124 protein-coding genes, 1 riboswitch and 1 other annotated feature (1 of these 126 only partly in view) are annotated in these 113,570 nt (G+C 43.0%); of the genes, 84 read left to right on the forward strand and 40 right to left on the reverse strand.

All coding sequences use genetic code 11. The annotated features are described in order from the left end of the window. Positions 1-27 precede the first annotated feature (27 nt). Positions 28-654, forward strand: coding sequence for an NUDIX hydrolase (locus tag H9630_RS08890; protein ID WP_191715163.1), 627 nt, complete (start codon positions 28-30; stop codon positions 652-654). Next, a complete protein-coding gene (locus H9630_RS08895) occupies positions 651-1,316 on the forward strand; it encodes a haloacid dehalogenase type II (RefSeq protein WP_191715164.1) in 666 nt (221 codons plus the stop codon). Before H9630_RS08890 ends, H9630_RS08895 begins: the two co-directional genes overlap by 4 nt. Positions 1,317-1,376: 60 nt before the next feature. Here the strand turns inward: H9630_RS08895 and H9630_RS08900 are convergent, their stop codons facing one another. Then, positions 1,377-1,748, reverse strand: coding sequence for a DUF3899 domain-containing protein (locus H9630_RS08900; RefSeq protein WP_191715165.1), 372 nt, complete (start codon positions 1,746-1,748; stop codon positions 1,377-1,379). Positions 1,749-1,900: 152 nt separating this feature from the next. On the opposite strand from H9630_RS08900, the gene H9630_RS08905 reads away from it, so the two are divergent. The 4 genes from H9630_RS08905 (at position 1,901) to H9630_RS08920 (ending at position 6,791) form a co-directional block, all read left to right on the forward strand. Next, positions 1,901-3,541: a peptide ABC transporter substrate-binding protein gene (locus tag H9630_RS08905; RefSeq protein ID WP_191715166.1), complete on the forward strand. Its 1,641-nt coding sequence runs from the start codon at positions 1,901-1,903 to the stop codon at positions 3,539-3,541. 232 nt (positions 3,542-3,773) lie between these two features. Further along, the gene (locus tag H9630_RS08910; RefSeq protein WP_191715167.1) at positions 3,774-4,703 is read left to right on the forward strand and encodes an ABC transporter permease; all 930 of its coding nucleotides are present in this window, start codon (positions 3,774-3,776) and stop codon (positions 4,701-4,703) included. Then, a complete protein-coding gene (opp3C, locus tag H9630_RS08915) occupies positions 4,700-5,758 on the forward strand; it encodes an oligopeptide ABC transporter permease (protein WP_225218472.1) in 1,059 nt (352 codons plus the stop codon). Before H9630_RS08910 ends, opp3C begins: the two co-directional genes overlap by 4 nt. A 13-nt stretch (positions 5,759-5,771) precedes the next feature. Further along, a complete protein-coding gene (locus H9630_RS08920; RefSeq protein WP_191715168.1) occupies positions 5,772-6,791 on the forward strand; it encodes an ABC transporter ATP-binding protein in 1,020 nt (339 codons plus the stop codon). A gap of 54 nt (positions 6,792-6,845) precedes the next feature. Here the strand turns inward: H9630_RS08920 and H9630_RS08925 are convergent, their stop codons facing one another. The 6 genes from H9630_RS08925 to H9630_RS08950 form a co-directional block, all read right to left on the reverse strand. Then, positions 6,846-7,637: a putative hydro-lyase gene (locus tag H9630_RS08925; protein WP_191715169.1), complete on the reverse strand. Its 792-nt coding sequence runs from the start codon at positions 7,635-7,637 to the stop codon at positions 6,846-6,848. A gap of 14 nt (positions 7,638-7,651) precedes the next feature. Beyond that, positions 7,652-8,857 carry an NRAMP family divalent metal transporter gene (locus tag H9630_RS08930; RefSeq protein WP_191715170.1) on the reverse strand — a complete coding sequence of 402 codons (1,206 nt, stop codon included), beginning with the start codon at positions 8,855-8,857 and terminating at the stop codon, positions 7,652-7,654. A gap of 21 nt (positions 8,858-8,878) precedes the next feature. After that, positions 8,879-9,649, reverse strand: a complete 771-nt coding sequence (locus H9630_RS08935; protein WP_191715171.1) for a LamB/YcsF family protein — start codon at positions 9,647-9,649, stop codon at positions 8,879-8,881. Positions 9,650-9,651: 2 nt separating this feature from the next. After that, positions 9,652-10,626: a 5-oxoprolinase subunit C family protein gene (locus H9630_RS08940; protein ID WP_191715172.1), complete on the reverse strand. Its 975-nt coding sequence runs from the start codon at positions 10,624-10,626 to the stop codon at positions 9,652-9,654. Continuing rightward, complete coding sequence (gene pxpB / locus H9630_RS08945; RefSeq protein ID WP_191715173.1) at positions 10,610-11,308, reverse strand: 5-oxoprolinase subunit PxpB; 699 nt, start codon at positions 11,306-11,308, stop codon at positions 10,610-10,612. Before pxpB ends, H9630_RS08940 begins: the two co-directional genes overlap by 17 nt. A 292-nt stretch (positions 11,309-11,600) precedes the next feature. Next, positions 11,601-12,443, reverse strand: coding sequence for a transporter substrate-binding domain-containing protein (locus H9630_RS08950; RefSeq protein ID WP_404825532.1), 843 nt, complete (start codon positions 12,441-12,443; stop codon positions 11,601-11,603). Positions 12,444-12,630: 187 nt separating this feature from the next. Here H9630_RS08950 and H9630_RS08955 point away from each other — a divergent pair, with 187 nt between their 5' ends. Genes H9630_RS08955 through H9630_RS08965 form a run of 3 tightly spaced genes read left to right on the forward strand, consistent with a single transcriptional unit; the run spans position 12,631 to position 15,787 of the window. Beyond that, a complete protein-coding gene (locus H9630_RS08955) occupies positions 12,631-13,254 on the forward strand; it encodes a TetR/AcrR family transcriptional regulator (RefSeq protein ID WP_191715175.1) in 624 nt (207 codons plus the stop codon). Positions 13,255-13,265: 11 nt separating this feature from the next. After that, positions 13,266-14,183, forward strand: a complete 918-nt coding sequence (locus H9630_RS08960) for an ABC transporter ATP-binding protein (RefSeq protein WP_191715176.1) — start codon at positions 13,266-13,268, stop codon at positions 14,181-14,183. Beyond that, on the forward strand, positions 14,183-15,787 hold the full coding sequence (locus H9630_RS08965; RefSeq protein ID WP_191715177.1) for an ABC transporter permease: 1,605 nt from the start codon (positions 14,183-14,185) through the stop codon (positions 15,785-15,787). Before H9630_RS08960 ends, H9630_RS08965 begins: the two co-directional genes overlap by 1 nt. 63 nt (positions 15,788-15,850) lie before the next feature. Here the strand turns inward: H9630_RS08965 and H9630_RS08970 are convergent, their stop codons facing one another. Both H9630_RS08970 and H9630_RS08975 read right to left on the reverse strand, forming a co-directional pair. Beyond that, the gene (locus tag H9630_RS08970; RefSeq protein WP_191715178.1) at positions 15,851-16,543 is read right to left on the reverse strand and encodes an LrgB family protein; all 693 of its coding nucleotides are present in this window, start codon (positions 16,541-16,543) and stop codon (positions 15,851-15,853) included. Between the two features lie 2 nt (positions 16,544-16,545). Continuing rightward, entirely contained in the window at positions 16,546-16,920 is a 375-nt protein-coding gene (locus H9630_RS08975) for a CidA/LrgA family protein (protein ID WP_191715179.1), read from the reverse strand. A gap of 258 nt (positions 16,921-17,178) precedes the next feature. Between H9630_RS08975 and H9630_RS08980 the strand changes: the two genes are divergently transcribed. The 3 genes from H9630_RS08980 (at position 17,179) to brnQ (ending at position 20,541) form a co-directional block, all read left to right on the forward strand. Then, positions 17,179-18,093 carry a DUF2971 domain-containing protein gene (locus H9630_RS08980; protein WP_191715180.1) on the forward strand — a complete coding sequence of 305 codons (915 nt, stop codon included), beginning with the start codon at positions 17,179-17,181 and terminating at the stop codon, positions 18,091-18,093. 20 nt (positions 18,094-18,113) lie between these two features. Further along, positions 18,114-18,890 carry a glucose 1-dehydrogenase gene (locus H9630_RS08985; RefSeq protein WP_191715181.1) on the forward strand — a complete coding sequence of 259 codons (777 nt, stop codon included), beginning with the start codon at positions 18,114-18,116 and terminating at the stop codon, positions 18,888-18,890. A 280-nt stretch (positions 18,891-19,170) separates the two neighbouring features. Next, the gene (gene brnQ / locus H9630_RS08990) at positions 19,171-20,541 is read left to right on the forward strand and encodes a branched-chain amino acid transport system II carrier protein (protein ID WP_191715182.1); all 1,371 of its coding nucleotides are present in this window, start codon (positions 19,171-19,173) and stop codon (positions 20,539-20,541) included. 99 nt (positions 20,542-20,640) lie between these two features. Here the strand turns inward: brnQ and H9630_RS08995 are convergent, their stop codons facing one another. Then, positions 20,641-21,303, reverse strand: coding sequence for a GntR family transcriptional regulator (locus tag H9630_RS08995; RefSeq protein WP_191715183.1), 663 nt, complete (start codon positions 21,301-21,303; stop codon positions 20,641-20,643). 241 nt (positions 21,304-21,544) lie between these two features. On the opposite strand from H9630_RS08995, the gene H9630_RS09000 reads away from it, so the two are divergent. Continuing rightward, positions 21,545-21,901 carry a SpoIIAA family protein gene (locus H9630_RS09000; protein ID WP_191715184.1) on the forward strand — a complete coding sequence of 119 codons (357 nt, stop codon included), beginning with the start codon at positions 21,545-21,547 and terminating at the stop codon, positions 21,899-21,901. Between the two features lie 32 nt (positions 21,902-21,933). Further along, the gene (locus H9630_RS09005; protein ID WP_191715185.1) at positions 21,934-22,290 is read left to right on the forward strand and encodes a SpoIIAA family protein; all 357 of its coding nucleotides are present in this window, start codon (positions 21,934-21,936) and stop codon (positions 22,288-22,290) included. Positions 22,291-22,348: 58 nt separating this feature from the next. Here the strand turns inward: H9630_RS09005 and H9630_RS09010 are convergent, their stop codons facing one another. Continuing rightward, entirely contained in the window at positions 22,349-22,549 is a 201-nt protein-coding gene (locus H9630_RS09010; RefSeq protein ID WP_191715186.1) for a hypothetical protein, read from the reverse strand. Between the two features lie 118 nt (positions 22,550-22,667). Between H9630_RS09010 and H9630_RS09015 the strand changes: the two genes are divergently transcribed. From H9630_RS09015 to H9630_RS09045, 7 genes are all read left to right on the forward strand, one after another. Beyond that, positions 22,668-23,861, forward strand: a complete 1,194-nt coding sequence (locus H9630_RS09015; protein ID WP_191715187.1) for a class I SAM-dependent rRNA methyltransferase — start codon at positions 22,668-22,670, stop codon at positions 23,859-23,861. A gap of 134 nt (positions 23,862-23,995) precedes the next feature. Further along, entirely contained in the window at positions 23,996-24,307 is a 312-nt protein-coding gene (locus H9630_RS09020) for a DUF3817 domain-containing protein (RefSeq protein WP_191715188.1), read from the forward strand. A 134-nt stretch (positions 24,308-24,441) separates the two neighbouring features. Beyond that, positions 24,442-25,659, forward strand: a complete 1,218-nt coding sequence (locus H9630_RS09025; RefSeq protein WP_191715189.1) for an MFS transporter — start codon at positions 24,442-24,444, stop codon at positions 25,657-25,659. Between the two features lie 30 nt (positions 25,660-25,689). After that, the gene (locus H9630_RS09030; RefSeq protein WP_191715190.1) at positions 25,690-26,250 is read left to right on the forward strand and encodes a GNAT family N-acetyltransferase; all 561 of its coding nucleotides are present in this window, start codon (positions 25,690-25,692) and stop codon (positions 26,248-26,250) included. Positions 26,251-26,275: 25 nt separating this feature from the next. Further along, positions 26,276-28,021 carry an ABC transporter ATP-binding protein gene (locus H9630_RS09035; RefSeq protein WP_191715191.1) on the forward strand — a complete coding sequence of 582 codons (1,746 nt, stop codon included), beginning with the start codon at positions 26,276-26,278 and terminating at the stop codon, positions 28,019-28,021. A gap of 62 nt (positions 28,022-28,083) precedes the next feature. Then, positions 28,084-28,848, forward strand: coding sequence for a MerR family transcriptional regulator (locus H9630_RS09040; RefSeq protein WP_191715192.1), 765 nt, complete (start codon positions 28,084-28,086; stop codon positions 28,846-28,848). A gap of 455 nt (positions 28,849-29,303) precedes the next feature. After that, the gene (locus H9630_RS09045; RefSeq protein ID WP_191715193.1) at positions 29,304-30,143 is read left to right on the forward strand and encodes an endonuclease/exonuclease/phosphatase family protein; all 840 of its coding nucleotides are present in this window, start codon (positions 29,304-29,306) and stop codon (positions 30,141-30,143) included. Positions 30,144-30,185: 42 nt separating this feature from the next. Here the strand turns inward: H9630_RS09045 and H9630_RS09050 are convergent, their stop codons facing one another. Together H9630_RS09050 and queF are read right to left on the reverse strand one after the other, a co-directional pair. After that, a complete protein-coding gene (locus H9630_RS09050) occupies positions 30,186-30,839 on the reverse strand; it encodes a queuosine precursor transporter (RefSeq protein WP_191715194.1) in 654 nt (217 codons plus the stop codon). 12 nt (positions 30,840-30,851) lie between these two features. Then, the gene (gene queF / locus H9630_RS09055) at positions 30,852-31,346 is read right to left on the reverse strand and encodes a preQ(1) synthase (protein ID WP_191715195.1); all 495 of its coding nucleotides are present in this window, start codon (positions 31,344-31,346) and stop codon (positions 30,852-30,854) included. Positions 31,347-31,443: 97 nt separating this feature from the next. Next, a riboswitch (PreQ1 riboswitch) is annotated at positions 31,444-31,491 on the reverse strand. A 105-nt stretch (positions 31,492-31,596) separates the two neighbouring features. Between queF and H9630_RS09060 the strand changes: the two genes are divergently transcribed. From H9630_RS09060 to H9630_RS09080, 5 genes are all read left to right on the forward strand, one after another. Further along, positions 31,597-32,505, forward strand: coding sequence for a cation diffusion facilitator family transporter (locus H9630_RS09060; protein ID WP_191715196.1), 909 nt, complete (start codon positions 31,597-31,599; stop codon positions 32,503-32,505). A 147-nt stretch (positions 32,506-32,652) separates the two neighbouring features. Continuing rightward, positions 32,653-33,588, forward strand: coding sequence for a phosphotransferase family protein (locus tag H9630_RS09065; protein WP_191715197.1), 936 nt, complete (start codon positions 32,653-32,655; stop codon positions 33,586-33,588). Between the two features lie 94 nt (positions 33,589-33,682). Continuing rightward, a complete protein-coding gene (locus tag H9630_RS09070) occupies positions 33,683-34,210 on the forward strand; it encodes a TraR/DksA C4-type zinc finger protein (protein ID WP_191715198.1) in 528 nt (175 codons plus the stop codon). A 76-nt stretch (positions 34,211-34,286) separates the two neighbouring features. Beyond that, complete coding sequence (locus H9630_RS09075) at positions 34,287-34,649, forward strand: nuclear transport factor 2 family protein (RefSeq protein ID WP_191715199.1); 363 nt, start codon at positions 34,287-34,289, stop codon at positions 34,647-34,649. 56 nt (positions 34,650-34,705) lie between these two features. Further along, the gene (locus H9630_RS09080) at positions 34,706-35,104 is read left to right on the forward strand and encodes a thiol-disulfide oxidoreductase DCC family protein (RefSeq protein ID WP_191715200.1); all 399 of its coding nucleotides are present in this window, start codon (positions 34,706-34,708) and stop codon (positions 35,102-35,104) included. Between the two features lie 357 nt (positions 35,105-35,461). Here H9630_RS09080 and H9630_RS09085 read toward each other — a convergent pair whose 3' ends face one another. Further along, on the reverse strand, positions 35,462-36,655 hold the full coding sequence (locus H9630_RS09085; protein WP_191715201.1) for a DUF3238 domain-containing protein: 1,194 nt from the start codon (positions 36,653-36,655) through the stop codon (positions 35,462-35,464). 289 nt (positions 36,656-36,944) lie between these two features. Between H9630_RS09085 and H9630_RS09090 the strand changes: the two genes are divergently transcribed. Next, entirely contained in the window at positions 36,945-37,820 is an 876-nt protein-coding gene (locus tag H9630_RS09090) for an STAS domain-containing protein (RefSeq protein ID WP_191715202.1), read from the forward strand. A 34-nt stretch (positions 37,821-37,854) separates the two neighbouring features. Here H9630_RS09090 and H9630_RS09095 read toward each other — a convergent pair whose 3' ends face one another. Continuing rightward, positions 37,855-38,355, reverse strand: coding sequence for a metallophosphoesterase family protein (locus tag H9630_RS09095; protein WP_191715203.1), 501 nt, complete (start codon positions 38,353-38,355; stop codon positions 37,855-37,857). Positions 38,356-38,513: 158 nt separating this feature from the next. Here H9630_RS09095 and H9630_RS09100 point away from each other — a divergent pair, with 158 nt between their 5' ends. From H9630_RS09100 to H9630_RS09120, 5 genes are all read left to right on the forward strand, one after another. After that, positions 38,514-38,798, forward strand: coding sequence for a hypothetical protein (locus tag H9630_RS09100; RefSeq protein WP_191715204.1), 285 nt, complete (start codon positions 38,514-38,516; stop codon positions 38,796-38,798). An 80-nt stretch (positions 38,799-38,878) separates the two neighbouring features. Further along, positions 38,879-39,415 (forward strand): dihydrofolate reductase family protein, encoded by a 537-nt coding sequence (locus H9630_RS09105; protein ID WP_191715205.1) that lies wholly within the window; start codon positions 38,879-38,881, stop codon positions 39,413-39,415. 237 nt (positions 39,416-39,652) lie between these two features. Beyond that, the gene (locus H9630_RS09110) at positions 39,653-40,276 is read left to right on the forward strand and encodes a cell wall hydrolase (protein ID WP_191715206.1); all 624 of its coding nucleotides are present in this window, start codon (positions 39,653-39,655) and stop codon (positions 40,274-40,276) included. A 104-nt stretch (positions 40,277-40,380) separates the two neighbouring features. Continuing rightward, the gene (locus H9630_RS09115) at positions 40,381-40,728 is read left to right on the forward strand and encodes an ASCH domain-containing protein (protein ID WP_191715207.1); all 348 of its coding nucleotides are present in this window, start codon (positions 40,381-40,383) and stop codon (positions 40,726-40,728) included. Between the two features lie 7 nt (positions 40,729-40,735). Continuing rightward, positions 40,736-41,164 carry a hypothetical protein gene (locus H9630_RS09120; protein WP_191715208.1) on the forward strand — a complete coding sequence of 143 codons (429 nt, stop codon included), beginning with the start codon at positions 40,736-40,738 and terminating at the stop codon, positions 41,162-41,164. 46 nt (positions 41,165-41,210) lie between these two features. On the opposite strand, the gene H9630_RS09125 is transcribed toward H9630_RS09120, so the two are convergent. The 3 genes from H9630_RS09125 to H9630_RS09135 form a co-directional block, all read right to left on the reverse strand. Continuing rightward, positions 41,211-42,020, reverse strand: a complete 810-nt coding sequence (locus tag H9630_RS09125) for a carbohydrate ABC transporter permease (protein WP_191715209.1) — start codon at positions 42,018-42,020, stop codon at positions 41,211-41,213. Between the two features lie 344 nt (positions 42,021-42,364). Beyond that, positions 42,365-43,240, reverse strand: coding sequence for a carbohydrate ABC transporter permease (locus tag H9630_RS09130; RefSeq protein ID WP_191715210.1), 876 nt, complete (start codon positions 43,238-43,240; stop codon positions 42,365-42,367). A 4-nt stretch (positions 43,241-43,244) separates the two neighbouring features. After that, positions 43,245-44,504 carry an ABC transporter substrate-binding protein gene (locus H9630_RS09135; protein WP_191715211.1) on the reverse strand — a complete coding sequence of 420 codons (1,260 nt, stop codon included), beginning with the start codon at positions 44,502-44,504 and terminating at the stop codon, positions 43,245-43,247. Positions 44,505-44,719: 215 nt separating this feature from the next. After that, positions 44,720-44,931 (forward strand) — a binding site (T-box leader). A 129-nt stretch (positions 44,932-45,060) separates the two neighbouring features. Between H9630_RS09135 and trpE the strand changes: the two genes are divergently transcribed. Together trpE and H9630_RS09145 are read left to right on the forward strand one after the other, a co-directional pair. Continuing rightward, the gene (trpE, locus tag H9630_RS09140; protein WP_191715212.1) at positions 45,061-46,410 is read left to right on the forward strand and encodes an anthranilate synthase component I; all 1,350 of its coding nucleotides are present in this window, start codon (positions 45,061-45,063) and stop codon (positions 46,408-46,410) included. After that, positions 46,407-47,000: an anthranilate synthase component II gene (locus tag H9630_RS09145; RefSeq protein ID WP_191715213.1), complete on the forward strand. Its 594-nt coding sequence runs from the start codon at positions 46,407-46,409 to the stop codon at positions 46,998-47,000. Before trpE ends, H9630_RS09145 begins: the two co-directional genes overlap by 4 nt. A 60-nt stretch (positions 47,001-47,060) precedes the next feature. Here the strand turns inward: H9630_RS09145 and H9630_RS09150 are convergent, their stop codons facing one another. Next, positions 47,061-47,915, reverse strand: a complete 855-nt coding sequence (locus tag H9630_RS09150) for a dimethylarginine dimethylaminohydrolase family protein (protein ID WP_191715214.1) — start codon at positions 47,913-47,915, stop codon at positions 47,061-47,063. 130 nt (positions 47,916-48,045) lie between these two features. Here H9630_RS09150 and H9630_RS09155 point away from each other — a divergent pair, with 130 nt between their 5' ends. After that, the gene (locus H9630_RS09155) at positions 48,046-48,477 is read left to right on the forward strand and encodes a GNAT family N-acetyltransferase (protein ID WP_191715215.1); all 432 of its coding nucleotides are present in this window, start codon (positions 48,046-48,048) and stop codon (positions 48,475-48,477) included. Between the two features lie 45 nt (positions 48,478-48,522). Here the strand turns inward: H9630_RS09155 and H9630_RS09160 are convergent, their stop codons facing one another. Then, a complete protein-coding gene (locus H9630_RS09160; protein ID WP_191715216.1) occupies positions 48,523-48,903 on the reverse strand; it encodes a nucleotide excision repair endonuclease in 381 nt (126 codons plus the stop codon). A 94-nt stretch (positions 48,904-48,997) separates the two neighbouring features. Beyond that, positions 48,998-49,645, reverse strand: a complete 648-nt coding sequence (locus tag H9630_RS09165) for an SDR family oxidoreductase (RefSeq protein ID WP_191715217.1) — start codon at positions 49,643-49,645, stop codon at positions 48,998-49,000. 130 nt (positions 49,646-49,775) lie between these two features. On the opposite strand from H9630_RS09165, the gene H9630_RS09170 reads away from it, so the two are divergent. Further along, positions 49,776-50,057 (forward strand): DUF6509 family protein, encoded by a 282-nt coding sequence (locus tag H9630_RS09170; RefSeq protein WP_191715218.1) that lies wholly within the window; start codon positions 49,776-49,778, stop codon positions 50,055-50,057. 41 nt (positions 50,058-50,098) lie between these two features. Here the strand turns inward: H9630_RS09170 and H9630_RS09175 are convergent, their stop codons facing one another. Continuing rightward, entirely contained in the window at positions 50,099-50,818 is a 720-nt protein-coding gene (locus H9630_RS09175; RefSeq protein ID WP_191715219.1) for a SurA N-terminal domain-containing protein, read from the reverse strand. A gap of 322 nt (positions 50,819-51,140) precedes the next feature. Here H9630_RS09175 and hisC point away from each other — a divergent pair, with 322 nt between their 5' ends. Both hisC and H9630_RS09185 read left to right on the forward strand, forming a co-directional pair. Then, complete coding sequence (hisC, locus tag H9630_RS09180; protein WP_191715220.1) at positions 51,141-52,250, forward strand: histidinol-phosphate transaminase; 1,110 nt, start codon at positions 51,141-51,143, stop codon at positions 52,248-52,250. 294 nt (positions 52,251-52,544) lie between these two features. Continuing rightward, positions 52,545-53,453 carry an NAD(P)/FAD-dependent oxidoreductase gene (locus H9630_RS09185; RefSeq protein ID WP_191715221.1) on the forward strand — a complete coding sequence of 303 codons (909 nt, stop codon included), beginning with the start codon at positions 52,545-52,547 and terminating at the stop codon, positions 53,451-53,453. A gap of 5 nt (positions 53,454-53,458) precedes the next feature. Here the strand turns inward: H9630_RS09185 and H9630_RS09190 are convergent, their stop codons facing one another. Continuing rightward, on the reverse strand, positions 53,459-54,178 hold the full coding sequence (locus tag H9630_RS09190) for a YwaF family protein (RefSeq protein WP_191715222.1): 720 nt from the start codon (positions 54,176-54,178) through the stop codon (positions 53,459-53,461). Between the two features lie 156 nt (positions 54,179-54,334). On the opposite strand from H9630_RS09190, the gene H9630_RS09195 reads away from it, so the two are divergent. From H9630_RS09195 to H9630_RS09250, 12 genes are all read left to right on the forward strand, one after another. Next, on the forward strand, positions 54,335-54,634 hold the full coding sequence (locus H9630_RS09195; RefSeq protein ID WP_191715223.1) for a hypothetical protein: 300 nt from the start codon (positions 54,335-54,337) through the stop codon (positions 54,632-54,634). Between the two features lie 86 nt (positions 54,635-54,720). After that, entirely contained in the window at positions 54,721-55,089 is a 369-nt protein-coding gene (locus H9630_RS09200; protein WP_191715224.1) for a nuclear transport factor 2 family protein, read from the forward strand. Positions 55,090-55,372: 283 nt separating this feature from the next. Next, positions 55,373-56,377 (forward strand): LacI family DNA-binding transcriptional regulator, encoded by a 1,005-nt coding sequence (locus tag H9630_RS09205; protein WP_191715225.1) that lies wholly within the window; start codon positions 55,373-55,375, stop codon positions 56,375-56,377. A gap of 18 nt (positions 56,378-56,395) precedes the next feature. Continuing rightward, positions 56,396-57,352, forward strand: coding sequence for a sugar kinase (locus tag H9630_RS09210; RefSeq protein ID WP_191715226.1), 957 nt, complete (start codon positions 56,396-56,398; stop codon positions 57,350-57,352). Positions 57,353-57,362: 10 nt separating this feature from the next. Beyond that, on the forward strand, positions 57,363-58,376 hold the full coding sequence (gene allD / locus H9630_RS09215; RefSeq protein ID WP_191715227.1) for an ureidoglycolate dehydrogenase: 1,014 nt from the start codon (positions 57,363-57,365) through the stop codon (positions 58,374-58,376). Positions 58,377-58,397: 21 nt separating this feature from the next. After that, entirely contained in the window at positions 58,398-59,396 is a 999-nt protein-coding gene (locus tag H9630_RS09220) for a TRAP transporter substrate-binding protein (RefSeq protein ID WP_191715228.1), read from the forward strand. A 69-nt stretch (positions 59,397-59,465) separates the two neighbouring features. Further along, the gene (locus tag H9630_RS09225) at positions 59,466-59,963 is read left to right on the forward strand and encodes a TRAP transporter small permease (RefSeq protein ID WP_191715229.1); all 498 of its coding nucleotides are present in this window, start codon (positions 59,466-59,468) and stop codon (positions 59,961-59,963) included. Beyond that, the gene (locus tag H9630_RS09230) at positions 59,963-61,234 is read left to right on the forward strand and encodes a TRAP transporter large permease (RefSeq protein ID WP_191715230.1); all 1,272 of its coding nucleotides are present in this window, start codon (positions 59,963-59,965) and stop codon (positions 61,232-61,234) included. Before H9630_RS09225 ends, H9630_RS09230 begins: the two co-directional genes overlap by 1 nt. Before the next feature lie 12 nt (positions 61,235-61,246). Then, on the forward strand, positions 61,247-62,266 hold the full coding sequence (locus tag H9630_RS09235; RefSeq protein WP_191715231.1) for a zinc-binding alcohol dehydrogenase family protein: 1,020 nt from the start codon (positions 61,247-61,249) through the stop codon (positions 62,264-62,266). A gap of 12 nt (positions 62,267-62,278) precedes the next feature. After that, positions 62,279-62,899 carry a bifunctional 2-keto-4-hydroxyglutarate aldolase/2-keto-3-deoxy-6-phosphogluconate aldolase gene (locus tag H9630_RS09240; RefSeq protein ID WP_191715232.1) on the forward strand — a complete coding sequence of 207 codons (621 nt, stop codon included), beginning with the start codon at positions 62,279-62,281 and terminating at the stop codon, positions 62,897-62,899. 15 nt (positions 62,900-62,914) lie between these two features. Then, entirely contained in the window at positions 62,915-63,973 is a 1,059-nt protein-coding gene (uxuA, locus tag H9630_RS09245) for a mannonate dehydratase (protein WP_191715233.1), read from the forward strand. Between the two features lie 11 nt (positions 63,974-63,984). Further along, entirely contained in the window at positions 63,985-64,821 is an 837-nt protein-coding gene (locus H9630_RS09250; protein ID WP_191715234.1) for an SDR family oxidoreductase, read from the forward strand. 91 nt (positions 64,822-64,912) lie between these two features. On the opposite strand, the gene H9630_RS09255 is transcribed toward H9630_RS09250, so the two are convergent. Genes H9630_RS09255 through H9630_RS09265 form a run of 3 tightly spaced genes read right to left on the reverse strand, consistent with a single transcriptional unit; the run spans position 64,913 to position 67,333 of the window. Continuing rightward, positions 64,913-65,485, reverse strand: coding sequence for a 5' nucleotidase, NT5C type (locus H9630_RS09255; RefSeq protein WP_191715235.1), 573 nt, complete (start codon positions 65,483-65,485; stop codon positions 64,913-64,915). Beyond that, a complete protein-coding gene (ribD, locus tag H9630_RS09260; RefSeq protein ID WP_191715236.1) occupies positions 65,482-66,585 on the reverse strand; it encodes a bifunctional diaminohydroxyphosphoribosylaminopyrimidine deaminase/5-amino-6-(5-phosphoribosylamino)uracil reductase RibD in 1,104 nt (367 codons plus the stop codon). Before ribD ends, H9630_RS09255 begins: the two co-directional genes overlap by 4 nt. Further along, positions 66,572-67,333: a GTP cyclohydrolase II gene (locus H9630_RS09265; protein WP_191715237.1), complete on the reverse strand. Its 762-nt coding sequence runs from the start codon at positions 67,331-67,333 to the stop codon at positions 66,572-66,574. The genes ribD and H9630_RS09265 overlap by 14 nt, the downstream gene beginning before the upstream one ends. Before the next feature lie 248 nt (positions 67,334-67,581). Between H9630_RS09265 and H9630_RS09270 the strand changes: the two genes are divergently transcribed. From H9630_RS09270 to H9630_RS09280, 3 genes are all read left to right on the forward strand, one after another. After that, on the forward strand, positions 67,582-68,079 hold the full coding sequence (locus tag H9630_RS09270) for a ferritin (RefSeq protein WP_191715238.1): 498 nt from the start codon (positions 67,582-67,584) through the stop codon (positions 68,077-68,079). 61 nt (positions 68,080-68,140) lie between these two features. After that, positions 68,141-68,872 (forward strand): ABC transporter ATP-binding protein, encoded by a 732-nt coding sequence (locus tag H9630_RS09275; protein WP_191715239.1) that lies wholly within the window; start codon positions 68,141-68,143, stop codon positions 68,870-68,872. After that, positions 68,869-69,627, forward strand: coding sequence for an ABC transporter permease (locus tag H9630_RS09280; RefSeq protein ID WP_191715240.1), 759 nt, complete (start codon positions 68,869-68,871; stop codon positions 69,625-69,627). The genes H9630_RS09275 and H9630_RS09280 overlap by 4 nt, the downstream gene beginning before the upstream one ends. A gap of 77 nt (positions 69,628-69,704) precedes the next feature. Here H9630_RS09280 and H9630_RS09285 read toward each other — a convergent pair whose 3' ends face one another. Next, a complete protein-coding gene (locus H9630_RS09285) occupies positions 69,705-70,766 on the reverse strand; it encodes a saccharopine dehydrogenase family protein (protein WP_191715241.1) in 1,062 nt (353 codons plus the stop codon). Between the two features lie 251 nt (positions 70,767-71,017). On the opposite strand from H9630_RS09285, the gene H9630_RS09290 reads away from it, so the two are divergent. From H9630_RS09290 to H9630_RS09325, 8 genes are all read left to right on the forward strand, one after another. Further along, complete coding sequence (locus H9630_RS09290) at positions 71,018-71,410, forward strand: DUF485 domain-containing protein (RefSeq protein ID WP_191715242.1); 393 nt, start codon at positions 71,018-71,020, stop codon at positions 71,408-71,410. Continuing rightward, positions 71,407-72,942, forward strand: a complete 1,536-nt coding sequence (locus H9630_RS09295; protein WP_191715243.1) for a solute symporter family protein — start codon at positions 71,407-71,409, stop codon at positions 72,940-72,942. Before H9630_RS09290 ends, H9630_RS09295 begins: the two co-directional genes overlap by 4 nt. Before the next feature lie 127 nt (positions 72,943-73,069). Next, positions 73,070-74,071, forward strand: coding sequence for a S8 family peptidase (locus tag H9630_RS09300; RefSeq protein WP_191715244.1), 1,002 nt, complete (start codon positions 73,070-73,072; stop codon positions 74,069-74,071). A gap of 225 nt (positions 74,072-74,296) precedes the next feature. Next, on the forward strand, positions 74,297-75,715 hold the full coding sequence (locus H9630_RS09305; protein ID WP_225218474.1) for a YfcC family protein: 1,419 nt from the start codon (positions 74,297-74,299) through the stop codon (positions 75,713-75,715). A 170-nt stretch (positions 75,716-75,885) separates the two neighbouring features. Beyond that, the gene (locus tag H9630_RS09310; protein WP_191715245.1) at positions 75,886-77,526 is read left to right on the forward strand and encodes an ABC transporter substrate-binding protein; all 1,641 of its coding nucleotides are present in this window, start codon (positions 75,886-75,888) and stop codon (positions 77,524-77,526) included. A gap of 17 nt (positions 77,527-77,543) precedes the next feature. Beyond that, the gene (locus H9630_RS09315; protein WP_191715246.1) at positions 77,544-78,623 is read left to right on the forward strand and encodes a M42 family metallopeptidase; all 1,080 of its coding nucleotides are present in this window, start codon (positions 77,544-77,546) and stop codon (positions 78,621-78,623) included. A gap of 381 nt (positions 78,624-79,004) precedes the next feature. Further along, positions 79,005-79,595: a GNAT family N-acetyltransferase gene (locus tag H9630_RS09320; RefSeq protein ID WP_191715247.1), complete on the forward strand. Its 591-nt coding sequence runs from the start codon at positions 79,005-79,007 to the stop codon at positions 79,593-79,595. Positions 79,596-79,711: 116 nt separating this feature from the next. Next, positions 79,712-80,464: a MerR family transcriptional regulator gene (locus H9630_RS09325; RefSeq protein ID WP_191715248.1), complete on the forward strand. Its 753-nt coding sequence runs from the start codon at positions 79,712-79,714 to the stop codon at positions 80,462-80,464. Positions 80,465-80,497: 33 nt separating this feature from the next. Here the strand turns inward: H9630_RS09325 and H9630_RS09330 are convergent, their stop codons facing one another. Further along, positions 80,498-81,166, reverse strand: coding sequence for a CPBP family intramembrane glutamic endopeptidase (locus tag H9630_RS09330; RefSeq protein ID WP_191715592.1), 669 nt, complete (start codon positions 81,164-81,166; stop codon positions 80,498-80,500). A 446-nt stretch (positions 81,167-81,612) separates the two neighbouring features. Here H9630_RS09330 and H9630_RS09335 point away from each other — a divergent pair, with 446 nt between their 5' ends. The 3 genes from H9630_RS09335 to H9630_RS09345 all read left to right on the forward strand — a co-directional run bounded on the left by H9630_RS09335 (position 81,613) and on the right by H9630_RS09345 (position 85,511). Continuing rightward, a complete protein-coding gene (locus H9630_RS09335; protein WP_191715249.1) occupies positions 81,613-82,371 on the forward strand; it encodes an ABC transporter ATP-binding protein in 759 nt (252 codons plus the stop codon). After that, positions 82,368-84,854, forward strand: coding sequence for an FtsX-like permease family protein (locus H9630_RS09340; protein WP_191715250.1), 2,487 nt, complete (start codon positions 82,368-82,370; stop codon positions 84,852-84,854). Before H9630_RS09335 ends, H9630_RS09340 begins: the two co-directional genes overlap by 4 nt. A 210-nt stretch (positions 84,855-85,064) precedes the next feature. Next, positions 85,065-85,511, forward strand: a complete 447-nt coding sequence (locus tag H9630_RS09345; protein ID WP_191715251.1) for a hypothetical protein — start codon at positions 85,065-85,067, stop codon at positions 85,509-85,511. Between the two features lie 225 nt (positions 85,512-85,736). On the opposite strand, the gene H9630_RS09350 is transcribed toward H9630_RS09345, so the two are convergent. Both H9630_RS09350 and H9630_RS09355 read right to left on the reverse strand, forming a co-directional pair. After that, positions 85,737-85,994 (reverse strand): hypothetical protein, encoded by a 258-nt coding sequence (locus H9630_RS09350; RefSeq protein WP_191715252.1) that lies wholly within the window; start codon positions 85,992-85,994, stop codon positions 85,737-85,739. Positions 85,995-86,440: 446 nt separating this feature from the next. Further along, entirely contained in the window at positions 86,441-87,190 is a 750-nt protein-coding gene (locus H9630_RS09355; protein WP_191715253.1) for a hypothetical protein, read from the reverse strand. Between the two features lie 277 nt (positions 87,191-87,467). Between H9630_RS09355 and H9630_RS09360 the strand changes: the two genes are divergently transcribed. The 7 genes from H9630_RS09360 to H9630_RS09390 all read left to right on the forward strand — a co-directional run bounded on the left by H9630_RS09360 (position 87,468) and on the right by H9630_RS09390 (position 91,202). Next, positions 87,468-87,731, forward strand: coding sequence for a hypothetical protein (locus H9630_RS09360; RefSeq protein ID WP_191715254.1), 264 nt, complete (start codon positions 87,468-87,470; stop codon positions 87,729-87,731). 18 nt (positions 87,732-87,749) lie between these two features. Beyond that, the gene (locus H9630_RS09365) at positions 87,750-88,088 is read left to right on the forward strand and encodes a hypothetical protein (protein ID WP_191715255.1); all 339 of its coding nucleotides are present in this window, start codon (positions 87,750-87,752) and stop codon (positions 88,086-88,088) included. A gap of 109 nt (positions 88,089-88,197) precedes the next feature. Next, positions 88,198-88,692 (forward strand): WapI family immunity protein, encoded by a 495-nt coding sequence (locus H9630_RS09370; protein WP_191715256.1) that lies wholly within the window; start codon positions 88,198-88,200, stop codon positions 88,690-88,692. A 176-nt stretch (positions 88,693-88,868) separates the two neighbouring features. Then, positions 88,869-89,540, forward strand: a complete 672-nt coding sequence (locus tag H9630_RS09375) for a hypothetical protein (protein ID WP_191715257.1) — start codon at positions 88,869-88,871, stop codon at positions 89,538-89,540. Positions 89,541-90,143: 603 nt separating this feature from the next. Continuing rightward, positions 90,144-90,368, forward strand: coding sequence for a hypothetical protein (locus H9630_RS09380; RefSeq protein WP_191715258.1), 225 nt, complete (start codon positions 90,144-90,146; stop codon positions 90,366-90,368). Between the two features lie 297 nt (positions 90,369-90,665). Next, positions 90,666-90,815: a hypothetical protein gene (locus H9630_RS09385; RefSeq protein WP_191715259.1), complete on the forward strand. Its 150-nt coding sequence runs from the start codon at positions 90,666-90,668 to the stop codon at positions 90,813-90,815. A gap of 132 nt (positions 90,816-90,947) precedes the next feature. Further along, positions 90,948-91,202 carry a hypothetical protein gene (locus H9630_RS09390; RefSeq protein WP_191715260.1) on the forward strand — a complete coding sequence of 85 codons (255 nt, stop codon included), beginning with the start codon at positions 90,948-90,950 and terminating at the stop codon, positions 91,200-91,202. 207 nt (positions 91,203-91,409) lie between these two features. Here the strand turns inward: H9630_RS09390 and H9630_RS09395 are convergent, their stop codons facing one another. Beyond that, positions 91,410-92,198 carry a lipid II flippase Amj family protein gene (locus tag H9630_RS09395; protein WP_225218506.1) on the reverse strand — a complete coding sequence of 263 codons (789 nt, stop codon included), beginning with the start codon at positions 92,196-92,198 and terminating at the stop codon, positions 91,410-91,412. Positions 92,199-92,606: 408 nt separating this feature from the next. Between H9630_RS09395 and H9630_RS09400 the strand changes: the two genes are divergently transcribed. Then, positions 92,607-92,975, forward strand: a complete 369-nt coding sequence (locus H9630_RS09400) for a hypothetical protein (protein WP_191715261.1) — start codon at positions 92,607-92,609, stop codon at positions 92,973-92,975. 177 nt (positions 92,976-93,152) lie between these two features. On the opposite strand, the gene H9630_RS09405 is transcribed toward H9630_RS09400, so the two are convergent. The 4 genes from H9630_RS09405 to relB form a co-directional block, all read right to left on the reverse strand. Then, positions 93,153-93,374: a DUF3006 domain-containing protein gene (locus tag H9630_RS09405; protein WP_191715262.1), complete on the reverse strand. Its 222-nt coding sequence runs from the start codon at positions 93,372-93,374 to the stop codon at positions 93,153-93,155. Positions 93,375-93,376: 2 nt separating this feature from the next. Next, the gene (locus H9630_RS09410) at positions 93,377-94,222 is read right to left on the reverse strand and encodes a ComEC/Rec2 family competence protein (protein WP_318247991.1); all 846 of its coding nucleotides are present in this window, start codon (positions 94,220-94,222) and stop codon (positions 93,377-93,379) included. Positions 94,223-94,462: 240 nt separating this feature from the next. Continuing rightward, positions 94,463-94,726: a type II toxin-antitoxin system RelE family toxin gene (locus tag H9630_RS09415; protein ID WP_191715263.1), complete on the reverse strand. Its 264-nt coding sequence runs from the start codon at positions 94,724-94,726 to the stop codon at positions 94,463-94,465. A gap of 6 nt (positions 94,727-94,732) precedes the next feature. Then, entirely contained in the window at positions 94,733-94,945 is a 213-nt protein-coding gene (relB, locus tag H9630_RS09420; RefSeq protein WP_191715264.1) for a type II toxin-antitoxin system RelB family antitoxin, read from the reverse strand. A 175-nt stretch (positions 94,946-95,120) separates the two neighbouring features. Here relB and H9630_RS09425 point away from each other — a divergent pair, with 175 nt between their 5' ends. Then, complete coding sequence (locus H9630_RS09425; protein ID WP_191715265.1) at positions 95,121-95,366, forward strand: hypothetical protein; 246 nt, start codon at positions 95,121-95,123, stop codon at positions 95,364-95,366. A 12-nt stretch (positions 95,367-95,378) separates the two neighbouring features. Here H9630_RS09425 and H9630_RS09430 read toward each other — a convergent pair whose 3' ends face one another. Continuing rightward, positions 95,379-96,383, reverse strand: a complete 1,005-nt coding sequence (locus H9630_RS09430) for a hypothetical protein (protein ID WP_191715266.1) — start codon at positions 96,381-96,383, stop codon at positions 95,379-95,381. Positions 96,384-96,664: 281 nt separating this feature from the next. Here H9630_RS09430 and H9630_RS09435 point away from each other — a divergent pair, with 281 nt between their 5' ends. Continuing rightward, positions 96,665-97,306 (forward strand): hypothetical protein, encoded by a 642-nt coding sequence (locus tag H9630_RS09435; RefSeq protein WP_191715267.1) that lies wholly within the window; start codon positions 96,665-96,667, stop codon positions 97,304-97,306. Positions 97,307-97,545: 239 nt separating this feature from the next. Continuing rightward, positions 97,546-97,854, forward strand: coding sequence for a hypothetical protein (locus tag H9630_RS09440; protein WP_191715268.1), 309 nt, complete (start codon positions 97,546-97,548; stop codon positions 97,852-97,854). Between the two features lie 253 nt (positions 97,855-98,107). On the opposite strand, the gene H9630_RS09445 is transcribed toward H9630_RS09440, so the two are convergent. After that, positions 98,108-99,442 (reverse strand): restriction endonuclease, encoded by a 1,335-nt coding sequence (locus H9630_RS09445; RefSeq protein WP_191715269.1) that lies wholly within the window; start codon positions 99,440-99,442, stop codon positions 98,108-98,110. A 265-nt stretch (positions 99,443-99,707) separates the two neighbouring features. Here H9630_RS09445 and H9630_RS09450 point away from each other — a divergent pair, with 265 nt between their 5' ends. The 4 genes from H9630_RS09450 (at position 99,708) to H9630_RS09465 (ending at position 106,223) form a co-directional block, all read left to right on the forward strand. After that, positions 99,708-100,325: a YecA family protein gene (locus H9630_RS09450; RefSeq protein ID WP_225218475.1), complete on the forward strand. Its 618-nt coding sequence runs from the start codon at positions 99,708-99,710 to the stop codon at positions 100,323-100,325. A gap of 100 nt (positions 100,326-100,425) precedes the next feature. Further along, complete coding sequence (locus tag H9630_RS09455; protein ID WP_191715270.1) at positions 100,426-101,139, forward strand: hypothetical protein; 714 nt, start codon at positions 100,426-100,428, stop codon at positions 101,137-101,139. A 135-nt stretch (positions 101,140-101,274) separates the two neighbouring features. After that, on the forward strand, positions 101,275-102,570 hold the full coding sequence (locus H9630_RS09460) for a hypothetical protein (RefSeq protein ID WP_191715271.1): 1,296 nt from the start codon (positions 101,275-101,277) through the stop codon (positions 102,568-102,570). 455 nt (positions 102,571-103,025) lie between these two features. Next, entirely contained in the window at positions 103,026-106,223 is a 3,198-nt protein-coding gene (locus H9630_RS09465) for a DEAD/DEAH box helicase (RefSeq protein ID WP_191715272.1), read from the forward strand. A gap of 74 nt (positions 106,224-106,297) precedes the next feature. Here the strand turns inward: H9630_RS09465 and H9630_RS09470 are convergent, their stop codons facing one another. Together H9630_RS09470 and H9630_RS09475 are read right to left on the reverse strand one after the other, a co-directional pair. Beyond that, positions 106,298-107,272 carry a helix-turn-helix domain-containing protein gene (locus H9630_RS09470; protein WP_191715273.1) on the reverse strand — a complete coding sequence of 325 codons (975 nt, stop codon included), beginning with the start codon at positions 107,270-107,272 and terminating at the stop codon, positions 106,298-106,300. Continuing rightward, positions 107,272-107,682: a hypothetical protein gene (locus tag H9630_RS09475; RefSeq protein WP_191715274.1), complete on the reverse strand. Its 411-nt coding sequence runs from the start codon at positions 107,680-107,682 to the stop codon at positions 107,272-107,274. Before H9630_RS09475 ends, H9630_RS09470 begins: the two co-directional genes overlap by 1 nt. 590 nt (positions 107,683-108,272) lie before the next feature. Between H9630_RS09475 and H9630_RS09480 the strand changes: the two genes are divergently transcribed. From H9630_RS09480 to H9630_RS09490, 3 genes are all read left to right on the forward strand, one after another. Further along, on the forward strand, positions 108,273-109,394 hold the full coding sequence (locus tag H9630_RS09480) for a tyrosine-type recombinase/integrase (RefSeq protein WP_191715275.1): 1,122 nt from the start codon (positions 108,273-108,275) through the stop codon (positions 109,392-109,394). 513 nt (positions 109,395-109,907) lie between these two features. Beyond that, positions 109,908-110,789 (forward strand): hypothetical protein, encoded by an 882-nt coding sequence (locus H9630_RS09485; protein WP_191715276.1) that lies wholly within the window; start codon positions 109,908-109,910, stop codon positions 110,787-110,789. A gap of 18 nt (positions 110,790-110,807) precedes the next feature. Then, a complete protein-coding gene (locus tag H9630_RS09490) occupies positions 110,808-111,368 on the forward strand; it encodes a hypothetical protein (RefSeq protein WP_191715277.1) in 561 nt (186 codons plus the stop codon). A 54-nt stretch (positions 111,369-111,422) separates the two neighbouring features. Here the strand turns inward: H9630_RS09490 and H9630_RS09495 are convergent, their stop codons facing one another. Then, on the reverse strand, positions 111,423-111,590 hold the full coding sequence (locus tag H9630_RS09495) for a hypothetical protein (protein WP_191715278.1): 168 nt from the start codon (positions 111,588-111,590) through the stop codon (positions 111,423-111,425). Between the two features lie 95 nt (positions 111,591-111,685). Here H9630_RS09495 and H9630_RS09500 point away from each other — a divergent pair, with 95 nt between their 5' ends. Together H9630_RS09500 and H9630_RS09505 are read left to right on the forward strand one after the other, a co-directional pair. Next, complete coding sequence (locus tag H9630_RS09500) at positions 111,686-112,468, forward strand: hypothetical protein (RefSeq protein WP_191715279.1); 783 nt, start codon at positions 111,686-111,688, stop codon at positions 112,466-112,468. Between the two features lie 187 nt (positions 112,469-112,655). Next, a protein-coding gene (locus tag H9630_RS09505) for a HEPN domain-containing protein (RefSeq protein WP_191715280.1) crosses the window boundary here: on the forward strand, positions 112,656-113,570 show its 5' portion. 54 nt of this gene lie beyond the right edge of the window; the window shows 915 of its 969 coding nt (coding positions 1-915); its start codon is at positions 112,656-112,658; the stop codon falls past the right edge of the window.

Below are 113,570 nucleotides of genomic sequence, written 5' to 3' on the forward strand. Positions count from 1 at the left end.
TGCTAAAAAGAAAAAAGGGGCAGGGCGATGGAAACGGAGAAATTGCGTGTGTACGATGAACATGGAAATCCGCAAGGGATAGAAACTCGGCAAGCTGTCCATGAACAAGGGCTTTGGCATGAAACGTTTCATTGTTGGATGGTGGGGCGTAGGAACAACAGAGATACGGTTTATCTCCAGTTGCGCAGTGAAGCCAAGAAAGATTTCCCCGGTTTGTTCGACATCACTGCGGCCGGCCATTTGCTGGCGGATGAAACTGTAGAAGACGGCGTGCGGGAAGTTAAAGAGGAACTTGGCTTGGAAGTGGATTTTGATAAGCTCATTCTTCTCGGTATGGTCAAAGATCAAATGGAGATTCCGGGTTTTATTGACAACGAACGCTGCCATTGCTTCTTATATCCTATGCCGAATAACAATGACCTTAGGTTTGAGTTGCAGCTGGAGGAAGTGTCCGGCATGGGGGAAGTTGATTTTGAGGCATTGGCGGATTTGTTTGCGGGTAAGGAAGAAGAAGTGGAGATTGATGGGTTTATCGCAACGCTTGATGGCCATAGTCCTTTCAAAAAAAGGATTGGCCTGAAGGAGATAGTGCCGCATAGCTCCTCTTACTTGGAAAAAATCATCTATCTTATCAGACAGGAGTTGAACAAATGAAATCATCCATTCAAGCCTTGATATTCGATGTTTATGGCACATTGTTCGATGTCTACTCGGTCAAAGAGAAGTGCAGGGATCTATACGGTGACAAAGGAGAGGAAATCAGCATCGTCTGGCGCCAGAAGCAGCTCCAGTACTCATTCTTGCGGCAATTGATGGGGCAATATGAACCCTTTTCCAAAATCACGAGAGATGCCCTGGATTATACGTTGACGAAATTGGAACTTCCATATGATGAGGAAAAAGTGGAGACCTTGCTTGAGGCTTACAGAAATCTCGAAGCACATCCCGAATCCGCAGAAATTTTAGAGCAGATGCGCGACAAGAAAATTGCCGTTTTTTCAAATGGCTCACGGGATATGCTGGAGCCGCTTATCAAAAACTCGGTTCTTTCTGAACTGATCGATGAGATCATCAGCGTCGACGACATCAAGCAATATAAACCGACGCCGGCGTCGTACAGCTATGCCTTGAAGGTCCTTGGAGTGGAACGCCACGAAGTCCTGTTCATGTCTTCGAACGAATGGGATATTGCAGGAGCAAAGAGCTTTGGCTTTCAGACCGCCTGGATCAACCGGGACGGGATGCCGTTGGATAAACTGGGTATGGAGCCCGACAGCATCTATCGGGACCTTACCGGTATTTTGGAATGGCAATGAACAGCATTTTCATCAAACAAAACGGCAGTGCCTTTTACAGGCCTGCCGTTTTTTTATTGGTTAATCCAAATAATACAAAGCAACAGAAATCACCAGGCTGCTGATGGAAAAAAGAAGGCCGATCTGAAGAAACGAATTTCGGTTTGGGAATTCTTTGCGGTAATCCACTCGATCAACCGAACGTTTTTCGCTTTCCCGAATGAGCTGATCCTTTTTATTTACTTTTGCAAAAAAGTTTCGGGTGCTTTTTAAAAATGCCGTAAAAAATTGGCCTTCGATCAATACCATGATGAAATAGACCATCAGCAGCAAGAGGCCCACTAAAAACAAAGCATCAAACCATCTAGCGATTGACCATTCCGTATATAGGAAGAAAGGCAACGTTAACGAACTGCCCAGTGAAATCAGAAACAAAACTCTTTTAAAATTCATACAAGTCGACCCTTTCCTTACATAAATAGAGATTACCATGTAATTTATAAATTTGAAAATTAAAACATCTTGTTGCCTATTTCCGCAATAACAATTATGATTATAAAGAATTACCAAAATAAAGAATTATCAAAAAAATGGGGGTAGGGAAAATGGAGAGAAAGAGAAAAACGCAGATTTTCATGATTTTGATCGCATTCGTTTTAATCTTATCGGGGTGTAATTTCAATTCTTCGGAGAGTTCAAACGAAGAAAGCGCAGCGGAAGGGGAAGCTGGACAAGTATTGAACATTTCGACCACAGCAGATATCCCTACTTTGGATTCTACCAAAGCACATGACGGCATCGCGTTCACTGTGTTGAATAACGTCAATGAAGGGCTTTACCGCCAGGATGAAAACCATGAACCGATTGAAGCTTTAGTAACGGACCATACAGAAAATGAAGACAAGAGCGTTCACACGTTCACATTGCGCGACTCGAACTGGAGCAATGGGGAACCGGTTACTGCGCAGGATTTCGAATATGCTTGGAAACGTGTTATGAAAGACGCAAGCCCTTATAACTTCATGTTCGTAACAGCAGGGATCAAAAACGCTGAAGCGATCATGAACGAAGAAATGGACGCAGAAGAATTGGGCGTTAAAGCAATCGACGAGAAAACACTGGAAGTTACGTTGGAAGCAGCGAACCCATTGTTCCAGTCATTGATGACGTTCCCGACTTTCTTGCCACAGAACCAGAAATTTGTAGAAGAGCAGGGTGACCAATACGCACTGGAAGCGGAAAATATCCTGTTCAACGGACCATTCACATTGGTGGATTGGACACATGAGCAAGGATGGAAATACGAAAAGAACGAAGATTACTGGGATGCAGACACAGTTAAACTTGATGCTGTGAATGCTTACGTTGTGAAAGATCCGGCAGCAGGCGTCAATTTATACGAAACAAATAAAGTGGACCGCATCGTATTGAGCTCAGAAGCTGTCGACCAGAACAAGGACGACGAAAACTTCGATACGATTTTAGAGCCGGAAGTCATCTTCCTTCGTTTCAACCATAACCATCCGGTACTGGGCAATAAAAACATTCGCCAAGCAGTTAATATGGCAATCGACAAAGCAAGCTTAACGGATGTTATTTTGAAAAATGGATCGACTGCCTTGAACGGCATCGTGCCGAAAGGATTCTTCAAATCGCCAACAGGTGAAGATTTCCGTGACTTGAACGGAGACTTCAATACAGGCACGGTTGAAGAAGCCCAGAAGCTTTGGGAAACAGGGCTGAAAGAGACAGGGGCAACAGATGTAACAGTCTCCATCAACATTGCCGATTCTGAAGACCATAAAAAAGTAGCTGAGTACATTCAAGCACAATTGGAAGACAATCTTCCAGGATTCAAATTGGACATCAAAGCGGTTCCTTTCGCACAACGTCTGGAAATCGAAAAAGCGGTCGAGTATGATTTGTCTCTATCTTCATGGGGACCGGATTACAGCGACCCGATGACTTACTTGGATATGTGGTTGGAAGGTGGATCAGCTAACCGCATGGATTACAAAAATGCCGAATTGGAAGAATTGGTGGCTTCAGCAAGAACGGAAACGGATCTAGAAAAACGTTACCAGATGCTGTTGGATATCGAGAAAATCCTATTGGAAGAAGATGCAGCAATCGTGCCGCTTTACCAGGAAGGTGCTGCTGTCTTAATGAGAAGCAAAATCAAAAATCTTTTGGTGCATCCGACAGGGGCTTCATTCTCCTACAAATGGGTGACGATCGAAGAATAAAACAGGTTTACAGCTTATAGATACGAGGGTGTAGCCGATTTATGGGCGCCCTCGTATTTTTTCATCCGTTTACGATTTTCTCATTGTCTAGCTTCAGCTGCCAGCCCCTCGAGTCGCTTCAGCCTTACAGACAATGGCAAAGACCGCCATTGCCACTAAGGCTTCCAGCGCTTGTCGGGGCTAACCGGCAGCTTACGCTTTTCATTTCACCCTATAGAATTGAGGTGTTCACATGAAACGTTATTTACTGCAGCGGATCGGCTTTATGCTCATCACGCTTTTCATCATTGTGACAGCTACCTTTTTCCTGATGCAGTTGTTGCCGGGTACACCGTTCACCAACCCGGAGAAATTGACCGATAGCCAATTGGCGATATTGAATGCTAAATATGGACTGGATCAGCCAGTCGCTATCCAATACATTCAGTATATCGGCAACCTGGTACAGGGCGATCTAGGTTATTCATTCCAACATGAAGGCCGGACGGTCACCAGCATGATCAGTGACCGCATCGGGCCATCAGCTTTTATCGGCTTGCAGGCATTGGTGATTGGTGCAATTATCGGACTTGTTCTAGGCATTGTTTCGGCTTTGAAGCACAACTCCCTTTTGGATTACGGGTCGGTGACATTAGCCGTTTTGGGAATGTCGATTCCGTCTTTCGTTTTTGCGGCGTTGCTGCAGTATTACGTAGGCGTTAAATTGGAATGGCTGCCCGTCGCGTTATGGGAAGGGTATTCCAGTACGCTGCTGCCGTCCATCGCTTTGTCGGTGACGGTGACGGCCACGGTCGCGCGGTTTATCCGCAGTGAAATGCTCGAAGTGATCGGCCAGGATTACATCATTACGGCCAGAGCCAAGGGCTTGAAAGAAAACCAGGTCATCGTCAAGCACGTCATCCGCAATGCGCTGATTCCGGTTGTCACTATGCTTGGGCCGCTTGCTGTCTCGATCATGACGGGAACCTTGGTCATCGAAAAGATTTTCGCAGTGCCGGGGCTTGGCGAGCAGTTCACTTTATCGATCCTGGTATTGGATTACAGCGTCATCATGGGCATTACCATTTTTTACAGCGCTTTGTTCATTTTCGTTGTCTTTGTCGTGGATATCATTTACAGCTTCCTGGATCCACGCATCAACTATAAGGGGGAATCAGCATGACGAAAAACATACCACACTTTCCCCCGCATCAAGATTTGCAGGCGCAAAACCAATATGCTTACGACGAAATCCCATCGGATCTGTTTGTGAAAGCGCCGCTGGACCAACGGAAAAGCGAAGAAATTGGGACACCGTCCGTATCTTTCTGGAAAGAAGCGTTTCAGCGGCTCATCAAAAACAAAGGCGCCATGATTTCACTTGTCATGCTTGTTCTGTTGATTGCTTTGGCGTTGATCGGTCCGAGTCTAAATGAATTCTCTTACCGGGAACAAAATTTGGCGCATTCCAATATGCCGCCGAAAGTCGAAGGCTTGGAGTGGCTCGGGTTCAATGGACAGAACTCGGCAGGCGTGGATCAATATGCTGAGCGAGACGTTCAGATCAATTACTGGTTCGGTACCGATGAATTCGGCCGCGATCTGTGGACACGTGTTTGGAAAGGGACGCAGATTTCCTTGTTCATCGCTTTAGTGGCAGCCTTTCTCGATTTGGTGATTGGTGTCATCTACGGCGGAATCTCCTCGTTTTATGGAGGGCGCATCGACAACGTCATGCAGCGGATCATCGAAATTCTTATGGGAATTCCGAACTTGATTGTCATCATTTTGTTTATCCTGGTGCTGGAGCCGGGGATCACGTCGATTATTCTGGCGATGGTCATCACCGGCTGGGTCGGCATGGCGCGTGTGGTGCGCGGCCAGGTGCTGCAGCTGAAGGGCCAGGAATTTGTTTTAGCTTCCCGTACCCTTGGCGCATCAAATCCACGGCTGATTTCGAAGCACCTTTTGCCGAATGTCATGGGGCCGATCATCGTCACAGTCATGTTCACGATTCCGACCGCTATTTTCTTCGAAGCGTTCTTGAGCTTTATCGGCCTTGGATTGCAGGCGCCTCTTGCGTCGCTTGGTGTTTTGATTGAAGACGGCTATAAATCAATGCGGTATTTTCCGTATAAATTGATTTTCCCGGCCTTGGTCATCAGCATCATCATGATTTCGTTCAATTTGCTTGGCGACGGTTTACGTGATGCATTAGATCCGAAAATGAGAAAATAGGGGAGGGTTCAACATGAGCGAGACCATTTTGACAGTCGATAACCTGCATGTAGCATTTAAAACCCAAACCGGCAAATTGACGGCGGTGCGGGGTGTAAGTTTTGATTTGAAAAAAGGGGAGACATTGGCGATTGTCGGCGAATCCGGATCGGGCAAGTCAGTCACCGCAAAATCCATCATGCAATTGCTGCCGGCAGCCACCACAGAAGTGACTAAAGGCGACATTGTCTATAACGGCAAAAGTTTATTGAAGATGTCCAAACGGCAAGTTACCGATTTGCGTGGATCGGAAATCTCAATGGTGTTCCAGGATCCGATGACTTCACTGAATCCGACGATGAAAGTCGGCAAACAGATCATGGAAGGCGTCCAGCGGCATGAACAGCTGACAAAAGCGCAAGCACGCAACCGGGCGCTGGAAATGCTCAAGCTGGTCGGGATTCCGCAAGCGGAAAATCGGCTGGATAATTACCCGCATCAATTTTCAGGCGGCATGAGGCAGCGTGTGGTCATCGCGCTGGCGCTTGCCTGCAACCCGAAAGTGCTGATTGCGGATGAACCGACAACGGCACTCGATGTTACCATCCAGGCGCAAATCCTGGATTTGATGAAGGACCTGCAAAAGAAAACCGAGACAGCCATTATTCTGATTACGCACGATTTGGGTGTGGTTGCCAATATGGCCGATCGTGTCGCTGTCATGTATGGCGGCAAAATTGTGGAACAGGGCACACTTGATGAAATCTTCTACAATCCGCAGCATCCGTATACATTGGGCCTGCTTCAATCGATGCCCAAACTGAATGAAGACCGCTCACAACCGCTCTTGCCGATTGCGGGTTCACCGCCTAACTTGGCGACGCTTGGAGAAGGCTGCGCATTTGCGGCCAGGTGCCCGCATACGATGGCGGTATGCCATACGTATACACCGCGTGATACAGTGACGGAAACGGGCCATTCTGTGGCTTGCTGGCTGCAGGACGATCGGGTAGCGGGATCACGTGATCTTGTGGAGACCGGAAGCCCATCATAAAAACACACTAAAAAACCAGTAAGGCCCGAATCGGCTTACTGGTTTTTTTAGTGTTTAAATGACACCGATTTCTTCGGTTTTCAAATCGGTGATGAACATATGTCCGGGTGCATGGGTGATCATAATTTCGGGTTTGACATGCATGGCAATCGCCTGTGGCGTCACACCGCAAGCCCAAAATACAGGAACTTCACCTTCTTTGACAGTCACGCAGTCCCCAAAATCAGGCTGGCTTAAATCACGGATGCCGATGCCTTCAGGATTGCCGATATGCACGGGAGCTCCGTGGACGCTCGGAAAACGGCTCGTCACCTGGACGGCCCGGATAACGTCTTTTTCCGGCATGGGGCGCATGCTGACTACCGTCGGCCCTTCAAAGCGTCCCGCTTTCACTGCGGGAATGGAGGTCCTGTACATCGGTACATTGCAGTTTTCTTCGTTATGGCGCATCGGAATGCCATTGTTGATCAGGGCTTCTTCAAAAGTGAAACTGCAGCCGATTAAAAACCCGACCATGTCGTCTGTCCACAAGTCGGTGATCTGGTCTCTTTCTTCCGTCAGTATGCCGTCTCTGTAAATCCGGTATTTCGGAAGATCTGTCCGCAAATCAGCGGTTGGCGCTGACAACTCTGGAATAAATGAACCCGGTTCTGTTACATCGATTAACGGACAGGATTTCGGATTGCGCTGACAGAAAAGCAGGAACTCAAAAGCCATTTCTTTTGGCAGCACAGCCAGGTTGGCCTGGATAAAGCCATTAGCCAAACTGGACGTGGGCTTATGCCATTCGCCATTGCGGATCAGCTGCCGAATTTCACGAGGGGACTGTTGATTGATGATGTTCATCTCATTCCACTCCTTTATTCAAATAATGCTGGAATTCCGTTCATCAAGGTATAGATTCCCATCCACGCCATAGCGACCACGATGACGACACCGAAAACAGTCATCCATAGGGGATGCTTGTAGTCGCCGACAATCTTCGCTTTATGCGCGGCAATCAACATAACGCCAAGGGCAATCGGTAAAATCAAGCCATTCAAGGATCCCACAAGCACCAATACCAGAACGGGCTGGCCGATGATGACAAAAACAGAGGTGGAGATGACAATAAAACTGATGATCAATAGACGATTGTACTTTTCCAGCACCGGACTGAACGACCGGATAAAGGATACAGATGTGTAGGCAGCTCCAACAACTGATGTGACTGCAGCCGCCCACATGACGACGCCGAAAATTTTATAGCCAACGTTGCCGGCGGCCAATTGGAAGACGGAAGCAGGCGGATTGGCAGGATCCAACGAAAGGCCTTGTGACACAACGCCGAGCACCGCCAGAAACAAAATAATGCGCATGAATGAAGCGATACCAATCGCATAAATGGAGCTTCTGGTCACTTCGGGCAAGGCTGCTCTGCCGGTCAGGCCTGCATCAATCAGCCGGTGTCCGCCTGCAAAAGTAATGTAGCCGCCGACGGTTCCGCCGACGAGCGTGACAATGGCAAAGATGTCGATGGTATCGGGCACGAAAGTTTTTGCGATCGCTTCGCCGACAGGCGGCTGTGCAGTGATCATAACGTAAACGGTCAATGCGATCATGACAAATCCAAGAATTTGAGCAAAACGGTCCATCGCCCGCCCAGCTTCTTTTACAACAAAAATGCCGATAGCGAGCAAGCCGCTTAAAACAGCCCCGACTTTCGGATCGATTCCGAACAGCACATTTGTGCCAAGCCCAGCGCCGCCGATGTTGCCGATATTAAAAGCAAGCCCGCCCATGACGACCAATAAAGCCAGGAAATAACCCAGGCCAGGCAAAACGTCGTTGGCGATATCCTGCGCCCGTTTGCCGGAGACGGCGATGATGCGCCATATATTCGTTTGGGCACCGATATCAATGATGACAGAAATTAAAATAACAAATCCGAAAGAAGCCAATAAAGTTTCCGTAAAAACTGTCGTTTGTGTCAGAAATCCAGGTCCGATGGCGGAAGTCGCCATCAGGAAAGCGGCACCCAGCAAGACGCTGGCATTGGTATTTTTCATCTTCTTCGCATTCTTCATTGAAATCCTCCTCGGCTTGTATTAAACGAATTCACTCACTTTAACAATATCAATATCGGCTCCTTTCAAAGATTTTGAAATCTGTCTGGCGAACTCGAGTGCGTTAACGCCGTCTCCGTGAATGCAGATGGTTTCTGCCTGCAGCTCGGCATCGCTGTTTTCAACCGTCGCCACTTTATTTTCCTTGACCATGCGAATGACCTGGTCGATGGCAATCTGTGGATCGGTGATCAAGGCGTTGCTCTGGGTCCGAGGCGTCAGCGAGCCGTCCGGTTGATAGGTGCGGTCTGAAAAGACTTCATTGGCTGTACGAAGTCCGATTTTCTCGCCAGCTTTAATGATTTCACTGCCGGAAAGCCCGAACAGCACCAGTTCCGGATCGATTTTATAGACAGCTTCTGCAATGGCTTCTGACAAAGCCGCATCTTTTACCGCCATATTGTATAAGGCACCATGTGCTTTGACATGCTGCAACTGTCCGCCTTCGGCTTTGATAAAGCCTGATAAAGCGCCGATTTGATAAACGGTTAAGTCGTAGGCTTCCTGAGGAGACAGGGCGATATTGCGGCGGCCGAAGCCGACCAGGTCCTGCAAGCCAGGGTGGGCGCCAATACCAACATTTTTTTCGAGGGCCAATTGAACGGTTTTACGCATTGTCGAAGGGTCGCCGGCGTGGAAGCCGCAAGCGATGTTCGCAGAGGTAACGTAATCAAGAATTTCCTCATCATTGCCCATCCGGTAAGCACCAAAGCTTTCGCCCATATCACAGTTCAAATCCACTTTATAACTCATGTTCATTCCTCCCGTTTCAACTTAATCGCGGCTTTTATTTGCCGAATCGATTGTTCTTGTTCAATCCAACGCTGTTGTGCATCTGCCAGGGAAATTTCTTTGAAGCGCAATTGCTGTCCCGGCTTCAGCTGGCTGATGAGCGGCAAGTCAACAGACGCAACCTGTCCGATCTTCGGATAGCCGCCAGTCGTTTGGCGGTCTGCCAGCAGGACAATCGGGTTGCCATCCACCGGTACTTGAACAGAACCGAAAGCCACCGCTTCTGAAATCAATTCCGCCGGATTTTCAAGAGCCAGATGAGGACCTTCCAAACGATAGCCCATGCGGTCAGAATTGGAAGAGACGGCGAAGGCTTCTTGGAAGATCCGTTTTTTGCTGGCGCCATCGAATAAATCAAATTGCCGCCCGGCCATCATCCGGATGACGGGTTCTTCAAAATACCTGACAGGCGGCAGCAGCCAATCTGAGTCATTTTCAGCTTCCTGCATTAGTGAAGAAAGCCGCTGCCTGCTGATTTGGCCAACCGGCACTTCGTCGCCTTTTTCCAGAGAGCGCCCTTGAAACCCTCCAATCCCGGCCCGCATGTACGTAGAGCGGCTGCCCATGACTTCAGGAACATCGATGCCGCCGGCAATTGCCAAATAACAGCGGGCGCCTACGCGAGGCTCACCAAAAGTCAGGGTATTGCCTTTTTTAACGGACAGCATCCTCCACATTGGAGCAGCTTGGCCATCCAGTTTCGGGCTCAAATCGCCGCCGCATAGCGCGATGACCGTGTCTTCGATGAATTCAATTGCAGGTCCGACGAGTGTGATTTCAAGTGTGGCGGCCTGTTCTTTATTGCCGACCAGTAGATTGGCCAGGCGATGAGCATAAGGGTCCATCGCGCCGCTGGCGATGACGCCATATTTCTGAAAACCGCTCCGGCCGAGGTCCTGTACGGTGGTCTGCAAGCTGTTCTTAAGGATTTTCAGCATTCGGATCCTCCTTCCATGCGTGGTAGTCTGTTTCAGAGATTTCCCTGAAGACCACTTTGTCTCCTGCCTGCAGCAGGCTCGGAATGTCATTTTCCGGCCGGAATAACCGAAGCGGCGTTCTGCCGATCAGCTGCCAGCCGCCCGGTGTTTCAATCGGATAGACACCAGTCTGCATGCCGGCGATGCCGACTGTCCGTTCCGGGATGCGGAGTCGTGGGGAATCGCGCCTTGGGGCCGCAATTTTTTCAGACATGCCTCCGATAAAAGGAAAGCCGGGCGCAAAGCCGATCATGTGGACCGAATAACTGCCGGAAGTATGGATGTCAATGACCTCGCGCGCAGTCAAGCCATTGTGTTGTGCCACGAATTCCAGGTCGGGTCCGAATTCACCGCCATAACAGACAGGAATTTCAACGGTTCTGGATTCGACAGCCAACTCTTCCCCCAGGTGCGCCAGAAGTTCCGCCAGCTCTTCTTGTACCTTGCTGTATGTTGCTGCGCAAGGATCGTAGAAGACAGCTACCGTTATAAATGCAGGGATAAATTCAATCATCCATTCCGGCGGTCGGCTTTCCAGCAAAGTGGACAGTCTTCGTATTTTTTTTTCTGTTTCTTCATTGATTTCAGTGCCCAGTTCAATGACAATCGCCTGATCACCCAGCGGCGAAAACGAAGTATTCATCTGCTCGCCTCCTTAGACTGACTATTCTTACTTTTAGTTTAGTATAAGGCTTTTGGAAGTGGCTGGAAAGGAGAGATATGGGTTCTCCAAAAAACGTATTAACTGTATCGGAAAGTATTTTAAGTGAAGTGGAAAGTATTCGGGCTAAAACAGAAAGTATTTGAAGTGAAATGGAAAGTATTCAGGCTGAATCAGAAAGTATATCCACTTAACTGGAAAAATCACAGCCATCCCGCAATAAAAAAAGCTCCAAAAAAAGAAGCCGCTCAATCAAGAGGGGCTCCTTCAACAATTATTCTTCAATTTCCACTTTCTCAGTCACATCGGCACCATTAAAGAATTCTGCTGAGATTTCGGCGATTGTGCCGTCCTCCAGCATTTCTTCGATGACGCGATCCACATTCTCGGCAAGTTCGGTATTGTCTTCGTTCATCACAACACCCACTTCAGAAGGGCTGTACTTGAGGTTCGGATGGATGGTGATGTCCAGTTCCGGAAAGGCTGCAATCGCCAATGTCTGCAAATAATAATCGTTCAGAATGACATCTGTCCGTCCGATGGCGACGTCGCGCAGGTAGGTTTCATTCGTCGCATTGTCATACACAACTTCCTCAGCGCCATATTCGCGTGCGGTCTCCATGTAAACGGAAGTCGAAGCACCGGCGGCTTTTTTGCCTTTTAGGTCTTCTAAGGTTTCGATGCCGGACAAATCGTCTGAACGGACGATTGCAGTGCCATAAGAATACTTAAACGGTGTGGAGAAAAGAAAATTGTCCTTGCGGTCTTCCGTGATTTCAATGTCATTGGCTGCGATGTCGACTTGTCCGGTTTGGACAGACGTCAGCATTTCATCAAATCCAAGCTCCGTGAATTCAACTTCCAATTCAAGGCGTTCGCCAATTTCTCGGGCCACTTCCACTTCGAAGCCGGTCAATTCATCCGATCCTTCTTCCCGATAGGAAGTAGGAAACAAGGTGCCTGATGTGGCAACGGTCAGGCTGCCTTTTTCCTGGATTTCATCCCAGGCGGTCGTTGTTTCTTCAGGAGCTGTATCTTCGTTATTTCCACAGGCACCTAAGAGCGACAAAGTCACTAGGCCGGCTATGATTGACGCATTTTTTCGGGAAAAGAATATTTTCACGGGGTCTTCCTCCTCTATTATGATTGCACCTAAAAGATAGCATTCTAAGAGGGCAGGGGCAACGGTTTAATTCACCAAATAAAAAATCAGATAATTTAGACTAATAAATTGACCAGTGTGGTCGAATGTTGTATTCTGTAGTCGACCAGAGTGGTCCAAAGAAATGAAAGAGGGCATGAACATGGAGAAATTTGAGAACCTCGACCCCAAAAAGCAACAGAAAATCCTTGATTCAGCATTGATGGAATTTGCCGAAAATGGATTTGGGCAAGCTTCAACCAACCGCATCGTCAAAAATGCCGGTATCGGAAAAGGGATGTTGTTCTACTATTTTAAAAACAAAAAGGACCTTTACGAGTACTTGGTCGACTACAGCATGAATTTCATCATCAATGAATATTTAAGCTTAGTGGATATCAATGAAAGTGATTTTATTAAACGAATGAGGGATGCGGCGCAAATAAAAATGAAAGCACAGCTGGAAAACGAGCATACCTTCAACTTTATGGGAACGTTTATGTTAACGAAAGATCTGGATCTTCCTCCACATCTTCAGAAGCGTTATGAGCATTTGCAGCAGCAGGGTTATGCATTGCTGTATGAAGGAATCGACAAAACGCTTTTCAGAAAAGATGTCGACGTTGACAAGGCATTCAATTTAATCCGTTGGGGAGTAGATGGCTACCAGCAAAATCTCCTGCAAAAGCTGCAGGGGAAAAAAATGACCGAACTGGATTTGAAGCCTTACTGGGATGAATTTTACGAATATCTCGATATTCTGAAGAAAAGCTTCTATACGAATTAGGAGGGAAACTCATGGCAGTCTTGAGAACGGTTGATCTGACGAAAAAATTCGGAGATTTTGCAGCACTGGACGGCGTGAACATTGAAGTGGGCGAAGGGGAAGTTTATGGTTTTATCGGTCCGAATGGAGCTGGGAAGTCCACCACTCTGCGTGTATTGCTCGGCATTTTAAAAGCGACTGACGGGCGTGCAGAAATTTTTGGAAAGGATTCCTGGAAAGATGCCGTGGAAATCCATAAACGCGTAGCTTATGTTCCCGGAGATATCAACTTATGGCCGAACTTGACCGGAGGCGAAGTCATCGATCTGTTCGTCAAATTGCGCGGTGGCAATAATCTGGACCGGCGAGAGGAACTGATCCGGAAATTCGACTTGGACCCGACGAAAAAATGCCGGACCTACTCAAAAGGGAACCGGCAAAAAGTGGCATTGATTGCGGCATTCTCGTCGGATGTGGATTTGTATGTTTTAGACGAACCGACTTCGGGCCTTGATCCGCTCATGGAGCGCGTGTTTCAGGAGTATGTAGTGGAAGCAAAAAAACAGGGCAAGAGCATCCTGCTGTCGAGCCACATCCTGTCGGAAGTCGAAAAACTCTGTGACAAAGTGGCGATTATCCGCGAAGGAAAAATCATCGAAACCGGAACGCTCAAAGAATTACGGCATTTGACTGGGACGATTTTGCTGGTTGAGACCAAAGAGCCGATTGTGGGGTTGGGAGAGCTTAAAGGAGTCAGTGGCATCCAGCAGAAAGATGGTGCCTTGTCTTTCCAGGTCGACACAGCAGAAGTGGATCATGTCATCCGTTACATCAGCCGTTTTGGCGTGAGCCGCATTGAAAGTTCACCGCCGACGCTGGAAGAGTTGTTTATGCGCCATTACGAGGGAACCGCTGGAGCGGTGGAATCAGGAGCAGGAGGCGAAAGGTAATGACCAGACATCTTTTTGACGGAACCGGAACCTTGATCCGTTTTGTTTTGCGGCGCGACCGTTTGCGTCTGCCCATCTGGCTGGTATCCTTTGCAGCCATTTCGGCAATTGTCGCCCTGGCTTTCGTTGGTTTGTATCAAAATGCAGAGGAAAGGCAGGCAATGGCTGAAACGATGCGCAATCCCGCTATGACTGCGATGGTCGGACCGGGATACGGATTGGACAATTATACAGTCGGAGCGATGACTGCGCATGAAATGCTGCTGATGACAGCGGGTGTTGTCGGCTTGATGAATATTTTGCTGGTCATCCGCCATACACGTACAGATGAAGAGGATGGCCGCATCGAATTGGTCCGTTCCTTGCCGGTGGGCCGATTGTCGAATCTGTCATCGACGTTGCTCGTAATGGCCGGTGCCAACATCGTGCTGGCGTTGCTGACCGCTTTTTCACTGGTTGCTTTAGGGGTTGAGAGTGTCGATCTGCAAGGGTCGCTTGTCTATGGGTTTGCATTAGGTGCTGCCGGACTGGTTTTTGCCGGAGTTGCGGCTGTCTGTGCACAGTTGTCGCCGAATGCCAGAAACGCACTTGGGTTATCGATTGCCATATTGTTGCTGGCTTATATGGTCCGAGCGATTGGGGACGTCACAAACGAAACCTTGTCCTGGCTGTCGCCGCTTGGCTGGATTTTGCGGTCTGAAGCCTATGTGAATAATTATTGGTGGCCAATTTTGCTGACGTTCGCAGGAGCCTTGCTGTTGATGGCTTTGGCTCTATACTTGAACTCGATTCGTGACCTCGGTTCTGGCTTTCTGCCTTCACGGGCGGGAAAAGCCAAAGCTGCCCGATCCTTATTGAGTCCATTTGGGCTGGTATTTCGGCTTCAGCGGACTGGATTCATTGCCTGGTCAGCAGGGTTGCTATTAATCGGGGCGTCTTATGGTTCGGTTTTGGGCGATTTGGAGTCGTTTTTTGAAGACATTGACCTGATGCAGCAAATGATTGTTCAGTCGGAAGGCTTTTCACTGACAGAACAATTCATTCCGGTGCTGATGGCCGTCATGGCGATTCTCGGAACCATTCCTGTATTGATGGCGGTATTGAAACTGAAAACAGAAGAAAAAAATGACCGGCTTGAGCATATTTTAAGCCGGTCCGTTTCCAGAAATCACGTGCTGGGCAGTTACTTGGCGATGGCTGTTTTGACAGGTTTTGTCATGCTTTCTTTAGCAGCACTGGGTCTTGGATTGGTCGGCAATGCTATGATGGAAGAGCAGCTTCCATTGGGGATGTTTTATGGCTCGGCGCTGGCTTATTTGCCGGCAATGTTTGCCATGATCGGCGTGGCGGTATTGTTGCTCGGATGGGCTCCGAATTTAACCGGTGCCGTTTGGCTGTATTTAGCTTTTTCGTTTTTTGTCATTTACTTGGGCGGCTTGTTCCAATTTCCCGAATGGGTAGGAAAGTTGACGCCGTTCGGCTATGTGTCTGAGATACCGATTGAAGAGATGAATTACCTGAACGCGGCAATGCTGACAGTTGTGGCAATTATTTTGACGGCCATCGGCATTACCGGATTTAATCGCAGGGATATTGGAAGGTAGCCGCCAATTGAACAGCAAGAAAAAAATCCTCTTTTCCAATTGTGGAAAAGAGGGTTTTTCCGTTTACAAAAGCAAAAGCCAGGCAGCGACGGGTCCTAATAAGGCACCAAGTACTGCGCTTAAAGTCATTGCAACTGAACTCATCGATGTTTCCTGCTGGCCGTATTCGAAGGCTTTTGCAGTCCCCATGCCATGGGCGGAAGTGCCAAGGCCGATGCCGCGGCCGATCGGCGAATCGATATGCAGCCATTTCAAGAGGGCAGGGCCGACGATATATCCGGTAAATCCTGCCACCATTACAAAAACTGCAGCGAGCGAAGGGATTCCGCCGAGGTTGCTGGCAACTTGCATGGCAACCGGCGTGGTCAGTGACTTCGGCAGGACGGTCAAAATCAGCTCTTCTGAAAAACGGAAAAGCTGAGTAAACAAAACGCCGCTTGCCATGCCGACAACAACACCCGCAGCAATACCTGAAAGGATCGGCAGCATGTTGGTGAAAAGCAGATCCCGCTGTTTGTAAAGTGGAATCGCGAGTGCCACTACTGCCGGACCCAGCAATGTGCCGATCCAGCTGCCGCCCATCATATATGTATCGTAAGGAATGTTGCCCAACACTAAAATAAGGGCAAGGATTGCTGTAGAAGCAAGCACCGGATTCAATAGAGTCTTTCTATACTTTAAATACAAAACATTAGTCAGCAAATAAATGCTGACCGTCAAAACCGCAAAAAAAGCAGCAGTCAGATTGAATGCCATGCTTAGGATCTCTCCTTTCGGTCAGTGCTTGCCTTGGCGGCATACTGGCTGACCCAGCCCGCAACCGCCATTGTCAGAAACGTGCTGGCAATGACGATTGGAATCAACAGCATGCCTTTGCCGGAAAACAATTCCCCGTATTCAACAACCCCGACGGTAGCCGGGATAAAGTAAAGAGATAAAAAAGCCAATAGGAAATGAGCGCCGGACTCAATCCATTCAAGCGGATAGATTTTCAGCATAAGTGCAGTAAACAGCAGAAGAAAGCCGATGATGCTGCCCGGCAACGGAATATTGAAAAAAACCTGAATAGCTTCACCTATTAAATAAAAACCGGTAATAACAAAAAGCTGAAGAATGATAGAAATGATTTTCAATGAGGGCACCGCCTTTCTGGTGAATGTAAGGAGAAGATCCGGTTCTTTCCATAATAAGTTATTTTACAGGATTTCGGTTGAAAAGCGAGAATGGATTCTCATCTCTTTTAACTATTCAGAGAATTATGGCGAAATGCCAGAAAACTCTTTTCAATTTTTTACAGGTGGGTATAGGAAGGGAAAAAGCCGGAGGCGGTGGCCGGGATTTAGCCATAATAGTTTCTGGCAGGTTCTGCAACCGAAAGGAGGTGCAGCTTTATGGAAAGTGAAAAGACCTTGGCTGGAAAGTTGGAACAGCATGCGCTACAGGGTTTCAACAAGCAGATAACAAGAATTCAGGAAGCCGGCCAAAGTCTATACCATTATACGGGCCTGACAAGCTTGATGGGCATGATCGAAACGAACCGGTTATGGATGAGCAAAGGGACTTTTCTGAACGACTCCAGCGAACTGGTCTATTTTTCTGGCATTTTAAAAACTGTACTGGACAAAATGCAAGTTTCGGACAAAGGAAATCTATGGGGCATGTTTATTGAAGAGCTGCAGCAGACTTTGGATCATTTTATGAAAGAAATTGAAGAAAGCGGTTTTGAAGTCTATGTCTTTTCAATGTCACAAACCGAGGATTCATTGGCTCTTTGGTATAACTACGCAAAAGGCGATGGCTATAATATCGGTTTTTCTGCAGAGGAGCTTCTTGAAAAAATCAATCATTACTTATTGGAAACCGGCTTGTTGCATGGTCTTGTGGTCTACAGCAGACGGGAGCAGGAAACCATCTTAGAGGATTTGCTCATGGAGAGCTTTGAACTTATCAGTGGATACCAAGAGGAACAGGTGACCTCGGTCTTAGCCGACCATTTCTTTTCAGTGATGGCATCATGCGCAATCTTTTTTAAGGATGCTACTTTCAAGAGCGAAGAGGAGTACCGAATTGCAATTATCAGCAGAGGAGAATTAGACGGAAAAGTGAAATTCCGAGCACGGAACGGAGTGATTATCCCTTACATCGAGGTCTCGTTTGAAGAAAAATTACCCATCAGCCATATAACGATTGGCCCCAAGAACAATATCGATATTGCCAAAAGCGGCATTGAACATTATGTAAGGAGCAAAGGTTATGATCTGGAAACCGTTACCGTCAGTAAATCCGTTGCGGCTCTCAGGTATTAAAAATAAAAGGGAGTGTTAGTATGTATCCGGAATTAGCAGGAAAGACAGCGATTGTGACAGGGGGATCAAAAGGAATCGGAAAAGGCATCGCAGAGCGTTTCGGCAAAGAAAAGATGAATGTCGTAGTCGATTACCTGACAGATGCTGAAGGGGCGGAAGAGACGGCCCAGGCAATACAGAAGCAGGGTGGAAAAGCGGTCACGGTGCAAGCGGATGTTTCAACAGAAACAGGCATCAAGAGCTTGATCCAAACGGCACTCGATCATTTTGGTTCGGTGGATGTATTGGTGAACAATGCAGGTTTCAGTGAGCCGGCACCTTCTGATGAATTGGCATTGGAAACGTGGCAACGTGTACTGGACGTCAATCTTACAGGGGCTTTTATTGCCAGCAGGGAAGCATTGAGCTGGATGAAGGCAAATAAAGTCAAAGGCAGCATCCTTAATATTTCGAGTGTTCATCAAGTCATTCCCAAAGTGGAGAATGTTCACTATGGCGTCACAAAAGGCGGCTTGAAGATGCTGACAGAAACATTGGCGTTGGAATATGCAGAACAAGGAATACGGATTAATAGCATTGCACCTGGAACCATCACGACACCAGGAAATCCGACACAAGAACAGGACGCAGAAGAAAAAGAGAAGACGCTGCAGAAAATCCCGATGAAAAAGATCGGGAAACCGGAAAACATCGCCGCAGCCGCGGCCTGGCTTGTTTCCGGTGAAGCTGCTTATGTCACCGGAACTACCTTATTTGTAGATGGTGGCATGACCTTATATCCTTCTCAATTGTTCTAACAGTAATTGCCCACCGCACAGGAGAACTTCAGTCTGTGCGGTTTTTTATGCATTCTTAAGCATATATACTATACTGAAAAAATAACCATTTAACTCCGGATTTCGAAATAGACAGAATTTAAAAAAATATTTGATTATAATGCTTGCATTTTAAGCTAATTGTTGTATTATTACTTTATGCAATATATCGCATACATTTTTTTAAAAGAGAATGTATTATACTAAAATTATAGATACAAGTACACGAGCCAACGGATTTAGAATTTAGGAGGAAATAGGAATGGATAGTAAATTGTCGTTTAAATCATATGCAGTTGTAGGGATGATGTTGTTTGCGCTGTTTTTTGGAGCAGGAAACTTAATCTTTCCCGCGCAGCTTGGACAATACGCAGGAACAAACGTCTGGATCGCGATATTCGGATTTCTGATTACAGGTGTCGGTCTGCCATTGCTGGGTATATTAGCGATCGGTTACTCGAAAAGTAATGACTTACAAGATCTTTCAAGCCGTGTTCACCCTGTCTATGGGTTGGTCTTTACGGCAATGCTTTACTTAACGATCGGACCCTTCTTCGCTTTGCCAAGAACAGGCGCTGTTTCATATGAAGTTGGAATTGCACCGTTTGTTGGAGAAGGAAATGCCACAATTGCTTTATTGGTCTTCTCTTTAGTCTTCTTTGCAATATCATTGCTCGTATCATTGAATCCGTCAAAAATGGTCGACAGCATCGGCAAGATCCTTTCGCCTGCGATTCTTGTGACCTTGGGTGTTTTATTGGTTACATCGTTCGTTAATCCGATGGGAGCTAAAGAAGCGCCACAGCCGGCTTATGCAAACGATGCCTTCTTTACAGGCTTCACTGAAGGCTATAACACCATGGACGCACTCGCTTCCTTGGTTTTCGGGATCATTGTCATTTCTGCAGTCCGTAAATTGGGTGTGAATTCGCCTAAAGGCGTCTTAACCGCGACTTTAAAAAGTGGGGTTGTAGCTGCTGCTCTTTTGGCCATCGTCTACACAGGAATTGCTCTGCTCGGTTCAACAAGTACGGCAACTTTAGGGCTGATGGAAACAGGGGGACCTGTTTTAAGCGGCGCTTCGGGCCATTATTTCGGTAATTTCGGTTCCAGTTTATTGGCCGTCATTATCATTCTGGCGTGTTTGACAACTGCTATCGGCTTAACTGTTGCTAACTCGGAGTTTTTCCATAAGTTGACGCCTTCCATCAGCTATAAAACGTATGTTGTGATTTTCTCTGTCTTTTCGTTAGTTGTCACTAATGCTGGGCTTTCGAATATCATCACTTATTCAATCCCGGTATTGATGTTCCTTTATCCACTGGCAATTGTCTTGATCATCCTGGCTTTCTTGTCGCCATTATTCAGACATGCTCAGTTGGTGTACGTATCGACAATCGTTGTCACATTCTTTATCAGCATCGTTGATGGATTCAAAACCCTAACTTCTTCGTTGGGAGTCGATAATCCCGCTTTGCTTCAATCAGTAATTGACTTCTATGCCGCAGTCCTGCCTCTTTACGACAAAGGGCTTGGCTGGTTCTTGCCAGCGTTGATCGTCATTGCCGTCACCACGGTAATCGCACGCAGCAAAAAAGAAGTGAAAGTTCAAGTTGCTCAAAACAACGCCTAATATCAATAACTATAGGCCGTTCCAAAAATCGGATCGGCTTCCATATAAAAAGCTGTTACAAAAGCGAAGAGGCTTTTGTAACAGCTTATTTCAATTGATTTAAAAGCTTTTTTCGGTAGTCAATTCTTCGATGGTCCGGATCCAATTGGATTTCATCAGCTGAGTCACTTTTTCCGGATCTTTCTCTTTTAAGGTCTGGATAATCTGGACATGCTCGTCATATGAGCTTTTCGTCAGCATCAGCGAGTGATGAAAAAACTGTCTTCTGACATGTGATTGGAGGCTGCCGAGCATGGTATGGATATATGGATTTTGAGCGGTATCAACGATGATCTGGTGAAACTCCTGATCAATTTTCAAAGCTGAAAATCCATCCTGGCTATCGATGGCTTTAATGAATCGCTCATTGGTTTCTTCCAATAAGTTGAAAGTGTCTTCATCAAGATTTGGAATGGCCAATTCTGCTGCAAGTGCCTGCAGAACAGCGAGGGGAGGCAATAAGTTTTTGAGATCGTCTTTTTTCACATTCGTGACGCGTGTCGCTTTTCCGGGAAACATCTCGACAAATCCTTGAACTTCCAATAATTGAAGTGCTTCGCGGATAGGGGTACGGCTTAAACTCAATGCTTGGGCCAAGTCTGTATCAACCAACTTTTCTTCGGGCTGTAAGGTGCCATCGATGATCCACTGCTGCAATTGAAGATAAGCGCTTTCCTTCGCTGAGACGCGGACAGGCTTCGTATAATTTACGGGAATAGGCATTGCAAGCTCTCCTTTTTTACTGCAAAATTTATGACACGGGAACACGCAATGGGATTGGGAACCTCCCAATGAATGAATATCTCTTAATGCCATTATACACCAATTCAGACTATCTATGAAATATTTTATGCAATATATCGGTAAATGACATCAAAATGCCTCTATCCTTTCGTTTGTCAGATTTCAAATAGGGAATAAGGAGTGCAATAGCAGATATACCAATGGAAGAGGAGGAATTAGGATGCTGACGTTTATTCCGAGTCAGGATTCACAGACTATTGCTTTCAAAATTGAGGGAACAATAACCAAGGAAAATCTGCAAGAGCTGGAGCGGGAGATCAGTGAACGGTTTTCTAAAGACCAGCCCTTCAATGCTTATGCCGTGATTGGGCAAGTGAAGGTGCCGACGATCAACGCATTGATAGAAGAAGCGAAAATCGATATGAAGCGCTGGAGCCAGTACAATAAGTTGGCTGTTGTCAGCGAAAAAAATTGGCTTGGCACCATCACCGATCTTGGTGATTTGTTGCCGGGCATCGAAGCAAAGCATTTTAAAGCGAATGAAGCCGAGCAGGCTTGGAACTGGATTAAAGGCTGATCAGCTCCACTATTAATCAGAGGAGGAGAACTATGTTATCATTTGTACCGAGTAAAGACACTGAGACCATTGCGATTGAATTTGAAGGGGCGGCTACAAAGGAAGATGCATTGAAGATCAATAAAATCATTCAGGAAAAGTTTGCCGATAAGGGAAAGTTCAATATTTATGCCATTATAAACGAAACGGACGGCATTCCTTTCACAGGGCTTGAGCAAAGTATGCAAGTGAATATGGATGCCTGGAATCAATTCCATAAATTCGCTGTCATCAGTTCTGCGCATATGCCGGGCCATTTAGCGGAAATGGAAAACCTGCTTCCGAAACTTGAAATCAAACATTTTCAACTGGATGAAATGAACGAAGCCTGGAATTGGATTCAGGAATAGGAAAAAAGCGTTTTGCAGATTTTGTGCAAAACGCTTTTTTAGGAGGAGAAACATGACGTTATTCCTCTACATGAATCAAATCTGCTTTGACGATATGAAAAATGCTCAAAATGATTGTTTTTCCATCCATATCTTCTACAGGAAAAAGGCTCACAGCAACACCGGAAAAATGGTCTTCAAGAGGCCCTTCAATGCGGATGTTCTCCAAGTATTCCCCTGTTGTCAACAAAATATTGTAGACATGGAACTTCTGCTTCATGGCAATCCCTCCTATGCGCAGTTTTGGAAAAATCACATGGCCAGGGTGGGAATCAGGACAGCTATCGTATACACTAATTATAAAGCAAAACGGTGTTTTACAGATAGGATGAGAGACGATGAAATCGGAAATTTCAATTAAAGTAACGGATAAATACAAGGCGGAATATGCCAAAGGCTACCCCTTGATCACTAAAGAGGCCTTAGAGAATCCGGAAGCCTTGCAGAACGAGGGAAGCATTTTAAAGTTGACCGATAAGCAAGGGCGCTTTTTGGCGAAAGGCTATTACGGCCTGCAAAACAAAGGTTTTGGCTGGATCTTGACGCGTGATGAAAGTGAAACCATCGATCAGGATTTCATGGAACGCAAGCTGGCGGCAGCTATCGGCCGCAGACAAGCATTTTTCAGCAATCCGGAAACGACGGCTTTCCGTGTGTTCAACGGTGAAGGCGATGGGTTCGGTGGACTGATCATTGATTATTATGCCGGCTTTTACTTGCTCAGCTGGTACAGCGAAGGGGTTTATACCTTTAAAGACGAGATCATTGCAGCGCTGCAGAATGTCGCGGAATGCAAAGGCATTTACCAGAAAAAGCGATTTGATACAAAAGGCCAGTACATCGAAGAAGATGATTTCGTGACAGGCGAGCGTGGGGAGTTCCCGATGATCGTCAAAGAAAACGGTGTGAATTTTGCTGTTTACTTGAACGATGGGGCGATGACCGGCATATTCCTGGACCAGCGGGATGTCAGAAATACCATCAGGCAGAAATATGCCAAAGGCAAGACCGTGCTTAATACGTTTTCGTATACCGGTGCTTTTTCGGTAGCGGCGTCACTTGGCGGTGCTGCTAAAACGACGAGTGTCGATTTGGCGAAAAGAAGTTCGAGCAAGACGATCGAGCAATTCAGTGTCAATGGCATAGATTTTGAGACACAGGACATCCTGGTCATGGACGTGTTCAATTATTTTAAATACGCCAAACGAAAAGAATTGAAGTTCGACGTGGTCATTTTGGATCCGCCAAGCTTTGCACGTTCAAAAAAATACACGTTCAGCACTTCCAAGGACTATACGAATTTAATGAAAGAAGCGATTGCCATTACTGAAAGAAATGGCGTCATCGTTGCTTCGACCAACAGTGCCTCTTTTGGAATGAAAAAATTCAAAGGGTTTATCGATAAAGCCTTTAAAGACCTTGGAAAGAAATACAGCATCGTTGAGGAATTCACTTTGCCAAGTGATTTCCGTGTGCAAAAGGAATTCAAAGAAGGCGATTACCTGAAAGTGCTTTTTGTGAAGTTGGGCTAAGAAAGCCAGAATGGGATTTGTGTTTGTGACGAAAATTTGCGGGTGATGCGAAACGCTTCTCCATTTCTTCCCTTAATCCCTGTACAGTCATCTGCTGCAATTCTATAATAAAAGCAGATTGTGAGGGATAGTGAATGTTTAAGAATGCGTTAGGGACATTTCGTTTCATGGGCGTGCTGGAAGGCAGCTCTCTATTGATTCTGCTTTTCATTGCCATGCCGTTAAAATACTTTTTTGAGTTTCCGGAAGCCGTCAGTGTCATCGGACCGATCCATGGAGCTTTGTTCAGCATCTACATCTTGATGACTGTCTATATGACCTTCATCTACAGATGGCCTTTCCGTTTCTCGGTTGGTGCCGTCGCTTCAGCGTTTTTGCCGTTCGGCAATTTCATTTTAGACAAAAGGCTTGAAAATTGGCAGCAGTTGAAAATAGCGACTGTGTAATTGCTGATGTAACTCGGGCACCAAACACCTGCAGGTTTTTCCTGCAGGTGTTTTTATTTGGGGTTATCGAAAGGCGTTCAACTCCTCTATAATGAAACTATTGAAATTTACAGATTTGCATTGGAGGTCACATCATGGCGAAAGCGATAAGTTCTTCTTCTTTAGCCGGAAATCCTGTTTATCCGGTGATGTTTGCGATTGGCGGCTGCCATTTGCTGAATGATTCTTTACAGGCCGTGATTCCTGCCATGTTCCCAATACTTGAAGCGGATCTTGGTTTGACGTTTACGCAACTGGGTTTGATTGCGTTTGTACTCAATATGGTAGCCTCTGTCCTCCAGCCGGTTGTAGGGTTCATTAGTGACAAGAAACCAATGCCCTACGCGCTGCCGCTCGGCATGACGAGTTCATTTTTCGGAATTGCAGGGTTGGCGTTTGCGCCGGAATATTGGATGATTCTTGTTTCAGTTATTTTCCTGGGGTTGGGTTCGGCTGTTTTCCATCCGGAAGGCTCACGTGTTTCCTATATGGCAGCCGGCTCCAAACGCGGCTTGTCACAATCGATTTATCAGGTGGGAGGAAACTCCGGCCAGGCACTGGCCCCATTGATCAGTGCATTCATCCTGGTTCCACTCGGCCAGATAGGAGCGGCTTTGTTCCTCTTTGTTGCAGCGATCGGCATTTTTATCCTATCGAAAATCTCCATTTGGTATAAGCAGCAACTGGAGAAGGAAAAGCTGCAGAAAGTGAAGAAAGTATTATTGTCTTCATTGCCTGAGATGACCAAAAAACAAGTGGGCGTGGCGTTGGCGCTTTTGATGATCATTATTTTCGCCCGTTCATTCTACGTCACCAATATGACGAGCTTTTACATATTCCATTTGATCGAGTCTTACGGGCTGACAATCCAGCAGGGACAGCTGTATGTCTTCCTGTTCCTTGGCGTCGGGGCAGCAGGCACGTTTTTCGGAGGGCCTATGGCAGACAAAATTGGACGGAAGAACGTCATTCTTCTTTCCATTTTGGTGCCGATCCCGCTGGCCGCTTTCCTGCCGTATGTTCCGCTATACGCTGTACTGATTTTCCTGGCATTGATCGGTTTTTTCATTATGTTGAGTTTTTCCGTTACGGTTGTCTACGCGCAAGAGCTTGTGCCGAGCAAAATTGGCACGATGGCTGGTTTAACGGTTGGTTTGGCCTTCGGGATGGGCGCAATCGGCGCAGTGGTCATTGGGATTTTAATGGATGCCATCGGTGTCTACGAAACCATGATCGTCGTTTCGTTCCTGCCGATTATTGGAATAGTTGGCCTATGGCTGCCGCGTGACCGAAAAATAGTCGCTGCTTCATAAATGCAAAACTTAAGCAAAGGAGAATGTTGTATGACGATAAACTTGCCGGAAGTGCCAACAGCAATAAGAACGGAGCGTTTGCTTTTGCGGATGCCGATGCCTGGAGATGGAAAAGTTGTGAATGCAGCAATCCAGGCCTCACTTGATGACTTAAAGCCATGGCTTGGGTTTGCGCAGGCAGAACCTTCTCCGGAGGACACGGAAATCAATCAGCTGGAGGCGCACTTGAACTTTATAAAAAAGGAAGTTTTGCGTTACCTGGTTTTTGATAAAGAAACAGGACGCTTTATCGGCTCTACTGGCTTCCATGCCATTGAATGGGATGTGCCAAAAATGGAGATCGGCTATTGGCTGGACTCGAGAGCTACTGGAAAAGGCTATATGGCAGAAGCGGTTTCTGCGTTGACTGAATTGGCTTTCTCAACTTTTAAATGCAAGCGCCTTGAAATTCAATGTGACGCAGAAAACCGGAAAAGCCGAGCGATTCCAGAAAAACTGGGCTTTGTTCTGGAAGGTGTTTTGCACAACGATGAACGATCAGTAGATGGCAAAAGGTTAACGGATACATGCATTTACGCTAAATTCACTTAACCCAAAACGAATAGGGGCTTTAAAGATGAAGAAGAAAGACAAAAATCAAGACGCCGGTCTGAAACCATTCATTTCGTTGTTGTTGTCCCTGAAGATTCCAAAGCTTGCGCTGACAATCGGGTTGCTTGCGAGTTTGATCACCACACTTGTGGGCCTTGTAGTGCCGCTGTTGACAAAAAACCTGGTTGATGGCTTTTCCTTTGAATCGTTGAGTGTGCCGCTGATTATCGGAATCGCTGTGGCATTTATTATTCAAGCCGTCATCAATGGGATTTCGATTTACTTGCTGAGCATGGTCGGGCAGCGAGTGGTCGCTGGTTTGAGAGAACGGATGTGGGCCCAATTGATCCGCTTGCGAGTCAGTTATTTCGATCAGCACTCGAGCGGCGAAACGGTCAGCCGTGTGGTGAATGATACAGGGATCGTCCGAAATTTAATCACAGACCACTTCCCGTCCTTCATCACAGGAATTATTTCAATTATCGGGGCAGTGATTATTTTAATCATTCTAGATTGGAAAATGACCTTGGTCATGATGCTGTCGGTACCGCTGACGATTGCTGTGATGATTCCCCTAGGCCGCCAAATGGCCAAGATTTCACGGAACCTGCAGGATGAAACCGCTCAGTTTACAGGTCATGTCCAGCAGACTTTAGGAGAAATCCGTTTAATGAAATCTTCAACAGCTGAAGAGATTGAAGAAACCAAAGGGGTACAAGGCATTCAAAAGTTATTTGCTCTTGGTATGAAAGAAGCGAAAATCTATGCGTTGATTGCGCCTTTGATGTACCTGGTGGTTATGGTAGTTATTGTATCGATTATCGGCTATGGCGGGATCCGTGTGGCCAATGGCGAAATGTCGACGGGATCGTTGGTGGCGTTTCTATTGTATCTCTTTCAGATTATTGTTCCGATGGCAACCTTTGCTCGGTTTTTTACGGAGCTTCAAAAAGCCAAAGGCGCTACTGAACGAATCATTGGAATTTTAGAGTTGCCTTTGGAAGAACAGCAACAGAAGCCCGCGCTGGATATTGTCGGGAAAACGCTACAGGTGGAAGGAATAAGTTTTGCCTATGAAAAAGGGGAACAGGTTCTAGAAGATGTATCGTTTGAAGCGCAGCCAGGGGAAATGATTGCCTTTGCGGGGCCAAGCGGCGGCGGAAAAACCACTGTGTTTGGTTTGGTAGAGCGATTTTACGAACCTTCATCCGGACGCATTTCTATTGGGAATATCCCCATCAATGAAATATCAATCGCTTCCTGGCGAGATCAGATCGGCTATGTATCCCAGGAAAGTGCCATGATGGGCGGCACAATCCGGGAAAATCTCACCTATGGCCTGCCGGATTCAGAAACGATTCCAGCCGAAGAACTTTGGCGGGTGGCTCGCATGGCTTATGCGGAAGATTTTATTCGCAGCTTTGCCGACGGATTGGATACGGAAGTCGGAGAACGCGGCGTCAAGCTATCCGGCGGACAACGCCAACGGATTGCCATCGCACGAGCGTTTCTGCGTGATCCGAAAATCCTCATGATGGATGAAGCAACAGCCAGCCTGGACAGCCAATCAGAAGGGATTGTGCAGCAGGCATTAAGCCGATTGATGGAAGGGCGGACGACGCTGGTGATTGCCCACCGGCTGTCGACGATTGTCGATGCAGATAAAATTGTTTTTATTGAAAAAGGGCATGTGACAGGAATCGGAACACACCGGGAACTGACCGCTTCACACACACTTTACCGTGAATTTGCTGAACAGCAATTAACTTGACTGAACCACTTGACCTTGACGCAACGTCAAGGTGTATGGTGGATTTATCAGGAGGTGGAGAAATGGAATACACTGTGCAAAAACTCGGGAACCTGGCAGGAATCAGTACCAGGGCTTTACGTTATTACGATGAAATAGGGCTCTTGAAGCCGGCAAGAAAAAGCTCGTCGGGATACCGGATCTATGGGCAGCCGGAAGTGGATAAGCTGCAGCAAATCCTTTTCTACCGCGAACTTGGTCTGGAGCTGGAACAGATAAAGAACATTGTCAATAATCCGGGTTTCAACGGTTCCCGAGCTTTGGAAGAGCACCGTGAAAAACTTCTCGCCAAACGCATGCAATTGGACCTCTTGATCATCAATGTGGAAAAAACCATTTCCGCAAAAGGAGGAGAAAGCATCATGGCTGATAATGAGAAATTTGAAGGGTTTAAACAAAAGCTGGTGGATGACAACGAACAGCAATACGGCCGCGAAATACGCGATAAATACGGCGACGATGTGGTCAATCAATCCAATGCCAAAATGCTGAACATGAGTGAAGAGAAATACCAGGCGTTTACACTTCTGGAACAGGAGGTGTTGGACCGTTTAGCAGAGGCAGTCAAAACAGGCGATCCGTCGAGCGAGCTGGCGCAGCAAACGGCTGAATTGCATCGCCAATGGCTTGGGTTTACATGGCCATCCTACAGCAAAGAAGCGCATATGGGGCTTGCGGAGATGTATGTGGCAGACGAACGGTTTGCAGCATACTATGACAAAGTACAGCCGGGAGCCGCACAGTTCCTTAGGGATGCCATTGCTGCCTACACGGCGCAGAATCAGTGAACATCAAAACACAGCCAATCCGACGGAATCGGGTTGGCTGTGTTTTTTCGTCTTGATTTAATGAACGTGCGTAAATGTTGCCGAGTGTGCACAAAGTTGCTTTAGCGTGCACAAGTTCTATCGAGCGTGCATTAATCCAATGAAGCGTGCGCATATTTTCTCAACCGTGCATAAACCTGTAATAAGCTAGACGGCCGACTCCGCTTTTCTTGATGTCCAGCTTCGTCGGCCAGCTCTTTGAGTCATAAGCCAACCCAGCTGTGTGGCAAAAGAACGCCACTTCGCTGGTCTGTCTTATGCCCGTCAGAGCTACATGGGCGCTTCCGCTTTTCCGGTTTACAAACTATTAACAAACCTTTACACCCCTGTTATAGCTAATCCTTATCAGCTTGGTATACTGAAACCAATTAAAGCTGCTACCGACGATTCGGTTTAAACGAAAAGGAGAGGTTTGCATGCAAGGGTCGAAAAAGAAAGCGCCGATTGTGAAAGTCATGTCATTTAACATTGCTCATGGATTAGGGATGGATGGAATAGTAGATCTGGAGAAGACCGCTGAAGTCATTGAGGATTCCTGTGCTACAATCATCGCTTTACAGGAGGTTGACCGTTATTTTTCCGACCGCAGTTCGTTTGTGGACCAAGTAGATTGGTTGAGCCAGAGATTGAATATGCATGCAGCCTATGGTGCCAACATGAATTTTGCTGCTGAAGATTCAGAGCGCCCGAATCGCCAGTACGGCAATGTGATTTTAAGTAAGTATCCGATCAAGTATGTCGAGAACCATCTGCTGACACAGGTCTATTGTCCGTTCGGCAATAACGAACAGCGGGGAATTTTAGAGACCGTCATTGAAGTAGATGGCATTTACTTAAGTGTCTTCAATACGCATTTGGCGTTGAAGGACGATGAATTGGCTGTCAGTATCGATGAAATTCTGGCGATTACCGGGAAAAGCCGTTTCCCGCGCGTACTCGCTGGAGATTTCAACGCACCATCTTCAAATGTTCACATGCAAAAGCTGAACAAACAGTTTAGAGATGCTTTTCTGAAAATGAAGAGAGGGGATGCTTATACATATCCTGCTCCTTACGTGGACAAAGAGACAACAGAAGTTTTTTGGCCAGCAACGCGAATTGATTATATTTTTTCGGACAATGATGTAGAAGTAGTCCAAGTAGCAGCTATTGAAACAGCGGTTTCTGATCATTTGCCGATTGTCGCAGATATGGTTCTGGCAGATGTGAAAGTGGGCGTCAAAGGCCGTAGCCAGAAAGAACGTGCCAAAGTCTAAGCGATCGCCATTATAAATATAGACATGTAAAAAACGGAAGCTCTAGTGGAGAGCTTCCGTTTTTTGGTGGTTATAAATTTGTTTGCCGGACTGAAGTTCACGTCTGCAGAATTTGACCAATAAATAAACCAGCGGCGTATCGGCAGCAGCGACTAGCCATTTAAACACGTATTGCGTAGCAATCATCCCGAGCAATGCGCTGGTCGGCATGGTTCCGTAAAATGCAATGGTGATGAAAATAGTGGTATCCACCAATTGGCTGGTCATCGTTGAGGCGTTATTGCGTACCCATAGTTTAGACTCGCCATGACGCTGTTTCAATTTATGGAAAATGGTGACGTCTAGGTTCTGGCTGATGAAATAAGACACAAGACTGGCCAAGGTGACGCGGAAACCTGCAGAAAAAATGGTTTCAAAAGAAGCCTGGTCTGCAAAAAATGGAGCAGAAGGCAAATGGATGGCAAAGAAAATAAATGCCAATGCGCAAAGCTGCGTGACGAAACCGGCGGTGACTGTCTGCCGTGCTGCTTCTTTGCCATATACTTCTGCAATAGTATCAGTGATTGGAAACGTGAAGACATAGACGATGACGGCGGCCGGCAATACAGCCCATTCACCGATGCTGAACAATTTGACTGCTAAAATATTCGACAAGATCAATAAGCCGACAAAGGCGCCGTTCAAATAAAGCAGCATGTTCGGTGCCTCCTACCGGTTGGTGATCGTTTCAGGATTCATGTCATGATTCATCATCCGGTACGATGCCATTTCTTCGTATTTTGTTCCTGGCTTTCCGTAGTTGGTGTAGGGATCGATGGATAATCCGCCACGCGGCGTGAATTTTCCCCATACTTCGATATAGCGGGGGGCCATCAATTTGATCAAATCATTCATGATGATGTTGACGACATCCTCGTGGAAATCCCCATGATTCCGGAAGCTGAATAAGTAAAGTTTCAATGATTTGCTTTCCACCAATGTTTTATCAGGGATGAAGCTCAAGTAAATGGTGGCGAAATCAGGCTGTCCCGTTTGGGGGCAAAGCGACGTGAATTCGGGACAATTAAACTTCACAAAATAATCGCGGGTATGCAGATTATCGATCGGTTCGAGAATATCCGGATCGTACTCAAATTTGTACTTGGTTTGTTGATTGCCGAGCAATGATAGATGCTCAAGTGTGTCTTCGTTTCTTCCTGCCATGAAAACGGCCTCCTTTTAGATGGCCGACTTGAAAGAGGGCTATAAAAAACGGACAAAAGAAAAAGCCAAATCGCATGTGGATTTGGCTGAGTTTCGACAATCCATAGTTTTTTATAGAGGGTGAAATGCTATGAACCTCTCCCGTCGCCGGGTTATTTACTTTTACTAACCTATCGTATAAGACTTGCTATTCGTTGTCAAACGGCTGTTTTTGGTAAAATAGCAGCAAGACGACGGAGGCGAATGTAAGATGGGACACGATCATAGCCATAACCATTTTGAAACAGCCAGGAGCGGCAACAAAAAAGCATTGATTCTGGCGCTCGGCATCACAGCCGGCATCATGCTGCTGGAATTTTTCGGTGGCCTTTTGACCAATAGCCTGGCGTTGATTGCCGACAGTGGACATATGCTTTCGGACACTGTTTCGCTGGCGCTCAGCTTGTCCGCTATCTGGTTTTCCGGAAAAGCGGCTTCTGCTAAAAAAACCTATGGGTATTACCGCTTTGAAATCATTACCGCCTTTATCAATGGCGCAACTCTATTTATCATCGCCGGATTGATCATCTATGAAGCCATTGGACGTTTTGTTGAGCCACCTGAAGTAGAGGGCGGCTGGATGCTGATCATTGCTGCCATCGGCCTTCTGGCAAATCTATTGAGTGCGTGGGTGCTGAACCGCAACGCAGATGTCCATGGCAACTTGAACATGAAAAGTGCTTATATGCACGTTATTGGAGACGCATTGGGCTCAATCGGTGCGATAGTGGCTGGAATATTGATTCTTCTGTTTGACTGGACGGTGGCGGATCCCATCATTTCGGTAGTTGTTGCTTTACTGATTTTGCGGAGTGCTTGGGGCATTATCCGGAACAGCCTCCATATTTTGATGGAAGGAACGCCCCACACCATCGATGCCCAAGAAGTGAAGGCATTGCTTATTGAAATTGAAGGGGTTTTGGATGTCCATGATCTTCACGTTTGGACGATTACGTCGGGCATGGATTTATTTACTTGCCATATCGATGTAGCGAAAGATACTGATGAGCAGCAGGTCCTTCAGAAGGCATTGAAGCTGGTCCATGATCATTGTGGAATCGAACATGCAACTATTCAAATTGAAAAGGCGGAGTCAATGCATCATTCATTGAAAGTTTGAATCTTGTCGGCTGGCTGGTCTGAATAGCGGGTATTTGTAGTGATAGAAAACATGATTTTCTCGGCAATTTGCCTCATCTCACAGTGAGGCTCTTAGATGTTCATGGTACACTAGAGCTAAAATAGTAGGCAGAAAGGAGCGGTAAGGATGGCAGCAGGTTATGGCAATGAATTGCAGACGCAAGCTTTGCAATGGATACAAACACAGCTTGGAAACACTGCAGAAATTACGGGCGTCAAGCCGCTGACAGGCGGAACTTCTTCCATGTTGTTTGAACTGGCTGTCGAAGAAAACGGCGTTTCGCTTTCGTATGTATTGCGGCTTTTCCATAAAATAGATTGGTTGGAGAAAGAACCGGATTTAGCAAAACACGAAGCGGAAAGCCTTCAGTTTGCTGAACAAGCTGGCCATCCGGTCCCTCATTTACTTGCTTACGATGAAACGGGCGAAAAAAGCGGATTGCCGGCAGTCTTGATGACAAAAGTGCCTGGTTCTGTCATATTGCAGCCGTCTAACGATGAAAAATGGCTGGATGGCCTGGCAGCTGCTTTAGCTGAAATCCATCAAACCAAGGCAGAGGGCTTTCCTTATGAATATTTTTCCTACAATAATGCATTTTTGCTGGAAAAACCGACCTGGTCCAAGATCCAGAACGATTGGATGCGTGCTTTTTATATTGTGGCAGAAAGCCGCCCTGAAGCTCAGGAATGTTTTATTCACCGGGATTTTCATCCCGCTAATGTACTGTGGGAAAACAAAGAAATCAGCGCTATCGTAGACTGGGTAAATGCTTGCCGGGGGCCGGCGGGAATTGATGTAGGCCATTGCCGTGTCAACTTGGCGCAGCTTTACGGAATTTCAGTCGCCAATGATTTTTTGGCGGCTTACCAGAGACATGCCGGGAATTCATTTACTTATGATCCGTATTGGGACCTTTTATCGCTGATTGATACATTGGATGGATCACCAGTTGTGTATCCCGGCTGGAAAGCCTTTGGCATGAAGGGCTTGTCCGATGAATTAGTCCGCCACCGTCTGGATGATTATTTAATGAGTCTTCTCGACCGTTTCGACGATTATTGAGCTGCAGAGCGGCAGCGACCAGTTTACTTCCAGGTTTGATTTCTCCGATAAAGGCAATATATAGGATAAGTGAGTTTTTTGAGGAGGAAATCGGATGAAGGATGAACAGCTGAAGCAATTAAAAAAACAATTGGAAGAACAAGTGGCATCGCTGGAAGAGCGCGTTGAGCAAGATGAAGAGTTTGAGACAACGGAACTTTCGAATTATGACAATCATCCTGCAGATAACGCCACCGACCTGTATGACCAGGAACGTGGAATGGCGTTGACGCAGTTTAAAGAGGAAGAGCTGGAAGAAGCGAAAACGGCTTTGGCAGCAATTGAAGACGGCACGTATGGTAAGTGTTCGGTATGCGGCAAAGAAATACCGTTCGAGCGGCTGGAAGCATTGCCGACCGCATTGACCTGCATCGATCATGCAGATCAGGAGGTCGATTTGGAAAGCCGTCCGCCGGAAGAAGATGTGCTGCAAGCTTCTACAGGACAGCCAGTCAAGAAAGAAGACGATGGCATCCGTGATTACCAGGACAGCTTTGAAGATGTAGAAGACTTTGGCTCCTCTGACACCCCGCAGGATCAGCCTGATGAAGATCCGCAGGATTTCTTTAAAGACGACAAATAAAATAACGTAAATTTGCCCCCTGCCTTTATTGCCAGGGGGTTTATTTCCCGGGAAATGAGCGATGAGGAGAATGGATATGGACAAATTAACTCAGCAATTCTATGAATTGGAATCCAGCCACCTGAAGCCGGAAGTAAGGGTTTCGACAGACAAGCTCGGCGAAATACTGGACGACGAATTTTATGAATTTGGCAGTTCAGGTGGACTGATTAAACGCTCGCATTACGATGAAGACCATCCCTTAAATCCGGATCCGATGGAAATAAAATCTTTTACCGTACATGAGCTGGGTCCGGCTGCTGTTTTGACTACGTATCAAATCCATAATCAAAAGACGGGAAAGTTGACCAACCGCAGTTCGGTCTGGAAAAAAAGAGAAAGTGGCTGGAAATTATTTTTCCATCAAGGAACGGTTTCGACAAACGAAGTGTTTCAATAAAGGAAAAAGAGGATATTTAGGTAACAGAACTATTTTTGGTGGAGGAGGAAACAGATATGGAACATGCCATTGTGTTATTTGATGGAGATTGCAACTTTTGTGATTCAAGCGTTCAGTTTATTATAAATCATGACCCGGCCGGCTATTATCAATTTGCTTCATTGCAAAGTGAAATTGGCCAGGAACTTTCCAAGAAGTACAAAGTGCCAGATGATGTGGATAGCGTAGTCTTGATAAAAGATGGTCAGGCTTACGTGAAATCCGAAGGTGCTTTAATGATTTCCAATCATTTGACCGGCCTTTGGAAATTGGCCTATTACCTGAAACCATTCCCGCGCGCAATCCGTGATGGGGCTTATGATATCGTAGCCAAAAACCGTTACAAGGTATTCGGCAAGTTGGACAGCTGCATGTTGCCGCCGCCTCATATCCGCAAGCGATTTTTAGATAAATAAGAAAAGCGGAAGCGCCCGTGTAGCTCTGCCGGGCATAAGACAGACCAGCAAAGTGGCGTGTTTTCAGCCGCACAGCACGAAAAGTGGAAGTGCCTATCCAGCTCTGACAGGTGTAAGACGCTCTGGCGAAGCAGCATGTTTTCAGCTGCATAGCCAGAGTGGTTTACATCCCGAAGAGCTAGGCACTGCAACTGGACACGGGTTGGCTTATGACCCAAAGAGCTGGTCGCTGGAGTCTGGACAATAAGAAAAGCGCAAGCGCCCGTGAAGCTTTAAAGAGCATAATTAAAGATACCCCGAAGCGGAGGTACTGCGCTTCGGGGTATCTTTGGGTATACGGGAATAATGGGAACAATATTAATGGAAGTTGGATATCCGCCAATATTGGCTGGCAATCGGTCCGGCCATATAGGCAAGACCTTCACTTTCAGTTAAGTGAATTCCGATCCATTCGCCATCGTCGCCGTCCTTCAAATACACTTCGTGGTTTGGTGATTGGTCGTGGATTCCAATGATGTCATATGTGCCATCCCGGTAAAAGGCAGCGGATACTTCGTAATCGATATTCGGTGACGTGGTAATGGGATTGCCGACGCTGTGTTTTAAAGTGATGGACACTTTATGGCCCGTTTCCTCTATCTTTTCCAACTCGATTCCTTCAGCAGAGGCGACATCCGCTTTGCTGAACTTTTTACGCCAATTGTATCCAATCGTCGGACCGACGTCTTTATCGTAGGCAAATGATGACTCTTCTTCTTTCAAGTCCACCGTGAAATTGACCTGCGTCCGGTAATGAAGGGAGTCAGGATCAAAGTCTCGGCCATCTCCTTGGAAATATGGGAAAGGAGACAAGAGGTTCGGGTTTTTCAATATCAGGTCCGGCAGGAACGTATGATAGCGGAAGTGCCAAACTGGATAAGCTTTCGGCTTTTCTTTGTCGGACAATAACTCATTCAATGGGGCGATTATTTTGGTCAGCCAGAAATCTTCCATCGCTGCTTTATCCCGTGAGGAATTCCAGTTTAATGCACCAAAGATTTTTGCCACTGTAAACTTTTCTTTCCTAAAACTTTCTTCTGACTTGGCTACTGGACGTTTGCCGCGGATCCAGTAAGTGAATTCCTGGTCCATTGGCACTTGCCGGTCCGTGTATTGGTTTTTCTCCACAGTTTCGACCAATGTGCCATTCTGATAGATGTCGAATTCAGTAATGCCTTCAATTTCTCCCCATGCTAAAGAAATCCGGTTTTCAGAAACAATCGCCGTCAAGACAATTTCTTCAAGACGGTTGATGCTGTCTTGTTTTCGGTTTTCCGTTCCGGTATGCAACTTGATTTTATCGGTCCATTTTCCTGAAGAATCCAGTCGTTCAATGGTGTAGGTGTACAATTCGCCTTTCTTTAATCCTTCGTCCTTGAACAAATTTTGAGTGCCGGTATAAACGACTTGATCTTCTTTCTTAACGCGGCAGACGTCCTCTGTTGCTGTCCATCTGAAATAAATCATGGTATCGGATTGTTCCAACACCAAAATATCCAATTCATTTGCCATATTCCCACCTCCACATGCTATTGTTATGCATATACCCGTTTTGAAACAAAGATGAACCCATGAGAAAGCGGCCAAGATATTTGTTACACAAATTAAATATATACAAATGGGGTTTAACTGTATAATTAAGGTAGGTATTCATACATATTTGAGATAAACTGGTTTTTGTTGGATAACTTCTGAAATCCTAATCGATATAAAAAATAAATAAAAGCATTCGTTTTCCTATAGTAATAGCTTTAGAATTTAGCTCACTGCACTAGATAGATTGAATAAAACGGATGGGGGAATGAAGGTGGAAAACACTCAAAAAGAGCGTAATTTTAGTAACTTCGATGAAGCGGCGGCATACATACTTCAGTTGTTAAGCAAGCAGATCGGAATTAATTCCTTATTTATCGCGAAGAATGACGGAATCACCAATCACATCATTAAAGCACTCAACAGCGATAAGGCCTTAATTGAAGAAGGCAGTTCCATGCCGCTCCCTCATTCCTTCTGCAGTTTGAGCATCAATCACGGCCCGAAGGCTTTAGTGATTGAGGATGTTTCTGAAAATGAGCTGACACGTTCTATGGGCATTGCGGCGAATTACGGACAAGGAACGTTTGTCGGTGTTCCGGTGTATTACAACGATGGTACTGTCTACGGAACAATATGTGGACTGGACGATCAGTATTACAAGCTCTCTGAAGAGCAGCTCTATACGTTTGAAATGATGTCGACATTATTGACCTATGTACTGGAACTGGAAAAAGCGAACCACCAAATTCAGACATTAACAGCTCCAATCGTCCCAGTAACAAAAGGAGTGGCGATTGTACCGGTAATCGGCGAAATTACAGCTCCGCGTGCGCAAGTCATCATCGAGCATGTACTTGAAAAATGCAGCCACGAACCGATGGATTATTTGATCATTGATGTGTCAGGGGTTCTGCAAATCAACGCTGTCGTAGGGGAATACTTGCTGAAGCTCGTGAATATTCTTAAAATAATTGGCGTGACGCCAGTTATTACAGGCATTCAGCCGTTCATGGCAATAAAAGTTCCGCATTTTGCGGCGGCGCTGAAAGGCGTTTTGATCGAAGCTAATCTTGAATCGGCCTTAAAGCAGTTAGGATTTGTTTTGATAAAAGAATGTAAAGAAAAATCAGACCTTCGTTGAGGAGGTCTGATTTTTTGGAGATAAGTTGCGCAAGTTAACTTTCTTTGTCAAAAAATACATGTTTCAATTCCCAGGAATCGCCGATTTCGAGCAAGCCAAAGGAATATTGTTCTTGTCTGCGCTTATCGGTTGGAGAACCTGGGTTGAACAAAGTAATGCCTTCAACTTCACGCATGATCGGTGTATGCGAATGCCCGAAAACGATGATATCGACGTCATCATTAGCGAAGGTATCGAATGCCTGCTTCTCTGTAGGTTTGCGGTCACTGTCGCCATGAACGACGCCGATTTTTAAATCGCCGAAAGTGAAAATCTTTTTGCGGCCGAACTTGTCGAGAATATCCCATGGATCGACATTGCCGGTGACGCCATCGATGTCTGCATAGGCTGCCAGCTCGTGATAAACATCCATCGTTTGCCAATCGCCTGCATGGATAATAAAGTCAGCTTCCTGACAAGCATCCACCAGTTTTTGCGGCAACTTCTTGGCGCGGAATGGAACATGTGTATCTGACACAATAACGATTTTCTTCATCTGAACGCCTCCAGTCTATTTCTTTCTTTCACTTTACCAAATAAACTCTCCCGCGTCGAAACCCAACCGATAGCCAGCCAGGGTTAAAATTTCAGTAAATAGGGAAGTGAATACAATAAGCCGAATTCGAAATGCTGAAGACAAACGGAGGGATAACCATGAAAAAAAGTACGACAAAAAAGTTTTTTTATACTGGAGCAGCTATGGCCAGTAGTTTTCTTTTAATGACTGTCTACAAAAAGAACAAATCTAAAAAGATCTGGGTTTACGAAGATAACGATATGAGAAACAGTGCAACGGTAGACACTGAAGAAAGCGTCAATGCCGACACGGATGATGCAGAAATCGGATTGACCCAATTGGATTCTGCCTTTCGCTCTGAATGGCAGGCGAATGGATTTCCTCAAACGCATAAAGAGCTGGCAGAATTGGAAAGTAAATAACCGTGTGGCCCCAATGCAAGTGCTGGGGCCATTTTTTGATAGAGCTTTATAAAATCTAAAACTTAAGGAGGAAGAGGGGTATGGAGAACAAAAGGAAAGTCGTTTGTTACATCGCTGAAAGCCTTGATGGCTATATCGCGACAGAAGATGATTCTCTCGAGTGGCTGTTTAAATCGGAAGTGGAGGGTGGCGGAGATGCTGGATACGCTGAGTTCATGGAAAACATCGATACGGTCATTATGGGGCGCCGAACTTATGATTGGGTAATGGAAGCTGAAAACGGCAACTATCCTTATCAGGAATTAACCAGCTATGTCTTTACTTCATCAACTCCTCAAGAAAATTCAAACGTGATATTTACAAACCAAGAGATCCCAAGCTTTTTGGAGGACCTTAGAAAAAAACCTGGAAAAGATATATGGGTAATTGGAGGCAGCAAGCTGCTCCATGAATTCATAAAAGAGGATTTGATTGACGAATGGATTATTTCAATTGCTCCTGTATTGATTGGAAAAGGTATTCCTTTGTTTCAAACATTCGATTTTGAACTCCGTTTACTATTAAAAGAAGTAAAAATGTATGGCCAGTTTGCCCAATTGCATTATGAAAGAGCATGAGCATGGTTGAAAGGGCTGCAGCGAGCAGCCTTTTTTAGTTTCATTTTTTTATGTGTAAATACCTAATATTTAGAAAAGATAATGCCTCTTTTTTTATCAAACAACAATAAACTACTACTTTTGGCTATTCTTTCACTAAATAACAAGTAGTTACGAGGGATTGAATTCTTACTATTCCAATTATATACTATTAAAAGGAATCATTTGTTGATTCTTGGAATAGAAGGGAGAGAAAGCATGAAGAAGTTAAAAGTAGCAATATTCGCCTTATTCACGATTTTATTCTTAGGTTTTTCTCAAACCTCGGCAGAAGCACATTCTCCAGACCTGCATGAAGGAGTTTCCGGACAGGACGTAACAGAACTCCAGTCCACCTTGAAAAAGTTAGGCTACTTCCAGACAACTCCAACAGGTTATTATGGATCGATAACTAAAAATGCAGTTATTCAGTTTCAGCGTGATTTCAATGTTCCGGCTACAGGATTTACTGGATCATTAACACGGGCGAAACTTTCAGATGTTGATATGATGGCGCGTGTTGTACACGGAGAAGCGCGCGGTGAAAATTACACAGGACAAGTTGCGGTAGCGGCTGTTATATTGAACCGCATCGATTCTTCGTTATTTCCCAACAGTACATACAATGTGATTTTTCAGCGTAATGCATTCACTGCCGTAAACGACGGACAGTATGGATTAAAACCGAACTCGACAGCTTACCAGGCAGTAAAAGCGGCTGTTAAGGGCTGGGATCCTTCACTTGGAGCCACTTATTATTACAATCCGAGCGGTGTTACGGACACGTGGATTTTCTCGCGTACAACCATCACCAAAATCGGAAAACATGTTTTTGCAAAATAATTTCCAGCATCGCCCTGAAAAAACAGGGCGATTTTTTTATGGTGTAAGTATAAAAGAAAAAAAGCGTTATACTTAGAAAAGGAACATTGAGAGGTGGAAGAAGAATGACAAAAGAAAATGCACAGCAATTGCCGCCAAAAACCTGCACGATCGAAAAGCTGGTAACGAACAAACGGGATGTAGAAAAAGTCTTGTCAGGTACGAAGTCTGCTACTCGCCGAAATGGCCGTTATGCCGATATCGGTGAGACTACGGTATTGAATGATAAAAAGATTATGGTGGATGACGTATATCAGCAAACGCTTGGCGAATTGACAGATGAAATGATCATCCGGGAAGGCTATGCGACGGTCGAAGAATACAAGCAATCCATCTTGTCTTTCCATCCCGGAATGCCCTGGCTTCCGGAGATGACAGTTTGGGTTCATGAGTTCCATTTGGTAGAAGAGTAAGTATCCCATGTACACATTCGTTCTCTATGCCCATATTTTAAGTGCCGTTTTGTCGATCGGCCCATTTTTTGTTTTGCTTCCTTTAGTGAAACGAATGGAGGCGGCAAGCGGCAACGTATTAGACGCGCATATCATTACGTTTAAGTCAGCTACACGGCTTGTAAAACATGCCGGACACGTGCTCGTTGCTACAGGCATCCTGCTGATTTGGCAAGGGCCGTGGCAGTGGTCGACTTCATGGATTGTGTGCACGCTGGCGGTTATGGTCGCATCGATCTTTTTCCTAGCCCGTGCCTTTACACCGATTCTTCGCCAATTCGGCGGAGGTGCAGATCACACGTTGCTGGTTAAAAAATTAAACCGCTCGTTGTGGATTTATATTTTATTGTTATTATTAATGCTCTGGTTCATGGTCGGCAAGCCGATGTTTTGGTAACGAAAAGGACGACCCCGCTCATTTAAGAGCAGTGTCGTCCTTTTTGTCAGCCTTTGACAGCGCCTGCCGTCATACCGGCAACGAAATAACGCTGCAAGAAGACATAAGCGATGACCATCGGTGCTGAAGCGATAATGACGCCTGTAAAGAGCATCGGGTAGTTGGTTGAGTATTCGCCCTGGAACTCCAGCAAAGCAAGCGGCAGGGTCTTGTAGGCGTTATCGGTGATGAACAGCAACGGATAGAGCAAGTCGTTCCAGTGCATCACAAACAGGAAAATGGCTGTAGCTGATAAGGAAGGCAGCGACAACGGAATCGCCACTTTGGTGTAGATTTTCCAGTTGCCGGCACCGTCTATGGTAGAAGCTTCAAATAATTCCCTTGGCAAGGTCTTCATGAATCCAGTCAGAATAAAGACTGCAATCGGCAACGTGGTAGCGATATTGACGAGAATGAGCCCCAGCAAACTATTGGTCAGGCTGAGATCAAGCATCAGCGAATAGAGCGGAATCATACTCACTTGTGCCGGTACCATCATGCCGAGTGTGAACAAAATGAACAAAAAATTGCCGAGCCAATTATTGAGGCGGGTGATGCCATAGGCAATCATCGAAGCAAAGAACAGCGTCAAAGACACCGAAAACAAGGTGACGATTGTGCTGTTCATAAAATAGCCGGCCATCGTCTGTTCCTGGAAAATCGCTGCATAATTCTCAAACTGAAGGCCGGACTCGGGCAACCCAAGTGGATTTCTAAAAGTTTCCTGAATCGTCTTCAAAGAAGTCAAAACGACGATCAGCAAAGGAACCAGAATCAGCAGCGCATAGATGAGTAAAGAAAATCTACGGAAGAACAAGCTGTTGTCCTCCTTTCTTAAAGCTTAGAAGATAAAACATTTACGCAGAATTTAGAAAAAGTTTCTCGGGCCATAAGCCACTCTGTTTGTGCGGCTGAAAACATGCCATTTCGCTGGTCTGTCTTATGTCCGTCAGAGCTACACGGGCGCTTCCGCTTTTCTATGTCCAGACTCCGGCAGCCAGCCCCTCGAGTCGCTTCAGTCTTACCAGCAATGGCAAAGAACGCCATTACCGGTAAGACTTCCAGCGCTTGTCGGAGGCCCCCAGGATGCGGGTCAGCTAACCGTTGCGACAGGAAGTCGCGTTCTTAGGTTAGCTTCTACTGACGGCTGCCTTCGCTTTTCTAGTAAGAAATCCTATCAGAACGCAATGCTTTAAATTGCAGGAACGTAATGATGGCGATGATGATCATGAAGATGACCGAGATCGCACTAGCGTAGCCGAATTGGTAACTTCTGAAGGCGATATCGAAAATGTAAGTAGCCACAATTTCAGTTGAATTATTAGGGCCGCCTCCGGTCATCGCAAAAACCAGGTCGAATGCTTTGAACGATTGGATGGTGGTGTAGGCCACAACAATCGTTGCAGAAGGAGCCAGCAACGGCCAAGTGACTTTGCGGAAAGTCTGCCATTTGGTGGCGCCTTCGATTTTTGCCACTTCGTAAAGTTCGTCCGGAATCGCCTGCAATCCTGCCACGAAAATGATGAGCATTTGCCCGGCGTGGAACCAAATTTGCGTAACTGCCAAGGAATAGATGGCGATATTTGAGTTGCCGAGCCAGTTTTGTGCTAGGAAATCAAGGCCGACGAGCTCCAGCGTCTGATTCAGGATGCCAAGGGAGGGGTCGTAGATGAACGACCAGATAAAGGCTACTGAAACGGACGACAGGATGGTCGGAAAGAAATACAGGGCACGCAAGAAAACCGTAGTCTTGTTATTTTTTAGGACAATCAAGGCGAATGCCAGTGCAACGAGCGTCTGGAAGACAACAACCACGAGCATGAATTTCAGGTTGTTTCCGATGGTTTTCCGGAAAATGGTATCTCCTGTAAAGGCGCGCTCGTAATTGTCGATTCCGACAAATTGGAAGCTCGAGCTTAGGCCATCCCAATCCGTAAACGAATAGAACAAGGCGCTGACTGTCGGATAAACAAAGAAAACTGCATATAGGAAAAGCCCGGGCAGAAAGAATAAGTAGATGGATTTAGAAATTTTCATCCCGTTATTCCCTGTTTTCGTCTACGAGCTGTTGTGCTTCTTCAGCAGCCGTCATCGGGTCTGCTCCACCCAGAACATTTTCGATCGAGCTGAGGACAGCCGCTTCGATTTGGGCATTGGTGATCAAGAAGCGCGGCTGGAATCGGGTTTTTCGTTCATCAATCCAATATGCAGTGTTTTTCAATACTTCAGATTCGTATTCAACATCGTTGACTGTCAGATGCTGGCCGGTTTCATTGGCATATTGGGAAGCAATTTCAGGCTGGCTTAAAAAATTGATAAACTCTTTTGCCTGTTCTTTTTTCTCCGATTTGCTGTTGACTGCCAACATGAAAGTTGCTGTATTGATGCCTTCATACACGGCTTCGCTTTCTTCCACAGTGATTGGCGCCATCAAGTCGAGCTGAAGGTCCGGGTTCAACCCAAGCAAGGCCGACATGTGATAAGAACCTGTAGCGAGCATAGCGGCTTCTTCATTGGCGACCATGGCCATCGCCGAATCCTGGCTGGTACCAAGTGCGTCCGCTTGAATATAGCCTTTTTGCTCAAGCAGCTGGAAATCTTCTAAAGTCTTGACCCACCATTCGTTGGTCAGGGATTCTTCACCGTTTTGAAGCTTTTCAAAAATATCTTCATCCGGTGCATTATTCATCATCATGCTGTTCATAAATTGGTTGGGGCCAATATCTGCTCCGGGAAACGCGATAGGTGTGATGTCGTTTTCCAAAAGAGTGTCGGCCATTTCCTGGAATTCAGTCCAGCTTTTCGGCACTTCCAAGCCAAGCTCTTCAAACATGCCTTTATTGTAAACCGGCATATTGAAAACCAGCTGATAAGGAAGGGCGAATTGGGTGCCGTCTTTTTGTCCAACGCTGATCAGTTCTTCATCGAAATTGGAGACGAACTCCTCATCGCTTAAATCTTCGAATAACCCTGCACTGGCAATAGCTTCAAATTGAGCGCCAGGGAAAGAGGTGAAGACGTCACCTGTTGAGCCGTCCTGTAATAGGCGCTGTCCCGTAGCCTGATATTGCTCGGATGGATAAATCGTCATCTCTACAGTAATATTAGGGTTTTCGTCTTCGAACTGGGCAATGATATCATCCAATACTGCTTTATCTTCGCCTCTCCAATGGATAAAGCTGATCTGGGTGCTGTCTTCGCCACTTTCATTGCTGGTATCGCTGGTGCTTTCACCTGCACATCCTGCAAGCAACAAACTTAAAGATAAAACTCCTGATGACAACAATGCATACTTTTTCATCGTCCGTTCTCCTCCCTCTATTGTGAAAGTTGAAATGCTTACTTCATTTATACCCCAATCTATCCTGTAAATACAGAATTATCTAATTAAGGGCTGTTTTTAGTTGACAAAACCGGCTGGATTGCATAAGATAGGCACAACCTTTTTTGTACGGATTGCGGTTGAAGGCGTCGGGAGCGACTCCGCCGAATTCCAGTTGAGCAGAGTATAGCAGAGCTAAATCGATGAATAAGAAAAGTAGCGCAGATCAACCTCTCAAAGAGAGCCAGTGGCAGGTGGAAACTGGCGGGGTATCTGAGTGAATGGGCTTATGAGTGATTCTTTGAACAAGCAGTAGAAGAATCCGTCTTCCCCACGTTATCGGGGTTCAAGTGAAAGCTGTGTCAGCTTTAACATGAGGTGGTACCGCGGTCAATCCGTCCTCTGCAAGGAACAATCCTGTTCCTGCAGAGGGCTTTTTTGTTTTCAATTAAGGTAAACGCATTAAAAGTGGAAGCAGGGCAATCTCGCAGTCCATAAGATTGCCTGCGCTTTTCAGAAAAGGAGACGAGCCGAGATGAGTAAAAAGATGAAGAAGAGAAAGATCAATGGAGATTCTTTGACGCCGATTGCGGTGTTTAACCGTTTGGCAGGAGAACGCAAATGCCTGCTGGAAAGTTCATTGAAGACCAGTGTTACAGGACGTTATTCCTTTATTGGAGCAGATCCTTCAACCGGCTATATTGGCCACGGCCAAACTTTGAGGGAAATCGATTTTCACACAGGTGCCGAAACCATGCACCAAGGAAAGCCACTTGAGCTGATCAAAGGACTCATGCCCCGCTATGAAGCGGAAGTGGAGGGGCTGCCATTTACCGGTGGTGCTCTCGGCTATATTGGCTATGATGCCATTCAGGTATACGAACCGATCCAGGCGCCGAAAGAAGACAGCCTGCAAATGCCGGATATCCACTTGCAGGTCTATGAAACCATTGTGGTATTCGATCATGTAAAAAACGATGTGACCATTTTATCGTTTGAAGACAAGCTGGATGAAATTGAACAGCAATTGTCGGTGCCGGAACAATCGGCATCAACCGACCAGCAATCCCTGCAATTCAATTCCGGAACCACAGACGCCCAGTTCCGAGAACAAGTGAAACGGGCAAAAGACCATATCCGCAAAGGCGATGTTTTTCAGCTGGTCTTGTCACAGCGATTGTCAGCGAGCTATAAAGGCGATGCCTTTACGCTGTACCGTACATTGCGTAAGCAAAATCCATCTCCCTATCAATTCTTCATTGAGTTTGACGGTTACGCGGTCGTCGGCGCTTCGCCTGAGAGCCTATTGACGATCCGTGGCAGCCATATGGTGACCAACCCGATTGCCGGCACCCGCAAGCGCGGAAAAACGGCAGTTGAAGATGACCGCTTAGCCGAAGAACTGGCTGGTGATGAGAAAGAACAGGCCGAACATAAAATGCTGGTGGACCTCAGCCGCAACGATGTGGGCCGGGTCGCGCAAATTGGATCTGTGGAAGTGCCGAAGTACATGGTCATCGAGAAATACCAGCATGTTATGCACCTGGTTTCAGAAGTGACAGGGGAACTTGACAGAAAAATGCATCCACTCGATGCCTTGGTGTCCTGTTTGCCGGCTGGGACAGTCTCAGGAGCTCCCAAAGTGCGTGCGATGCAATTGATTCAGGAATTCGAGGAAGAGCGCAGAGGGGTCTATGGAGGAGCAATCGGCTACTTTGGCTTTAACGGAAATTTAGATGTCGCATTGGCGATCCGCACGTTCGTGGTCAAGGATGACATGGTCCATGTCCAAGCAGGAGCGGGCATCGTCTTTGATTCGGATCCGCAGGCTGAATACGAGGAAACGCTCCATAAAGCACGTTCACTGACGGAGGTGTTCGGATGATTCTCCTCATCGATCACTACGATTCATTTACTTATAATATTTATCAAGCTGTGGCTGCCATGGGAGTGGAAGTCGAAGTAGTGCGCTATGGTGTTTTGACACTTGATGAAATCAAAGCAAAAAATCCGGAAGCCATCATCTTATCGCCGGGGCCGGGCCATCCGCTGGAATTGCCGGAATCAATCGAATTGATTCAGCAGTTGCATCGGTCACTTCCAATTTTGGGTATCTGTTTGGGCCAGCAGCTGATTGGAGCGGCGTTTGGCGGAAAGGTTGTTCAGGCGCCTTTTATCCGCCATGGCAAAGTCTCACAAGTTTCACACAACCAGCAGGGATTGTTCAGATCCATGCCGTTGCCCTTGCCGGTCATGCGCTATCATTCGCTTGTATTGGAAAAGGAAAGTTTGGCAGGTTGCCTGGAGGTCCAATCACGCGCACTTGATGACGACACAATCATGGCCGTCAAGCATCGGGATTACCCGGTATTTGGGATCCAATTCCATCCCGAGTCCATCGGCACCCCGGATGGTGTGGAATTGATGAAGGAATTTGTTGCGCAGGTACGCCAAAAAGCAACCAGTAACCTATAGCATACAAAAACCCCCAAGCGCTGCAGCTTGGGGGTTCTGTTATGTCTTCATGAGTCACATTTATAAGCGGATCAATGGCATTGTGCAGCAGCGGAACGCACCGCCTGATTTGATGATCTCAGAAAAATCAACTTCAATCACATGAAATCCACGTGCCGTCAATTGTTTGTTGACCTGGTGGTTCTGTGGTTGGCTGAAGACTTTGCGGTCACCGATGGACAATACATTGGTGCCAAGCGCAAATTGCTCTTGTTCGTTGACCCGAATCAACGTATAACGTTCAGCGAGCATCTGGACCGTAGCCATATCGAGTGCCTCCGGGAAAATTAGAGCTTCTGTCGGCGACAAAACATTGAATACGCAATCAAGGTGCAGGTACTTCTCGTTGAAAGAAATAGGAATGACTTCGAAGTCCGGCAACTCTAGCTGCAGGTCGCGGATGGCTTTTTTGGAAGTCCGGCTGCTGACGCCCACAAACACAGTATCCCGGTCGATGATGACATCGCCGCCTTCAATGCGGTGGCCCGCCAATTGCTTGAAGCTGATTTCATGTGCTTCCATCCATTTCTGGAGTTCCTGTTCTTCTCCTTGGCGGATTTCAGAAGCCATTTCACTGATAAAGACGGCAGAGCCCAAAGTGAATCCGATATCCCGTGTAAATACCTGTTCAGGATACTTTTCGGAAGGCTCGATCAAATCCGTGTGAATGCCTTGATCCTTTAATGCCTGAATAAATGCATTATGCTGATGGAGTGCTTTATCCACGTTGATGTTTTCGTCCTTGTAACGTTTTTGGACATCATTGATGACATCTTTTATTTCCATATAGCGCGGCGGACAAAGCAGGACGTGCCGGAGCGGATCGTATTCACTTTGGCATTGTGCAGATGAATTTTCGATTATAGATGATGACATATTGGCTCCTCCAAAAAACATAGTTGTTAATCTGTATTCCTGTTTACTGGAAAATCAAAACATTTTTGCTTTAGCGTTAGGCAAAATCGTGAGAAAATAAAAGTGGTGAGGAGAGGAAGGGGATCAAGTGATGAAAATCATTCAACAAGAAGTGGCCGAAGATCGTGACTTTATCCGAAAAAAAGTCATTGAACACAATAATGCAAGTCTGCCAAAGGAAAAAACTTCTCCATTCGAACAAATAAGCTTTATCGTTCGCGATGAGTCAGAAGAAATCATTGGTGGATTGACGGCTACCGGCTTTTGGCGCCATCTGCATATCGATTTCCTTTGGGTGGACCCGGAAGTAAGAGGGCAGCGAATCGCCGCACAGCTGATGGCTAAAGCGGAGGATTATGCGCGAAGCAAAGGGCATCGCTTGATGATTGTTGATACATTGAGCTTTCAAGCTCCGGAGTTTTATAGAAAACAGGGCTTCACGGAATTTGGGGCAGTCAACGATTTCCCCGAAGGCCATAGCCACTATTTTTTCGAAAAATGGCTGGTGGAACCAACTGCCTAACAGTATGCAAAGAAAAAAACGGAAGCCCAAGGGCCTCCGTTTTCCTTATTGTTCTTGATAAAATACTTTGTCTACATTGTATTTGGCTTTTTCAGTGTTGATCAAATACGTTTCGTAGATATCGCGTTCCATTGGATCTTCAACGATCGAAATGGTGATGCGGTATACTTCTTCACGGTGATTTTTCAATGGTGATACCGAATCTTCAAAATGTTTTTTCACGCGTTGGCGAAGTTTGCGGGCTTTTCCGACAAACAACAATTCTCCGCTATGATTGAAAAATTGGATGATGCCGCCTTTATCACGTGGAATCTCGTGCAGATCGATAAAGCCGTATAGCGGTTTGATGACGGCTTCGTCTCCTGTAATTTCCTGTTTGCGCTGTGTAATCGTCACATCAGCTTTTGGTGGTTGGATATTAATCATGCTTATCACGTCCTCTATTATCGTATTGCCTATTTTAACACAAAAAAGAGCGGAAATCCATCCGCTCTTTTTTATCTGCCATTCTGGTCTTTCTTTAAATAGTGTTTAATTGGTCGCTTGCAGACTGATCGCCTTGCAGCACTTCAAATACTTTGTTGTAGGTGTTGCGGCGATCTAGGACATCGACCAATACATGGGCGACATCTGCTCGTGGAATCGATCTTCCTTCCATAGAAGAAAAGCCTTCAAGAGACACTTCGATCTTCTCGGACTTTTCTTCATCTGACAGCGCTCCGGGACGGACGATCGTATAATCCAAGTTGGTTGTCTGCAGAAGCTCATCCGCTGTGCGTTTTGCGACAAGATATGGTTTCATCGCTTCACCGCCGGCGTCAGGATCGTTCGAACCCATGGACCCCAACTGGACAAAACGTTTGACGCCTTTGTCCTGTGCATATTGAGCTGCTTTGACGGAACCCCATAAATCGATGGTCAAGGTTTTGTCAGCTCCTGTTGATGGGCCGGATCCTGCCGCGAAAATGACAGCATCTACGCCTTCGAAGGCATCGCTGAAGTCTTTTTCCAAATCTCCCAGCACTACCTTGGACGCACCAAGTTCCTTCAATTTATCTATTTGTTCTTCTTTACGGACCATAGCAGTCGCTTCGTGGTTTGACTCGGCTAATTCTTTGACAATGTTGCGGCCGACTTGACCGTTTGCTCCGATTACTAGTACGTTCATTCGATATCCACTCCTTTAATTGTCTCAACTCTTTTAAAGTTCCCTTATTGGAGTACATTAAACGTTTTTTCGTCATTGAACTGTCCAAAAGGGACCAGACAAGCTAGAATAGAAGAACGGAGGTGTTACAATGCAAATTACAGATTACGTATTTCACAAAATTAATGATCCTACAGGAATTATGGTGGGTGACCGCTACGAATTTTCGTTGAATGTTGAAGTGGATGAAGATGATGAACTATATACGGAAGGCGGTTTGGAACTGCGCGTCATTATTGCTGCAGAAGAAACCGGAGCCCGCATAGCACATTATAATTTTATCGATAAACAGACAAGAAGTGCATTGGAGTTCGGACTTGAAGACGAGGAAGAGGAAGAAATCCTCGCTTATTGTTCAGAAAAACTGGCATGACGAAAAAACATCCCACTCAATTTTGAGTGGGATGTTTTTGATTAGATTTTAACTTCAACTTCAGCAGTTTCTTTCAATTCTTCAATGCGGCTGAATACCGCTTCCTGAGTTTTTTGCTCTTTCAGGGACTGGCGGATTGTCGCTTCCATTTCTTTAAAAGCAGGAGCTTCTTGTTCAGAGGTCTCGACAAAGCCGTCATAAGCTTCTCTTACCTCCTCGTCAGTAACTTCAGCTGCTTCTACTTCTTTTGCAATATATTGTTCATACAGTAATTGTTCGCGAAGCTGGCCTTCCATATCGTCCAATGTGAATCCTGTTTGCTTCAAAGCATCACCCATCGCTTCTTCCGATTCAAACTGGCCTTTAAGGTCTTCCAAGCGTTCTTCAACTACTTTTTCATCAGCTTTATACCCTTTTTCTGCAGCATCCTGCAAGATCACTTTATTGCCCACCAATACAGCCAGTGCCTGCTCTTTTACAAGCTCGGCTGTTTCGCCCGATGTCCCGTGCCCTTGGGTTGCCAATGAAGTTTCCAGCTGGCGCGCCACACTGTTATAGACTTTTCCCAGGATTTCTTCTCCGTCGACAACAACCACAACTTCTTCTTTAGCTGGATATTCTATGGGAGATTCTCCTGGAGCCTCATCAGCCGTTTCCGGATTTTTGTTTTCTTCCGGTGCAGTTTCTTCTTTATCAGAACAGGCGCCCAATATCAGCAATAAAAGAACGGGAGCGAATGCGAATTTCATTTTCTTGAGCATGTTAAGTCTCCTTTTTCAACGTATTCTGTGTATCAGTAAACCATATTTCATTATATGGCACAAATAGTTAGTTAGCGGTGTTTAAATAATTCCGCAATTCTGTATAATGGAGAAGAGCAGCTGCCATCCCAGCGATGCGTTATAATAGCTGCAATGAAAAATCATGTACTTAAAACCCGCTAGCTACTTTAAAGTGAACCGAAAAGTGGCCAGATTTGGACATCTGGATAGTTTGTTCGGTTGATATGAAAGTGGATGGTGGTATAATTATGGGAATATATAAATAATGATGCATAACTTACATCTTTTGGAGGAATCCCTAATGACCAAATCAACTACTATTAAAGCACGTAAAACTTTAGACAAAATCCAGCCGTACTCGCCTGGAAAGCCTATTTGGGAAGTTCAGAAAGAATTAGGATTGGATCGTGTCATTAAATTGGCTTCCAATGAAAATCCGCTCGGCCCTTCTCCAAAAGCAGTAGCTGCCATCCAACAGGGATTGGCGGAATTGAATCGCTATCCTGATGCGGATGCCAGCGATTTGAAAAAGGCTATTGCCAAGGAGTTCCAAGTAAATCCTCAGCAAGTCATCCCGACAAATGGAGCAGACGAATTGATCACCTTGATTTCGGAAGCATTTCTTGAAGCAGGCGATGAAGTAATCGTTCCTTCGCCATCTTTCAGCGAATACGATTTTGGGGCACACATTATGGGTGCAACCGTGGTGCCGGTGGAATTTTCGAAAGGCTTCGAGTTCGATGTGGATGCAATGATTGCAGCTGTGACGGATAAGACCAAAATCATCTATGTTTGCACACCGAATAACCCGACAGGCACGTATATGTCCAAAGCAGATCTGGATAAATTGGTGGAAGCGATTGATGATGTATTAGTGGTCATTGATGCGGCTTACAGCCATTTTGCAGATGCTGTAGATTACACGAACGGCATCGAATACATAAATGCGGGCTACCCGGTGCTGACCCTGCAAACTTTCTCGAAAATTTATGGCATTGCCGGAGTGCGTGTCGGATTTGGGATTGCTTCCGAATCCATCATCCAGTCGATTTTAAAAGTGAAAGAGCCGTTTAACGTCAACACATTGGCTCAAATTGCAGCAACTGCTGCCATCGAAGACACGGAACATGTAACCACTTCACAGAATGCCAATAAAGCTGGCCGTGAACAATTGTACAAAGCCTTCAATGAATTAGGATTGCCGTATATCGAAAGCATGGCCAACTTTGTATTGGTGCAAATCGGTGAAAACGGTGAAAAACTCTACAAAGAGCTGATGGCGAAAGGTGTTATTGTCCGCCACGGAAAAATTTGGGGACTGCCTGATTACGTAAGGGTTTCTGTTGGAACGCAGGAAGAAAACCAATTCTTTATCGATACCTTAACAAGCTTAGTCGCTAAACAAGCTTAAAAAGGGGCTGTCCCATAAGTCTCTAAAATAAAACAGCCGGAGAGAAAGGCTTTCTCTCCGGCTGTTTTTTTGATGGGGGAATACGTTTTCTCAGAGCAGTTGGCTGATGAGAATGGAGGCGGCGACTCCAGCGGCAGAAGCCGTGCCCGCGGAACGCGTCCGCCGCAATGGACATCAGCCGGGTCTTTTGGGACAGCCCCTGTTTGTGGGCAAACTCTAAATGATGGAAACGCGTGTTTAAGGAAGAGGAAAAACGGGAATTTTTGGAGAAAATGACAGTAAGGGATGGATGCTATGCTTTATGATTGCGCAATAATAGGAGGGGGTCCTGCGGGGCTGAATGCAGCATTGGTACTAGGGAGATCCAGAAGAAAGACTTTGCTTTTTGATGATGACAACGGACGCAATCTGGTGACTCGGGAGTCGCACGGTTTTATTACACGGGATGGAATTGAGCCGGAAGAATTCAAGCGCCTTGGCCGAGAAGACATTGCCAAATACGATTGCGTTGAAATCAAAGAGCAGCGCATAGTGAGCGTTCATCGAATAACCGAAACCCATTATGAATTGGTTACAGAGAATGGAGATATATATCACAGCATCAAGATTATCATTGCAGCCGGTTTGAAAGAAGAGCAGCCGAATATACCGGATATAGAGAAATTTTATGGCACCAGTTTATTCAGCTGCCCGTACTGCGATGGATGGGAACTGCGCGATCAGCCGCTTGCCGTGATTGCGGACAAGCAAGTATTCGAATTGGCTAAAAAAATTTATACCTGGAGCCGGGACCTGATCGTCTTTACAAATGGAGAAGGGCGATTGGAAGAAGAAGACAAGCAAAAATTGCTTCGGAAAGGAATAAAAGTAGTGGAAGACATCATTGATGGACTGGAAGGCGATAATGGACAGTTACGCAGCGTCAGGCTTGAAGACGGTACATTGATTGATCGAGTGGGGGGATTTGTCACGCCTTTATGGAGCCATGCTACTCCATTTGCAAAGGAGCTGGGCTGCAAGCTAAGTGAACATGGCGGCATCTTAACGGATGGCTATGGGCGTACAAATGTCTGGAACGTTTACGCAGCTGGAGACGCCTCTTTAATCGTTCCTTCCCAGCTGGTGATTGCAGCGGGCGAAGGAAGTGCAGCTGCTATTGGCGTGAATGGGGATTTAGTGAACGAATACTTCGACACAGAGTAACAAGTTTAAGAGATCTTTATGAACTTTTGGAATGCTAAGTACTGGAGAATAAAAAGAGCCAGTGCAGTCAGGCACAAGTTCATGTAATACCATAGGCCGTTCCCAAAGAAATCCAATGGTGACGCAGTTGTTGGGCGCTGCATCAAGTAAAGGTAGTTGGAGTCGGTTAAAGGGTTGATATAAAACCCGATAAATGCTGCATAAACAAGAAGCAGTGCATAGACGGAAAAGACGGAGCGTAAGTGAATGGCAGTGGGATTGGATAATGCCAGAAACAGGCAAGCCCAAGGAATAGCGGTATGGTGGACAAAGAACTTCCAGAAGCGGAAATGTTGATAGTCATAAGGCAGTTCAGGGGTGATCAATGCTAAAAAGGCTGGAAGGATGCCAAGATAAAATGAGAGCTGTATCCATAAAGGCCGCATGGTCAACAAACCGATCATGGCTGTGATGGAAGCGATCCCGCACAAATGCAAAGGCATTTGTCCGCTGAAACTCCAGACGCCATTGGTGATTGCCCAATAATGGTAAGAGAATTCAGATGCAAAAAGAAGAACCAGCAATACCCACCGCAGTGATTGAAACAGCCGCTTTTTTTCTCTTAACAAAGCTCTGGCAGAAACAAGTGCGATTATCCCGATAACAGCAATCGCTAATGCCAGTAGGTGGCTCAAAGAAAATGGAACAAAAGAATAGACGGATGTCACGCCAAACCAAGTTTCCATAATAGCCCTCCTGGATAGAGAAGTTATTTTGCGATTAGTTTAGCATGCTGCTGGCCACCTGGTCCATTTTCTTAAGGACAAATAACCGTATGTTTTGCTTAAAACCCTCTCTATACGATAAACTTCAAGAAAAGGATCTGTAGGAGGAATGCCGGCTTGGACCAAACAAATTTATTGTCGTCCATCACTTACATCGACACGGAGCGCTCTATTGAGGCTGGCGAAATGAAAATCATCGAAACTGAATGCAATATCCATTTGTACGAAGATATACTGGTGACTTCTGCGACGAAATTTCAAGTTTCGAATGTATGGGACATTTCCTATAAATCATTTTCTGCTGAGACCAACTTACTGTATCTGCATACGCATCGGGGGGTCCTGACTTATAAAGTCTATACAGACCCGGATAAATTCGTGAAGACGTTTAAAAAACTGAAAAACGAGAATTACTAAAGAAGACAGGTTTTTCCTGTCTTCTTTTTCAACCTCAGAATGCTGAACAAAAGTATGGCTAGTTCTAGAGGAAGGGAGAAAAGAAAATGGAGGACACGATTAACATTGCGGATCAGTGGACGGATAAAGTAAATCAAAGAGACATTAATGGCGTACTGGACGTCTCAGATCCCCATATCGAATTGATTGGCCCAAGAGGCATCGCAGAAGGGCATGACATTTTGCGGCAATGGATCACGGAGTCCGGCATCAAGCTGGAAACTCAAGGGCATTATGCCAAAGGAAACGAAGTAATCTCCGTTCAGAGAGCGACCTGGGAAAACCAGAATGGCCACGTTACAATTTACACGTTCATGGAAATCAAAAACGGTAAAGTGCATCGTCTGGGCAGATACGACACCCTTGATGATGCATTGGGGCAATGCCAGTTGAATGAAGAAGATAAAATTAACTAATGGAAAGGACGGGGAATTTCCCCGTCCTTTTTTTAATATAAAATTCTTGCTAAAAAAATGGCGAAGGAAAGGGCATGGGAGCTAATTGGCAGATAAGGAATGCTGATTTACAAGCTGTCGGAAATGATCTGTCTGCTTAAAATTTGGCGGCAGCCAACGGAATTGATTTTTAAGTTTTCGGACTATTAAATAAAATTTTCTGAAAAACCATTGATTTTTCAAAAAAATTGAATTATACTTTCCTCAAACCACTTACTAAACCGGTTTAGTGCGAGGAGATACAATGAAAAAAATAACAATGCAAGACGTAGCTTTAAAAGCGGGAGTGTCTAAAAGCACTGTTTCCCAGTATATAAATAATCGTTTTGAGTTTATGGGGGCGTCGACAAAACTACGAGTTGAAGCCGCTATCAAAGACTTAGGTTATATTCCAAATCAGGTAGCGAAAAGTTTGAAACAGAAAAAAACCGGAACTATCGGAGTGATCGTAGCAAACATTCTGCACACGTTCTCAACTGAAATTATTCGCGCCATTGAAGACGAATGCGAAAGGAATGGATTTCACCTTTTCGTCTGTAATGCCGACGATCAGCCGGAAAAGGAACGGGCTTATATCGACATGCTGGTGGCAAAGCAAGTGGACGGCTTGATTATTTTTCCGACCAACGGCAATTACGATTATTACAAGCAATTAAAAAATGCAGAGTTCCCCATTGTCTTCGTCGACAGAATGATCAACGAAGCGATTTTTCCGACCTTGTTGCTCGATAATGAAAGCGCTTCAAGAATCGCTGTAGACCAATTGGTCAAAAAAGGGAAGAAGAAAGTAGGTTTGGTTTCCACTTCCATCACACAACATGTAACACCGCGGATTGAACGCATCAACGGGTACAAAAAAGCGATGGCAGAGTACGGACTCGAAATTGAAGAAGACTGGATTATCGCACAAGATAAACAGGAAATCGGCAATCGGCTCCAGCATTTGTGGGATTCCGCTAATCGGCCTGAAGCATTTTTTGCGACTAACGATTTGGCTTTGATTGAATTGCTGAAATTCATCAAGAAAAATGGACTGTCTATTCCAGCGGATATCGGTGTGATTGCTATCGATGATTCACCGTTTCTGGCAATTGCAACGCCGCCGATTTCTGTTATCAGGCAGCCGACTTTTGAAATTGGGCAAGATGCTGCACACACCCTTCTCGAATTGATTGGCAGCAAAGATTTTAAAGAAGAATATGAAGAGCGGCGTTATCTTCCAATTTTGGTTGAAAGAGAATCTGTATAAATTAAGGGAGGTGAGAGTTTGTCTAAACAATTTGGCGTATTAACAATTGGGGATGCCATGATTACCATGAATCCTTCTAGCACAGGGCCGATGAAATACGTAACACAGTTTGAACGCAAGGTTGGCGGTGCTGAAATGAACTTTGCCATTGGCTGTGCACGATTAGGTCTCAACAGCAAGTGGATCAGCAGGTTAGGCAAAGATGAATTCGGCCGGGTGATTTATAATTTTGCTCGCGGCGAAGGCGTTGATGTTTCGTCAGTGGATTTTGTAGAAGGCATACCGACATCAGTGAACTTTAAAGAAATTCATGCTGATGGATCGGGGAAAACATTTTATTACAGAGACCCTTCTCCCATTTCGTTTCTTTCAGAAGAAGACATCACGGAAGAATTATTCGAAGGCATCCACGTAGTTCATTTAACGGGGGTTTACTTAGCTCTCAGAGAACAGAATATGGCAATAGCCCAAAAAATTCTGGCTATCGCGAAACGAAAAGATATCCTCGTTTCTTTTGATCCCAATATCCGTTTGAAACTATGGACCATCGAGAAAGCGCGTGAAGCTTACGAAACCATTTTCTCGGACGTGGATATCCTGCTGACAGGACTGGATGAAATCCAGATGATTTCGGGGAAAGAAACGCTAGAAGAGTTAGTCGGGTATGCAGAGCGCTTTAAGATCCGGGATTTTGTCATTAAAGACGGAGATAAAGGATCGATGCTCTACAGAGAAGGGCGATGGATTAAAGCACCTGGATTTTCTGTAACACCTGTCGATACGGTAGGAGCAGGAGATGGCTTTGATGCAGGTTATATATACGGAACGCTGAATCAGTTCGACGAAGAATCCTTATTGCGCTTTGCCAATGGAGTTGGAGCTCTCGTCACTACAGTCACTGGAGATAATGAAGGCTTGCCGTATTTGGAGGAAGTCGAAAACTTAATCGGCAATATAAAATCCGTAGAACGATAGGAGGAAGTCCATGGCAACTGTAACGGTGGCTTTTACAGAAGTCCAACAGTTAATCGGAGAAAAACTTGTAAGTGCAGGCGTCAGTGAAGAACAAGCTGCCAAAATTGCTGCCATTCTTATCCACGCGGATTTGCGTGGCGTGAATTCGCATGGGGCATTGCGAACAGAACATTACATGAAACGGCTCAAGGCCGGCGGAATTAATCCAACACCCGATATTTCATTCAACAAGACTGGTCCAGTGACGGGTGTGGTTAATGGAGACGATGGTTTTGGGCATGTTGTGGCAGATATCGCCATGGACCATGCCATCGAGATGGCGAAAGAAAACGGAGTGGGCATGGTGACAGCCATGAACAGCAGCCATTGCGGAGCGCTCAGCTATTTTGTTCAAGAGGCGACTGAACAGCAGCTGATTGGCATCGCAATGACGCATACCGATAAAATTGTCGTCCCATTCGGAGGAAGAGAATCTTTCCTCGGAACGAACCCAATTGCATACGGTGTTCCCGCCAAAACTGAGAAACCATTCATTTTGGATATGGCCACATCAAATGTTGCTTTAGGGAAGATTCTTCAGCACAAAGAGGAAGGCAAGGCTATTCCGGAAGGCTGGGGAGTGGATAAAAATGGAGCAACGGTGACCGATCCTGCTGAAGTGGTTTCTTTGATGCCATTCGGGGGTCCGAAAGGCTCTGGTTTATCGATGATTGTAGATATTTTTTCTGGTCTGCTGGCAGGCATGGCATTTGGCCCTCATATTAATCCGATGTATGAGGAGTTGGAAAAGAAACGGAAATTGGGCCACTATTTCTGTGCAATCAATCCTTCTTTCTTTACAGATTCCGAAATCTTTTTGGAGCAGATGGATAAAATGATCCAAGAGATTCGAGAAGTTCCGGCTGCTGAAGGTTTCAGCCGTGTCCTGGTTCCGGGAGAAATTGAACAGGAAAACGAAGAGCGTAATCGGAAACAGGGAGTTCAGATTGCGGCAACTACTTATGAGTATTTGAAAAACCAATAAAAAACAAAGGGGAGAATAGAAATGAAAAAGAAATGGTTAACAGGTGTATTTGCATCGGTACTGGTATTGGGAGCTTGTGGATCAAATGATGGGGCAGAAGAAGGCGGCGGTTCGGGCGATACAATCGAGTGGAGATTCGGCCATTTAGCTGATGAAAATCACATCTGGCATCAAACCGCTTTGAAATTTGAAGAACTGGTGGAAGCAAATTCCGACGGCCAAATGGAAATCACTATTTATCCCAATAACTCACTTGGCGGCGAAACAGACACAATTAACTCTATTCAAGCTGGAACAGCTGACATGGTTATTTCAGGGGAAACTTTGCAAAACTGGGCTCCTAATGCCGCATTGATGGCAGTTCCTTACGCGTTCCGCGATCTGGATCATGTGAAGTCAGTGGTTGAAGGGGACATCGGTGAACAAATTAAACAAGAAATCAGTGATGAAGCAGGATTGACGGCTCTTTACTACCATACACGCGCTCCACGTAATTTAACATCAAACGAGCCAATTACTTCTCCTGATGACTTGAGCGGATTCAGCATGCGTGTGCCAAACGTTCCTTTGTTCCTGGATGTATGGCAGGCTGCTGGCGCTTCTCCTCAAGTAATGGATTTCAATGAAGTCTTTACAGGCTTGCAGCAAGGGGTAATCGATGGCCAGGAAAACCCGGTTGATTTGATTCAAAGTGGTGGATTGGCTGAAGTACAGGATTACGTAAACCGCACTGAACATGTCTATTCTTGGATCTACATCCTAGTAGGCAACGAGCAGTATAATGCATTGTCTGATGACTTGAAAAAAGTGGTTCAAGATGCTGCTGCAGAAGCTCAGGCTATGGGTGAAGAATTGTATGAAACTGAAATTTCGACAATTGAGCAGGAATTGACAGATGCCGGCATGGAATTTGTTGATGTCGATCAGGATGCTTTCCGCGAAGCCATGACACCGGCTGTCGAAGCTTCATTGTCTCCGGAGCAATTGGAATTGTACGAACAGATCCTTGCAGTTGAATAATATATAAGCATGGCATGTTTGGCTATAATGGCCGAATATGCCTTTCCATTAGGGAAGGAATGAATTCAGATGACAAATTTCCGGAAATTAATTGACGCCACACTCGCCTTTTTGACAGTGCTCAGCTTTGCTGGCGTTATCATTATTGTCACCATCCAGATTATTTCACGTTTTGCACCGTTTTCCTTCATCTGGACCGAAGAGCTGACGCGCTACCTTTTCTTATACGGCATTGCTTTCGGTGCCCCCTTGGCTTTAATGAGAAATGAATTTATCAATGTGGATATGATTCTCAACAGAATGCCCGATAACTTTCGGAGATACTACGAAATCATCATATATTTGGCCATCATCTTATTAAGTCTGGTAATGGTCGTTCAAGGATATAGTTTTACATTGTTAGGGGATAATCAACGATCGGCAACTATGCCTTTTCAAATGTCAGTTGTGCATGCTTCTCTATTGATCATGAGTGTATTCCTGGTGTTTTATGCAGTTTTGAAAATTATCGATTTGATCAAAAATAAACAGGATTACAGCCAGAACTTTGGAGAGGATGATTTCTAATGGCTACTTTACTTTTTGTATCCTTCATCGCATTAATTTTTCTGGGAGTTCCAGTGGCTTTTAGTCTTGGACTGGCTTCCTTTATCTATCTGATGTTGGCAGGTATCCCTCTCAACATCATTCCTCAACGGATGTTTGGAGGGCTCAACTCATTTGTTCTGCTTTGTATTCCAGGATTTATCCTGGCAGGCAACTTAATGAATGCGGGCGGCATAACCAATCGGATCATCAAGTTCGCCAACGACCTTTTTGGGCATATCCGTGGCGGTTTGGGACTTGCCAACGTCGGGGCTTCAATGGGCTTTGCAGGGATCTCGGGAACAGCACTTGCGGATACCGCAAGTATCGGTTCTATTCTAATACCTGCGATGAAAAAAGAAGGATACGGAGCAGGATTTTCCGCTGCTGTAACAGCTTCTTCTTCTACTGTGGGCCCTATTATTCCGCCTTCTTTGCCTATGATCATCGTAGGTACATTAGCTTCTCTATCCATTGGCGATCTATTTTTAGCTGGTGCACTTCCGGGCATTCTATTGGGGCTGGGGTTAATGATTCCGACGTATATTATTTCAGTAAAGCGGAACTATCCGAAAGGTGACCGTCAATCTATTAAAACCATTTGGAAAAGCTTCACTGGTGCTTTTTGGGCATTGCTGATGACATTCATCATTCTTTACGGAATTTTAGGCGGTTTCTTTACGCCGACAGAAGCTTCAATTATTGCTGTTCTTTATGCCTTTGTCATTGGTATTTTTGTCTATAAAGAATTGCCGATTAAAAAAATACCGGAAATTATGCTTTCTTCCATGACGGCGACAGCATCCATCATGTTGCTTGTCGGATTTGCCAACTTGTTTGGCTGGATTATGGTGCGCGAACAGATTCCGCAGCTGGTCGCGGAATCGATTCTTGGCATTTCAACGAATGCCATCATCGTTATTTTATTGATTAATTTGCTGTTGCTTTTTGTAGGTACGTTTATGGAAACAATTGCGGCATTGGTCATCCTATTCCCTGTGTTATTGCCGGTCGCACTGACAGTCGGAATGGATCCAATCCAATTTGGTGTCATGATGGTATTGAACTTGGTAATTGGCTTGGTGACGCCACCTGTAGGCGTCTGTCTCTTCGTCGCTTCCCAGATCGGGAAGGTATCCATTGGGAAAACAGCAAGGGAATTGGTGCCTTTCCTCGGAGTCAGTTTAGTCGTGCTTATGCTGGTCGCTTTTATACCGCAAATTACATTGTTCTTACCAAGTCTATTTGAATAGGTGGTTGTTAAAATGAAAGCAGTACAAGTTCCAGAAGCTCATAACATGCAAATTATCGATCAGGAAACCCCGAAAATTCAGAACAGCGACGAGGTATTGGTTAAAGTGAAACGCGTAGGAATTTGCGGCTCTGATATGCATATTTACCATGGAACAAACCCTTTGGCCACCTACCCCCGTGTCGTTGGACATGAAGTGGCCGGCGAAGTGGTCAAAGTGGGAAGTTCTGTGGAAACGCTGGAAATTGGAGATCACGTAGTCATAGAGCCGATCAATTACTGCGGTGAATGTTACGCTTGCCGAAAAGGCCGTCCGAATGTTTGTGAAAAATTATCGGTTTTTGGTGTTCATGAAGATGGAGGCATGCGCGAATTTATAGTGTTGCCTGAAAAGCAGCTCCATGCCGTCGATAAAGAGTTGGCCTGGGACGAAACGGTCCTGGCAGAGCCCTATACAATCGGCGCGCAAGCGGTATGGCGTGGAGGGGTTGAAAAAGGGGATACGGTTCTGATTCAGGGCTGTGGGCCTATCGGCATCTGTATTTTGAAATTGGCTAAAGTCGCAGGAGCCACAGTTTACATGACAGATCTGAGTGAAGAACGAATGGCTTTTGCGAAGGAAAGCGGTGCTGACGAAGTCATCAATGCGGGCACTGAATCCGTCAAAGAGCGCGTACTTGAGCTTACGTCGAACGAGGGGGCCAATGTCGTCATCGATGCGGTATGCCTGCCTGCTACTGTTGAACTTAGCATCGACCTTGTTTCGCCTGCAGGCAATGTCGTTATTCTGGGGTTTGATGAGCGGCCATCGGCAATTCCGCAATTGCCGATTACCAAAAAGGAAATCACCATTGTCGGTTCAAGACTGCAAACGAATCAGTTTGGAAAAGTGGTAAGCCTCTTGAACAGTGGAAAACTAACGTCGGGTGGTTTAATTACGCATAAGTTCTCATTGGACGAGGTACAGGAAGCATTTACATTTGTTGAAAATAATCCGGACAAAGTGAGAAAAGCATTAATTGTCTTTGAATGAGGAGAGTTGCAGATGATTCCAAAAATGGAAGTATATCAACAAATACTGGATGCTAAAATCGTTGCTGTAATACGCGGCAAGGACGCAGAGGAAGCGATAGCTGTGGCTGAAGCTGCAGTGGCTGGTGGCTTAACGGCCATCGAATTGACCTACACGACACCGAATGTTTCACGGGTCTTCGAAAAACTGGCGGGTTCGCAGGCGCTTATTGGCGCAGGAACGGTTCTTGATGCAGAGACCGCTCGCCATGCGTTGCTGCACGGTGCTGAATTTGTCGTCAGTCCAAGCTTTAATTCGGAAATTGCCAAAGTCTGCAATCGCTACAATGTGCCGTATTTGCCGGGTTGCATGACGATCAAAGAGATGGTCGAGGCGACTGAGTGGGGCTGTGACATCCTGAAGCTGTTTCCAGCCAACGGGTTCGAACCTTCCTTTATTGGTTCGGTCAACGGACCATTGCCGAAAGTGCGCATCATGCCAACAGGCGGCATCAATATTAAGAACATGAACGCCTGGCTGGATGCGGGAGCTGTAGCAGTCGGCATCGGTACTGATTTAACGAAAGCGCACCGTTCATCTGGAGAACAAGGCGTTACTCAATTGGTTGAGGACTATCTCAAAGAATTGGCTTAAAGAAGGAGGGCTCTTATGAATATCACATTTCGCTGGTATGGCCGCGGCAATGATAGCGTGCAATTAGAACAAATCAAGCAGATTCCAGGAACCAAAGGAATTGTTTGGGCGCTTCACCACAAGCCGGCTGGAGAAGTTTGGACAAAGGAAGAAATCGATTCAGAAGTTGAGTATATTAAATCTTATGGTTTCCATGCTGACGTGGTAGAAAGTGTCAATGTCCATGAATCCATTAAATTGGGCAATGAAGAGCGCGATCAGTATATTGAAAACTACAAAGAGACAATCCGCAATTTAGGGGAAGCCGGCGTCAAAGTAATCTGTTATAACTTCATGCCGATATTCGACTGGACACGTACTTCTTTGTACCATCCCCTTCCGGATGGTTCCACTGCCTTATTCTTTGAAAAGGAGAAGATTGAATCCCTAGAGCCTGCGGAACTGATTGAAACGGTAGCGTCTGCTTCTGATTTGACACTCCCTGGATGGGAACCGGAGAAGATGGCGCGCATTCAGGAACTTTTTGCGGCATACGAAGGCATGGATGAAGAACAGCTATGGGGAAATCTTACTTATTTCCTTCAGGCCATTTTGCCGACCGCAGAAGCGAGTGGTATCCAAATGGCGATCCATCCGGACGATCCACCTTGGTCCATATTCGGTTTGCCGCGCATCATGACAGGCGAAGAGAGCTGGGAGCGTCTAATTTCAATCTCGAATTCGCCATCCAACGGCATTACGTTCTGCACAGGTTCGATGGGAGCTAACCCCGAAAACGATATGGTGGATCTGGCTTCAAAATATGCCAAGCATTCACCGTTTGCCCATCTGCGCAATGTGAAGATTTTCGAGAACGGGGACTTTATCGAAACCTCCCATTATACACAGGATGGTTCAATCGACTTGAACGGTGTAGTCCGTGAATTTTCAAAACAAAACTATTCGGGGTATGCCCGTCCGGACCACGGCCGCCATATCTGGAATGAAGAATGCAGGCCTGGATACGGGTTATATGACCGGGCACTGGGAATCATGTATCTTCTAGGGCTATGGGATGCACATCAATCAAAATAAGGGAGGATACTATGTTTTCAACTCATGAAAATATTGCAGGACGAACAGCTGTCATCACCGGTGGGAGTGGCGTTCTTTGTTCGGAAATGGCGCGACAACTTGCCTTTCAAAAAGTGAATGTAGCCATCCTGAACCGCACAGCTGAAAAAGGACAAGGCGTGGCAGATGAAATCAAAAGTGCAGGCGGCCAGGCGATCGCAGTAGCAGCCGATGTATTGGATAGAGACACTTTAGAAAAAGCCAAAGCACAGATTCTTGAAGCCTTCGGACGGATTGATATTCTGATCAATGGAGCAGGAGGCAATCACCCCGATGCTATTACCGATGTTGAAATCCATGAAGAAGATGCGACAGGAAAATCCTTTTTCGAATTGGGAGAAGACGGTTTTTCGCGCGTCTTCGCCAGCAACTTCACCGGCTCATTCTTAGCCAGCCAAGTATTCGGCAAGGAATTGCTGAAGCAAGATGCACCGGTTATTTTGAACATTTCTTCTATGAGTGCTTACTCGCCGATGACAAAAGTTCCGGCCTATAGTGCGGCAAAAGCAGCCATCAATAATTTCACCATGTGGATGGCTGTCCATTTTGCAGAAGAGAATTTGCGTGTCAACGCTATTGCGCCTGGTTTTTTCCTGACAGCACAGAACAAAGACCTGCTCACCAATGCGGATGGTTCGCTGACACCCCGTTCCGGGAAAATCATGGCCAGCACGCCGATGAAACGTTTCGGCAAACCGGAAGATTTGGTCGGAACGATGCTGTGGCTTTTAGATGAAAACTACTCCGGCTTTGTCACAGGGATTACCGTGCCTGTAGACGGCGGGTTCCTGGCTTATTCAGGTGTATAAAACAAAAAACCACATTCTCAGGAATGTGGTTTTTTTCATTGATAAACAGATTCAATATTCATAGGAAGTGCGATTATGGCTGCTGAGGCCTTCATTTAATTTCGCTATTGATCAAATCGCCCAATTCATCCCAGTTTTCCACACGCGGCAAATCGAGGTGGCGGTTATAGGATTGGTCTTTGACGATGGCTTTTACCGGATCGTTCGTCAAGGTATCCAAAACTGCCGGCTTGTCATCGAAGTAATAATCCAGATTCAGGTCTTTGATGATGCCCGCTTTTTCCGAATCCTTCATGCCGCAGAAGAAGTTTTCCCGGCTGACAGGGAATCCCTGGTTAATCAGCCAGCTGAATGTGTTTTCTGTATGCTCCGGCGGCCGTGACGTAATGTAGAAAATGTCATGTCCTTCCGACTCGAGTTGCTTCAAGAGTTCAAGCGCACCGGGGTAAAGAGGGCAGTCCGTGAAATAAAGGAAGTCCAGGGACTGATTCCACATTTTCTTTCCTTCTTCATCGCTTAAGCCGAACGCCTCATGAATTTCCACTCGGTTCAAGGCATGGAAAATATCGATAGTCACTTTTTGGCCCAGTTGCTCCTGGTAATAGTGAAACGCGTATTCACGCAAATTGATCAAAGTATCGTCTACATCAAAGCCGAATCTCATATATTGCTGCCTCGCTTTTCGGGATAGCCCGTAAATTTAAAGTCCTTGCCGATTTTGGTGAATTCCCCATTACGAAGATCAATGGCATCTTTCATCCATTCAATGCCTGTTCCTTCAATGAAAGTTGGCGCGATTTTGCCGCCGACAAGTTTAGGGGCAAAGTAAAAGACTACTTTGTCAATCAGCCCATTTTCAAGGAACGCCGCATTGATAGTGCCGCCGCCTTCAATAAAGAGTGAAGAAATTCCTTTTTCGCCGAGTACACGGACGACATCCGATACATCCACTTGGGTATCGCTGCTGGTTTCGTAAATGGAAATGCCAAGAGCTTCCAACGCTTTGCGTTTGTCGGCATCGTACTGTTTACTTGTGAAAATCCAAGTATCCGCAATGCCATCCGTAACAAGCTTCGAGTCCAGTGGAATGCGAAGTGTCGAATCAAGGACGACACGGAGCGGATTTCGACCGTTTGGAATGCGTGCCGTCAATTCCGGATCGTCTTCGACTACGGTTCCGACGCCGACCAATATCGCCATATGCTGGCTGCGCAGAAGATGGACATCTAACCGCGCTTCCTCGGATGTGATCCATTTGCTGTCGAGGGAATGGGTCGCGATTTTGCCATCCAGTGTTGAAGCGGCTTTCAAGGTCACAAAAGGAGTCTTTTCAACAATAAATTTATTGAACACTTCATTCATTTCTTGGGCTTCCTGCTCGCGGACGCCAACAATCACTTCAATGCCGGCTTCTTCCAGCATGCGGACACCGTTGCCGGAAACAATCGGATTTGGATCGAGTGTGGCCACGATGGCTTTTTTGATGCCCGCATCGATGATGGCTTGGGCACAGGGGCCCGTCCGTCCGAAATGTGAGCATGGCTCAAGCGTTACATAAATCGTTGCACCACGGCTCAAATCACCTGCCATGCGAAGGGCATGGACTTCCGCATGGGGCTCACCGGCTTTCAGGTGAGTGCCAATGCCGACAACACGGTTGTCATTGACGATGACAGAGCCGACCAAAGGATTGGGATCTGTCTGGCCTTTCATGTTCTTCGCATTGTAGAGTGCAAGATCCATATAAAATTCATGGCTTGACATGGACAATATCCTCCCCGTCTTTAAGATGGCCGGAGCGGTTGATTTTGGTCTGCAGGTAGTTGGCGTTGTATTCGGATTCGTCTCCCCACAGAGAGGTTCTTGAAGCGATTTGAAGACCGGCTTTTTCAATGGCCGCCACTTTTTTCGGATTATTGGTCATCAACGTAACCGGCTTGGTACGCAATGCTTGCAGCACGGCGATGGCATCTCCGTAATTTCTGGAATCATCCACGTAGCCTAAGCGTTCATTGGCTTCAACAGTATCGTAGCCATTTTCCTGCAATACGTATGCCATCGCTTTGCTGAACAAACCGATGCCGCGTCCTTCGTGGTTTGCCAAATAAAATAATGCGCCAGTGCCATGGTCTGTAATTCGTTTCATGGATTGTTTCAATTGATAGCCGCAATCACAGCGTTTGCTGCCAAAAATGTCACCTGTATGGCAGATGGAGTGCATGCGGATCAAGGCTTCTGCATCATTTTCAAAATCTCCATAAACAAGAACGCTTGATTGCTGATATTCTGCAAGATTTGCTGAGCTCAACTTTTCGATGATGCTCTCGTAATCTTCAGTCACTTCTTCAAGGCTCAACCAGCAATACCAGTTGAATACGAACGTTTCATCATATAAGTTCACCGGCAGCCGAATTGGTCCAACTAAATAGACGGCACCTTCTTCTGTTTTAATCATTTGGATTTTTTCTTTTAATATCGCAAATACTTTTGGATCTAATTTCATGTCTGTCATCCTGTTTCCCCCTATATGAACCTTATCTCTATGATATCTTACTACATCATGTTACTAAAAGTAAGTAATAAGCACTTTATTGTTTATAAATAATAATTATTATCATTTGAAAATAACTAAATCCCATTACAAGTGATATTTATTCTCAATTAAATAATAATATTCTCATTTGATTTGATTATCTGATGGCGCTGTGGTATATTATCTACATTATAATAATTCTAAATAAGAAATCAGGAGGAATGAACATGTTATCAGAAAAATTGACGAATGCATTGAATGATCAATTCAATAATGAATTACAGGCAGCACATGCTTACACCGCAATGGCGGCGTATTTCTCCAAAAAAGGCTATCACGGATTTGCCAATTTCTATTTGATCCAATCAAGAGAAGAGCATTACCATGCCATGAAATTCTATCATTACTTGGTGACAATGGATGAAAAGCCGGTTTTGCAAGCTTTGACTGAACCCAAAAATCATTTTGTCAGCGCATTGGACGTACTGGAAAGTTCATTGTCACAGGAAAAATCGGTGACCAGCAATATTTATGCATTGGTTACATTGGCCGATGAGTTGCAGGAACATGCCACACTTTCCTTCCTGGACTGGTTCATCGAAGAGCAAATGGAGGAAGAAAAATCCTTCCGCGACATCATTGCAAGAGTAAGAGCCATTGAAGAAGGCGGAGAGTACTTCCTGAAAATGGACGACGAATTTGCCCAGAGAAAACTGGAAGATTAATAAAGCGAGCAGCACATAGCAAAATATGTGCTGTTTTTCTGCTCGAAAGGATGTGAGGTTCGTGTCTGTAACCTACAAACCGGCTATACATTTTAATCACGTGGATTTTTCATTTGGGAAAAATCAAATTTTAAAAGGCATTACCGGCTCGTTCCCAGAAGGCAAGATTACGACGCTCGTAGGCCCTTCGGGAGCCGGTAAAACAACATTGTTGAAGTTATGCAATGGTTTATTGTCTCCTGCTGCTGGAGAAGTCTACATTAAAGACCGGCCCATTGAAGACTATGAGCCTGTTGAGCTGCGCCGAATGGTCGGCATTGCACTTCAAAGCGCTCCAATGGTTGGCGGCAGCGTCTATAAAAATTTAGGCCTGCCACTGGAGCTGCAGGGAAAGTCTTTATCCAAAGCCGAAGCGGTTGAATTGCTGCATGATGTCGGGCTGGAAGAGGAACTGCTGGAGCGGAAAGTCAAAGACTTATCCGGTGGCCAGCGCCAAAAGGTCTCTATTGCCCGGACATTGGTCAACAAACCAGAGGTTTTGCTGCTCGACGAAATCACTTCTTCTTTGGACCGCACTTCTTTGAAAGAAATTGAGGAATTGATCGTCAAAATCAACCGGAAATACGGGACGACTATTATTTGGATCACCCATAACCTCCAGCAAGCCCTGGAAATCGGTGATTTCACATGGGTGATGATGGACGGCGAAGTGGTGGAGACAGGAGAAAGCGATTTGCTCAATGACCCGTCCAATGACAAGGTCAGACGGTTTGTCAGGGGGGAAGCGGGATGAGCTATTTAACGTTATCGATCACTTTGATTTTTGTTGTCATTCCGCTCTTGTTGTCTAAAACGCTGAAACTGGGGCTGGAACGGGACACGATCATCGCCACACTGCGTTCGATCGTGCAATTGCTGGCGGTCGGCTATGTATTGAAATTTGTTTTTGATTCGGAAAGCCTGATCTATATTTTTCTGATGGTCGCTTTGATGATTGTGGCAGCTACCCATAATGCCCAGAAAAAAGGGGCAGCGATTCAAGGAATCACCACGAAAGTAGCTGTCACCTTGGTGTTTGTAGAAGTATTGACGCAAGGCATTTTGCTGGGCTTCAATATTACGCCTGCCACCGCGCAATACATCATTCCGATCAGCGGAATGGTCATCGGGAATTCAATGGTGCTGTCGATTCTCTTCCTCAACCGTTTTACAGCTGAAGTCGAGTCGCATCAAGATGAGACCGAACTGATCCTGTCGCTTGGAGGAACACCCAAACAAGCCATCCATACACAATTGATCAATTCGATAAAAGCAAGTATGATCCCGACCATCGAAAGCCAGAAGACGGTCGGGCTTGTGCAGCTGCCGGGAATGATGAGCGGGCAGATCATCGCTGGAGCGGATCCGATTCAAGCGGTCCAATTCCAGCTGCTGATCATGTTTCTGTTGTTGACAACAGCCGCTGTCACCAGTGTCATGCTGGGCTTCTTGTCTTATCCGACTTTGTTCAATCAACGGATGCAAGTAATGAGTAAGAACATTAGTTAAGATAAAGACAAATTCGGGTTTACCGGATTTGTCTTTTTTTATTGGAAAAACGGAGCTCTTCCGGTCGTATTCTCGTTTCAATAAGGAAAAAAAGAATCGATTTCAAAAGTTCCGGAACCCGGGAGGCTTTCAACTAAGTTTGAACCGAAAAGAGCGGCCGGTGTGTAGGAGCCGCCTTCGATTTTTTTCTCCAGTAAGCGGCAGACGATTTCTAATGAACCATAAACAGTCAGATCGTAAACATTCGCTGTTTGGATCCGAGCGACTTTGATGACGCCTTTCCGGTTTTTGGCTTCTCCCCAAATATAAGCGGGGGAATTGGCGCGTAAATCGCTATCCGGGCCTTTGATCCGCTTCTCCACTTGTTTTTCCAGCTTCTCTTTCACCCAATCCGTGGCCAATAACGGACCTGCGGCGCCCATCAAACGGGCGCTGTATAGTTGCGCCTTTGGCATAGGGATCCAAGCGGAAATGTTCGGGATGCCAGTAGTATAAAAAGCTGTGGAAACATCTCCCCAAGGAATTCCCATCGCAGAGCGTGAACCGCGTCCGAAATCGATGATCCGGCGCTGTTTGCCAATCGGAACCGCCTCCAGCACACCATTTTTTCTGTGCATGCTGCCGGATCCCAAACCTTGGATCATGGTTTTGAAGGTACCAGGTGAGATCCCGGAATCCGAATCGAACCCGAGTGACAATTCCGTTGCGTCCGGCATTTCTTCCTTCAACTTTAAGGCGATGCAATCTGTCGGTACGACGTCAAAGCCGACTCCTGAACAAAGAACAATCCCTTTTTCTTTGGCCCGTTCATGTTGGGAGTGGGTATGTTCGAATACAGAAACTTCACCGGTAATGTCCAAGTAATCCGTTTCGGCTGACAGGCAGGCCTCAATCATAAGTGCACTGGTTATTTCAAAAGGGCCGGCACAATGGAGAACCAAGTCGATTTCCTTCAAATGGTCTGCTGCCTGGTCGTTTAAGGGGAATGCTTGAAATTCCAAAGACAATTCTTCTGCTAAGGGACGGATCTTCTCAGCATTGCGGCCACTAAGCACCGGTGACATTCCTCTTCTGACAGCTTCCCGGGCAATCAGTTCTCCGGTATAACCATTTGCTCCATATATCATCCATTTGTTCATTCTATTTGCTCCTCGTTATACGTCTTTCTAATGGTATTCTGTAAAAATGATCGAAACCCTTTGTTTGGATTCACATGGTCAAGAAAGTTGCAGTATTTCTCTTTATCTAAATAAAAGCTTCTTTTCTTACTGGTAATTTCCATTCGTTCTTATTAACATATTTTTACTAATCAATCATTGACTCTAAAAACGATAGATGCTTTAATTGTTTATAGATTCAGAAAAAATAAAAAATTAAAGGGGTGGAGAATGTGGAGAAAGTCATCACAAGCACGGAGAAACAGCGTGAAAGTGAAAATGAGAATCAGGTGCATGAGAGACCTGACGGGCATATACCGGATTTTCAGCAGATTGAAAACTCAGCAGGTTTCAGGGATTTGATGCGCAGAAAGAAACGTTTTTTGATTCCGACGACTATTTTATTTTTAGGACTTTATCTATTATTTAATATTGTGATTTCTTACACGAATTGGTTAGACGCCACTTTTATCGGGGACATCACTTGGGCATGGGTGTTTGCGTTCAGTCTATTTGCTATGACTTGGATACTTGTAACCGTTTACATGAAGCGTGCAGAGAAATTCGATGAAATGGCTAAAGATACACTGAAGGAATTTGATTATGACGAGGAGGAAACTCGATGAATGCTACGGTTATAGCCATTTTTGTTTTTATAGTTGGGATTACCCTTGTCATTACTTATTATGCAGCAAAACGGACAAACTCCGCGAGTGATTTTTATACTGCGGGAGGCGGTTTAACCGGCTGGCAGAATGGGTTGGCTATTGCGGGAGATTATTTATCAGCCGCCTCTTTTCTTGGGATTGCAGGGGCGATAGCTTTGTTCGGATTTGATGGCTTTCTTTTCTCCATCGGCTACCTTGTCGCTTATTTGGTAGTACTGTTCATCGTTGCTGAACCATTGCGCAACTTAGGGAAATACACTCTCGCTGACATGATCAATGCCCGTTTTAATGCGAAAAAAGTTCGTGGGGCAGCGGCGTTAAGCTCTATCACCATCGTTATTTTTTACATGATTGCACAGCTGGTGGGTGCAGGTGCATTGATTCAGCTGCTGTTTGGCATAGATTACATTTGGGCGGTTCTGCTTGTCGGAGTTATGATGACCATCTATGTTTTGTTCGGTGGGATGACTGCTACAAGTTGGGTGCAAATCATCAAAGCTGTTCTGTTGATGGTCGGTACAGTCATTTTATCTTTCCTTGTATTAAAGAATTTCAATTTCAATATACTGGAAATGTTTGCGCAAATGAAAACGGCTACGCCTCACGGAGAAGCCTATTTAAGTCCGGGAGTTAGATACAAAATTCCTTTGGATACCATTTCGTTGATGCTGGCTCTAGTATTGGGTACTGCAGGACTGCCGCATATCCTTATGCGCTTCTTTACTGTAAAAGATGCAAAAACTGCACGAAGCTCGGTCATGTGGGCTACATGGATCGTCGGAATTTTCTACGTTATGACGATTTTCCTTGGTTTCGGCGCAGCCGCTTTCGTTGGATCTGATTTAATTACTTCCACAAATCCGGCCGGTAACATGGCGGCACCGTTATTGGCTCAAGCATTAGGTGGAGACATACTGATGTCATTCATTTCGGCAGTCGCATTTGCAACGATTCTCGCTGTAGTAGCGGGGTTGGTTTTGACAGGTGCTTCAGCTTTTGCCCATGATATTTACGGCCAAATCATCAAAAAAGGCCAAGCGACTGAGCGCCAGCAAATGTTGGCGGCACGCTATGCGTCTCTTGGGGTTTCGGCGTTCTCGATTCTTTTGGCAATCTTTGCCCAAAGCTTGAACGTAGCGTTCCTGGTATCACTGGCATTCTGTATTGCTGCCAGTGCGAATCTACCGGTTATCGTCTACACGATCTTCTGGAAACGCTTCAATACAACGGGAGCGATATCGGCGATTCTGACAGGCTTAATTTCAGCGTTAGTGCTGGTATCGCTCAGCCCGAGCGTAATGAGTCCGGAAGTCGGCGCCGCAATTTTAGTGGGCGACCCGATCTTCCCATTGACGAATCCGGCTCTGTTATCTGTGCCGCTTGGTTTCATCGGCGGATGGGTTGGAACGATGCTATCGAAAGAAAAAGACCTCAAGAAATATTCTGAAGTCAATGTCCGTGCCAATACAGGTGGATTTAGACAATTATAAGATGGATAAATGGAAAATCGATGCCTTTTGGGTGTCGGTTTTTTCATTGAAATAATAAAGGATTTAACAGTCTTTCGACGAATAGAAGGAGTATGAAAATAATTGGAAATTATAAGGAGTGAATTCAATGGCGAAGCTTCACTTAATTCCATATCGTGTAGAAGAAATAATGGAACAAGCACCCCAGATTCCGGAAGGCGTCCGGATGATCCAGGCACCGGAAGTATGGGCGGATGCAGAACGGGGAAAAGGAAACATCGTAGCGATTCTTGACACGGGTTGCCAGCCGGATCATCCTGACCTCAAGGATCGCATCGTAGGGGGGAGAAACTTCACCCCTGACTTTGGAGGGGATGTTGCTAATTTCGACGATAACAACGGCCATGGCACACATGTCGCGGGGACAGTTGCTGCTTCTTTCAGGCCAGAAGGAGGAATCGCCGGTGTTGCTCCGGAAGCCCACCTGCTCATTTTAAAAGTTTTGTCAGGAGAAGGCGGCGGAGAATACCAGGGGATTATTGATGGTATCCATTTCGCGATAGATTGGAAAGGTCCAGACGGAGAAACGGTAAGCGTCATTTCCATGTCTCTAGGCGGCCCAGAGGATGTTGAAGAGCTCCATGCAGCGATTAAGCGTGCAGTGGATGCGGGGATTCCAGTGGTCTGTGCGGCAGGAAACGAAGGAGACGACAGTTCCGATACGGATGAATTTGCTTATCCCGGCGCATACGGTGAAGTGATTCAGGTTGGGGCAGTAGACTTTGACCGCCGAATTGCGAACTTCAGCAACACGAATGACGAAATCGACTTGGTGGCTCCAGGCGTTGATATCTACTCAACATTTCCGGGAGGAAAACACGCCAGCTTGTCTGGTACATCCATGGCGACGCCCCATGTCTCGGGCGCTTTGGTGCTGGTCAAAAATATTGCAGAAAAAGAGTTCGCCCGTGAATTGACAGAAGCTGAGCTTTACGCCCAATTAGTGCGCCGCACTGTGCCGCTCGGCTATCCAAAAACGGCAGAAGGCAACGGTTTGCTGGCGTTGGATATTATAAATAAGTTTGAACAATTATTAAAGCTGGTCAACACTTCTTATAGTACCGGTGTTGAAAGAAAAGAGAGAAGGTAGAACAAAAAGCCATTCCGGCTACAACAAACGGAATGGCTTTACTTTTTTGACCAAAAAGTAAAGCCTATTCTTTGACGTCCAGTCTCCAAAGCAGTATTTTTTCTTAAATTTTAGAAAAAACTGATTTGATAATTTTCTTTTGAACTTATATACTGGTAACCAATCCTTTTCGGTAGGCGAAATAGTGGGAAGGAAATCAACGAGTCGAAAGGAAATGAACCGTTTATGAGTGTTCCCGAAAATCAGCAAGAAGCTAAAAACAAGAAAAAAAGAAAGTTTGAAATGCCTGATACATACGTCATCTTGTTTATTGTGTTATTGATCGCTGTGGCAGCCACTTATATTGTGCCGGCGGGAACTTTTGAACGAGAACTGGTAGATGAAGTAGAACGGGTCGTACCGAATACATATGCACAAACTGACAGCAATCCTACAGGTTTCATGGACATTTTCCTTGCTTTGCAGGAAGGGATGGTACAATCGGGCGGATTGATTTTCCTGGTCCTGTTTGCCGGTGGGGCATTTGAAGTGGTGGAGCGTTCTGGAGCGATCAAAGGAGGCATCCTGCGGGCAGTCAATAAAACCAAAGGAAAAGAGTTCCTGCTCATTGCCTTGGTCTCCATCCTGTTTGCTCTTGGTGGAGCAGTCGGAGCGGTAGCAAACTCGATTATTCCGTTTGTGGCAATTGGGGTCATCATTGCAAGAGCTTTAAAGCTGGATGCCATTGTTGCCGTGGCCATTACGTTTGGGGCAACATTTGCTGGATTCAATGTCGGATTTTTGAATCCTTATACAGTGGGTATTGCTCAGTCTATTGCGGATGTGCCGTTGTTTTCCGGCATGGGGTTGCGCGTAATCGCTTTTGTGGTGATTGTCGGTGTGACGATTTTGTACACGTGGAGCTACGCAAAGAAAGTATTGGCAGATCCATCGAGAAGCCTGATTGGTGTGCTGGATGAAGGCAAAGAAGGGGAATCTCCACTGGATGCTCCATTTACCGGACGGCACAAGCTGATTTTGTCATTTGTCGGCCTGTGTCTGGCGTTCTTTGTTTATGCGACCATCGAATTTCAATGGACCATTGACCATATGGCCGCATTCTTTATCATAATCGGCATTGGTGCAGGCATCATTGCCGGAATGGATTACAATAAATTAACTTTGACCTTCTTGGAGGGCTGCAAAAATTTGGTGTATGGGGCATTGATTATCGGGGTAGCCCGGGCAATCTTGATTGTTATGGAAAATGCGTTGATTTTGGATACTTTTGTCCAAGCACTCTCGGTCCCTTTAGAAGGACTGACGCCGGTCTTTGCGGCGTTGGGGATGTTCGTCGCCAATGGTGCTTTGAACTTCTTGGTCCCTTCGGGAAGTGGACAAGCCATGATTGTTATGCCGATTCTGACGCCATTGTCGGATATGATCGGCGTTACAAGGCAAGTTGCTGTTCAGGCCTATCAGTTTGGTGATGGATTCACCAACAGTATATTTCCAACATCCGGACCTTTGATGGCCAGCCTCGCTGTAGCAGGCGTACCCTGGATCAAATGGGCGAAGTGGATGCTGCCTTTATTGTTGATGTGGACAGTCATTGCCGTTATTATGCTGACAATCGGCGTGCTGATTAATTGGGGACCGATTTAAAGGCCGGGTTCTATAGGTCAGATACTTTCTTTGAATTAAAGATGAATATTTATTTGAAAATTCAAATTAAAATACTTATACTTTTATTTATCTACTTTTTGTCTATTTTTATAATTAATTGATTTCCAGAATGTAGAGGAAAGGCAGAAAACAGACAAGGGGGAAACGTCATGAAGAAGAAATCGCATCGCCCATTTTATATGTTGCTGATTTTGGTTTTATTGCTGGCTGCCTGTTCTGGAAACTCCGAATCAGGAGAGACGGAAAATAGTGGGGGAGAAATGACTGAAGAAGACAAGCAGGGAGGCACATTGATTTATGGCCGTGGAGCTGATTCGGTTGGACTGGATCCGATTAATGTGACGGACGGGGAATCCATTCGGGTCACCCACAATGTTTTCGAAACTCTATTGGAATACGACCATAATTTGGAGCTGCAGCCCAAGCTGGCAACCGAGTACAGTTCTAGTGAAGACGGATTGACTTGGACATTCCAGTTGCGGGAAGGCGTTAAATTTCATGATGGAACTGATTTCAATGCCGATGCAGTAGTCTTCAACTTTGAACGGTGGATGGACAATGAAAACCCGTACCATCAAGGAGATTTTCCTTACTACCCGTTTCTTTATGGCGGATTTAAAGGAGATGAAAATCACCTGATTGAGCATGTAGTCGCTACAGGAGAACATGAGCTTGAAATCAAATTGAAGCGCAAAACAGCTCCGTTCCTCAGTTATTTAGCTATATCCATGTTCGGGATTGCGAGTCCGGCCGCTATTGAGCAATACGGTGCTGAATTGAATGAGCACCCAGTGGGTACAGGGCCATTTATGTTTGAAGAATGGAGCCGCAACAGCACCATTACATTGGCAAAAAACCCGGATTACTGGATGGAAGGGAAACCTTATTTGGACAAACTCATCTACCAGGTGATTCCCGAAAATTCGGCGCGCTTGAACGCGCTGCAGACCGGCGAAATCGATGTACTTGATGGAATGAATGCCGGAGACACCAATTTCGTGGAAGAAACGCAGGGGCTCGAACTACAGAAACGTCCAAGCTTCAATATCGGTTACATGGCGTTCAATATGGAAAAAGAGCCGTTTGATGATCCATTGGTGCGAAAAGCGATTAATATGGCCATCAATAAAGAGGAAATTGTCGATGCTTTCTATAATGGAATGGCAGATCCGGCAACGAGTCCATTGCCGCCTTCGTTATGGAGCTACGATGATACCTTGGAGAAATACGATTACAATGTCGAGGAAGCGAAAAAGCTCTTGGCTGAAGCCGGCTATGAAAATGGTTTTGAGACGGAATTGTATACCATGAGCAATCCGCGCCCTTATTTGCCCGAACCGATGAAAATTGCTGAAGCAATTCAGTCAGATCTGGCCGAAATCGGCATTACAGCCGAGATTGTATCGACGGAGTGGGCAACTTATTTGGATGACACGAAGAGTGGAAAGCATACCATGGCTATGTATGGCTGGACTGGCGTTATGGCTGATCCGGATAACTTCCTCTATCCAAACTTGAGTAAGACTAACGCAGAAGTGCCGGCGCAGAATATCGCTTTTTATAAGAGTGATGAGTTCACTTCCTTGATCACGGAAGCCAGAGAAACCCTGGACCAGGATAAACGCACAGAACTTTACAAGGAAGCGCAGCAATTGTTCCAAGAAGATGCACCGTGGGTAATGCTTGCCTATACGACTCCGCCGCTTGCACAAAGCGATTATGTGGAAGACTACAAACCGCATCCCATGAGCAATGACTTGATGACTGATGTATATTTATCAAACCAATAGTTTGGAGTGGATGATTGTTGTATGAATTACTGAAAGGTTTATGTGAACTGATCGGGCCAAGCGGCTTTGAACAGGATGTACAGCGTTTCATCAAAAATGAAATTCAAGACAAAGTAGACGTGCTGGAAATCGATGCGCTCGGCAATCTGATTGCCACAGTAAAAGGGACGGATCCGGAAATGCCGTCGATCCTATTGGCAGCACATGCGGATGAAATCGGGTTTATCGTCAAAAAAATCGAGCCGAACGGAACATTGCGTTTTGAACTGCTGGGTGGATTCGATAACCGCGTCTTGCTTGCTCAGCCAGTTGCTATTAAAGGAACGGACGGCTATATAGAAGGTGTGATCGGAACTTTGGCTGTTCATTACGTGAAATGGGATGATCCAAAGCGGATCGCGTCTCATCGGGATATGTATATCGATGTCGGGGCAGCTTCTGCTGAGGAAGTTCTGGAAATGGGTATCAAAGTGGGGCAGCCAATCAGTTATGGCAGCGGCCTGAAGTTGGCGGGAGATAAAAAACGCAATCGGGTATTCGGAAAAGCGCTGGACGACCGAGCAGGATGTGCGGTGTTGATCGAACTGATTAACCGGCTTCAAGCAAATCCTGAGAAACGCCATGGCGATATCTATTGCGTCTTCACTGTGCAGGAAGAAGTGGGGTTAAGAGGGGCTTCTGTACTATCGCCGAACAAGAAACCAGACTTTGCACTGGCGATTGATACGACACCGACCAGTGATACGTATGATGTACTGATGACGGGAACCAGAGTTCTTGGGCAGGGCCCATGCATCAAAATTGCAGACAAGTCATTGATTTCGCATCCGCTGGTCACTGGACTTTTGGAAAAAGTAGCAGGAGAGCAGGGCATTCCTTATCAACAGGAAATTTTCATGGGGATCGGGACTGATGCTGGAGCCATCCATATGACTTCTACTGGAGTTTCATCGGGGGTCGTATCGATTCCTTCACGTTATACCCACACCCCAATTGAAATTATTGATTTAGACGATCTTGAGAATACCGTGCGCTTAGTCGAAGCATTTGTACTGTCGTCAAAAGAATTGGTTGGAAAGAATTTTTTGGATACATGAACAGCTTGGCCGGGTGTCTTACTAAGACATCCGGCTTTTTGCTGAGTAAGATGAGTTTACATTACCTCAAAAATCAAAGTGTTCGTAAAAGTAGGTGAGAATCAGCGAACGTTCGTAAAGTCATTTGACACGTTTACGAACACTATTTTTGGCCTTTTTCAAAGCGTTCGTTAAAGTGTACTTTTACGAACGCTTTGCTTTTCGATGCTTTGTTCAAAAACCAGCTTGATAGCTAACAGAGGCATCAAGGGAAATAATGGTATAATTATTTCGATGTAAAAAGAAGGAAAATTCCTTATTCACAAGAAAAACGTGATCTAAGAAAAATTTACAAATCATGACTTTTTAAAATGAAAATACTTCGAAGGGGATGACATCTTGATGTCAAAAGAAGCCAATTTTGAGATTCAATTAGAAACAGAAAGATTGATAGTGAGATCGCTTAAAAAAGAAGATTACCAAAATTGGCTAATGGAGTTTGAAAGCCGAAATCCATCTCAACATAGACACGATGAAGGAAAAAAGGACATGAGCGAATGTACGAAAGAATGGTTTGTGAAACTAATTGAAAAACATCAGGAGTTGGCAGTAAACGATATTGCTTATATTTTTGGAGTATTCCGTAAATCTGATAACAAACACATAGGGATGATTGATATTTCTACCTTGGAAAGAATGGATTTTCAATGGGGCCGGATTGGTTATACGATTCATAATCAGCACTGGAGACTGGGCTATGGCAAGGAAGCTGTCAAAGCAGCTCTTCGTATTGCTCATAAGGATTTAGGCTTTCATCGCATTGAAGCTCATATCAATATTGATAATGCGGCTTCAATAAAATTAGCTGAAAGTGCTGGGATGAAGTATGAATGTAAGAGAGAGGGATTCATCTTTGAATTTGGTGAGTGGACCGACAACTTAATTTATTTTATTAACTTCAATGATATGCCGCTTTTTTCTAATGGAAATTGAGAGACGGAAAGCAACTTGATATAGTTCCACAGCGATAAAATAAACTAGTAAAGAAAATAGTGAGTTTACATATCAGTAATTATTAGAAGTTAAAATTCTAGGAGTGATTATAAGAAGTGGGAAACGAAGAAAGTGTAAGTTACTTATCAACGGGAAAATTATCAAATATCCTGAATATCTCGGTGCGGACCATCCGTTATTACGATCAAATCGGGTTGGTGAATCCTTCAAAGAAGGCTGCCGGTGGGAAGCGGTATTATTCCACAGAGGATATCCTCAAGTTGCAAAAGATTATCCTGCTTAAATCGTTGAATCTGTCGCTCGAAGACAGCCGGAGTATTCTGGCCGAACAGTCGATGTCTTCTATCTTGCTTGCCCATCAGTCTTTGTTGAGTGAGGAGATGGAACACCTGACGAATTCGTTGAAGCATACCCAATCGCTAATGAATTTGCTGGACTTAAAAGCAACCCTTCACTGGGAAGATTTAATTTTCTTGGTGGCGAATGAAGAGAGAGAAAAAGATTGGAATCAATATTTCTCTGTGGAACAGCAAGCGCATCTTAAACGTCAGTTGCCTAAACTCGAAAGCGGAGATAGGACCACGAAAAAATGGATTAATATCATCAAAAGGATTGAACTTTGTCTCGAGAATGGAATTTCCCCTATCTCTTTGGAAGGTCAACTCATTCTCGAAGATGTTGACATTCTATCGGAAGAAACATTCGGCAACGATCCGGAATTGGTCGAGGCTTTTTGGGAAGTGCGCAAATCCCCCGAAGCTTCTGCGGAACTGGGGCTCTATCCAATCTCACCAGCGATTATTGACTTTTTAGAGATGGCCGCTAAAAAAGAAGACTCTCCCAACTGACAGCCGGAGCACGTCAGCCTGGAGAGAAGATGGTCAAGCTATGGCAGTCAGGATCACGGCAATCCCGTTAAATATTCCATGAATCAGGATACTGGGAATGATGGAACCGGTTTTTTGATAGACCCATGAAAAAATAAGGCCGGATACAAAGTTCACCGGCAATGTATTGAATGTAGGAATATGTACAACCGTAAAAATAAGGGAACTGATCAGCATGCCGCTCAAAACACCATAACGGCTGCTGAAAAATCGGTAAAGGAAGCCGCGGTAAAAAATTTCTTCGTAGATAGGGGAGATGATCGCGGCCGATACAAATCCTATTGCAAAGTTCAACAAAGTCATCTGTGACTGGAGACTTTCCGTTTTACTGTTTTCCGTTCCAACTCCTATAAAAGACATCCCGATTACCAACACGATGCTCACGACGATCAGGATGATGGTCCAAACGGCTATCAGCTTCCATTCTCTTAGAGGAAATGGCTGTAGTCCGACAGCTTTCCAGGACTGTTCTTTGGGTTTCAAAACGATGACATAAAGCGCCGTTGTAAAAACGATGGCCATGATGAAGCCATTCAATGTACCGGCATATAACTCATTTCGAAAAAAGTCCAGTAGATAATTAAATAATACAGTTTCAATGAAAACCGGAACCAGTACTAATACAAGACACAGCATATAAATTAAATCTCGCCATTTCCACATTTCATTCCGTTCAATAGATTCTTTTATCAATTTGATCCCTCCAGGTATTTAACTTACTCATACCAGCATAGATGGTGACGTAAGGTAACCTGCAAGGGTTTTTTGATGAAAACTGGTTCTGATGTGGAAATTTACATATCATGAATTTATCGGAAGGAAAGGAGCTGAATAAAGAGTTCCTTTCTTTTTATTCTATTTCAAGTACGGCTTTTCATTGAGATTTAAATGATAAATAAATTGAAAGTTTGAATAAATTTTGACTAAGACTCGTTATATTGGCTGAAACCTTTTTAATATATGATATTGTATTTATATGGTATTAGTTCTAAATATAGTAATAGAAATTATTTTCAACTCCTAGAACTGGCTTTTGGTTGATTTATAAATATCTGAAGTCGAGCAAAATGTAGAGAAATTATATATAACAAGTGAGGCTACCGATTTTAATGAGAAAAGTAATTTTGGAAGTTAATAATCTAGTAAAGAAATACATAGGTAAAGGGTTCGAAGTTGAGGCATTAAGAGGTATTTCGTTCAATTTATATGCGGGGGAATTTGTCGCAATTATGGGAACTAGTGGCTCTGGAAAAAGCACTTTGCTCAATGTAATCGGCGCATTAGATGAACCGACCAGCGGCAAAATACGTTTGAATGGAGTAGATTCGGAAAGTTTCTTTACAGAACCGAAAGCCACGGACTACCGCCGGGAAAATATCGGATTTATTTTTCAAGCCTATAACTTGTTGAAAGACTTGACGGTGGAAGAAAATATTTCGCTGCCATTGCTCTTGAAAGAGGAATCAAAAGAAGCTATCGAGAGAAAAACAACCAGTATGATCGAACGGATGGGGTTAACAAAGTGGAAAGCACATCGTCCGGTCCAATTATCGGGCGGGCAGCAACAGCGCATCGCCATTGGTCGAGCACTTATCGGTGAACCACCGATACTGTTGGCAGACGAATTGACGGGGAATTTAGATGCCAATACGTCCGAAGAAATTTTGGAGGTATTGACTTCTATGAAGGAAGAACTGAACCAAAGCATACTTGTGGTGACGCATGATCCGAAAGTGGCCACCCATGCAGATCGTGTCCTGTTTTTCCATGACGGTGCCATCATCAATGAGTACGAATGTTCCGGCAAGCAGGATCTTGAACACATCATGAAAATCTCCCAGGATATTTTAAAAGGTTCAGCTGTATGAAATCACTCAATCAGTTGGCGTTTCGTTTATTTAGAGAAAACAAATTTTTGGTCTTCACTTCGGTTATGAGCATTGCCATCGCTGTCTCCCTTGTGATGACAATGGCTCTATTTGCCGTAAATGCGAAACAAACTCTTCAAGAGGACCTGCGAAAGATGTATGGCGATATGGATTTGGCCCTTGTATATAGCGATGACAATCCGGTGGAAGATGAACAGGAATTGTTGCAGATGGTATCGAAACATTCTTCAACAGTTGCTGTTTCACAAGCATTGGTTACTCAAACGTATATAGCGCCGTTAGGTGGAGAAGTTTACACACTAGGAATCGAAAACGATTCAATTGCAAAAAGTAGGTATAAAACAAGTGTAGATTTAACGGAAGACACAGTCATCATTACAGAAAATTTAGCTGCGTCGTTCAAGCTTTCAATCGGCGATCAAATCGAAATTGAAGACGATTCATTTGAAATTGCTGAAATTTTAAAGAACGCTCAAGGAACAGGAATTGCTCCTGACATGGTGATTTTCGCATTAGAGAGAGCGAAGTTTTTTCACAATAAGGAACTGTCATATCTTAACAATGAAACAACTGCTTTAATGGTGAAAACTGCAGAAGAAACCGACTTGATCGCCATGGCGAATGAATTCAAAAAGATTCAGCCGGATTTGCGAGTGGACATTATTGAAGAGGATCAAGCAGCAAAGAATAACGTGAACTCCCTGACGTTATTTACTGTTATTCTTTCGTTCCTTATTTTGATTGTCACGGCCATCATGGTCATTTCCAATTTCGACTTATTCATCTATAAGAATAAAAATCAGTTTGCAATTATGCGGGCACTTGGAGCGAAAACAGAGCAACTAGCCAAGATCACCCGAATCCAAAGCACGATGATTACCATTACAGGCGCTTTGCTCGGGTTGGCGATTGCTTATGCAGTGGACCAAATCCTGCAGCCAAGTTTTGGGCAATGGTTTTCCGTTTCCCTAACCCAAATGTCATTTGCATGGGAAATAGCGATTCCCGTACTCGTTGTAGCGAGTCTGGTGATTCAATTGTTTCTCTATATCCCAGTGCTCAAATCATCAAAAATCTTGCCTTTAACGATTCTGCAGGAAAATGAAGAGTTGGATTTTAAAAACAGCAGAATGCGCAAGAAGGCAATCAAAATTCTAGGGATTTCATCTCTTGTATCGCTGCTGTTTGGCGTTATTCTCGCCGTGGATGAAAGCGCGAGCGCGATGCTGATTATATTGAGTGGTTGTTTGCTATTAGCCGGTCTTTTCTTAGCATTACCAATATGGCTTACGAGTCTATTAACTGTATTAATACCAGCGTCTCGGAAATTCTTCTCTCGCAATGTGTTAATTGCGCTTCAGAATTTAAAGCCGCAAGTCAAAAAGAATAGCTTCGTAATCCTCTCGATTAGCGTTGTCATGATTATCGCTGTTTTTGGTTCAGTTATGCTGAGTACGATTAAGCAGAATAATACAAACTATATCAGTGAACAGTTTCCTACTCCTATGGTCATTACAAGTCGAATTCAACAATCTGAAATCGATCCGATACACTTGAGCGAAGAAGTACGTAACCAAGTTCAAGTCGCGCAAGTCGCTTCTGTCAGCACTTTTGGTGGGGGAGAGTTGTTTGTTGAAGCTGGGACGAGGTCTTTCGACTATACGCTGGGAGACTTAAAAGCGCTTGAGAGTATGAAAGTCATATCGGAAGTCGGAAAAGAGGATTTAGCAACCGCAGCGATTGTATCTCCTGTCTTTGCTAAACAACATGATGTAAAAGTCGGTGATTCCTTAGAAATTGGGATCTACTCAGATGAAAAGCAACGTGCAGAATATGTGACGACAATGGTTGTAAGTGCAGTTTCTGACGCAGTTGGCAATGGAGAAGTTCTTTTTGATTGGCAGGCGAAGGCGTTAAATACTTCTTCTACTAACTTTAATAAAGCATATGTAAATGTAGTTGATGAATCCCTGGCGATGAGTTCTCTTGAAACCCTAACCAGTATGTATCCAGAACTCATAGTCAATACGCATGCTGTTGCACTGAAAGAAGCTTCAGACATGTTCTTGCAGCGATGGGCCATCTTCATTTTGGTTTTAATTATACTGGTTGTTTCCGTCATGGCGGGTGTCCTGAATACCCTTCTGAACAACATACTGGCTAAACGAAAAGAGTTTGCAGTACTCCGGACAATCGGAGTCAGGCCAATGGGAATCGTGAAAATTATTGTCACACAGATTTCTTTCTATCTTTTGATTGGCCTTGTTTTCGGAGCGTTATGCGGATTGGTGTTTTCTCTTATCGTTTCACTGATTGATTCGGGTAGAGTCGCTTTCGACTTTTCATTGATGTTAGCAGTAGCAGTGAGTATGTGGGTTATTAGCTTGCTTATTTTTATACCCGTAGGATGGGTTATGGGAAATAAAAAAATAAGTATGGAAATCCTAAGTGACAATAAGTAAAGGGAATTCAAGTACTGATAAATAGGTTTACATATGAGGGGATTATCGGAAGGCTAGAAGCTGATAGAATTAGCTTCTAGCCTTTTTTGTTCGTTTAAGTGTACTTTTACGAACGGTTTTATTCCCAAATATCTCTGGATGTCTCAGTTACCACTCAGTATAGTTAAAGAGAATCGTTTACTAGGAGAACTAAGCAAGGGAGAATTGGCGATGAAGGATGACAGGTGTATCAGAATAGATGAATTAAAAGTAGTTCAAAGACAAAAACAATTTATACAGATGCTTGAATCAAAAAACTATCCGCCACACCAACTTATAGCCTCTAATGCGGATGAGGAAATATGGAATAAAATAAATCAAGGGGGAGTAATAGAAAGAATTGAAGAACTTAGCTTAGAAACCCTTCGAAGACAGATGGGTCAAATTTTCTCTGCTAGCGAGAAACTAGGGACAGTGCTTTACTTTGGTACAGACAGTTTCCTTGTTCAGTTTAATAAAAGTGAATTAATCCAGCATGCAGATAAGATGATTGAAGACCTCTCAAGGGGGGTGCTCTTACATTGGTTCGTATTTTCAATCGACTTGAACCAAATACTTTTGTTAGAGGAAAGTGAATACGGCTATTATGAGCTAACTTACTATGAAAAAAATATTTAACTTGGTTTACATATCCTGAATTATCGGAAGTCCTATAAGAAAATAAAAAGAGAAAGGCGATGCTATTAAGTCAGCATTGCCTTTCTCTTTTTATCAATTCGGTTTCTAATAATCGGTCATATGCAAATTACTCGTGAAGAAAGATTGTAGTATTCCACGATGTAATAAACAAAGGAAAACAATCCATTTATCTATAATGTTATTTTCGGATTCTGGTGGTTCATTCTATTCTAATTTTCTAATCTTTAAATAAAGAAAAATTTGAATCACAGGAAGAAGTAAGAACACATATAAAATGGGTTCAAGCTCTATTAACAGCAGAGCGAGGAGCTCTGGGATAAATAAGAGGATGCTGACAAGGACCAATCGCGATGAATATTTCATATAACCCATTATCAAAAAGAAAATAGATAAAATCAGCAGCACAAAAGGTCCATAACCAATAATTAAGAAATATAAAATACCCAATAAATCACCAGCCATAGCCATCATTTCCTCCAGTAGTAGATTTCAAATTGTATTTGGCAGATAAGAAATGTATATAATGGCAATTAAGAATATTCGGTTAGATGTATAAATTCTCTGCCCTATGTCGCTTGACACGGAGCCTCTGCGGGTACGATTTCACGCAAAGGAATGCGCTATGTGACTTTGCATAGCACACGAGCTTATCATACCCGCCACTCCGTATAAAGCGTTGAATATGCGGTAATTCATGCATTCCCTTAATTGCCAAACACTACATTCCTCAAATGCCAGTAACATTTCAAATAGTTAACTTCAACGTTTTCCACTTTAAAGAAACATGTATTCAGTAAAAAAGGTTGCACCAATCTCTGCCGATAACTTGTGATATGTAAACCTTTAAAATACATAGTTAAAAAAGAGGGAAACTCCTTAATATAGAATTGAAATTCTGGGATGATGCTTCATATCGAAATCTTATTTAACCCAAAATGTTCAGTAAGTGATAGTTTTCGTCCTTCTTTATCCCATTTATGGTATTCTTCAAAAACCAAATTTACGTTATTTTGAAAGCAATCTTCTACCAGATACTTGACTGAAAGGAAACTTCGCCAGTAATCAAACATGATACTAGACAAACTGGCTGTATAGGAATTGCTTCCAAATTCATCTATAGATCGGTTCCCGTATTCTCCCGTAAATACGCCCACTAATTCCTTTTCTATCGCTGATATTTCATCAAATTCCTTATCAGTCAAAAGGAGTTTTCTTGGTAAATACTCACACATTCCTTCTTCAAACCAAATGCTATCTTCCCGTTCATCTTCAAATTCATCTAAAAACAAGTCTGAGTGATGAGTTAATTCGTGGCCTAATATTGTAAGTATGTGATTCTCAGAAAGCTGTTCGTAAAAGCGTTGAATACTTGGAAGGTCTTTCCCCTCCAATTGTCGGATGAACAGTTTTCTCCAACCCGTTAAATCAGGTGATATGTATATCGTATCTTTATTGGTGAATGCTGGAATGGGAAGATCAGAAAAAATAGTTGTTGCTGCCTCTACTGATGTCCAAACAATTCCTTTTGGTTTATCTAATAAAAAATATTCTTTTTCTAATATGAGTTGATAATCATTCAGTCGTTTACTGAAACGTTGAATAATGTCATGGTAGTTTTCATAGTCTCTTATTTCCTCAAAGGCATAAATATGTTTCATTTGGATTACCCCTTTCTTTTTGTAATTATTTCTGCAACTACGCAAATAGGAATAGCTTGTTACTTCTAGAATAATTCCAATGTTCTTACATTGAATTTTAGCATAATGGAACGTTCATAAAGTCTTTTTGACATATTGCAATCGGCCTTTTGTTTCTAAGATGTACTTAGCCTCCACTTAACAATCTAGAACTACCTTTTCTCTAAGAACCTTTTGCTGAAAAAAGAAGATGCAAGTAGGATCGAACTCTTATAACATGAAACAAAAGAGGTGGTGAGTGACTGATGATGACACCAGCGAAGTTTGCAAGCAATTAAATATTTCTCCTTCAACGTTACGATTGTTTGTGGAAGTCTTGGAAGAGATGAAGCATAAACTGGATCGGATAGAAGAGAATCAGAAGCAACTAGCTGCACCAACGCCCGAAGAACCAGAGCTAGATTCGCCAGAATTGTCCTCACAGCAGCCAGAAAGCGAATCTGAGCCAGTAATACCCAAAAAAGACACCCGAAGTTTATGGGCAAGGATCTGGAACAAATAAATGACAGGAGTGTTAAATGTGGATTTGGAATGGAATTGGAATGAAACCAGCATCCATCTTCCCTATTCCTCTGAAAATCTTAAAGCGCTTTTAGATGCCATATGCAAGAGGGAAAACTCATTTCCTCAAGTAGATTTTTGCATGTGGTGCGATAATTTAACGATGGCTTGGGAAGATGAAGATTTAGATGGTCAGGAGGAATTGGCTTTTCTTATTGCAAGAGATATTGAGTGTCAATGGGACTTGCATTGGTACGAGTTTTATTCTCATGAAAAGCTGATGAAGATGGACCTCTCCAAGTTGGAATTGCCCCCCGATTGGTTTAAAGAATGGGCAGCTGAGTTAGACGGAAAATAACCAACAAAGACTAGGGATTGAATGTAACTTATGTGCAGTTAAGTTACATTCAGTTAAAAGATTATTAGACTAAAAAACAAAACGATGCTTTAGAAAAAGAGGGTGTCCTATGAAAAAGCTGGATATTTTAGGATTAGAAACCAAAATTGAAATTAAGATATTGGAAAGGCTTTATCCTGAATCAATTGGTTCATGGGAAGGGGATTGGGTTAAGACAGCCATAAGAATCGAAATCCCAGGATATTCCGCTAATTTTCTTGCGGATTTAAGAGCTGAAGAACTTAAAGAATTTCGTGATCAATTAGCTGCCATGAATCAAGAGTTAAAAGGAACGGCCTCCTTAATTTCAATAGAGAATGCTATTGAAGCAAAAGCTGTGATGGATTCTTTTGGAGGAATTTATTGGGAAGTGAGCACTCGTTATCCGATCAGCACCGGAGCTGTTCTTACTTTTGACTTTGGTTCGGATCAGAGCTATTTAAATCAATTGGTTAAGGAACTGGATGAAGTGCTGTCAGAATTCCCTGTGCTTGAACACCCAAATGACTTAATAAGCCATGTAACTGATCTTTTTAGAAAAATGCGCAGTTCTAAAAGAAAATAAAAGCGCTTTATAGGGGACACTTAAAGATATTTATTTTGGTTTTGAATGTAACTTATTGTGAATTAAGTTACATTCAAATCCCTAATTTTAAAGGTGCAGGAAAAGACGGAGAGTAAGGGGCAACACAGGTGAAAACGAGGGGTTAGCCAACAAATAAAGAGATATGAGGTGAGAACATGAAAGATGGCGAATTAAAGCGAAAAATAACAGCGTTAGTTAACGAGGAGAAATTAGAGAAATTAGAGAAGGCTGAAGCTTTATTAATCGATTATGTACACAAAAACCCCGACGATCTAGAAGGTTGGAATCGATTGATTATCCTGGAAACCTTAGATCCCATTGAGGATTATGAACAGGCAACTGAGTATACCAAAGAGGCGCTGACGCATCACAACGACCAACCGATTTATTTCGTTTTGATTTTGCTTTTTGCTCGCTTGCATAGGGGAGAATTGGATCATGTGTTGGTTGAACAAGCAAAGGGTGCGCTAAACAAAGCAGATCCGGAAATTGCTTCCATGATTTCACTTCTCCTTGCCAACTACTATCGAAGTAGAGATAGCATCCAATATGAGGCTTTCTTAACAAAATCAATCGAAGACGGTCCTTATTTTGTTGGAAACTACCTGGAGTTAGGGGATTATTATTTAGAGAAGGGGCAGAGAGATCTTGGGAAAGAACTGATCAGAAAAGGTCTGGCTCAAGTGCAGCTTATCTACAAAACGGAAGATGACGACGAAGAGCTCGATTGGCTGGATATTGACCGCTATGTAAATGAGATGCTCACACGCGTTTTCATCATGGAGAATAGTTACAACTATTTTGAGGAGTTACTGCAACAGGAATAGGGCAACGAGTCTCCAGCCTGGGATGGGTCTGTATTCGGATGAACAGCCGATAGGGAATTCAAGAAAATTCTACTTAGTTTGAATGTAACTTAATAGCAATTAAGTTACATTCAAAAAGGCCAGACAAAAGGTTGAAATCCCTTGTCTGGCCATCTTAATTATTTGCATATCTTCACTTAAATCGATCTTTGCCCATTCTCGTGATAACGCGCTTTTTTACTCGGATTTTTTATTCTCCAAAGGAAAAAGAGCGTTAGCAAAATATAAAGTGCTGTAACAATAACAAAAAAGGTTTTATTTTGAGAATAGGAAAAGAAATCACTAGTAAACAAAATAATAAAGTATACGGCCCATAATCCTGCAATTCGAAGAACTTGGTTTGTAAAATTTGATTTAAACATTTTTTTGTCCCTTTCGCTAGAAAATTTTAATATTTTACTTTGTATTATATATACCATTTTTCTCCAGGAAAGTTTCATTTTTTTAGATAGAAATCTTGACGGTTTTGAATGTAACATAACTCTAATTAAGTTACATTCGCGTTTTTCTAGATATGATATTCCTTAAATTTAAAAATCCGATAAAAGAAAGGAGAATGATTGAATGTCTAATTTAGGCTTGTTCGGAACAGGAAATTGGCTAGGAATTTTGTCGACAACCTTGCTGATTTTCAGTATTTATTTTACGTTCACTTTTTTTGAGCACTTGAAAAGCGGTGAGCATCGATTAAGAAAGATAAACAAAATAGCTGCACTCATTTGTATTGCAGGCGCTTTGTTAACCCCAGCCTTTTACCACTTCTACATTTATAACGAGATGATGAAGTGAAAAGGCAAGCCTATTCGTTTAAGAGTTCCAGTAATTTTGTAATAGTTGCGTCCCAATAAACCACAAGTGATTTATTGTGTTCCCTTTAAATTAAAACCACTTGTGGTTCTAAACGTTATTCGATCATAGTCCTGAATACAATTTAACTACCGGTAGTCGTTTCATTGAATCTGAATGTAACTTATTGGTAAGTAAGTTACATTCAAATGCCCAATTCACAGGGGCTTGCAAAAAAAAAAAATAACCTTATCGATTTTTAAGTTATACTAATTTTTAGAAATAGAGGGGGTTATTGGGATGGAAAAAACGCTGGTCATTTACATTGCTTTCGGTGCAGCCATCGGGTTCTTTTTCGGGGGGATTTGGGAGGCTATTGCGGCAATGGTGCTCATTTACATTGCGCTCAGAATCGATCACCTTATAAAAAAATTCGAATACAGAAGATAATTTATCTAAATTCACTAAATTCAAAGTCGCATTCGAAAAAGAGTACGGCTTTTTATTGAATCTGCAGGCAATATGCGGACAGTTGAGTGACATTCGGAAAGTTATTGAGGACAAGTAAGAAGGAGGATTTACGTGAAAAATAGCTTTTTGAACTCATTTAAGTTGGTTGTAGTTTTCTTTTGTTTAGGTGTCTTAGCTTTAATACTAGGTGTAAACGGGGAAGCAGTGGCCATATTTATTTCGAGACCTTCGGGTGCCGGGTCATGGACAACATCTGAAAGCATGATGAATGGATTTATATATATACCTACAGCTATTGGCGTTTTTTTCTTTGCACTAGCTACCATTGTTTTCACAATTTCTTATAAAAAAGTGCAAGAAAAATGAATATATAATTCTTTCTAAGAACTCATTCTTATTTATTTTTAAGAAGCTTCAGGGGAAAGTCCTTGTTTCGATAACTTTTTTATTTGAAGTAAAGAGCATGAATCTGAATGTAACATAAGTGTAATTAAGTTACATTCAAATTCATTAACGACAAGGGTTGCTTCAAGAGCTTCTAAAGCAATACTTTGGAGAGGTCTTACCCTCTTATTAAGCAATAATTTTTGCAAACCAAGCTACATAATGGGCTCCTGGAATAAAAAGAATTTGGGCAAACACTGTGCCTAGTAACCTTGAACTCATCATCATGACAGAAGCTCTTTTTAGCTCAGAATAATTCCCTTTTTTATTGATGACATCGTCGGCTAAAATGGAGATTTTAGGATCAATGAATATGATCAATAACATTGTAGCTATACCGTTTATCAATCCCGAGGCCATAATTGCCGTTGTTTTATACTCAGGAACCAACAAACTAGCATATAAGGCCGACAAAACCCCAATTGTATAAACAGCCGTAATGACGACGTTGATTACAAATAATTTTATCGGAATCTCTCTTATCCCTATTCCTCGTAAATAGGACAGGCTTGGCTTTCGTATATATTTGAATCCACGACGCATATAATCGAACGTAAAGCCTTTTTTCAATAAATTTGGGATGGAGCCTCTTTCATTCGCCAAATGAATAATGGCTCTAGAAAAAATGGCTACAAAAGTAGGCAAGCAGATAATGCCTAGTAAGGTACCTAGCGAAGCTGAACCTATGAGGATTCGGAATTGGTTTTCAACAAATATGAAAGCATTATCCGAAGGAGCTTTATCGATCAAACTCCCTGTAAAAGGTTGCTGCATCATATTCGATAACCTTGAAACCATCACCATTACATTAAAAAGTGATAAAGCTGATGCTAATAAACGGACGCGCGCCCCAGAAAGGCGCACTGCATAGGCTAATGTTTCGATTGAATGAATGATCAGGATGAATAGAGCGATCATGATGAGTTTTTCTGTTAATAATTCTATTATTTCCACCTGCCCAATTTATATTGTTAGATTTGGACGTTTTGCATTTCAGTAAGTTTCTTCAAAATTTTATAAAAAAAACCAATCATAAAAATCCGTCTTTGAATGTAACTTAATCTAAATTAAGTTACATTCAAAACCCCGGTTTTATTAACTTCCTGAGAAAAATAAGTGAAACTGAAATTAGTAGAAAAAAGATACATTCAAATCGTTGATATATCTGGGCTTGTGTTTCGTTGACGCGCTCTTTTTTCTTTCGGTAATAAACCTTAAATAATCAGTTACACAGAGAAAATAAATTTATAAAGACAAAACGCTCCTAAAAAATGTATGCTCAATAAAATACTTGTCGCTATTTAAGATTAAAAAGGGAGTATCACGATGAAAAAGAAACTTGTACTTGTGCTATTCATTGTCAGCTTGGGAATTAATTTATTTCTGTTGGGAGATTGGCTGTTATTTCAACCGACAGCGGAAGAAGAAATCGCGTTAAGCGAAATGGTGCAAAAAACAGTAGAAAGTGCCGATTACCATGAGATCGCCAGCAAGGAGAAGGTGATTGCGATCGATCGATTCTTGGAGAAGTCAAAAGGTGGGACCTTCCCTTACAACTTTACGGTAAATGTTTACACCGATACGCAAACCCATATTTTCGCTTGTAGTGATGCGACCTGTTCCGCCATGAAAAGTGTCGGCACCATGTACTCAATTTACAAAGACGAAGACCGACGATTGCCCTTTGACCAATAAAAGTCCTGAAAGAGATATAGCCATGTGAAATGGGCAGAGTAAAATTAAAGTTGTCCTTTCCTTAGACTGAATGTCACAAAAACGGATACCGTCTCTGTCTAGAGACGGTATCCGTTTTTGTCTGCATATGCTGCCTTTTTCCTTCAAATTTAGTTAGAGAAGAATTAGCAAGTGAATTTAATCCTCCCAAAGCTCATTCATTAACTCTTCGATCTCTTTTCTACGCTTCTCGGTTTCCTCATTAAGAAGGGTCACCCGATTTCCAATGATTTCAACAAAGTCACCCGGCTCAGCTGTGATTGGAAAGATGCTCTTGTCAAAGTCGCGAGTAATCCCTTCAATTTCAATAACTGCAATGTTCTCTTCAAACCGATCGATGATTCCTTTTAAGGGCTTCATGATTATTTCACCGTAGCAACTGTGATTTTGGTTCCGGTCGAAGTGAAGATGATGTTGCCTTTTTGATCCGTCCGATAAATCGTCGTCTTGTATGGCTTGTATCGGTTCAGTACTTCAGTGGATGGATGGCCATACGAATTCTTTCCAACGCTAATTACCGCATATTTCGGCTTTACGACTTTTAGGAAACCCGCATTGGAGGAAGTCTTGGCTCCATGATGCCCAACCTTAATGACATCGGCAAGGAGCGTCTGCTTGGCCTTAACCATGTCCGATTCGGCAGTTTTTTCGGCATCGCCCGTAAACAGGAACTTGTTCTTGTTATAGGTGATGTGAAGTACGGCACTCCAGTTGTTTAAATCGCTTTTCCCATAGTCGCGTGTCGGTCCGATAAACTTGGCCGTCCCAGTCTTCAGAGGAAGTTTCACACCGGCCTTTGCTGTCTTGATAGTCAGTTTCTCTGCCTTGACAGCAGTCAGGAAATTCTTATAGGCATCGGTCGTATGTGCCACTTTTGGTGCATAGACCGACTCGACTTTATAAGCTTTGAGCACTTCATCCAGACCACCCAAATGATCAGCGTCGGGATGCGTGGCAATCATAATCTCAATGTCATCGACTTTCTGTTTCTTGAGATAAGCAATGACTTCATCTCCCTGTCCTTGCCGCCCACCGTCAATCAGGACGTCCTCGCCGCCCGGCATCTTGATGTAGGTAGCATCACCCTGGCCGACGTTAATAAAATGTACTTTCATTGTTGGGGTAGCCGCCATCGAAGCGGAAGGCATAGAGACAAGCCCAGCCAACAGGATGACGGACATAAGGATACTTAGGGTCTTCTTCAACACATCGCCTTCTTTCCTGTAAGTTATTTACATCTTCATCATAAGCTACGAAGATCCAACCGACAATACATTTTTTCTGGATTTCTCAAGTATTTTCAGCATTACAACGGAACAAGAAATCGAATCTAAAAAAGATGACTCCGGCCCAATACCGAAGTCATCTCCTCGCAGCTTAGCTGCGGGGTGCTTTTATTAAGTTGTCCATTAAATGGGGCACAGTTCAGCAGAGGCGTATCTGTTTCTTTATTCGTAAATATCTTTTCGATGTCCGACATCGATGATGGTAATAATGATTTTTTCGTCTTCGATTAACGCCAGGATGCGGTAATCACCGACACGGTAACGCCACTTGCCCTTGTGGTTCGCAACCAAAGCTTTTCCATGTGTTCGTGGATCGCTGGCATCCTGCAAGTTCTTTTCGATCCAGCCAATCAGGAGAGAGGCCTGGTACCGGTCCATCTTTTTTAATTTCTTCAACGCGACATCTGAAAAATGAACAGCATACATCGTCTGTTATAAACCTAATTCTTTTTTGACGTCATCTAAGGAATGGGTTTTTTCCATATTGGCAAGGACCTGGTCAAAATTTTCTACGTCGATTTCATCCTCAATCTTTTCGATGATGGCATTTCTCATTAAATCAGAAACAGATGTCTTTTTTAGTTTGGCGTAGTCGCGGATGAGTTTGCCGTCTCGATCATCTACACGCAAGGAAATAGTAGCCATGGTAAAACCTCCTTCAACTCTTTGTAATACATTGTATTACAAAGAGTTGTGTTTGTAAAATGATTGATCTGAACCTCTTCATGGAAATAGTATTTTTATAGGCGCTATCTATATGCAAACACCAATATAAATAATTTCCTAATATCATAAGCAATACAGAATGGAGCTAAGAAAAGTGGCCAATAAAAAAACTTGCGACTTTTTGACTCCAGGAGTCAGTGAGGCAACTTACAACTCTTTCACGATGGATGAAAAAAATGTGTTTGATCTAATTACAACCCAAGGCGGTGGGGTAAGGGGCATTGAAATAAAAGAACAGCTCGGCATTGGCTTTGAAGAACGGAAACGAATTATCAACGCTTTGCATCATAAAGGCGCTCACATTACTCAATTTTGGTCGATTGAAAAAGTATTCAAGTAACGGATTAATCCCTTAGTAATCACTGCCATAAAACAAGGATATCAAGACATAAAATACGTAACTAGCAAGAAAGTAAGCAGAAAAAACTATTAAAACTGCATAAAAAAAATATTTTATAAAATTCATCCATATCTCAGGGTTTCCTTTATCTTTCCGAAATTCTGTTATTGTAGACTTTATGTCATTTTTCGTGTTTTCAATAATTTGAAAAAATTTATTAATTGTTCTATTTTTTTTCTCCTCAAATATAGAAGATTCTTGTATTATGCGTTCGTTATATTTATCTATTTCATAAATTTTTTCTATAATTTTTTTAAAATATGAACTGATTTGAGTGATTGCTGTTATCACAAAAATAGTTAATATAAATAATGAAAAGTTTCCATTGCCTTCGTTTATGTTTGAAATGAAGTTTGTCTCGCTTATAAAATAGCCAATTAGTATACTTCCAATAATCAAGACTGGAGAAATAAGCAATTCGTTCTGGTCTCGCTGGCTTTTAGAAGCCGGGAAGCCATAAAATGCACCCAATGTTAATCCAACACCTATAATTAAACTCATTGTCATTGAAAAGAGTTCATTATTAAGACCGTATCTTGTAAAGATTTGGTGAAAAGTGTATGCCAAGACTGAACAACCACCAGCAAATATAGCAGTATACATTATAAAAAGAAGGTAAGCATCCAATATGGATTTCAATAATCCTATAATATAAAATACTACTATCAAAAAAATCTTAGGAATATTTATTTGTTTTGAAAAAATATTCATCAAGATCATTAAAGAAAAGAGACTAAGAAAAATTATGAAGTACGACCAAAATTCTTCTCTAAAATCATAATTTGCAATCAACACTGTTGCTATGAAAAAAGCAATTAAAGATGAAAGTAGTAAACTTATAAAAAGATTAATAAATAAAACTTTAATACTAAACTTTTTCCCATCTACCTGATACAAATCTACTCTAGTAGAAAGAAAAGCTATAAATGAAATGCAAATATTAATAAAGTCTTTCATTTTTAAACTCCTTTAATAAATATAAATTACTCTCATTATATTTGTGAGTTTAATATATCACAAAAGAATATTTTTAAATAGACAGAAAATACTAATAAATTTTCTTCTAGTAGAAACTTCTCTATTTTACAACTTTTTTAGTTTTCTCTTTTAAGAATTATCACTCTTTCAACTAAATTGACATTATGTTGAAAGACATTCGTAGAGCTATATTATTATACTAGGATAGTTTTATATAAGCGTTACAACATGTAAATAATTGTGAAAAGGAGTGAGCTGTTATGGATTTTTTGCTGCTAGAGTACCAGAAACAATTAAAGCGGACTAGGGCATTAAAGCGCTCTTTGCCGAATGAAACCGCAACCGATAAAAACCGGCACACTAATTTAACTAGAATGATTGTAGATTTGAAAATCGCGGTAAATTGGCTCGAAATCGGAATTCCTTATTACAATCGCAACGGTATTTACGGGAAACAAACACTAGAATATGAATCCGCCCGACACGTAACCGATAAGCACAAAATATATAAGAATGCAGATCCTTTCGATATTGTGGAGCAGCACGTTGACGCTGATCTTGAAGAGGGTAAAAAACGCGGATACAGCAGTAAAGAAACTTATGCGTATTTGAAATGGGCAAGCAGCGCCTTATTGAAAAATCTGGCATTGTTGAGGAATGTTAACGTTCACGCGCGTGTAGGAACCTCACAAAACCTGAGATACATACGCGCGTATGCTAACAACTTTACGCGTATAGGTTTTGGAATGGTTGCAAATAGTGGCATAAACACCTATATATGTAGTGGTAAATTGTTGGAAATTGAGAGTGTAGGATGGTTGGCAAATGTCGGCAGCTCGCTTCTCTATAGCTGGAGGATGGAGGCAAGGGGTATCGTTGCTGGATGCGGCAGTAGAATTTAAAATACCTTATCAGACACTTAGACGGCGCGCGGCAGCAGGACGTTGGCGGCTGCTCCGGGAATGGCAAGAGATAGATCCAGACTGTACTTCTGTGGATGATTATATCTATCATTACAAATAGCTACAATTCCGACAAAACCTGACTTTCACGCGCGTATAGGTAATTCAGATATTTGAAGTTAATAAATGAGAGGAAATGCCGATAAAGATAGTAAAAGATATTAGGAGTAGATTAGATAATGGCAAACGGATTTTTAAGTATCCGGCATTTAAGAAATCTTTATATCATCGGGGTGGTTCTACAAATATTTCTAACGCTTGTTTTTTTACTTTTGGGAGCGGCCATAATAAGTGATATATCTTATATGTACGATCGACAAATGTTTTATGGTAGTGAAGAAACATTGGTAATCGCTTTTTGGAAATCAATGATACCTTCAGTGGGGATATACATTCTCTTAATGTTAATTCTTCACTATACCTTTAAATACAATTATAAGAGGAAAAAGAAAGAGGTTAAGCGACAGATTAATGCTTTAGCTAAGTAACAGATAGCTATGAACAATGAATGATTATTAAAACTTAAAATTGTATTGAAGGATTAAGCGTAGATAACGCAAGGAATCAACTGACTTATTAAGAGTTTCTGTTTGTTTGACCTTTATAATTGTGCTTTCTTCTATGATTTTCTTTTTTTTTAGAGGATGTTGAATCTACTAGGAAGACTATTTCGTCTGTCAGATTTTTTTGTAGTGTAAGTAATAAAAAGATCGCCTGAATGAACAGAAGATCTTTTTTATATTAGTATTCTGCAAACTCAAGCATTTCTTTTAATTTATTACCATTCCATAGAAGAGTGTTTGTGGCTTGGGCGATTTCTCTAGCACCTTTTGTGTAATCACTGTTAGTTATAACCCACGCATAATCAGCTGTATAATAATTTTTGCCTGCAACAGCTTCTTGGATTGCTGTATTGCTTACGTTAGAAGAATATCGTTTGGTCTGAATGGCGTATTTTTTATCATTCTTTAAGGCGATCAAATCAACACCTTGGTCTCCAGAACCTTTTGTTTGGGTTACGGTAAATCCTAGTTTTTGGAGAACGTTCCCGACAAATAGCTCGAAGTCAATTCCATTAAGTAAATCGAAGTTTATTTGTGATAATTGCAAGGATTTTTCTTCTTCTGTGATTACTTTTGCATTGCGTTCAAGTCTTTCAATTTTGAGGATTTTCTTCTGTTCTTCTAAATGTTTATCGATTTCATCATAAGTAATTTCAACCCCAAATTTCTTTGCTGCATACTGAAAAGTGAAATTACTAATTGATGCTTCTATCCCATCATTCATCAAAAAAAGACGGGCCATCTTTTCAGCATTTTGATCTTCAGGCTGCAGAGCATGAAGAAATGGATACTTATATAGGTCTTCTTGATATTCAGCCTCTAAGTGGTAGGAAAAAAAGAGGTGGACAAAGCTTTTTAAATTTTCATAAACAGGATATTCTTTGCTTTCAAGGAAATCAAAGAAAAATTTGATTGAAGGAAATGCAATTTCTGCATCTCCAGGACCAGAAACGTAATAGTCGTTTTGTTTTCGATTTTCATATTTTCTTATATTGAAGTGATCTTCATACAAAAGTTCAATTAATCGTTCCATCATCCCAGAAATTCTAAAGCTCGAGATATTATAGTCTTTTATAAATGATTGATAATAATGATGCAGCTGTTCGTCTACAGTTTCTAATGTGTAAAGGGGATTGATTTTTTTACTTATTGGAGGGGCTTTTGCTTGAGCTTGGAGAACAATTTCAACCTCTTCTTCGAATTCCTGAAATTCATCCCTTTTTACGTTTAATAAAAGGATTCTTTCTTCTAAACTCTCAATTTTAGCTTCCATTACCTCAATTTCTTTTTTTAACTCTTTTTTGCTTTTTGTTAATTCAATTTGTTCGCGAATAGATCTTTGATTAACAGCTTTTCTATCTTCAACAAGGCGTTCAAAAGTATCAATATCTTTTTGTACTTTTTTTAATATCTTCTGATTTTTTTCTACCTCTTCTTTGATTTTTTCTAGTCCTTTTTGATTTTTTTCGAAATCTCTTTTAGCTATGATAACTTCTGTGTATTTTTTGAACATCTCTTGCTCCCCTTTTTGATATTTCCAGAATATTACTGAATCTATTATAATCTAGAATTTTTTAAATAGTTCGTTGTATTTAAATAGTTGTTGAAAACTTTAGAGGATTAACTGTATCAGATGGACGTACCGACTTTTATTCAATAAATTACATATTTGTAATTTAAAGGATGTTATAATAATTAAAATGGGAAAAAAACTAGGATAAACCATAGAAAAAATGAATGGTATAGGCATTTTAAATTAGAGAGGTTGAGTAGATTTTATGAAAGCAAGTAGAAATGACATCTGTCCTTGTGGAAGTGAAAAGAAATATAAGAAGTGTTGCTGGAATTGGCGTGAGAAATGGGCAGCAGGGATTGATAAGTATGAATGTGACCAAGATATTAAGGACATTATTAGAGGCACTTATAACTTCATAACAGAACATGACTACCGGGGTGGCTGCCACACGATTTCTGCAATCATGCACATTCTATTAACGGAGAAGGGCTTCAATTCGGTAGTTAGACTTGGCGAAGTACAAATCGATGGAATGACCTTTGATCATTCCTGGATTGATTTAGACGGAAAGGTAATAGACATTGCAATCATGAACACTCTACAGGATGGAATTAAAATACCACCTGTGATTTTTGGTAAATCAGTGTCCACAGGAAAACAAGTTGAATATCGGTATGGAGTGTCCCAAAATATAGATGAGACTGCACAAAGAGTATTGAATATGTCCATTGGCAACTACCTTATGGGTGGAGTGGAACAAGGAACGCTTGCTATAATGAGAATCATTGCGGAAAATGCAAATATTTCTTTTGCCAGTATTGAAGAAACAGTTAGAAACTATTCCAGGGTTTATAGATTGAAATCGGTTGCACCAGTTTAAGGTTATCTAGAAAAAGAGAGACTTTTGAAGCCATAAAAAAGACCGCTAATTAAGGTGTTAATTAGCGGTCTTTCTTATTTGAGAAGGAAAGAATAGAGGGGTGATTCAAATTATTGAAGTAGTGACCACTTATGGTCCTTTGATAGGGTCCGGTACTTTTTTAGTTTATATATTAAAAGCAGCAATAGATTTTTGGTTTGTGACTGAATTAGAGAAAAAGTTAATGACGGATTATCAAAAGTTAAAGGGATTCGCTTCAAAAATGGTCATTACAATAATCCCAAGTGTGTTTTTAACTGCTCTCTATGCAGTCATATTTCAAAAAGATTTATTAGTCCAACAAGAAAACGTAAGTGAAATGGTTCTTCTAATTATGTTCTTAGCAATGATCTTTCTATTAAATATATGTATGAATCTAATAGTTACAGTAATAGAGAGGGTTTTGAATTTAAAATCCGATTACATGATACTCATAAATGAAGAAGAATGGAGGGTTGAAAGGCTGACCAAAAATAATCTGTTACTGTTAACTAATAAAGAAAATGAATATCTATTGCTAGATGAATGGAAAGATAAAAAGATTAAAAAAGTTATTGATGAGAAAAGTTATACATATAGACTTTATAGGGAAAATTCAAATTGGCAAAAGGCTATAGGAATAAGTACAACCGTATTGATATTATCTGTTTGTACTTTTGTTTTTTTCTCTGGTAGCAATTATAGCTTTGTCTTGATACTTCTAGCTTGTTTAGCCTTTTTAAGTACTTTGATAATAGTAGGAAACCTAGTCGAATATAAGAAGGATTTTGTCTAAACAAAAGGCAATGTAATTCAATTTCAAGCGTCAATTTTAACTAATGAATCTACTTTCTGTTATACATTAAAACGAGAAAATTAGGTTTTTCATCTTCTACATTGTCCAAACTCAATAGAGTAAAAGGAGACCAAAATGAAAATTGACTTAGTGAACTTGGCGAGATTGATTTCTGAAAAGAATACAGCTTTAATTATTGGAAATGGATTTAGTATGAACTTCGACAAACAGTTTGGTGACATATATAGCTCTTTAAAAGAAGCGAGCTATATAATGGGGAAAGTGGGAGAGTTTAAAATATCTCCAGCTGCAAAGCCTGCAAAAAAAGTTGTTATCAAAGAAAATTATACAGCAGTCATGAAATACATCCGTGTGCTTAATCAGGAACAAATAGAAGAGATATTTAAAGATGCGGTAGAGTTTGCAAGTTTCATTACAGAAAACTCCTTGATTTTGAGCTTTTTAAATGAAAATAAATATTTACATCGCTTAAACGTAGGACCAGATATGTTGCAAATTGCACGAGAAATATCCGAGGTTGGAAAATTAAAAGGTTTTCAATATATAAACATTGAAAACTGGCCAATACTTATTTGGCTGTATTATTTAATTGAAGAACATGAGGAATTTAAAAAATATCAAAAGCAATCAAATAAATTTATTTGCATTTTAATAATTGGAGGTAAGAAAACTATGTCTTCTTCTAATTCTCCAAACCAGGTAATGATAAAATGGAAATTTAATGGATTTTCTACTTATTACCGCTTACTCATGCTAACTATCATTTTTGGAAAAGGAAAGGCAGTTAGCTTAAATAAGTTGGAAAATATTGAAGGTATGTCACAAGACGCTTTAAGAAACTGGCTAAAGAGTTTTCAAGAAATATTTAGTTTGAATTACGACAGAATCGTAGAGAACTTGGCTGGCATTCCAGTCACTCATTTACATGGAAAGTTCCAAGATAGTTTTCAGGGATATACTTTCTTTCAGTCCTTTTCCTTAAATTACGAAGGCAAAAAGTATTTCACAAGTAACATTATTTTAGGAAGTTACATTACAAACAAAGTATTGGATGGATTGATACAACCCGTGGCTATGAAGAATCATCCTTTTACTTACATTCCAACTAATCCCTCAAAAATTTTAGGAGACAAAATTAAAAACTCGAATTTAGATCATTTTGTATTTTTTGGTTTAAATCCTGAAAATGATTATCACATCTTAAGTGGAATATACTTCAACTGTTTACAAGCAAAGATAGACCATATCCAGCTTACATTTTGTTATTACGATGAAAAAGAGGTGGAAGCTTTCACTAAGACTTGGAAGCACGTCATAAGTTTAATCTATAAAGGAAAAAAAGCATTTATACCTGTTACTCTTAACTTTGTGAATTCTAAAGAAATAGTAAGTACTCATTTTAAAAAATAAATAAGGAATTTTATTCTAATAAATGTCTTATTTAAATTTCTTTCAAAAACGATGATATATGAAAAAAGGAGAAGAACCGATTATCTTCTTCTTTTTTTGTATATTTTTAAGTCAAAAATTTTATCAAAATCAATTAATCAAAAATATCCTAGTCGTTTTGATAAAAGATGTATAAATTACTTATCTTAATGGATATTTATGTTAAAATCAGATTAGTTTGAAATTTTAAGTCGTTATATTGCAATGATTCAAATGTGCTCTTCTGTTTAACAAAAGAGATCTTTTAAAAGACAATATTCATTAAGGGGTAAAAGACTATTTTTAGACTTTAAAAGATTCTTAACTAGAGTTGAAAATCATGCAAAGTTTTTAGACTAACTAATAAAAGAAGTAAGTTTTTTAGAAGCGAACCTAGCAATTGAATAAAATATAGCTAGAATTTTAAGGAGGAGATAGTGATAAATGTTCTGGACGTTAGACTGCCAAAGGTAATTGAAACAGTAAATATCGGAAAGAATAATATTTTTCAAGTGAAAAGATACTATGATGTTGAAAAAATTAAAATAAATAAAGAACTACAACAACTAGAATTAGTTGATTCGAAAATTGTAGTCCATTTGTCGACAATTAATGATACGAGAAGAATTGCTGCTGATTTTATTTTAGAGATTAATAGTTTAGAGGGAAATAAAGAAGAGTTAGTGACTCAGATTGAAAAAGGTGTATGGAAAAACCATCCTGATTTAGAGAGTAATATAGATGTAGAGAAAGTAAGTGAATCGTGGAAAGAAAAATTTTCACCTGAACTATTACGTATCCCACAAAAGGGAGCACTTTATTCTACGCTTTCTCATTGGACGGTATCTAATAATGCAGCCACTATTGTCATGCCCACCGGTACAGGGAAAACTGAAACAATGCTTAGCATAATGTTAAGTTCTCAGATATCGAGATTAATTGTGATCGTGCCAAGCGATGCATTAAGAATCCAGCTCTCGGATAAATTTATAAGTTTAGGCGTGTTATCAGAACTCAATATGATTTCGAATATTGATTACCCTAAAGTTGGGATACTGAAAGAGGGCATTAAAGACAAAGTAGACTTTGATAGTTTTTTAAAAAATTCCAATGTAATCGTAACAACAATGGATATGTTAACAGATTTACCGGAACAGAGAGTAAAAATGATTTCAGGTATAGTTGATTACCTATTTATAGATGAAGCTCATCATATAGCAGCTAAGACATGGAGAGACTTTAAAAAACAATTTTATGATAAACGTATTCTACAATTTACTGCTACGCCCTTCAGAAATGATGGAAAACATATTGAAGGCAGTATAATCTACAATTATCCTCTCAAGAAAGCACAAGAAGAAGGCTATTTTAAAATGATTGATTTCTTACCAGTTCAAGAATTTGATGAAATAAAAGCTGATCAAGCAATTGCTAATCAAGCCATAAAAAAATTAAAAGAAGATATAAAGGCTGATTTTAATCATATTCTAATGGTCAGGGTATCCTCTAAAAAAAGAGCTAAAGAAATCTATGAACTATATAAGAATTTTAAGCAATTTAATCCAGTTGTAATTTATTCAGGAATTCCTAAGAAAGAGTTAGAAGCTTCTTTGGAAGCGTTAAAAGAAGGGAAAAGTAGAATTGTTGTATGCGTAAATATGCTCGGGGAAGGGTATGATTTACCCCAATTAAAGATTGCAGCAATGCATGATAAACATAAAAGTCTTGGAATTACATTACAATTCATTGGTCGATTCACAAGAACCGGTAAAGGAAAACTGGGAAATGCTTCATTAATAGCTAATATAGCTAATGAAGAAGTAAATAAAGAGATTGAATCCCTTTATCAAAGGGATTCAGAATGGAACAGTTTAATTCAGCGGATGAGCACCGAAACAATCGAAGAGCGAGTACAGTTAGATCAGTTTGCGGGTGCGTTTCATGGAAATACAATCACTGGGATGTCAATTCAAGAATTTCGTCCTAAAACAAGTACTGTTATATACGAATCCAAAAACAATAAATGGTTTCCTAAGACTCTTGAAGAAAAGTTAGCAAATATCGAGAATACTTGGGTGCTTTTCAACGAATTAGATAACATTTTAATAGTCGTAGAGAAAAGAAAAGGTCGCATACCATGGAGCAATAATCGAGAGATATATGATCTAACTTGGGAAGCAAGTATATTTTATTGGAATACAGATTTAAAGTTATTATTTGTTAATAGCTCAGCAAACGAATGGCTTGATAAGTGGGTCAAAATTTTATTGCCAACTTATCAAAAAGTTCAAGATGAGCTTCCATACAAAAGTTTTTATGGAGTTTCCAGGCTACAGTTAAATACAGTTGGGTTGAACGAGGCAATTAAAGGACCATTACGATATAGAATGTATACCGGTCTTGATATAGGTGACGCACTTAGTGCAGCAGAAAGAAGAACCAGTGTTAAATCTAATATTTTTGGAATCGGTTATGAAGATGGAGAAGTAAGAAGTATAGGTGCTTCTTATAAAGGGAAAGTATGGGCCAAATCTTCCTCTACAATTCCTATGTGGATTGAATGGTGTAATAAAACAGGTTACAAAATAAGAGATGAAAAAATCGAACTTGCAGATATTTTGAAAGGTGTCTTGAGGAGGGAGATAGCGGAACAGCTTCCTGAAGAAGCGCCTATAAGTGCAGATTGGCCATTTGAATTGTTTGATAAGAAATATTTTACGGCTGAATTTTTTATTGACAACCGATTATATGAGCTTAGTGAAATGACTGTGAGATTTTCAGGAAAAGAAAAAAAAAAGTTGCTGTTTGAAATTGAGACTGAAGAAAGTCGGACAGTATACAGTATGCAAATTAAAGAAAATAAAGTTTATTATGCTTTAGAAGAAGGAGCTCTAATTGAAATAAAAGAAAAGACATCTGAACCATTAAAATCCTTTGAAAGCTATTTAGAGAACCACGATATGGTATTTCGATACTTAGACACTTCATTCTTAGAAGGAAACACCATTGTGAAAGTTCCTCTTCAGAAACATGTATTTGACACGAGTAAAGTTGATGTATGGAAATGGAAAGGCGTTGATATCAAAAAAGAATCGCAGTTTGACCATAAAACAAAGAAAATAAGAACAGATTCAATTCAGTATCACGTTATAAAAGAATTAAAAAGCAAAGTAGATTATTCTATAGTGTTTGACGATGATGGAAGTGGTGAAGTGGCAGACATCATTACTATACGAGAAAATAATAATAAACTGTACTTTGAATTTTATCATTGTAAATATTCAGATGCAGCTAAACCAGGTAGTCGAATAAAAGATTTATATGAAGTATGTGGACAAGCAAGTAAAAGTGTAGATTGGCGTAGTAATATGACAAAATTAATTAGTCATATGAAAGAGAGAGAGAGAAAACGTAGAAAAAAAGACGAACGTACTCGATTTGAAGTAGGGAATATGGAGGCTTTACAATTATTGAGTAAAAAAATCCAAAAGCTGGATTGTGATTTAAAGGTTTATATTGTACAGCCGGGCATAATTGCAGAAAAATTAACTGAAGCTCAGTTAAACGTCTTAGCTTCGACAGAGAACTATTTAAAAGTCACATATAGAATTGACTTAGCTATAATTTCAAGCTAAGTGAAATATAAGCTCTGACTTCCAAGTCAGAGCTTATATATTAAGAATTTCTTTTTAGAAAATTATAAAAGTCCTTAATTAACCCTTTTTTTAATCAGCGTCCTTAATGCCCATTCCTGTACCGAAAGACCTTCCGCTTCTGCAAGCCCCACCAACTCTTCATAGACTTCTTCTTTAAATACCAATTGAACCGTCCGGTCACTTCGGCTGAAAATCCAATGGTTTCCTTCGCTCACGACTTTTCCGGACTGAATATAGTTCCGCAAGATCCGCAGCGCATCTTTCGCCACAAATTCATTAAGCGGGTATTGCCCGTTCCGAATAGAGGCAACCAGTTGACCGTTCCGGACTTCCGCATTGAAATTTTCCACCCCGCAGACGGCATACAATACATCCAAGATCCGGTAAAAGGCTTTCTTTCCGGTCGGCACCACCAGATCGGTGAATCCCTGCTGCACTTCTTGCTTTTCTTGGTGGATTGCATAGCGCGGTTCCAGGTCATAGGAACGCAAGGCTTCTAGATAAAGCAGAAAGTCATTATCGTCCAGGAAAAAGCCCAGCTCCTTCTGGTCGTTGTACTTCAGGCGGACCGGCTGTTCCCCGGCCAACAGGAAGGACTGGTACAGCGCTACGTCGGCTGCTGGAACGTAGAGGTGATTCCGCTTCGAGCGTGTCGACTTCTGCTGCTTCAGGTATGCGCCGATTTCCTGTTCCTGTTCTTTGGTGACGGCGTAGCGCTGCTTCGCCGAATGAACGGTAAGGGGAACCGATTGGATGTCCAGGGTCAATGCCGATATGGCTTCCTTCACTTTTTGCGGATAGACGCCGAACTGCTTGGCCACTTCCGTGATGGAACGTCCAGCCGCATGCAATTGTTCTTGTTCTGCCTTCAGTTGATCAACATCCTCCCGGACAAAGCGAGTGGAACCCGACAGGTTATGCGGATCGTCCACTTTCCGTATCCAGCCCTTGTTCGCATAGCCATAGACGGTCGGCACACTGCAGCCCAGCACGCGCGCCACTTCTGCGGCGGTGTAGGACGGCTGCATCAGCCATTCACCCCGTACTTCCGGATAATCAGTGCCTGCAGGAACGTATGAAACAGGTCGTGATCCAGTGAGCCGACCAAGTCGGAGAGAGACGTTTCGTAGTCTTGGCCGAACAAGTCGGCTGCGGCCCGGGCGATTTTTGCATAGCCGCGGCTGAAATCGGTCTCATTGAACATGTCGAATGAACGGAATCCGTTGCTGCTGAAGTAAGGGCCCATCTTGGCGTACGATTCATCATCACTGGTCAGGATAAACAGCACCGCCTGGTACTCGGGACTGGTTTGCTGGTAACGCGCCAAGTCATTCAGCCGTTGGAAGAACAACGACCGGTGGGAAGCGGACAAAAATTGCGGGGAAAGCACCGGCTTTTCCGGGCGTTGGCCGCTGTGATTGGAATGTGAATGGGACATGGATTTTCCTCTTTTCGTTTCGCTTATTTTTGAGTTTCTTCTATTATATAGTGCGTTTCTTTCGGACCCATTTATCGAGCTGCATGCTGTTCATGATTTCATGTGGACGCTATCAGGCATTTCAACCGATTGGGGTACTTGTTTTGCTAATGGCCGTGAATAGTTCCTTCAGCCAATTGTCATTTATCTAGATTCCTCATACGGGCTTTTCTTTTGCTTGAGGGATTCTCCTGGTTGAAAAGCCGACGATAGATTCGATAATTATAGTTTCCTTTTTTAAACTCACTTTTGCTTCACCCAGTTGGATGGAGGTTGGCCACTTGCTTCATTTTGAACATCTTCTTTTGTTGAAAAGCCTAAGCCATTTTTATTTATCTATAATCTAAATTCATTATACTATACACAATATAAGAGTAAATTAAGTTTAGTTAATTATAAAATATAATGATAATAAATAAATTAACTAAACCTAAACAAAGGGACCATTTGTTTCAATTTATTAGTAAATAAGCTAAAATAAAGGGATAAAGATAATCGATGCTTATAAAATTCGAGATGAACGAGAAAAAGGAAGAGGAGGGAGGAAACCAATGAATCAGCTAATAAAGTCGAAAAAATTCGACATTTCAGCTGGAACGAATTTTTCACTGGCGGAGCTGCAGGAAAAGATCGACGCGGCGGAAAAGGCGAAGCAAAATCCGTTCCGTGAGTTTGATGACGTGGAAATCCTCCTGTGGTACATCCACGAACAGAAGCACGCCGATGCCAAAAACGACCGGTCGGACCGGACGCGGACCGAATACGAGAACGAGCTGCGGCTGTTCATCGAACACCTGTTAACCTACGGTTCTGAAATCGGCATTGATTTGGATGCAATCGAAGAAGGGTCGTTGTTCAAGTCGCTGGCGCCTCGGCATCTGCGGCGCTACCAGGAATGGCTCACAAAAGAGAGCCCGCATGTGCAGAAAGGGAAGGTTTACAGTCCGGCGACCATTTCTAGAAAAACGACGATCCTGAAGTCGTTCTTCCGGTACCTGTATAAGGTGAACTACATAAGTAGGGACATTGCCGAGGGCTTGCGGATCGCGTCGGTGCGGAAGGACGACCGGCCGGACCGCGACCTGGGACCGCAGGACGTGGTGACGATTTTGCGCGGCTGCCGGGCCATCAATCATCCGGTGCTGTTCGGCATTGTGTTGGTGTTGACCGCGACCGGCATCCGCAACGAGGAATTCTGCCGGCTGACGGTGGGGAATGTCAAGGCGGACCGGATCCACGGGGGTCATTTTCTGGAAGTGACCGGCAAGGGCAACAAGAAGCGGCAGATCCCGCTGAAGCTGAAAGTCACCGACAGCATCCGCCAGTTCCGGCAGGCGCGAGGCTTGCCGGCGCTTGGCGAAGCGGATCCGGCCGCGCCGCTGTTCACAACGAGCCGGGGAACGGCGTTCTCGCCGTCCTACCTGGTCAGCTACCTAGCGAAGGAGCTGGAAAAAATCGAGTTGGAGGGCATCGAGATGAAGTTGACGCCGCATGTGTTCCGCCATGCGTTCGCAATCACGTCCCGATTGAATAAAGCGGATGTCTACGACATCATGCGTTCGTTGGGGCATGAAAAATTGGAAACAACGCAGATTTATTTGGAGAAGGTCTTTGCGCGGGAAGGGCATGCCATTAATCAATGGTCTGATGATGCTCTAGAAGACTTTTTGTAATCAAAATTCTAAAGATAAGATAAAAATATGAAATGATCCCCTCTAACAGCATTTTTGAGGGGATTTATTTTAATCGAATTATTTTCGAGCGGATTATCTAAAATTTTCACAAGCATTTTTACAGAGGGAGAAACTAGTTATTTTTAATAGTGTCACTGTCGGTGATAAAATCCCCAATAACGCCGTTTTAAAATTCCCCACTTATCAAGGATAATCGACATATACCACGTTGCAGAGGTTCTTTTCAGAAGGTTACAAGAATCGGGACCCACAAACGATCGTTTCAAGTTTCCTGATTCCGATGAGTATGTATTTCAGGGGGACAAGAGATGCGACTCCTACTATTAATAATGTTGTCTCTTTGACCGATTATCGCAATAGACGATAATAAATGGATTAACACCTAAATTCCACAGGTTTTCGGGTCTTTGTTTTTCGGTGTTTTTACTTACAGTTTTTCCCTCCTTTTTTAGTTATAATGGAATTAACAAACTTATTCTAAGGGATGGTATTTTGAAAAGAGTAAAACTAACAGAACTGAACATCCTTAAGCAGAGATTAAATTCGCAATTAAACGTACAACACGTCATATCTTCCAAACTCAATCCTTTAAAATCTAAGCTTATTATGCCAAAAACCAATTTCCCAAAAATGATTATCCCTAAAAGTGCTTTACCCGTCTTCCAATCACGAAAAATAGAAATGCCTAAATACTCCATCTCTAACTTCAGTGCTCCTTTATATAAGATTCCTAAAATTGTTATGCCTAGAGTTACTTTCCCTAAGTTAAAAATTGATTATGAAAGAATCGAAACGATCACCAATGACAATTCGAATTACGGTTGGACACTCACTAGAGAAATAAGCATATTCGAATACCTTAATGATGAACTTCTCAATTCTACTTTAGAAGAAAAGGACGATTATTTTTATAACTACTATTCTAAAAATGATTGGCAACATTACCACTTAATGAAAGAATCATTAATTGAAAGTGTCGATGCCAAATGGTTGGACTTAATGAATGATTGTTTCGACAGTTTCGAACAAGATAAATACAAAATGGTGATTCCAATATTGTTTTCAATTATCGAAGGCGAATCAGCTTTTATTTATCGAACAGATATGATAGGTGGAAGACTCATTACTTTTATGAAATCTCAGGTCAGTACCGAACAAGACCAGTTCACTAAAATTGCAATTTATTCTTTAACGAATTGTATGAAGAAACAACTTTTTCGTATTCACGATTTCAATAAAAAAAGAAAACCCGTTATCAATCGCAACTGGGTATCACACGGTCGTGATGATCCGAAGCACTGGCAGAAAGTTGATGCCCTTCGTCTCTTCAATGTGTTATCGACCTTGCAGCTTGTTAAGGAATATAAAGATTAATAAAGGAGAGATTAACTTATGGGATATGAACTAATGGGAACAACCGAAAAAGCTTGTCCGTGTGGCAAATCGCTTATAATAGAAAGTCGATATATGGATGATTGGAACCGAACCAAAAGTGATTACGAAATGGTTTGTGAGACTTGTCGAAGCGAATACACACACCAAGAGGGTCAGTGGGTAAAATTAGTAGATTGGCAAAAGAAAGCCGTTGCTGTACAGAGATATAATACAAAAAGGCTTTCGGTTGAAAAACTAGCTGCCGAAGAACTGGCCGATGAATGGTACCAACACTTCGCTCATATCAAAACAAAAAAAGGTTTTTACAATGCTATGGCCGAGGATACAGGTGCGGGTCTCACTATATCGCGTTTCAACAAAGAAGTAGCTGGAAAGTCAATGGAAGAAACAATCAAGCTGCTATTCGGTGAAATGCTGAGATCTTGGGGGCCTGAAGTAGTGGCGGAGAAAATTTCTTCTAAAAACGAAAAGATCATTGCTGAATCGGAATCACTTAAAAAGTTATTTGCTGAAAAAAGAGCAGCCGAAATCGAATGGTACAAAATGCTTCGCAGATAAGGAGAGCCCAGCGGTTCTCTTTTATTTGTGTGAAAAAACGACCGAAGCCACTCCTTAATTGATTAATTTAATTACTGCCTTTTTCCAAAGCGAACCAACCGTTTTAACCATTTCAATCTTTTCCTCCAATGCATCCAGGATTTCCTGATTCATATTGAACTCTGTTGCAGCGTTAACCGCTTGTTTTAGTTCCTTGTTGGTTTTCCTGATGTCTTTCGTCATTACCTTTCTACAACGGTTGTTGGCTTATCCATAAGAACGTGCCTATCCGTGAAATGCGATACAATTGAGTAACTACGACAGAGGGAGAGATTTCTTTGAACAGAATCACTAGAATTCGAAAAGGTTTTGAACAAGCAGGGGAGATTGTTCTGAAAATTCAAAAGCGGATGGAAACAGTAGAAAAAGAATTTCGAAAATGGCTGGATGAAAACGGCATTGAAGCAAAGGATTTCGAAGGCGTTGTTGAAGAGCTGTCTCAAAATTTATATGAAAACACTAAAGAGATTGCGGACCACAACTCAAAGTTCGGATGGACACTGGCGGGTGCAATGGATCCATTCATTTATATAGACGACCAACTATTAGGAAAATCAAAAGAAGAGTTGGATGCGCATTTCTATAACTATTACTCAGAAGAAGATTGGAACAGTTACAAAGTGTTGAAAAAAGACATTGTTGGGCGCATTGATCCTAAGTGGAACGAATTGATTGACGATTGTTTTTTCCTGTTTGAAAACGACCGATATAAATCAGCAATCCCTGTGCTTTTTAGTGTTATTGAAGGAGAACTTGGGACCACATTAGATTCGGATGAAGTTGGCACAAGACTGGTAAGGGATATGAAAAGGGCTGCCAAAGGGGAAGAGGCAAGATTCAGGAAAGTTGTGCTGTATTCAATTGTGAAGTGTTTTGACAAGGGGTTATTTGTTCGAAATGAATTCAAGGATGAACGGAAACCTGTTATCAATCGTCATTGGGTATCCCACGGACGCGACAACCCGAACTTATGGGAGGAGGTTGACTTTCTCCGATTAATTACTGTTTTGAATTCTATTCAATTCGTTCAGGAAATGGCCGAGGAAGAAAAGACCTCTTAAAAAAATAAGAAGTCTTTGCTGGTTTTAAAGAACTTGATAAGGATTTTCGTATTTACCAAGCGCGAAAATCGGAAATAGAACGCGCAATTGAAATAATTGGTTTGTGAATCGTTTTCGTCCCAATGGTTGGAGAGATTAGAAATCTATTTTTCAGAATTTTTATAAAAATATCATATAGGGGGATATTATGAAATACATTTTTATCGCACCAGTGCACTTCATGGAGATAAATTCCACTTTATCTAAAGGGATACAATTAAAAGACAATATACGAATCTCAAACAATAAGGATTTTATAGAAAATCTTTTTGATACAACTGAAATCTATGAATGGATTGGTAATGTAGGTTATCGTGAGTTGAAAAATTCTACATATATTTATGCTCAAGGAAATACAGCAGATTTAATAGAAAAACATGGAGAGGAATGGAACTATCTAAATTATTGTTTCTATTTTCTAAGAGAATCTCAATCCTTTTTACATGATTTATGGCACGTTAAAGATCATAGCTCTTATGTACGGGACGGGTTTATTTATGTATACGATGAAACTGATAAAAATCCTGTAGAGCTTCAAAAAGCTTCTTTATCTCAAGTATCGTCTAATAAAAGTGGAGAAGTCCAAAAAACGATTTTTTCGAAAGAAGAAATTAATCTGGCAAAAGAGCTCTATCAAAATAGCGAAGCATATAATTTGTCATCTTCAAGAAATGGAGGTAGATACCCAACGTTAAATCCGTTTGGAACAGATCTATCACGAATAGAACGAGCTGAGGCCTTTGTATTTATGGCGAGAGGAGAGTCAGTATTACCACTAAAGTTAATAAACTATTGCACTGCTCTTGAATGTTTATTTACCTCTGATGCTGCAGAAGTATCTCATAAAATGGCGGAAAGAGCTTCAGTATTATTTGGAGCTACTAAGGAAGAAAGAATAAATTATTTCAAATTGATTAAAGCTGCTTATAGTATTAGATCGAAGCTTACTCATGGGCAAGCAGTTAATCAAAAAATTGAAAAAGTTCTTGAAACTACTCAAAGTATAGATGAATTACTAAGAAAAATATTAAACGAAGATCATCAGATATTCTTAGCTTCTCAG

Source organism: Planococcus wigleyi (genome assembly GCF_014836985.1).
GTDB lineage: Bacteria > Bacillota > Bacilli > Bacillales_A > Planococcaceae > Planococcus > Planococcus notacanthi.

Excerpts from the sequence above, each read along its gene's own strand:
- H9630_RS08890 (WP_191715163.1), top strand. The coding sequence starts at position 28 with ATGGAAACGGAGAAATTGCGTGTGTACGATGAACATGGAAATCCGCAA.
- H9630_RS08895 (WP_191715164.1), top strand. The coding sequence starts at position 651 with ATGAAATCATCCATTCAAGCCTTGATATTCGATGTTTATGGCACATTG.
- H9630_RS08900 (WP_191715165.1), bottom strand. The coding sequence starts at position 1,748 with ATGAATTTTAAAAGAGTTTTGTTTCTGATTTCACTGGGCAGTTCGTTA.
- H9630_RS08905 (WP_191715166.1), top strand. The coding sequence starts at position 1,901 with ATGGAGAGAAAGAGAAAAACGCAGATTTTCATGATTTTGATCGCATTC.
- H9630_RS08910 (WP_191715167.1), top strand. The coding sequence starts at position 3,774 with ATGAAACGTTATTTACTGCAGCGGATCGGCTTTATGCTCATCACGCTT.
- opp3C (WP_225218472.1), top strand. The coding sequence starts at position 4,700 with ATGACGAAAAACATACCACACTTTCCCCCGCATCAAGATTTGCAGGCG.
- H9630_RS08920 (WP_191715168.1), top strand. The coding sequence starts at position 5,772 with ATGAGCGAGACCATTTTGACAGTCGATAACCTGCATGTAGCATTTAAA.
- H9630_RS08925 (WP_191715169.1), bottom strand. The coding sequence starts at position 7,637 with ATGAACATCATCAATCAACAGTCCCCTCGTGAAATTCGGCAGCTGATC.
- H9630_RS08930 (WP_191715170.1), bottom strand. The coding sequence starts at position 8,857 with ATGAAGAATGCGAAGAAGATGAAAAATACCAATGCCAGCGTCTTGCTG.
- H9630_RS08935 (WP_191715171.1), bottom strand. The coding sequence starts at position 9,649 with ATGAGTTATAAAGTGGATTTGAACTGTGATATGGGCGAAAGCTTTGGT.
- H9630_RS08940 (WP_191715172.1), bottom strand. The coding sequence starts at position 10,626 with ATGCTGAAAATCCTTAAGAACAGCTTGCAGACCACCGTACAGGACCTC.
- pxpB (WP_191715173.1), bottom strand. The coding sequence starts at position 11,308 with ATGAATACTTCGTTTTCGCCGCTGGGTGATCAGGCGATTGTCATTGAA.
- H9630_RS08955 (WP_191715175.1), top strand. The coding sequence starts at position 12,631 with ATGGAGAAATTTGAGAACCTCGACCCCAAAAAGCAACAGAAAATCCTT.
- H9630_RS08960 (WP_191715176.1), top strand. The coding sequence starts at position 13,266 with ATGGCAGTCTTGAGAACGGTTGATCTGACGAAAAAATTCGGAGATTTT.
- H9630_RS08965 (WP_191715177.1), top strand. The coding sequence starts at position 14,183 with ATGACCAGACATCTTTTTGACGGAACCGGAACCTTGATCCGTTTTGTT.
- H9630_RS08970 (WP_191715178.1), bottom strand. The coding sequence starts at position 16,543 with ATGGCATTCAATCTGACTGCTGCTTTTTTTGCGGTTTTGACGGTCAGC.
- H9630_RS08980 (WP_191715180.1), top strand. The coding sequence starts at position 17,179 with ATGGAAAGTGAAAAGACCTTGGCTGGAAAGTTGGAACAGCATGCGCTA.
- H9630_RS08985 (WP_191715181.1), top strand. The coding sequence starts at position 18,114 with ATGTATCCGGAATTAGCAGGAAAGACAGCGATTGTGACAGGGGGATCA.
- brnQ (WP_191715182.1), top strand. The coding sequence starts at position 19,171 with ATGGATAGTAAATTGTCGTTTAAATCATATGCAGTTGTAGGGATGATG.
- H9630_RS08995 (WP_191715183.1), bottom strand. The coding sequence starts at position 21,303 with ATGCCTATTCCCGTAAATTATACGAAGCCTGTCCGCGTCTCAGCGAAG.
- H9630_RS09000 (WP_191715184.1), top strand. The coding sequence starts at position 21,545 with ATGCTGACGTTTATTCCGAGTCAGGATTCACAGACTATTGCTTTCAAA.
- H9630_RS09005 (WP_191715185.1), top strand. The coding sequence starts at position 21,934 with ATGTTATCATTTGTACCGAGTAAAGACACTGAGACCATTGCGATTGAA.
- H9630_RS09010 (WP_191715186.1), bottom strand. The coding sequence starts at position 22,549 with ATGAAGCAGAAGTTCCATGTCTACAATATTTTGTTGACAACAGGGGAA.
- H9630_RS09015 (WP_191715187.1), top strand. The coding sequence starts at position 22,668 with ATGAAATCGGAAATTTCAATTAAAGTAACGGATAAATACAAGGCGGAA.
- H9630_RS09020 (WP_191715188.1), top strand. The coding sequence starts at position 23,996 with ATGTTTAAGAATGCGTTAGGGACATTTCGTTTCATGGGCGTGCTGGAA.
- H9630_RS09025 (WP_191715189.1), top strand. The coding sequence starts at position 24,442 with ATGGCGAAAGCGATAAGTTCTTCTTCTTTAGCCGGAAATCCTGTTTAT.
- H9630_RS09030 (WP_191715190.1), top strand. The coding sequence starts at position 25,690 with ATGACGATAAACTTGCCGGAAGTGCCAACAGCAATAAGAACGGAGCGT.
- H9630_RS09035 (WP_191715191.1), top strand. The coding sequence starts at position 26,276 with ATGAAGAAGAAAGACAAAAATCAAGACGCCGGTCTGAAACCATTCATT.
- H9630_RS09040 (WP_191715192.1), top strand. The coding sequence starts at position 28,084 with ATGGAATACACTGTGCAAAAACTCGGGAACCTGGCAGGAATCAGTACC.
- H9630_RS09045 (WP_191715193.1), top strand. The coding sequence starts at position 29,304 with ATGCAAGGGTCGAAAAAGAAAGCGCCGATTGTGAAAGTCATGTCATTT.
- H9630_RS09050 (WP_191715194.1), bottom strand. The coding sequence starts at position 30,839 with ATGCTGCTTTATTTGAACGGCGCCTTTGTCGGCTTATTGATCTTGTCG.
- queF (WP_191715195.1), bottom strand. The coding sequence starts at position 31,346 with ATGGCAGGAAGAAACGAAGACACACTTGAGCATCTATCATTGCTCGGC.
- H9630_RS09060 (WP_191715196.1), top strand. The coding sequence starts at position 31,597 with ATGGGACACGATCATAGCCATAACCATTTTGAAACAGCCAGGAGCGGC.
- H9630_RS09065 (WP_191715197.1), top strand. The coding sequence starts at position 32,653 with ATGGCAGCAGGTTATGGCAATGAATTGCAGACGCAAGCTTTGCAATGG.
- H9630_RS09070 (WP_191715198.1), top strand. The coding sequence starts at position 33,683 with ATGAAGGATGAACAGCTGAAGCAATTAAAAAAACAATTGGAAGAACAA.
- H9630_RS09075 (WP_191715199.1), top strand. The coding sequence starts at position 34,287 with ATGGACAAATTAACTCAGCAATTCTATGAATTGGAATCCAGCCACCTG.
- H9630_RS09080 (WP_191715200.1), top strand. The coding sequence starts at position 34,706 with ATGGAACATGCCATTGTGTTATTTGATGGAGATTGCAACTTTTGTGAT.
- H9630_RS09085 (WP_191715201.1), bottom strand. The coding sequence starts at position 36,655 with ATGGCAAATGAATTGGATATTTTGGTGTTGGAACAATCCGATACCATG.
- H9630_RS09090 (WP_191715202.1), top strand. The coding sequence starts at position 36,945 with ATGAAGGTGGAAAACACTCAAAAAGAGCGTAATTTTAGTAACTTCGAT.
- H9630_RS09095 (WP_191715203.1), bottom strand. The coding sequence starts at position 38,355 with ATGAAGAAAATCGTTATTGTGTCAGATACACATGTTCCATTCCGCGCC.
- H9630_RS09100 (WP_191715204.1), top strand. The coding sequence starts at position 38,514 with ATGAAAAAAAGTACGACAAAAAAGTTTTTTTATACTGGAGCAGCTATG.
- H9630_RS09105 (WP_191715205.1), top strand. The coding sequence starts at position 38,879 with ATGGAGAACAAAAGGAAAGTCGTTTGTTACATCGCTGAAAGCCTTGAT.
- H9630_RS09110 (WP_191715206.1), top strand. The coding sequence starts at position 39,653 with ATGAAGAAGTTAAAAGTAGCAATATTCGCCTTATTCACGATTTTATTC.
- H9630_RS09115 (WP_191715207.1), top strand. The coding sequence starts at position 40,381 with ATGACAAAAGAAAATGCACAGCAATTGCCGCCAAAAACCTGCACGATC.
- H9630_RS09120 (WP_191715208.1), top strand. The coding sequence starts at position 40,736 with ATGTACACATTCGTTCTCTATGCCCATATTTTAAGTGCCGTTTTGTCG.
- H9630_RS09130 (WP_191715210.1), bottom strand. The coding sequence starts at position 43,240 with ATGAAAATTTCTAAATCCATCTACTTATTCTTTCTGCCCGGGCTTTTC.
- H9630_RS09135 (WP_191715211.1), bottom strand. The coding sequence starts at position 44,504 with ATGAAAAAGTATGCATTGTTGTCATCAGGAGTTTTATCTTTAAGTTTG.
- trpE (WP_191715212.1), top strand. The coding sequence starts at position 45,061 with ATGAGTAAAAAGATGAAGAAGAGAAAGATCAATGGAGATTCTTTGACG.
- H9630_RS09145 (WP_191715213.1), top strand. The coding sequence starts at position 46,407 with ATGATTCTCCTCATCGATCACTACGATTCATTTACTTATAATATTTAT.
- H9630_RS09150 (WP_191715214.1), bottom strand. The coding sequence starts at position 47,915 with ATGTCATCATCTATAATCGAAAATTCATCTGCACAATGCCAAAGTGAA.
- H9630_RS09155 (WP_191715215.1), top strand. The coding sequence starts at position 48,046 with ATGAAAATCATTCAACAAGAAGTGGCCGAAGATCGTGACTTTATCCGA.
- H9630_RS09160 (WP_191715216.1), bottom strand. The coding sequence starts at position 48,903 with ATGATTAATATCCAACCACCAAAAGCTGATGTGACGATTACACAGCGC.
- H9630_RS09165 (WP_191715217.1), bottom strand. The coding sequence starts at position 49,645 with ATGAACGTACTAGTAATCGGAGCAAACGGTCAAGTCGGCCGCAACATT.
- H9630_RS09170 (WP_191715218.1), top strand. The coding sequence starts at position 49,776 with ATGCAAATTACAGATTACGTATTTCACAAAATTAATGATCCTACAGGA.
- H9630_RS09175 (WP_191715219.1), bottom strand. The coding sequence starts at position 50,818 with ATGCTCAAGAAAATGAAATTCGCATTCGCTCCCGTTCTTTTATTGCTG.
- hisC (WP_191715220.1), top strand. The coding sequence starts at position 51,141 with ATGACCAAATCAACTACTATTAAAGCACGTAAAACTTTAGACAAAATC.
- H9630_RS09185 (WP_191715221.1), top strand. The coding sequence starts at position 52,545 with ATGCTTTATGATTGCGCAATAATAGGAGGGGGTCCTGCGGGGCTGAAT.
- H9630_RS09190 (WP_191715222.1), bottom strand. The coding sequence starts at position 54,178 with ATGGAAACTTGGTTTGGCGTGACATCCGTCTATTCTTTTGTTCCATTT.
- H9630_RS09200 (WP_191715224.1), top strand. The coding sequence starts at position 54,721 with ATGGAGGACACGATTAACATTGCGGATCAGTGGACGGATAAAGTAAAT.
- H9630_RS09205 (WP_191715225.1), top strand. The coding sequence starts at position 55,373 with ATGAAAAAAATAACAATGCAAGACGTAGCTTTAAAAGCGGGAGTGTCT.
- allD (WP_191715227.1), top strand. The coding sequence starts at position 57,363 with ATGGCAACTGTAACGGTGGCTTTTACAGAAGTCCAACAGTTAATCGGA.
- H9630_RS09220 (WP_191715228.1), top strand. The coding sequence starts at position 58,398 with ATGAAAAAGAAATGGTTAACAGGTGTATTTGCATCGGTACTGGTATTG.
- H9630_RS09225 (WP_191715229.1), top strand. The coding sequence starts at position 59,466 with ATGACAAATTTCCGGAAATTAATTGACGCCACACTCGCCTTTTTGACA.
- H9630_RS09230 (WP_191715230.1), top strand. The coding sequence starts at position 59,963 with ATGGCTACTTTACTTTTTGTATCCTTCATCGCATTAATTTTTCTGGGA.
- H9630_RS09235 (WP_191715231.1), top strand. The coding sequence starts at position 61,247 with ATGAAAGCAGTACAAGTTCCAGAAGCTCATAACATGCAAATTATCGAT.
- H9630_RS09240 (WP_191715232.1), top strand. The coding sequence starts at position 62,279 with ATGATTCCAAAAATGGAAGTATATCAACAAATACTGGATGCTAAAATC.
- uxuA (WP_191715233.1), top strand. The coding sequence starts at position 62,915 with ATGAATATCACATTTCGCTGGTATGGCCGCGGCAATGATAGCGTGCAA.
- H9630_RS09250 (WP_191715234.1), top strand. The coding sequence starts at position 63,985 with ATGTTTTCAACTCATGAAAATATTGCAGGACGAACAGCTGTCATCACC.
- H9630_RS09255 (WP_191715235.1), bottom strand. The coding sequence starts at position 65,485 with ATGAGATTCGGCTTTGATGTAGACGATACTTTGATCAATTTGCGTGAA.
- ribD (WP_191715236.1), bottom strand. The coding sequence starts at position 66,585 with ATGTCAAGCCATGAATTTTATATGGATCTTGCACTCTACAATGCGAAG.
- H9630_RS09265 (WP_191715237.1), bottom strand. The coding sequence starts at position 67,333 with ATGACAGACATGAAATTAGATCCAAAAGTATTTGCGATATTAAAAGAA.
- H9630_RS09270 (WP_191715238.1), top strand. The coding sequence starts at position 67,582 with ATGTTATCAGAAAAATTGACGAATGCATTGAATGATCAATTCAATAAT.
- H9630_RS09280 (WP_191715240.1), top strand. The coding sequence starts at position 68,869 with ATGAGCTATTTAACGTTATCGATCACTTTGATTTTTGTTGTCATTCCG.
- H9630_RS09285 (WP_191715241.1), bottom strand. The coding sequence starts at position 70,766 with ATGAACAAATGGATGATATATGGAGCAAATGGTTATACCGGAGAACTG.
- H9630_RS09295 (WP_191715243.1), top strand. The coding sequence starts at position 71,407 with ATGAATGCTACGGTTATAGCCATTTTTGTTTTTATAGTTGGGATTACC.
- H9630_RS09300 (WP_191715244.1), top strand. The coding sequence starts at position 73,070 with ATGGCGAAGCTTCACTTAATTCCATATCGTGTAGAAGAAATAATGGAA.
- H9630_RS09305 (WP_225218474.1), top strand. The coding sequence starts at position 74,297 with ATGAGTGTTCCCGAAAATCAGCAAGAAGCTAAAAACAAGAAAAAAAGA.
- H9630_RS09310 (WP_191715245.1), top strand. The coding sequence starts at position 75,886 with ATGAAGAAGAAATCGCATCGCCCATTTTATATGTTGCTGATTTTGGTT.
- H9630_RS09320 (WP_191715247.1), top strand. The coding sequence starts at position 79,005 with ATGTCAAAAGAAGCCAATTTTGAGATTCAATTAGAAACAGAAAGATTG.
- H9630_RS09330 (WP_191715592.1), bottom strand. The coding sequence starts at position 81,166 with ATGTGGAAATGGCGAGATTTAATTTATATGCTGTGTCTTGTATTAGTA.
- H9630_RS09335 (WP_191715249.1), top strand. The coding sequence starts at position 81,613 with ATGAGAAAAGTAATTTTGGAAGTTAATAATCTAGTAAAGAAATACATA.
- H9630_RS09340 (WP_191715250.1), top strand. The coding sequence starts at position 82,368 with ATGAAATCACTCAATCAGTTGGCGTTTCGTTTATTTAGAGAAAACAAA.
- H9630_RS09345 (WP_191715251.1), top strand. The coding sequence starts at position 85,065 with ATGAAGGATGACAGGTGTATCAGAATAGATGAATTAAAAGTAGTTCAA.
- H9630_RS09350 (WP_191715252.1), bottom strand. The coding sequence starts at position 85,994 with ATGGCTGGTGATTTATTGGGTATTTTATATTTCTTAATTATTGGTTAT.
- H9630_RS09355 (WP_191715253.1), bottom strand. The coding sequence starts at position 87,190 with ATGAAACATATTTATGCCTTTGAGGAAATAAGAGACTATGAAAACTAC.
- H9630_RS09370 (WP_191715256.1), top strand. The coding sequence starts at position 88,198 with ATGAAAAAGCTGGATATTTTAGGATTAGAAACCAAAATTGAAATTAAG.
- H9630_RS09375 (WP_191715257.1), top strand. The coding sequence starts at position 88,869 with ATGAAAGATGGCGAATTAAAGCGAAAAATAACAGCGTTAGTTAACGAG.
- H9630_RS09380 (WP_191715258.1), top strand. The coding sequence starts at position 90,144 with ATGTCTAATTTAGGCTTGTTCGGAACAGGAAATTGGCTAGGAATTTTG.
- H9630_RS09385 (WP_191715259.1), top strand. The coding sequence starts at position 90,666 with ATGGAAAAAACGCTGGTCATTTACATTGCTTTCGGTGCAGCCATCGGG.
- H9630_RS09395 (WP_225218506.1), bottom strand. The coding sequence starts at position 92,198 with ATGATCGCTCTATTCATCCTGATCATTCATTCAATCGAAACATTAGCC.
- H9630_RS09400 (WP_191715261.1), top strand. The coding sequence starts at position 92,607 with ATGAAAAAGAAACTTGTACTTGTGCTATTCATTGTCAGCTTGGGAATT.
- H9630_RS09405 (WP_191715262.1), bottom strand. The coding sequence starts at position 93,374 with ATGAAGCCCTTAAAAGGAATCATCGATCGGTTTGAAGAGAACATTGCA.
- H9630_RS09415 (WP_191715263.1), bottom strand. The coding sequence starts at position 94,726 with ATGTATGCTGTTCATTTTTCAGATGTCGCGTTGAAGAAATTAAAAAAG.
- relB (WP_191715264.1), bottom strand. The coding sequence starts at position 94,945 with ATGGCTACTATTTCCTTGCGTGTAGATGATCGAGACGGCAAACTCATC.
- H9630_RS09430 (WP_191715266.1), bottom strand. The coding sequence starts at position 96,383 with ATGAAAGACTTTATTAATATTTGCATTTCATTTATAGCTTTTCTTTCT.
- H9630_RS09435 (WP_191715267.1), top strand. The coding sequence starts at position 96,665 with ATGGATTTTTTGCTGCTAGAGTACCAGAAACAATTAAAGCGGACTAGG.
- H9630_RS09440 (WP_191715268.1), top strand. The coding sequence starts at position 97,546 with ATGGCAAACGGATTTTTAAGTATCCGGCATTTAAGAAATCTTTATATC.
- H9630_RS09445 (WP_191715269.1), bottom strand. The coding sequence starts at position 99,442 with ATGTTCAAAAAATACACAGAAGTTATCATAGCTAAAAGAGATTTCGAA.
- H9630_RS09450 (WP_225218475.1), top strand. The coding sequence starts at position 99,708 with ATGAAAGCAAGTAGAAATGACATCTGTCCTTGTGGAAGTGAAAAGAAA.
- H9630_RS09460 (WP_191715271.1), top strand. The coding sequence starts at position 101,275 with ATGAAAATTGACTTAGTGAACTTGGCGAGATTGATTTCTGAAAAGAAT.
- H9630_RS09470 (WP_191715273.1), bottom strand. The coding sequence starts at position 107,272 with ATGCAGCCGTCCTACACCGCCGCAGAAGTGGCGCGCGTGCTGGGCTGC.
- H9630_RS09475 (WP_191715274.1), bottom strand. The coding sequence starts at position 107,682 with ATGTCCCATTCACATTCCAATCACAGCGGCCAACGCCCGGAAAAGCCG.
- H9630_RS09480 (WP_191715275.1), top strand. The coding sequence starts at position 108,273 with ATGAATCAGCTAATAAAGTCGAAAAAATTCGACATTTCAGCTGGAACG.
- H9630_RS09490 (WP_191715277.1), top strand. The coding sequence starts at position 110,808 with ATGGGATATGAACTAATGGGAACAACCGAAAAAGCTTGTCCGTGTGGC.
- H9630_RS09495 (WP_191715278.1), bottom strand. The coding sequence starts at position 111,590 with ATGACGAAAGACATCAGGAAAACCAACAAGGAACTAAAACAAGCGGTT.